99 protein-coding genes and 1 tRNA gene (2 of these 100 only partly in view) are annotated in these 101,270 nt (G+C 58.2%); 34 read left to right on the top strand and 66 right to left on the bottom strand.

Features of this window, described 5'->3' with window-relative positions:
* The 4 genes from I6L40_RS06000 to I6L40_RS05985 all read right to left on the bottom strand — a co-directional run.
* Positions 1-707 carry the 5' portion of a bifunctional diguanylate cyclase/phosphodiesterase gene (locus tag I6L40_RS06000; protein WP_071913661.1) on the bottom strand. 1,225 nt of this gene lie to the left of the window's left edge, so only the first 707 of its 1,932 coding nucleotides appear in the window; the start codon lies at positions 705-707; its stop codon lies beyond the left edge, outside the window.
* A 24-nt stretch (positions 708-731) separates the two neighbouring features.
* Positions 732-1,235 (bottom strand): molybdopterin-binding oxidoreductase, encoded by a 504-nt coding sequence (locus I6L40_RS05995; protein ID WP_041209177.1) that lies wholly within the window; start codon positions 1,233-1,235, stop codon positions 732-734.
* Between the two features lie 104 nt (positions 1,236-1,339).
* Positions 1,340-2,974 (bottom strand): chaperonin GroEL, encoded by a 1,635-nt coding sequence (groL, locus tag I6L40_RS05990; RefSeq protein WP_216995130.1) that lies wholly within the window; start codon positions 2,972-2,974, stop codon positions 1,340-1,342.
* Positions 2,975-3,019: 45 nt separating this feature from the next.
* On the bottom strand, positions 3,020-3,313 hold the full coding sequence (locus tag I6L40_RS05985; protein WP_005309514.1) for a co-chaperone GroES: 294 nt from the start codon (positions 3,311-3,313) through the stop codon (positions 3,020-3,022).
* A 257-nt stretch (positions 3,314-3,570) separates the two neighbouring features.
* Between I6L40_RS05985 and I6L40_RS05980 the strand changes: the two genes are divergently transcribed.
* Entirely contained in the window at positions 3,571-4,905 is a 1,335-nt protein-coding gene (locus I6L40_RS05980) for an MATE family efflux transporter (protein ID WP_254204097.1), read from the top strand.
* Between the two features lie 34 nt (positions 4,906-4,939).
* Here I6L40_RS05980 and I6L40_RS05975 read toward each other — a convergent pair whose 3' ends face one another.
* Positions 4,940-5,404, bottom strand: coding sequence for an FxsA family protein (locus tag I6L40_RS05975; protein ID WP_041209158.1), 465 nt, complete (start codon positions 5,402-5,404; stop codon positions 4,940-4,942).
* 443 nt (positions 5,405-5,847) lie between these two features.
* Here I6L40_RS05975 and aspA point away from each other — a divergent pair, with 443 nt between their 5' ends.
* Together aspA and I6L40_RS05965 are read left to right on the top strand one after the other, a co-directional pair.
* Positions 5,848-7,290 (top strand): aspartate ammonia-lyase, encoded by a 1,443-nt coding sequence (aspA, locus tag I6L40_RS05970; RefSeq protein WP_033113944.1) that lies wholly within the window; start codon positions 5,848-5,850, stop codon positions 7,288-7,290.
* A gap of 129 nt (positions 7,291-7,419) precedes the next feature.
* Entirely contained in the window at positions 7,420-8,739 is a 1,320-nt protein-coding gene (locus I6L40_RS05965; RefSeq protein ID WP_041209157.1) for an anaerobic C4-dicarboxylate transporter, read from the top strand.
* Between the two features lie 545 nt (positions 8,740-9,284).
* On the opposite strand, the gene tsaD is transcribed toward I6L40_RS05965, so the two are convergent.
* Positions 9,285-10,298, bottom strand: a complete 1,014-nt coding sequence (tsaD, locus tag I6L40_RS05960) for a tRNA (adenosine(37)-N6)-threonylcarbamoyltransferase complex transferase subunit TsaD (protein ID WP_033113942.1) — start codon at positions 10,296-10,298, stop codon at positions 9,285-9,287.
* Between the two features lie 180 nt (positions 10,299-10,478).
* Here tsaD and rpsU point away from each other — a divergent pair, with 180 nt between their 5' ends.
* The 5 genes from rpsU (at position 10,479) to I6L40_RS05935 (ending at position 15,358) form a co-directional block, all read left to right on the top strand.
* On the top strand, positions 10,479-10,694 hold the full coding sequence (rpsU, locus tag I6L40_RS05955) for a 30S ribosomal protein S21 (protein ID WP_005309452.1): 216 nt from the start codon (positions 10,479-10,481) through the stop codon (positions 10,692-10,694).
* A 15-nt stretch (positions 10,695-10,709) separates the two neighbouring features.
* Complete coding sequence (locus I6L40_RS05950) at positions 10,710-11,153, top strand: GatB/YqeY domain-containing protein (RefSeq protein WP_005341238.1); 444 nt, start codon at positions 10,710-10,712, stop codon at positions 11,151-11,153.
* A gap of 88 nt (positions 11,154-11,241) precedes the next feature.
* Positions 11,242-13,029 (top strand): DNA primase, encoded by a 1,788-nt coding sequence (gene dnaG, locus I6L40_RS05945; RefSeq protein ID WP_216995128.1) that lies wholly within the window; start codon positions 11,242-11,244, stop codon positions 13,027-13,029.
* Between the two features lie 222 nt (positions 13,030-13,251).
* Complete coding sequence (gene rpoD, locus I6L40_RS05940) at positions 13,252-15,108, top strand: RNA polymerase sigma factor RpoD (protein ID WP_043851640.1); 1,857 nt, start codon at positions 13,252-13,254, stop codon at positions 15,106-15,108.
* Positions 15,109-15,281: 173 nt separating this feature from the next.
* Positions 15,282-15,358, top strand: a tRNA-Ile gene (locus I6L40_RS05935).
* Between the two features lie 165 nt (positions 15,359-15,523).
* Here I6L40_RS05935 and I6L40_RS05930 read toward each other — a convergent pair.
* The 4 genes from I6L40_RS05930 to purH form a co-directional block, all read right to left on the bottom strand.
* Positions 15,524-16,078: a cytochrome b/b6 domain-containing protein gene (locus I6L40_RS05930; protein ID WP_216995127.1), complete on the bottom strand. Its 555-nt coding sequence runs from the start codon at positions 16,076-16,078 to the stop codon at positions 15,524-15,526.
* Positions 16,059-16,433, bottom strand: coding sequence for a cytochrome b562 (locus I6L40_RS05925; RefSeq protein WP_041209147.1), 375 nt, complete (start codon positions 16,431-16,433; stop codon positions 16,059-16,061). The genes I6L40_RS05930 and I6L40_RS05925 overlap by 20 nt, the downstream gene beginning before the upstream one ends.
* A 247-nt stretch (positions 16,434-16,680) precedes the next feature.
* Positions 16,681-17,973 (bottom strand): phosphoribosylamine--glycine ligase, encoded by a 1,293-nt coding sequence (gene purD, locus I6L40_RS05920; RefSeq protein WP_216995126.1) that lies wholly within the window; start codon positions 17,971-17,973, stop codon positions 16,681-16,683.
* Positions 17,974-18,082: 109 nt separating this feature from the next.
* Positions 18,083-19,675 carry a bifunctional phosphoribosylaminoimidazolecarboxamide formyltransferase/IMP cyclohydrolase gene (purH, locus tag I6L40_RS05915; protein WP_216995125.1) on the bottom strand — a complete coding sequence of 531 codons (1,593 nt, stop codon included), beginning with the start codon at positions 19,673-19,675 and terminating at the stop codon, positions 18,083-18,085.
* A gap of 421 nt (positions 19,676-20,096) precedes the next feature.
* Between purH and zntR the strand changes: the two genes are divergently transcribed.
* On the top strand, positions 20,097-20,549 hold the full coding sequence (gene zntR, locus I6L40_RS05910) for a Zn(2+)-responsive transcriptional regulator (RefSeq protein ID WP_041209144.1): 453 nt from the start codon (positions 20,097-20,099) through the stop codon (positions 20,547-20,549).
* Between the two features lie 172 nt (positions 20,550-20,721).
* Positions 20,722-20,961 carry an alternative ribosome-rescue factor A gene (locus tag I6L40_RS05905; protein WP_254204081.1) on the top strand — a complete coding sequence of 80 codons (240 nt, stop codon included), beginning with the start codon at positions 20,722-20,724 and terminating at the stop codon, positions 20,959-20,961.
* A gap of 117 nt (positions 20,962-21,078) precedes the next feature.
* Here the strand turns inward: I6L40_RS05905 and hemW are convergent, their stop codons facing one another.
* Together hemW and rdgB are read right to left on the bottom strand one after the other, a co-directional pair.
* Positions 21,079-22,224, bottom strand: a complete 1,146-nt coding sequence (gene hemW, locus I6L40_RS05900) for a radical SAM family heme chaperone HemW (RefSeq protein WP_216995124.1) — start codon at positions 22,222-22,224, stop codon at positions 21,079-21,081.
* Positions 22,225-22,298: 74 nt separating this feature from the next.
* On the bottom strand, positions 22,299-22,892 hold the full coding sequence (gene rdgB / locus I6L40_RS05895) for an RdgB/HAM1 family non-canonical purine NTP pyrophosphatase (RefSeq protein ID WP_033112987.1): 594 nt from the start codon (positions 22,890-22,892) through the stop codon (positions 22,299-22,301).
* A 235-nt stretch (positions 22,893-23,127) separates the two neighbouring features.
* On the opposite strand from rdgB, the gene I6L40_RS05890 reads away from it, so the two are divergent.
* The 3 genes from I6L40_RS05890 (at position 23,128) to I6L40_RS05880 (ending at position 25,987) form a co-directional block, all read left to right on the top strand.
* Positions 23,128-24,291, top strand: a complete 1,164-nt coding sequence (locus I6L40_RS05890) for a multidrug effflux MFS transporter (protein WP_071913640.1) — start codon at positions 23,128-23,130, stop codon at positions 24,289-24,291.
* 77 nt (positions 24,292-24,368) lie between these two features.
* Complete coding sequence (locus tag I6L40_RS05885; RefSeq protein ID WP_071913638.1) at positions 24,369-25,430, top strand: oxidoreductase; 1,062 nt, start codon at positions 24,369-24,371, stop codon at positions 25,428-25,430.
* Positions 25,431-25,738: 308 nt separating this feature from the next.
* Complete coding sequence (locus tag I6L40_RS05880; RefSeq protein ID WP_042030661.1) at positions 25,739-25,987, top strand: hypothetical protein; 249 nt, start codon at positions 25,739-25,741, stop codon at positions 25,985-25,987.
* A 53-nt stretch (positions 25,988-26,040) separates the two neighbouring features.
* Here I6L40_RS05880 and rimJ read toward each other — a convergent pair whose 3' ends face one another.
* Both rimJ and I6L40_RS05870 read right to left on the bottom strand, forming a co-directional pair.
* Positions 26,041-26,592 (bottom strand): ribosomal protein S5-alanine N-acetyltransferase, encoded by a 552-nt coding sequence (gene rimJ / locus I6L40_RS05875; protein ID WP_216995123.1) that lies wholly within the window; start codon positions 26,590-26,592, stop codon positions 26,041-26,043.
* Positions 26,592-27,146 (bottom strand): GNAT family N-acetyltransferase, encoded by a 555-nt coding sequence (locus tag I6L40_RS05870; RefSeq protein ID WP_033112982.1) that lies wholly within the window; start codon positions 27,144-27,146, stop codon positions 26,592-26,594. Before I6L40_RS05870 ends, rimJ begins: the two co-directional genes overlap by 1 nt.
* Before the next feature lie 351 nt (positions 27,147-27,497).
* On the opposite strand from I6L40_RS05870, the gene I6L40_RS05865 reads away from it, so the two are divergent.
* Positions 27,498-29,270 (top strand): M4 family metallopeptidase, encoded by a 1,773-nt coding sequence (locus I6L40_RS05865; protein WP_071913635.1) that lies wholly within the window; start codon positions 27,498-27,500, stop codon positions 29,268-29,270.
* A gap of 30 nt (positions 29,271-29,300) precedes the next feature.
* On the opposite strand, the gene I6L40_RS05860 is transcribed toward I6L40_RS05865, so the two are convergent.
* On the bottom strand, positions 29,301-30,194 hold the full coding sequence (locus I6L40_RS05860) for a LysR family transcriptional regulator (RefSeq protein WP_033112980.1): 894 nt from the start codon (positions 30,192-30,194) through the stop codon (positions 29,301-29,303).
* 92 nt (positions 30,195-30,286) lie between these two features.
* Between I6L40_RS05860 and mdtH the strand changes: the two genes are divergently transcribed.
* The 3 genes from mdtH (at position 30,287) to I6L40_RS05845 (ending at position 32,996) form a co-directional block, all read left to right on the top strand.
* Complete coding sequence (gene mdtH / locus I6L40_RS05855) at positions 30,287-31,483, top strand: multidrug efflux MFS transporter MdtH (protein ID WP_216995122.1); 1,197 nt, start codon at positions 30,287-30,289, stop codon at positions 31,481-31,483.
* Positions 31,484-31,611: 128 nt separating this feature from the next.
* Positions 31,612-32,538: a helix-turn-helix domain-containing GNAT family N-acetyltransferase gene (locus I6L40_RS05850; RefSeq protein ID WP_071913633.1), complete on the top strand. Its 927-nt coding sequence runs from the start codon at positions 31,612-31,614 to the stop codon at positions 32,536-32,538.
* Entirely contained in the window at positions 32,535-32,996 is a 462-nt protein-coding gene (locus I6L40_RS05845) for an acyltransferase (protein WP_071913631.1), read from the top strand. The genes I6L40_RS05850 and I6L40_RS05845 overlap by 4 nt, the downstream gene beginning before the upstream one ends.
* Before the next feature lie 95 nt (positions 32,997-33,091).
* On the opposite strand, the gene prfC is transcribed toward I6L40_RS05845, so the two are convergent.
* The 4 genes from prfC to I6L40_RS05825 form a co-directional block, all read right to left on the bottom strand.
* Positions 33,092-34,681, bottom strand: a complete 1,590-nt coding sequence (gene prfC / locus I6L40_RS05840; RefSeq protein ID WP_216995409.1) for a peptide chain release factor 3 — start codon at positions 34,679-34,681, stop codon at positions 33,092-33,094.
* 280 nt (positions 34,682-34,961) lie between these two features.
* Positions 34,962-36,836: a diguanylate cyclase gene (locus I6L40_RS05835; RefSeq protein WP_216995121.1), complete on the bottom strand. Its 1,875-nt coding sequence runs from the start codon at positions 36,834-36,836 to the stop codon at positions 34,962-34,964.
* Positions 36,837-36,982: 146 nt separating this feature from the next.
* The gene (gene viaA, locus I6L40_RS05830; protein ID WP_216995120.1) at positions 36,983-38,437 is read right to left on the bottom strand and encodes an ATPase RavA stimulator ViaA; all 1,455 of its coding nucleotides are present in this window, start codon (positions 38,435-38,437) and stop codon (positions 36,983-36,985) included.
* Between the two features lie 10 nt (positions 38,438-38,447).
* The gene (locus I6L40_RS05825) at positions 38,448-40,061 is read right to left on the bottom strand and encodes an ATPase RavA domain-containing protein (RefSeq protein ID WP_216995119.1); all 1,614 of its coding nucleotides are present in this window, start codon (positions 40,059-40,061) and stop codon (positions 38,448-38,450) included.
* Between the two features lie 235 nt (positions 40,062-40,296).
* Here I6L40_RS05825 and I6L40_RS05820 point away from each other — a divergent pair, with 235 nt between their 5' ends.
* The 3 genes from I6L40_RS05820 (at position 40,297) to I6L40_RS05810 (ending at position 43,326) form a co-directional block, all read left to right on the top strand.
* Positions 40,297-40,728 carry a DNA polymerase III subunit psi gene (locus I6L40_RS05820; protein WP_156853877.1) on the top strand — a complete coding sequence of 144 codons (432 nt, stop codon included), beginning with the start codon at positions 40,297-40,299 and terminating at the stop codon, positions 40,726-40,728.
* A gap of 52 nt (positions 40,729-40,780) precedes the next feature.
* Positions 40,781-41,230 (top strand): ribosomal protein S18-alanine N-acetyltransferase, encoded by a 450-nt coding sequence (gene rimI / locus I6L40_RS05815; RefSeq protein ID WP_071913622.1) that lies wholly within the window; start codon positions 40,781-40,783, stop codon positions 41,228-41,230.
* A 305-nt stretch (positions 41,231-41,535) separates the two neighbouring features.
* Positions 41,536-43,326, top strand: coding sequence for a long-chain fatty acid--CoA ligase (locus I6L40_RS05810; protein WP_216995118.1), 1,791 nt, complete (start codon positions 41,536-41,538; stop codon positions 43,324-43,326).
* Between the two features lie 63 nt (positions 43,327-43,389).
* On the opposite strand, the gene gshA is transcribed toward I6L40_RS05810, so the two are convergent.
* From gshA to I6L40_RS05790, 4 genes are all read right to left on the bottom strand, one after another.
* On the bottom strand, positions 43,390-44,988 hold the full coding sequence (gshA, locus tag I6L40_RS05805; protein WP_216995117.1) for a glutamate--cysteine ligase: 1,599 nt from the start codon (positions 44,986-44,988) through the stop codon (positions 43,390-43,392).
* Between the two features lie 61 nt (positions 44,989-45,049).
* Positions 45,050-47,863 carry a pitrilysin family protein gene (locus I6L40_RS05800; RefSeq protein WP_216995116.1) on the bottom strand — a complete coding sequence of 938 codons (2,814 nt, stop codon included), beginning with the start codon at positions 47,861-47,863 and terminating at the stop codon, positions 45,050-45,052.
* A gap of 26 nt (positions 47,864-47,889) precedes the next feature.
* A complete protein-coding gene (locus tag I6L40_RS05795) occupies positions 47,890-48,327 on the bottom strand; it encodes a YqaA family protein (protein WP_156853880.1) in 438 nt (145 codons plus the stop codon).
* A 79-nt stretch (positions 48,328-48,406) separates the two neighbouring features.
* Positions 48,407-49,381, bottom strand: a complete 975-nt coding sequence (locus I6L40_RS05790) for an NADP-dependent oxidoreductase (RefSeq protein ID WP_216995115.1) — start codon at positions 49,379-49,381, stop codon at positions 48,407-48,409.
* Positions 49,382-49,437: 56 nt separating this feature from the next.
* On the opposite strand from I6L40_RS05790, the gene I6L40_RS05785 reads away from it, so the two are divergent.
* Positions 49,438-49,605, top strand: coding sequence for a hypothetical protein (locus I6L40_RS05785; protein WP_162516863.1), 168 nt, complete (start codon positions 49,438-49,440; stop codon positions 49,603-49,605).
* Between the two features lie 49 nt (positions 49,606-49,654).
* Here I6L40_RS05785 and I6L40_RS05780 read toward each other — a convergent pair whose 3' ends face one another.
* Complete coding sequence (locus I6L40_RS05780) at positions 49,655-50,656, bottom strand: Preprotein translocase subunit SecY (protein WP_216995114.1); 1,002 nt, start codon at positions 50,654-50,656, stop codon at positions 49,655-49,657.
* Positions 50,657-50,913: 257 nt separating this feature from the next.
* Between I6L40_RS05780 and I6L40_RS05775 the strand changes: the two genes are divergently transcribed.
* Positions 50,914-51,210, top strand: coding sequence for a hypothetical protein (locus I6L40_RS05775; RefSeq protein ID WP_041209119.1), 297 nt, complete (start codon positions 50,914-50,916; stop codon positions 51,208-51,210).
* A gap of 41 nt (positions 51,211-51,251) precedes the next feature.
* Here the strand turns inward: I6L40_RS05775 and I6L40_RS05770 are convergent, their stop codons facing one another.
* The 4 genes from I6L40_RS05770 to rpsF all read right to left on the bottom strand — a co-directional run bounded on the left by I6L40_RS05770 (position 51,252) and on the right by rpsF (position 53,240).
* Positions 51,252-51,992 (bottom strand): ferredoxin--NADP reductase, encoded by a 741-nt coding sequence (locus I6L40_RS05770; RefSeq protein WP_216995113.1) that lies wholly within the window; start codon positions 51,990-51,992, stop codon positions 51,252-51,254.
* A gap of 101 nt (positions 51,993-52,093) precedes the next feature.
* A complete protein-coding gene (gene rplI, locus I6L40_RS05765; protein WP_005340490.1) occupies positions 52,094-52,540 on the bottom strand; it encodes a 50S ribosomal protein L9 in 447 nt (148 codons plus the stop codon).
* Positions 52,541-52,592: 52 nt separating this feature from the next.
* Positions 52,593-52,823: a 30S ribosomal protein S18 gene (gene rpsR, locus I6L40_RS05760; RefSeq protein WP_005308890.1), complete on the bottom strand. Its 231-nt coding sequence runs from the start codon at positions 52,821-52,823 to the stop codon at positions 52,593-52,595.
* Between the two features lie 30 nt (positions 52,824-52,853).
* Entirely contained in the window at positions 52,854-53,240 is a 387-nt protein-coding gene (rpsF, locus tag I6L40_RS05755; RefSeq protein ID WP_005308887.1) for a 30S ribosomal protein S6, read from the bottom strand.
* Between the two features lie 237 nt (positions 53,241-53,477).
* Here rpsF and I6L40_RS05750 point away from each other — a divergent pair, with 237 nt between their 5' ends.
* From I6L40_RS05750 to I6L40_RS05740, 3 genes are all read left to right on the top strand, one after another.
* Positions 53,478-54,701: an Nramp family divalent metal transporter gene (locus tag I6L40_RS05750; RefSeq protein WP_071913607.1), complete on the top strand. Its 1,224-nt coding sequence runs from the start codon at positions 53,478-53,480 to the stop codon at positions 54,699-54,701.
* 108 nt (positions 54,702-54,809) lie between these two features.
* Positions 54,810-55,667: a hypothetical protein gene (locus I6L40_RS05745; protein ID WP_216995112.1), complete on the top strand. Its 858-nt coding sequence runs from the start codon at positions 54,810-54,812 to the stop codon at positions 55,665-55,667.
* 100 nt (positions 55,668-55,767) lie between these two features.
* Positions 55,768-56,214, top strand: a complete 447-nt coding sequence (locus I6L40_RS05740) for a PACE efflux transporter (RefSeq protein WP_216995111.1) — start codon at positions 55,768-55,770, stop codon at positions 56,212-56,214.
* A gap of 121 nt (positions 56,215-56,335) precedes the next feature.
* On the opposite strand, the gene hupA is transcribed toward I6L40_RS05740, so the two are convergent.
* Complete coding sequence (hupA, locus tag I6L40_RS05735) at positions 56,336-56,608, bottom strand: nucleoid-associated protein HU-alpha (protein WP_005340484.1); 273 nt, start codon at positions 56,606-56,608, stop codon at positions 56,336-56,338.
* Positions 56,609-56,938: 330 nt separating this feature from the next.
* Between hupA and I6L40_RS05730 the strand changes: the two genes are divergently transcribed.
* Complete coding sequence (locus I6L40_RS05730; RefSeq protein ID WP_033112959.1) at positions 56,939-57,421, top strand: Rsd/AlgQ family anti-sigma factor; 483 nt, start codon at positions 56,939-56,941, stop codon at positions 57,419-57,421.
* Between the two features lie 101 nt (positions 57,422-57,522).
* Positions 57,523-57,903: a PilZ domain-containing protein gene (locus tag I6L40_RS05725; RefSeq protein WP_041209115.1), complete on the top strand. Its 381-nt coding sequence runs from the start codon at positions 57,523-57,525 to the stop codon at positions 57,901-57,903.
* Positions 57,904-58,001: 98 nt separating this feature from the next.
* On the opposite strand, the gene radA is transcribed toward I6L40_RS05725, so the two are convergent.
* Positions 58,002-59,369 (bottom strand): DNA repair protein RadA, encoded by a 1,368-nt coding sequence (gene radA / locus I6L40_RS05720; RefSeq protein WP_041209114.1) that lies wholly within the window; start codon positions 59,367-59,369, stop codon positions 58,002-58,004.
* 100 nt (positions 59,370-59,469) lie between these two features.
* Here radA and I6L40_RS05715 point away from each other — a divergent pair, with 100 nt between their 5' ends.
* Positions 59,470-61,851: a PilZ domain-containing protein gene (locus I6L40_RS05715; RefSeq protein ID WP_071913601.1), complete on the top strand. Its 2,382-nt coding sequence runs from the start codon at positions 59,470-59,472 to the stop codon at positions 61,849-61,851.
* A gap of 45 nt (positions 61,852-61,896) precedes the next feature.
* Here the strand turns inward: I6L40_RS05715 and I6L40_RS05710 are convergent, their stop codons facing one another.
* Both I6L40_RS05710 and serB read right to left on the bottom strand, forming a co-directional pair.
* The gene (locus tag I6L40_RS05710) at positions 61,897-62,802 is read right to left on the bottom strand and encodes an alpha/beta fold hydrolase (protein WP_216995110.1); all 906 of its coding nucleotides are present in this window, start codon (positions 62,800-62,802) and stop codon (positions 61,897-61,899) included.
* A 28-nt stretch (positions 62,803-62,830) separates the two neighbouring features.
* Positions 62,831-63,841 (bottom strand): phosphoserine phosphatase SerB, encoded by a 1,011-nt coding sequence (gene serB / locus I6L40_RS05705; RefSeq protein WP_216995109.1) that lies wholly within the window; start codon positions 63,839-63,841, stop codon positions 62,831-62,833.
* Between the two features lie 120 nt (positions 63,842-63,961).
* On the opposite strand from serB, the gene I6L40_RS05700 reads away from it, so the two are divergent.
* The gene (locus I6L40_RS05700; RefSeq protein ID WP_216995108.1) at positions 63,962-64,582 is read left to right on the top strand and encodes an AhpA/YtjB family protein; all 621 of its coding nucleotides are present in this window, start codon (positions 63,962-63,964) and stop codon (positions 64,580-64,582) included.
* 66 nt (positions 64,583-64,648) lie between these two features.
* On the opposite strand, the gene deoD is transcribed toward I6L40_RS05700, so the two are convergent.
* The 7 genes from deoD to I6L40_RS05665 form a co-directional block, all read right to left on the bottom strand.
* Entirely contained in the window at positions 64,649-65,365 is a 717-nt protein-coding gene (deoD, locus tag I6L40_RS05695) for a purine-nucleoside phosphorylase (protein WP_005340471.1), read from the bottom strand.
* A gap of 80 nt (positions 65,366-65,445) precedes the next feature.
* The gene (locus tag I6L40_RS05690) at positions 65,446-66,654 is read right to left on the bottom strand and encodes a phosphopentomutase (protein ID WP_198505389.1); all 1,209 of its coding nucleotides are present in this window, start codon (positions 66,652-66,654) and stop codon (positions 65,446-65,448) included.
* A gap of 14 nt (positions 66,655-66,668) precedes the next feature.
* Positions 66,669-68,000: a thymidine phosphorylase gene (gene deoA / locus I6L40_RS05685; RefSeq protein WP_019445563.1), complete on the bottom strand. Its 1,332-nt coding sequence runs from the start codon at positions 67,998-68,000 to the stop codon at positions 66,669-66,671.
* A gap of 109 nt (positions 68,001-68,109) precedes the next feature.
* On the bottom strand, positions 68,110-68,883 hold the full coding sequence (deoC, locus tag I6L40_RS05680; RefSeq protein WP_033112950.1) for a deoxyribose-phosphate aldolase: 774 nt from the start codon (positions 68,881-68,883) through the stop codon (positions 68,110-68,112).
* 389 nt (positions 68,884-69,272) lie between these two features.
* Positions 69,273-69,443 (bottom strand): XapX domain-containing protein, encoded by a 171-nt coding sequence (locus tag I6L40_RS05675; protein WP_005340467.1) that lies wholly within the window; start codon positions 69,441-69,443, stop codon positions 69,273-69,275.
* A gap of 125 nt (positions 69,444-69,568) precedes the next feature.
* Positions 69,569-70,843 carry a NupC/NupG family nucleoside CNT transporter gene (locus I6L40_RS05670; protein ID WP_033112949.1) on the bottom strand — a complete coding sequence of 425 codons (1,275 nt, stop codon included), beginning with the start codon at positions 70,841-70,843 and terminating at the stop codon, positions 69,569-69,571.
* 216 nt (positions 70,844-71,059) lie between these two features.
* Entirely contained in the window at positions 71,060-71,839 is a 780-nt protein-coding gene (locus tag I6L40_RS05665; protein WP_071913595.1) for a TatD family hydrolase, read from the bottom strand.
* A 41-nt stretch (positions 71,840-71,880) separates the two neighbouring features.
* Here I6L40_RS05665 and I6L40_RS05660 point away from each other — a divergent pair, with 41 nt between their 5' ends.
* Positions 71,881-72,507 carry a type II secretion system protein gene (locus I6L40_RS05660; protein WP_071913593.1) on the top strand — a complete coding sequence of 209 codons (627 nt, stop codon included), beginning with the start codon at positions 71,881-71,883 and terminating at the stop codon, positions 72,505-72,507.
* On the opposite strand, the gene I6L40_RS05655 is transcribed toward I6L40_RS05660, so the two are convergent.
* From I6L40_RS05655 to I6L40_RS05635, 5 genes are all read right to left on the bottom strand, one after another.
* Positions 72,476-72,655 (bottom strand): DUF5363 family protein, encoded by a 180-nt coding sequence (locus I6L40_RS05655; RefSeq protein ID WP_071913591.1) that lies wholly within the window; start codon positions 72,653-72,655, stop codon positions 72,476-72,478. The two genes, I6L40_RS05660 and I6L40_RS05655, sit on opposite strands and share 32 nt — an antisense overlap.
* Before the next feature lie 148 nt (positions 72,656-72,803).
* Positions 72,804-73,313 (bottom strand): S-ribosylhomocysteine lyase, encoded by a 510-nt coding sequence (gene luxS / locus I6L40_RS05650; protein ID WP_033112946.1) that lies wholly within the window; start codon positions 73,311-73,313, stop codon positions 72,804-72,806.
* 18 nt (positions 73,314-73,331) lie between these two features.
* Positions 73,332-73,985 (bottom strand): transglycosylase SLT domain-containing protein, encoded by a 654-nt coding sequence (locus I6L40_RS05645; protein ID WP_050490096.1) that lies wholly within the window; start codon positions 73,983-73,985, stop codon positions 73,332-73,334.
* Positions 73,985-74,323 (bottom strand): nitrogen regulatory protein P-II, encoded by a 339-nt coding sequence (gene glnB, locus I6L40_RS05640; protein ID WP_005308848.1) that lies wholly within the window; start codon positions 74,321-74,323, stop codon positions 73,985-73,987. The genes I6L40_RS05645 and glnB overlap by 1 nt, the downstream gene beginning before the upstream one ends.
* A gap of 9 nt (positions 74,324-74,332) precedes the next feature.
* Positions 74,333-75,955 carry an NAD+ synthase gene (locus I6L40_RS05635; protein ID WP_041209105.1) on the bottom strand — a complete coding sequence of 541 codons (1,623 nt, stop codon included), beginning with the start codon at positions 75,953-75,955 and terminating at the stop codon, positions 74,333-74,335.
* 147 nt (positions 75,956-76,102) lie between these two features.
* On the opposite strand from I6L40_RS05635, the gene I6L40_RS05630 reads away from it, so the two are divergent.
* On the top strand, positions 76,103-76,600 hold the full coding sequence (locus I6L40_RS05630) for a GspH/FimT family pseudopilin (RefSeq protein ID WP_043851171.1): 498 nt from the start codon (positions 76,103-76,105) through the stop codon (positions 76,598-76,600).
* Between the two features lie 21 nt (positions 76,601-76,621).
* Here I6L40_RS05630 and tapY2 read toward each other — a convergent pair whose 3' ends face one another.
* The 12 genes from tapY2 to murJ form a co-directional block, all read right to left on the bottom strand.
* Positions 76,622-76,885, bottom strand: a complete 264-nt coding sequence (gene tapY2, locus I6L40_RS05625) for a type IVa secretion system protein TapY2 (protein WP_302054915.1) — start codon at positions 76,883-76,885, stop codon at positions 76,622-76,624.
* Between the two features lie 8 nt (positions 76,886-76,893).
* Complete coding sequence (locus I6L40_RS05620) at positions 76,894-80,496, bottom strand: pilus assembly protein (protein WP_216995106.1); 3,603 nt, start codon at positions 80,494-80,496, stop codon at positions 76,894-76,896.
* 11 nt (positions 80,497-80,507) lie between these two features.
* Positions 80,508-80,930 (bottom strand): PilX N-terminal domain-containing pilus assembly protein, encoded by a 423-nt coding sequence (locus I6L40_RS05615; RefSeq protein ID WP_041209101.1) that lies wholly within the window; start codon positions 80,928-80,930, stop codon positions 80,508-80,510.
* A complete protein-coding gene (locus tag I6L40_RS05610; RefSeq protein ID WP_216995105.1) occupies positions 80,927-81,925 on the bottom strand; it encodes a PilW family protein in 999 nt (332 codons plus the stop codon). The genes I6L40_RS05615 and I6L40_RS05610 overlap by 4 nt, the downstream gene beginning before the upstream one ends.
* Complete coding sequence (gene pilV / locus I6L40_RS05605; RefSeq protein ID WP_041209100.1) at positions 81,922-82,491, bottom strand: type IV pilus modification protein PilV; 570 nt, start codon at positions 82,489-82,491, stop codon at positions 81,922-81,924. The genes I6L40_RS05610 and pilV overlap by 4 nt, the downstream gene beginning before the upstream one ends.
* Positions 82,492-82,494: 3 nt before the next feature.
* Positions 82,495-82,902 (bottom strand): type IVa pilus pseudopilin TppA, encoded by a 408-nt coding sequence (gene tppA / locus I6L40_RS05600; RefSeq protein ID WP_033114080.1) that lies wholly within the window; start codon positions 82,900-82,902, stop codon positions 82,495-82,497.
* A 110-nt stretch (positions 82,903-83,012) separates the two neighbouring features.
* Positions 83,013-83,948, bottom strand: coding sequence for a 4-hydroxy-3-methylbut-2-enyl diphosphate reductase (gene ispH, locus I6L40_RS05595; RefSeq protein WP_216995104.1), 936 nt, complete (start codon positions 83,946-83,948; stop codon positions 83,013-83,015).
* Positions 83,948-84,400, bottom strand: coding sequence for an FKBP-type peptidyl-prolyl cis-trans isomerase (gene fkpB / locus I6L40_RS05590; protein ID WP_042030732.1), 453 nt, complete (start codon positions 84,398-84,400; stop codon positions 83,948-83,950). Before fkpB ends, ispH begins: the two co-directional genes overlap by 1 nt.
* Positions 84,397-84,894, bottom strand: coding sequence for a signal peptidase II (gene lspA, locus I6L40_RS05585; RefSeq protein WP_156853903.1), 498 nt, complete (start codon positions 84,892-84,894; stop codon positions 84,397-84,399). The genes fkpB and lspA overlap by 4 nt, the downstream gene beginning before the upstream one ends.
* A complete protein-coding gene (ileS, locus tag I6L40_RS05580) occupies positions 84,894-87,755 on the bottom strand; it encodes an isoleucine--tRNA ligase (protein WP_216995103.1) in 2,862 nt (953 codons plus the stop codon). Before ileS ends, lspA begins: the two co-directional genes overlap by 1 nt.
* Positions 87,755-88,729, bottom strand: coding sequence for a bifunctional riboflavin kinase/FAD synthetase (ribF, locus tag I6L40_RS05575; protein ID WP_216995102.1), 975 nt, complete (start codon positions 88,727-88,729; stop codon positions 87,755-87,757). Before ribF ends, ileS begins: the two co-directional genes overlap by 1 nt.
* 141 nt (positions 88,730-88,870) lie before the next feature.
* Positions 88,871-90,436 (bottom strand): murein biosynthesis integral membrane protein MurJ, encoded by a 1,566-nt coding sequence (gene murJ / locus I6L40_RS05570; RefSeq protein WP_104016036.1) that lies wholly within the window; start codon positions 90,434-90,436, stop codon positions 88,871-88,873.
* Positions 90,437-90,627: 191 nt separating this feature from the next.
* On the opposite strand from murJ, the gene rpsT reads away from it, so the two are divergent.
* The gene (gene rpsT, locus I6L40_RS05565) at positions 90,628-90,891 is read left to right on the top strand and encodes a 30S ribosomal protein S20 (protein ID WP_005308808.1); all 264 of its coding nucleotides are present in this window, start codon (positions 90,628-90,630) and stop codon (positions 90,889-90,891) included.
* A gap of 48 nt (positions 90,892-90,939) precedes the next feature.
* Here rpsT and I6L40_RS05560 read toward each other — a convergent pair whose 3' ends face one another.
* The 8 genes from I6L40_RS05560 to rppH form a co-directional block, all read right to left on the bottom strand.
* Entirely contained in the window at positions 90,940-91,242 is a 303-nt protein-coding gene (locus I6L40_RS05560; RefSeq protein ID WP_033114073.1) for a metalloregulator ArsR/SmtB family transcription factor, read from the bottom strand.
* Positions 91,243-91,293: 51 nt separating this feature from the next.
* The gene (gene nhaR, locus I6L40_RS05555) at positions 91,294-92,226 is read right to left on the bottom strand and encodes a transcriptional activator NhaR (protein WP_042030739.1); all 933 of its coding nucleotides are present in this window, start codon (positions 92,224-92,226) and stop codon (positions 91,294-91,296) included.
* Positions 92,213-92,620, bottom strand: coding sequence for a hypothetical protein (locus tag I6L40_RS05550; RefSeq protein WP_216995101.1), 408 nt, complete (start codon positions 92,618-92,620; stop codon positions 92,213-92,215). The genes nhaR and I6L40_RS05550 overlap by 14 nt, the downstream gene beginning before the upstream one ends.
* On the bottom strand, positions 92,617-93,807 hold the full coding sequence (gene nhaA, locus I6L40_RS05545) for a Na+/H+ antiporter NhaA (RefSeq protein ID WP_071913569.1): 1,191 nt from the start codon (positions 93,805-93,807) through the stop codon (positions 92,617-92,619). The genes I6L40_RS05550 and nhaA overlap by 4 nt, the downstream gene beginning before the upstream one ends.
* 225 nt (positions 93,808-94,032) lie before the next feature.
* On the bottom strand, positions 94,033-94,827 hold the full coding sequence (thyA, locus tag I6L40_RS05540; RefSeq protein ID WP_033114069.1) for a thymidylate synthase: 795 nt from the start codon (positions 94,825-94,827) through the stop codon (positions 94,033-94,035).
* Positions 94,824-95,651 carry a prolipoprotein diacylglyceryl transferase gene (lgt, locus tag I6L40_RS05535; RefSeq protein ID WP_033114068.1) on the bottom strand — a complete coding sequence of 276 codons (828 nt, stop codon included), beginning with the start codon at positions 95,649-95,651 and terminating at the stop codon, positions 94,824-94,826. The genes thyA and lgt overlap by 4 nt, the downstream gene beginning before the upstream one ends.
* A 71-nt stretch (positions 95,652-95,722) precedes the next feature.
* Positions 95,723-97,999 carry a phosphoenolpyruvate--protein phosphotransferase gene (gene ptsP / locus I6L40_RS05530; RefSeq protein WP_071913567.1) on the bottom strand — a complete coding sequence of 759 codons (2,277 nt, stop codon included), beginning with the start codon at positions 97,997-97,999 and terminating at the stop codon, positions 95,723-95,725.
* A 14-nt stretch (positions 98,000-98,013) separates the two neighbouring features.
* Positions 98,014-98,544, bottom strand: a complete 531-nt coding sequence (rppH, locus tag I6L40_RS05525; RefSeq protein ID WP_033114066.1) for an RNA pyrophosphohydrolase — start codon at positions 98,542-98,544, stop codon at positions 98,014-98,016.
* Positions 98,545-99,276: 732 nt separating this feature from the next.
* Between rppH and mutH the strand changes: the two genes are divergently transcribed.
* Together mutH and I6L40_RS05515 are read left to right on the top strand one after the other, a co-directional pair.
* Entirely contained in the window at positions 99,277-99,951 is a 675-nt protein-coding gene (gene mutH, locus I6L40_RS05520; protein WP_071913566.1) for a DNA mismatch repair endonuclease MutH, read from the top strand.
* A gap of 80 nt (positions 99,952-100,031) precedes the next feature.
* Positions 100,032-100,355 (top strand): isoamylase early set domain-containing protein, encoded by a 324-nt coding sequence (locus tag I6L40_RS05515; protein WP_042030746.1) that lies wholly within the window; start codon positions 100,032-100,034, stop codon positions 100,353-100,355.
* Between the two features lie 108 nt (positions 100,356-100,463).
* On the opposite strand, the gene rplS is transcribed toward I6L40_RS05515, so the two are convergent.
* Entirely contained in the window at positions 100,464-100,811 is a 348-nt protein-coding gene (gene rplS / locus I6L40_RS05510) for a 50S ribosomal protein L19 (RefSeq protein ID WP_005308701.1), read from the bottom strand.
* A 32-nt stretch (positions 100,812-100,843) separates the two neighbouring features.
* Positions 100,844-101,270, bottom strand: the 3' portion of a protein-coding gene (gene trmD / locus I6L40_RS05505) for a tRNA (guanosine(37)-N1)-methyltransferase TrmD (protein WP_005308699.1). It continues 323 nt past the right edge of the window; the window shows 427 of its 750 coding nt (coding positions 324-750); the start codon falls outside the window, past its right edge; the stop codon is at positions 100,844-100,846.

Raw genomic sequence — 101,270 nt, 5'->3', positions numbered from 1 at the left:
AGACCAAATGGCATCTCTTGTGTCGCATAGGACTCCATCATCTCGAGCAAGGCAACCCGATTTGGCAATCCGGTCAGAGGATCTCGCCGCACAGCTCTGAAATGACGCCGCCCTTCATATATAAGCAGCGCACTGAGCAAGAGTACCGAGATAACCAGACCAGATACCATCATCAGCAGAGCATTACGCAGCTGGGCAAAATGGCGATCGTTCTCTGAATAGATGTTGATGTTTTTCTGCATGACAGATGCAAGAGAATAGGAAAGTGGTTCTTGCAAAGGTGCAAGGCGCATCATGATTTGCTGGTAATCCGGAGATCCCACTTTCAACCTGGTGATATCAGCTTCCATATTGCGGATATTGCTTTCGATCAGCTGCACCAGACGCAGGGTCTTCTGCTTGTCCTCCATGCTCTTGCGCAATTGGCCGCTAAGCAAGATTGGGGTTCGACTCCAGAGAATGTCATAACGCAGCATCAGGGCTTCGTGGTCGATGCCACCGTAGTGGTAAACCTCGACACTATTCAGAAACCGCCCCAACTCTAGCTGCAATTGCATCAATGCCCAGGAGACATCATAGGTGTACTTCTCCATGACTCGGGTCGCATTCTGGATCTGAACCAGAGAATAGAGAGTACTTCCCGTAAACAACAGGATGAAAAAATAAAGAGTGGCGACAAGTGGCCAGGCTTTGGTCTTTTCCTTCACCCCATACTCCTGAGCAATAAACGATTAATGCTGGATATCAACCGAGCTGAGCTGCCAGATCATCATGTCGGTATATTCGGAGCGTTTCAATTCCGGATGTTGATCAAGTGGCAGCATAAACCAGAGCGGCCCCTTGTCGCGCACCTTCATGACTACACCATCGTCCTCCCAGGCAAGGATGGGCTCATAGCGTTTGACCTTGTCCCAGTTGATACGGATCTGGTAGCTATTGAGTGCAGTCAGGGTAATGGAATTGCCATCATCAGCCCCTACAGCCGCCAGTACATCAGCCAGTTTGGGCCCACGATACTTGTGGGGCTTATCGACCCAAGGATTGCCGGTCACGATCTCGTGCTGTGGCAGTGCCTGCAACATGGCAAGGTCAAACTGCGCAACGCCATCAACGGTCTCTGCCGCTTTAACATTGCCTGTCACCTTTAGAATCACGGGCCCTGCAGGCGTCCCCAATGCCAGTACGGAAAAGCTTGCCAAGGAAAAAAGCAAAGAAATCAAACCCAGTTTTTTCATACCCACCTCCAAATAACATCCTTATCAACAACTCTCAGTTTAGCCGGATAAAAAAAAACGGCCCGCCAAAGCGAGCCGTTTCTCAAACAGAGCCGGGATGATGATTACATCATGCCCATGCCGCCCATGCCACCCATATCAGGCATAGCCGGAGCATCTTTCTTCGGCAGCTCGGTGACCATGCACTCGGTGGTGATCATCAGACCGGCGATGGAAGAGGCGAACTGCAGTGCAGAGCGGGTTACCTTGGTCGGATCCAGGATACCCATGGTCAGCATGTTGCCATACTGCTCGGTGTAAGCGTTGTAACCGAAATTGCCTTCGCCGTTCTTCACTGCGTTGGCGATGACGGAAGCTTCTTCACCGGCGTTGATGACGATTTGACGCAGCGGGGCTTCCATGGCGCGCAGGGCAACCTTGATACCGACGTTTTGGTCTTCGTTGTCACCGCGCAGGCCAGCCAGTTTGGCTGCAACGCGAACCAGCGCCACACCACCACCGGCAACCACGCCCTCTTCAACAGCAGCACGGGTAGCATGCAGAGCATCTTCTACGCGAGCTTTCTTCTCTTTCATCTCGACTTCGGTAGCAGCACCGACCTTGATCACGGCAACGCCGCCAGCCAGCTTGGCTACGCGCTCTTGCAGCTTCTCACGGTCGTAGTCGGAGGAAGTCTCTTCGATCTGCTGACGGATCTGGGCAACACGGCCTTCGATCACGCCTGCATCACCCACGCCATCGATGATGGTGGTGTTCTCTTTGGTGATGACGATGCGCTTGGCACGACCCAGATCTTCCAGAGTCGCTTTTTCCAGCTCCATGCCAACTTCTTCGGAGATGACGGTACCGCCAGTCAGTACGGCGATATCCTGCAGCATGGCCTTGCGACGGTCACCGAAGCCCGGCGCCTTGACGGCAGCCACTTTCACGATGCCACGCATGGTGTTGACCACCAGAGTCGCCAGGGCTTCGCCCTCTACGTCTTCGGCAACGATCAGCAGCGGTTTGCCCGCTTTGGCAACACCTTCCAGCACCGGCAGCATTTCGCGGATGTTGGAGACTTTCTTGTCAACCAGCAGGATGAACGGATCGTCCAGCTCGACAGAACCAGTTTCCTGTTTGTTGATGAAGTACGGAGAGAGGTAGCCGCGGTCGAACTGCATACCTTCAACAACAGCCAGCTCATCTTCCAGACCCTGACCATCTTCAACGGTGATGACGCCATCGCGACCCACTTTATCCATGGCTTCGGCAATCAGCTTGCCCACTTTCTCGTCGGAGTTGGCGGAGATGGTGCCCACCTGAGCGATGGCATTGCTGTCGGCACACGGCTGGGATAGTGCCTGCAGCTCGGCAACGGCAGCCACAACTGCCTTGTCGATACCGCGCTTCAGATCCATCGGGTTCATACCGGCGGCAACGGCTTTCAGACCTTCGTTGACGATAGCCTGAGCCAGAACGGTTGCAGTGGTAGTACCGTCACCCGCAGCGTCGTTCGCTTTGGAAGCCACTTCCTTGACCATCTGGGCGCCCATGTTCTGGAACTTGTCTTCCAGCTCGATTTCGCGCGCAACGGAAACACCATCTTTGGTGATGGTCGGGGCACCGAAGGACTTGTCCAGTACCACGTTGCGGCCTTTCGGGCCCAGAGTAACCTTGACGGCATCAGCCAGGATGTTCACACCTTCCAGCATCTTGATGCGGGCTTCGTTACCAAACTTAACGTCTTTAGCAGCCATTTTTGTTCAATCCTTTCAATCAATTCGGAGAAAAGTGGGGATGGATTACTCTTCGACAATCGCCAGAATGTCGGTCTCGGACAGGATCAACACATCCTGACCATCCAGCTTCTCGGTTTTCACGCCGTAGCCTTCGTTGAAGATAACCTTGTCGCCAACCTTGACGGCCAGCGCTTTGACATCGCCATTATCCAGGATTCGACCAGTCCCCACGGCAAGCACTTCACCACGGGTGGACTTTTGAGCCGCAGTACCAGTCAGTACGATACCACCAGCGGATTTGGCTTCAGCTTCGATGCGCTTGATGATGACGCGGTCGTGCAGTGGACGAATTTTCATCGATAACTCTCCCAAAATGAGTCTCATTGTTGCTTTGAGGAATGGCCGTTCCAGGCCAAATCGGATATGTCCCTGATGTGGGGTGAGGTTGCTAACCCTTCAAGGGCAAATACAAAAAAAATTTTTTCACGTACTATAAACGCCTTCGATTGTTCGCCCCTGTTCTCTTCGCGAACCTCGCTGGCAGCGCCAGCCCAGTTATCAGCCCAGCTCTTCGAGCAAGATGTAGAGACGATTCCTTGACCCGCATCAATCCCATGCTGACAGCACCGATCCCTGTCGTACTGCGCCAGATGACGGGCCCCATGATCCTCGGCATCGTCGCCATTCTGGCCTTCAATCTGGTCGATACCTTCTTTATTGGTATGCTGGGCACCGAAGCGCTGGCGGCCATCAGCTTTACCTTTCCGGTCACCTTCGTGGTCACCTCGCTCGCCATGGGGTTGGGAGCCGGCCTCTCGGCGGTGATCGGTCATGCATTGGGACAGGGCAAGCATCAAGAGGCGGCCCACCTCGCCACCGATAGCCTGTTTCTGGCGGTAATTCTGGTGACCCTGCTCTCGGCAGGGGGCGCCCTCACCATCAAACCGCTCTTTACCCTGCTGGGCGCCAGTACCGAACTTATCTCCCTTATCCACGACTACATGCTGATCTGGTATCTCACCGTGCCCATGCTGGTGCTGCCCATGGTGGGCAACTCCGCCATCCGCGCCACCGGCGATACCAAGACGCCCAGCCTCGTCATGACGGTGGCCGGTCTGGTCAACGGCATGCTGGATCCGCTGCTTATCTTCGGAATCGGCCCCTTCCCCGAGTGGGGGATCCGGGGTGCCGCCATCGCTACCTCCATCTCATGGCTGATGGCCATGCTGGTGAGCCTCTACATCCTGCGTCATCGGGAAGGGTTGCTGCTGTGGCGCCTCTCGCCGCGCAGCCGACTGCTCTACCACTGGCGAGCACTGCTCCATGTCGCCATCCCCGCCTCTTTTACCAACATGCTCAACCCGCTGGCCAATGCTGTGTTGATGACGATTTTTGCCGGTCTGGGGACAGAAGTGGTGGCCGCTTACGGCGCCGCATCGCGGGTCGAGGCACTGCTGCTGATCGTGATGATGGCGCTCGCCTCCGTGCTGGCCCCCTTCATCTCGCAAAACTGTGGTGCCGGCAATCCGACCCGGGCCAAGGCCGCGCTTCAGAGCAGCATGCGCTTTGCCCTGCTGTTCCAGCTCGCCATCTATGGCCTCACCTGGCTGCTGGCGCCACTCATCGCCAACCTGTTTAGCGACCATCCACAGGTGATACGCCTTATCATCCTCTATCTGCATCTGGTACCGATCGGATATGGATTTCAGGGGATGGTGATGCTGCTCGCCTCGGCACTCAATGGCGTGCGGGCATCGAGCATCTCGTTCTTGTTCAACGGCTTACGGCTGTTTGGCTTTTTACTGCCGGGAGCCTGGCTCGGCGCCAGATGGGGGGGAGAACAGGGGATATATCTGGGGATACTGCTGGCCAATCTGGCGGCGGGCACCCTCGCATGGTGGTATGCCCGACACCGCTTCGAGGCCTTGTGCCATCAGGGCAAACCCTGATTCAGTCACTCGCCTCGGGTTTTCGTCTCGTCGATTACTCTTTGCGCTCAAACTCGCCTTCGATAGTGGTGCCACCCTGCTTCGGATGATCGTCGAGGGATTGCTCAAACGGCGATTGAGTACGCTGGAAACCACCCATCTGCATTCGGAACTGGTTGCTGCCGATCAGCTTGTCGGCCAGTTTGTTGCGCAGCCAGGGCTGCAGCAGCAGGATCCCGAAGAAGTCGGTGACAAAACCCGGAATGATCAGCAGCAGACCAGCCAGCGCCAGCATCATGCCACCCATCACTTCGCGGCCCGGCATCTCGCCCTGTTGCATCTTCTGCTGGGCACTGAACAGGGTCTTGAGCCCTTCACTGCGCACCAGAGAAGAGCCCAGAATGGCGGTCAGGATAAGCAAGCCGACGGTCGGCAGCGCTCCAATCACAGAACCGACCTCGATCATCACGGTGAGCTCCAGTACCACCAGACCCACCAACAGCAGAAACAGCTTGCCCATATAAGCTCCACAACCAGTCAAATGTGAGAAAAAGTGGTCCCGCGAACCGGGAGCTGCACACGATGTTCAGACGCGCGAGTCACCACTTCTTACCCCCAATAAATGGGGGCCAACCCGCCCATTTCAAGCCACCCAAATGACCCCCTCATCAACCAAGCGCTAAAAAATCAGCAAAAAATTACAAATTTTTATAAAAATCATGGTGATAAATCATGTACAACATATGTGTACATTCATCAAAGGAATTTGAAGATGTCACCAGATTAGTGATCCAGCTCTAATAACCGATACCTCAATTGGAGTAGTATGTTGATTAGTTATTAGGGAGGTCACACTCCCAATCGCCCCACTCGGTGTGTGGTGCTTCAGGATGAGCTGTGCGCAAGGAACTCGCGACCACTCGGTGAGGATTTTTCCATTTATCTGATTTCTGAGGCATTACAATGAGCGACATCAAGAACGTCCGCATTGAAGAAGACTTGCTGGGCACTAAAGAAGTTTCCAATGATCTCTACTACGGTGTGCACACCCTGCGCGCTGTCGAGAACTTCAAGATCAGCTCTCAGAAGATTTCTGACGTTCCGGAATTCGTACGTGGCATGGTGCTGACCAAGAAGGCCGCTGCGCTGGCCAACGGCGAGCTCGGCACCATCCGTCCTGAAATTGCAGACAAGATCGTGGAAGCCTGCGACCTGATGCTGAACACCGGCAAGTGCTTCGACCAGTTCCCGGTCGACGTTTACCAGGGCGGTGCCGGTACCTCCGTCAACATGAACACCAACGAAGTGCTGGCCAACATCGCACTGGAGATCATGGGTCTGGAGAAAGGTCGTTACGACGTCATCAACCCGAACGATCACGTCAACAAGTGCCAGTCCACCAACGATGCCTACCCCACCGGTTTCCGCGTTGCTGTTGTAAACAGCACCGACGTGACCCTGCATGCACTGGAAGCGCTGATCGCCGCTTTCGACGTCAAGGCCAACGAGTTCAAGAAGATCCTGAAGATGGGCCGTACCCAGCTGCAGGACGCCGTGCCGATGACCCTGGGTCAGGAGTTCCACGCATTCGCCGTGACCCTGCGCGAAGAGATCAAATCCATCAAGCGTTGCCAGGAGCTGCTGCTGGAAGTGAACCTGGGCGCTACCGCCATCGGTACCGGTCTGAACACCCCGCCCGAGTACTCTGCACTGGCCATCAAGCGTCTGGCCGAGATCACCGGCCGTGCCTATGTACCGGCTGAAGACCTGATCGAAGCGACCTCCGACTGCGGCGCCTACGTCATGCTGCACGGCGCCATCAAGCGTCTGGCCATGAAGCTCTCCAAGATCTGTAACGACCTGCGTCTGCTCTCCTCCGGCCCGCGCACTGCCCTGAAAGAGATCAACCTGCCGGAAATGCAGGCGGGTTCCTCCATCATGCCGGCCAAGGTCAACCCGGTTATCCCGGAAGTGGTCAACCAGTCCTGCTTCAAGGTATTCGGTAACGACATCACCATCACCTTCGCCGCCGAAGCCGGTCAGCTGCAGCTGAACGTCATGGAGCCGGTGATTGGTCAGGCAATGTTCGAATCCCTGAGCCTGATGGAAAAAGCCTGTATCTCCCTGCGCGAGAAGTGCGTGGAAGGTATCACCGCCAACCCGGAAATCTGCATGAACCACGTGCTGAACTCCATCGGTATCGTGACCTACCTGAACCCCTTCATCGGTCACCACGAAGGGGATATCGTTGGCAAGATCTGCGCCCAGACCGGCAAGAACGTACGCGAAGTCGTACTGGAGCGCGGCCTGCTGAGCGCCGAGCAGCTGGACGAGATCCTCTCCATCGAGAACCTGATGAACCCGCAATACAAGGCCAAGCGTTTCACTCGCGAAACCACTGTATAAGCGACGCATGGGCCGGGATCTTCCCGGCCCATTTAAAGTCAGTTCCCGATTGGTCTTTATCCCCAGCCCGATCGGGAATTGGCTTTTTGCCAAATAAAAACCAAAAAACTAAAAAATGGAGTTATCGCTATGATTGGAATCGAGTTACTTGTCGTGCTCGCCGCTATCTATCTGGGCGCCCGGATAGGCAGCATCGGCATCGGCTTTGCCGGTGGTCTGGGGGTTCTGGTCCTGACCTGGGGCCTCGGGGTGCAGATCCCGAGCGACCAGCTGGTCACCTACATCCCCTGGGATGTGATCATGATCATTGCGTCCGTCATTTGCGCCATCGCCTGTATGCAACTGGCTGGCGGGATGGACTATCTGGTCTCCCTGGCTGAAAAAGCGCTGCGCAAGAACCCCAAATACATCACCTTCGCCGCCCCGGTCGTCACCTATCTGATGACCATGCTGGCCGGTACCGGTCACACCGCCTTCTCCACTCTGCCGGTTATCGCAGAAGTGGCCAAAGAGCAGGGGATCCGCCCATCCCGTCCGCTCTCCATCGCGGTTGTAGCCTCCCAGATCGCCATCACAGCCTCCCCGATCTCTGCCGCTGTGGTTGCCTTCTCCGGCATGCTCGAGCCGTTCGGTGTTGACTACCTGACCCTGCTGGCCATCTGCATCCCCTCCACCTTCCTGGCCTGTATCCTGGGTGCCTTCATCGCCAACATGATGGGCAAGCCGCTGGAGCAGGACGAAGTCTATCTGGAGCGTAAAGCCAAGGGCCAGATCAAGCTGCGCGGCACCAGCCAGCTGGAAATCAAACCCTACGCCAAGCTGTCCGTCTGGATCTTCATCGCTGCCATCGTGGCCGTGATGGCCTATGCCACCGCGATCTCCGGTAAAGTTGGCCTCATCACCAACCCGCCGATCCCCCGCGATGGCGCCATCATGGGCATCATGCTGGCCGCTGCCACCATCATGACTCTGGTGTGCAAACTGGACGCCACTCAAGTGACCAACATGCCGACCTTCAAGTCCGGTATGTCCGCCTGTATCTGCGTACTGGGTGTGGCCTGGCTGGGTAACGTCTTCGTGAAAGGCAACATGGACACCATCCAGCTGATCGCTGGCGACCTGCTGAACCAGTACTCCTGGCTGCTGGCCGTGGTGCTGTTCTTCGCCGCCATGCTGCTCTACTCACAGGGTGCAACCACCAAGGCCCTGATGCCTGCCGCTCTGGCTCTGGGTGTCAGCCCGCTGACCGCCATCGCCTCTTTCGCGGCCGTGAGCGCCCTGTTCGTACTGCCGACCTACCCGACCCTGCTGGCCGCGGTCGAGATGGACGACACCGGCTCAACCCGCATCGGCAAAGCCGTGTTCAACCACCCCTTCTTTATCCCCGGCACCGCCACCATCGCGATTGCCGTGGCGCTGGGCTTCTTCTTCGGCGGCATCATGCTGTAATCGTATCGCCTGTCGATCGCCAATCAAAAATCCCCGCCAGCTGGCGGGGATTTTTTTGTGCCTCTCTCAGACACTTGCTGCTGATAGCGAAACCGTGACGCAGGATTCCGCATCACCCCCTATCAAACGCAGCAGATGGCCATGCATGGCTTAGCCCCGCACCGTCACCTTCCTTTCCTCACCTCTTTATCAGGCGCGTTCTGGCGGCACTCTGTGGGCGCAGGCATCTATCAGGATCGGACGATGGCGAGCTGGCGGTAATAAAGGGCAAAAACAGATCCACAGGCAGGAGCTAGCAAAGGCATAAGGGAAAATGAGGCCAATTTGCCAAAATGCATAAATTTAATTTATAGCGCGACATGGATGCCAACAGTGGGCTTGAGGGGGTGGCCGCAGACGTCACAGAGGGATCTTCCGATCTACAAGGAATAATCAGGCAGGCCGTGGCACAGCAATAAAAATGCCCCGGACAGGCTCCCGTCTTCACAGAGAGCATGCCCGGGGCATGTCACATCACTGGCCCGGCAGGGAGAGGATCCTCAGGATCAGACCGGATCCAGGGTATCCAATGGCCAGCGCGGCACGGCCTTGACCGCCAGCGGCTCGAACACGCCCGCTTTCAGGCGCTGCATGCCGGCATAGGCGATCATGGCGCCGTTATCGGTGCAATATTCGGTGCGCGGATAGAACACCTCGCCCTTGAGGCTCTCCATCAGCTCGGCCAGCTGAGCGCGCAGGTGACGGTTGGCACTGACGCCACCCGCCACCACCAGACGCTTGAGGCCGGTCTCTTTCAAGGCACGACGGCATTTGATGGCCAGGGTATCGACCACCGCATCTTCAAACGCACGGGCGATATCGGCGCGGGTCTGCTCATCATCACCGTTGGCGGCAATGGTGTTGGCGGCAAAGGTTTTGAGGCCGGAGAAGCTCATGTCGAGCCCGGGGCGATCAGTCATGGGACGGGGGAAGTGGAAACGCCCGGTGGTGCCCTTCTCGGCCAGACGGGAGAGCAGCGGGCCACCCGGATAGTCCAGCCCCATCAGCTTGGCGGTCTTGTCGAACGCCTCGCCGGCGGCATCGTCGATGGATTCGCCCAGCAGCTGATAACTGCCGATGCCATCAACCCGTACCAGCATGGAGTGGCCACCGGAGACCAGCAGCGCCACGAAGGGGAACTCGGGGGCCTTCTCTTCCAGCATGGGCGCCAGCAGGTGACCTTCCATATGGTGGACGGCGATAGCCGGCTTGTTCCACGCCATCGCCAGTGAACGGCCGATGGTGGCCCCCACCAGAATGGCGCCAACCAGACCCGGCCCCGCGGTATAGGCGATGCCATCGATGTCATCCTTGCCCAGTCCAGCCTCCCGCAATGCGGCCTGGATCAACGGGATCGTCTTGCGAACGTGATCCCGGCTGGCGAGCTCGGGAACAACGCCACCGTAGTCCGCATGCAGCTTGACCTGGCTATATAACTGGTGGGAAAGGATCCCTTTTTGATCGTCGAAGATCGCGATCCCGGTTTCGTCACAGGATGTCTCTATGCCCAATACACGCATTGCTAAAAATTTTCACTGCTAAAATGAGACGGCTATGGTAACCTTCGCGGGTTTTTTAAACCAGAGCGATCTCTGCGGGTTTACTTTCATTCCCTGTCCAGAGTATAATTTCGCACCATTTTAAGTCATGCTGATCGATTGAAGGTCAGCTAACAATTTTATCACTGAGGTGAAAGGCACATGCCAGTAATCAAAGTCCGTGAAAATGAGCCGTTTGACGTTGCTCTGCGTCGCTTCAAGCGTTCTTGCGAAAAAGCCGGTATCCTGTCCGAAGTTCGTAGCCGTGAGTTCTACGAGAAGCCGACTACCATTCGTAAGCGCGCCAAAGCGTCTGCCGTTAAGCGTCACGCCAAGAAGCTGTCTCGCGAAAACGCACGTCGTATCCGCCTGTACTAATCAAGGGATCATGCCGTGTCTCTGAAGGATCAACTCAAGGATCAGCAAAAGCTCGCCATGCTTGCCAAAGACAAGCCGCGGTTGGGCGCTATCCGGTTGTTGATGGCAGAAATCAAGCAGCGTGAAGTCGATACCCGTGTCGAGCTCAATGATGAGGATATCCTCGCTGTCGTGACCAAGATGGTCAAACAGCGCCGCGATTCCATCAGCCAATTTGAAGCTGCCGGTCGCCAGGATCTCGCCGACAAAGAGTCCGCCGAGATCGTTGTGCTGCAGGAGTTCCTGCCTCAACAACTGACCGCAGACGAAATTGCCGCCCTGATCGAGCAAGCCATCGCCGAGAGCGGTGCTGCCGTCATGGCTGACATGGGCAAAGTCATGGCTGTCTTGAAGCCAAAAATTCAGGGTCGTGCCGATGTCGGCGCCGTCAGTGCTCAGGTGAAAACCCGCTTGGCGTAACAGGCAAACTCTTGTTTGGTCGAAGAAGCCGTGCTTCCTTGTGAATGCGCGGCTTTTTTATTTTCTATCGCAGTGAAACAGGACGGTTATGGCAGGCAGGATCCCCCAATCCTTTATCGACGATCTGCTCGCACGCACAGACATAGTCGAGCTGATCGACTCGCGAGTGCGGCTGAAAAAAGCCGGTAAGAACTACCAGGCTTGCTGCCCTTTTCATAACGAAAAAAGCCCCTCTTTTACCGTCAGCCAGGAGAAGCAGTTCTATCACTGTTTCGGCTGTGGCGCCCACGGCAACGCCATCGGCTTTGTCATGGAGTATGACGGCCTCGAATTCCCCGATGCCATCGAAGAGCTCGCCAGCCAGCAGGGCATGCAGGTGCCCCGCGAGCAGAGCAGCGGTGGATCTGGTCATAGCCAGCCAGCCGTCAGCAAGGATCTGTTCGAGCTGATGAACCAGATCGCCCGCTTCTACGAGAGCAATCTCAAGAGTGCTCCCCATGCGGTGGAGTACCTCAAGGGACGCGGGCTGACCGGTGAAGTGGTCAAACGCTTCAACATCGGTTATGCCCCAAGCGATTGGGATCAGGTGCGTCGCCGCTTTGGTGCCAGCCGGGATCACGAACAGCTGCTTATCTCGGGTGGCATTCTGATCACTCGTGAGAGTGGCGGTGGCAGCTACGATCGTTTCCGCGATCGCATCATGTTCCCGATCCGTGACAAGCGCGGCCGGGTCATCGGCTTCGGTGGCCGGGTGCTGGGTGACGGCACCCCCAAATACCTCAACTCGCCGGAAACCCCGATTTTCCATAAAGGGCGGGAGCTGTTCGGCCTCTATGAGGTCAAGCAGGCACACAAGGATCCACGCCGGATCCTGGTGGTTGAGGGCTACATGGACGTGGTGGCGCTCGGTCAGTACGACATCGACTATGCGGTGGCGGCACTGGGTACCGCGACCACCAGTGATCACATCCATACCCTGTTTCGTACCACCGCTGAGGTGGTCTGCTGCTACGACGGCGACAACGCTGGTCGTGAAGCCGCGTGGCGGGCGCTGGATAACGCCCTCCCCCATCTGCAGGATGGCCGTGAACTCAAATTCGTGTTCCTGCCCGATGGCGAGGATCCCGACTCGCTGGTACGCCAGATCGGCAAGGAAGGCTTTGAAGCCCTGCTCGATGAAGCCCAACCCTTCGCCGACTTCATGTTCGAGCGTCTTGGTCGCGACGCGGCGCTCTCCGGTGAAGCGGGCAAGTTTGAAGTGGCCAACAAGGCCGCAGAACTTATCCGCCGCGTGCCGGAAGGGTTCACCCGCGAGGGGCTGATCACCCGCCTCTCCAGCATGATGCGCTGGGGTGAGAACAAGCAGCGAATTGCCGAACTGTTTGCCCGCAACAGCCAGCCCAAGGCCGAGGTCAACAAGCCCAAGGCTGCCAAGCTGACCCCGCTGCGCCGAGCATTGGCACTGATGGTTCAATACCCGGCCGTGACGGCAGAGCTGCCGGCAATGCCGGAACTGGCGGGTTTGCGCTTGCAGGGGATTACCTTCCTGCTGCAGCTGCATCAGCAGATCCTGACACAGCCCGGTATCACTACCGGCATCCTGCTGGAACACTGGCGCGGCACCAAAGAGGGGGAAATCCTCGCCCAGCTGGCGATGCACGACTTGTTCGAGGAGATCAAACTCGATCAGGAGCCGGATATTCTGGGAGAGTTGCAGGATACCTTCGTCGGTTTCATCAACCTGTTTCTGAAACAACGGATCGAAGAATTGCAGGCCAAAGTGGCTCAGGAAGGACTAAGCTCCGAAGAAACCCAAGAGTTGATGATGCTGATCAGAGAGGTGCAAATTGAGAAAAGAAATGAGAGTGGGGCTTGATATTTGAGTGATTAGTCCCAATATGGATAGCGTTGCCCGAATCGACGGGATGAAAAGCAAAAATTTTATAACCGCCTGGCCCCGACAATACTGCGGGCAGGGGTTTCTCATGACCGACGCCGCAACCAGACATAGCATGTCTGGCGGTTTTCTATTAGAATTGGCTATTTGCGCAGCAGCGCACTGTACGCGCAACCTAGCAGCACCAACCGGATGAGTTCTATGGAGCAAACCCCGCAGTCTCAGCTTAAACTCCTCGTTGCCAAAGGTAAAGAACAGGGCTACCTGACCTATGCCGAGGTGAACGATCACCTCCCGCAAGATATTGTCGATTCAGACCAGATCGAAGACATCATTCAGATGATCAACGATATGGGCATTCAAGTGGTTGAAAACGCTCCGGATGCCGATGACTTGATCATGGCTGAAGGGGGTACCGCCGATGAGGACGCTGCCGAAGCAGCGGCCCAGGCTCTGGCATCTGTTGAATCCGAGATTGGTCGCACGACCGATCCCGTCCGCATGTACATGCGGGAAATGGGTACTGTCGAACTGCTGACCCGCGAAGGCGAAATCGACATCGCCAAGCGTATCGAAGACGGTATCAACCAGGTACAAAGCTCCGTAGCGGAGTACCCGGAAGCCATCACTTACCTGCTCGAACAGTACGACAAGTACGAAGCCGAGCAGCTGCGTCTCTCCGACATCATCTCCGGTTTTATCGATCCGAACGATACCGAAGATATGGCGCCGACCGCCACTCACATCGGTTCCGAACTCAGCGAGGATGACCTGGCTGACGAAGACGAAGATGAAGACGAAGATGAAGACGAAGACGGTGACAACTCTGACGATGACGGTGACGGTGGTCCGGATCCGGAAGTCGCTCGCGAGAAGTTCGCCGAACTGCGCGCCCAGTATGAAGTGACCCGCCTCTCCATTCAGAAGAATGGTCGCGCGCACGATGATACTCAGGCCGCCATCGCCCAGCTGGCCGATGTGTTCCGTCAATTCCGCCTGATGCCCAAGCAGTTCGATCGCCTGGTCAACAACATGCGCGAAATGATGGAGCGGGTTCGGGTGCAGGAACGCATCATCATGAAGCTCTGCGTTGAGCAGGCCAAGATGCCGAAGAAAACCTTCGTCGCGGCCTTCACCAACAACGAGTGCGAAACTGCCTGGTTTGAATACCAGAAGCAGGCTGGCAAAGCCTGGTCTCCCCGTCTGATGGAGATGGATGAAGAGGTGCAGCGCGCCATCGGCAAACTGCAGCAGATCGAAGAAGAGACCGGTCTGTCGATTGCCCAGATCAAGGATATCAACCGTCGCATGAGCATCGGTGAGGCCAAGGCCCGCCGAGCGAAGAAAGAGATGGTTGAGGCCAACTTGCGTCTGGTTATCTCCATCGCCAAGAAGTACACCAACCGCGGTCTGCAGTTCCTCGATCTGATCCAGGAAGGCAACATCGGTCTGATGAAGGCGGTAGACAAGTTTGAATACCGTCGTGGCTACAAGTTCTCGACCTATGCAACCTGGTGGATCCGTCAGGCCATTACCCGCTCCATCGCGGATCAGGCCCGTACCATCCGTATCCCGGTACACATGATCGAGACCATCAACAAGCTCAACCGTATCTCCCGTCAAATGCTGCAGGAGATGGGTCGTGAACCGAACCCGGAAGAGCTGGCCATGCGCATGGGCATGCCGGAAGACAAGATCCGCAAGGTACTGAAAATCGCCAAAGAGCCTATCTCCATGGAGACGCCCATCGGTGATGATGAAGATTCCCACTTGGGCGACTTCATCGAAGATACCACCCTGGCTCTGCCGGCCGATGCAGCAACCAGCGAAAGCCTGCGCAACGCGACCCGCGAAGTGCTGGCCGGTCTGACAGCTCGCGAAGCCAAGGTGCTGCGGATGCGTTTCGGTATCGACATGAACACTGACCACACCCTTGAGGAAGTGGGCAAGCAGTTCGACGTTACCCGTGAGCGTATTCGTCAGATCGAAGCCAAGGCTCTGCGCAAACTGCGCCATCCGAGCCGCTCGGAAGTGCTGCGCAGCTTCCTGGACGAATAATCAGGGTCGTGCCAACCAGCTTGCCAAAGCCCCGCTATGCGGGGCTTTGTTTTATCCATCCTGTTCCGGCATGCCCCCGGATCCAGCTGGACAATTAGTCGCCAAGTGGTTGATATGCCTATAGACTGCCCTTGGCACTTCCCCTATAATCCACGCCGCTAAATGCACAATTTGGCCCCTTAGCTCAGTTGGTCAGAGCAGTCGACTCATAATCGATTGGTCGTGGGTTCAAGTCCCCCAGGGGCCACCAAATTGAAAAAGGCCGCTCATCATGAGCGGCCTTTTTGCATCTGCGGATCGGGCAATGTCCAGTGATGGGATCGATGAGGTCATCAGAAAAGACCCGCCATGGGCGGGTCTGGGCAGGGTCCGGATCAGGCACCTCGAGCGAGGGCAAGGAGCCTAATGCTGAGCCTCAGGTCTGCTCGTCGCGACGCTGGTTCGAGGCGTGACGGGGAAGCGTGGGCAGCATCCGGATCACCAGACTGCTGCGCTGACGCCACGAGGTGAACCCAATGGCCAGCAGATGCAGTGCGATCATGCCCTGCAGTGCCCAGGTGCACCAGACATGCCAGTCATCAGCTCCCAGATCAAACCCCATCTCGGTATTCTGGAACCAGCCGGTACCGGCAGTTGCCAGCACCAGCAACCAGAGCGCCCATACCGCCAACTTGCCGCTGCCATGATGGCCTGGCGCCGGTGGCAACCGTTCACGCATCTCGTGCATCTGCTGGCGAAAATCCTCACCTTTGGGGATGAGGGCGCCCAAGCGGGCGTAGCCACGGGCAAAGGTGAGCCCCCAGAGCAAACGCACGGAGACCAGCGCGATGGCCGTATAACCGAGCCACTCGTGCCAATCCTCTCCCGCCTCATTGAGCCAGAGATTGCCGATACAGATGGCCGCCACACCCCAATGGGTCAGGCGAACCACTGCATCCCAGCGAAAGGGATCACCCTTTTTGCTTGGCATACTTGTGATACTCCTTCTTCAGGTCGTTGACCTTGGCCAGGTGCTCGCGCGCCTTGGCTTCGTCACCGGCCTTGAGTGCAGCCAGGCTGGCATCCAGCTCGGTCTGTACCTCATTCATGCCCTCGAGGAACTTCTCCTTCTTGGCGGCAGGCATGTTCTTCTGCTTGGCGATGTCGAGCTGAGCCTTCATCTCGTTGATGTGCTTCTCCATGGTAGCCGCATCATCAGCCTTGACCGCCTGCTTGTAGTTGAAGCCAATCTTCTTCATCGGCTGTTCCAGATCGCCAGCCATGGCAGGCAATGCGATCAGACCGAACATCAGGGGCAACAGCAGGGGGCGAACAGTTTTCAACATGGGATTTCCTTATATAACAACATGCTCAAATTATTAGGGTCACCTATGAATCCAAACAAGAATTCATCACCAGCATAATGCCATGACTCATGGTGAAGCGTTTGTGAAAAATGATGTTTTTTGTGGCAAATGGTGACAAGAGTGCCTCGCTTGTTAACCACAGCAACATGAATGCATCGGCAATAAGGCACTTTCCGGCATAAAAAACCCCGCCATTGGCGGGGCTTGTCACTGCGGTTACCGTTCATCAACCAGCCTGCTGTTCACGCTCGATGGCGCGCCAGCCGATGTCATTGCGATAGAAGACACCATCCCACTGGATCCGCGCAGCCAGCTGATAGGCACGCTGCTGCGCTTCGGCCACTGTGTGACCCAGCGCGGTGGCGCACAGCACCCGGCCACCGGCGGTTACTACGGTATCCCCCTCAAGGCGGGTACCCGCGTGGAATACCTTCTCGCCGCTCGCCTCTTCCACCGGCAGACCGCTGATGGCCTTGCCCTGCTGGTAGTCGCCGGGATAACCGCCAGCAGCCAGCACAACGCCAATGGCCACGCGGGGGTCATAATTCGCTTCTACCTGATCCAGCTTGCCGGCACAGGCGGCCAGACAGAGTTCCACCAGATCGGAGCGCATCCGCAGCATGATGGGCTGGGTCTCGGGATCGCCGAAACGGCAGTTGAATTCGATCACCTTGGGATTGCCCTGACCGTCGATCATCAGGCCAGCGTAGAGGAAACCGGTGTAGACATTGCCCTCGGCCGCCATGCCGCGCACGGTCGGCATAATCACCTGCTCCATCACCCTGCGGTGCACTTCATCAGTCACCACAGGAGCCGGCGAATAGGCGCCCATACCGCCGGTATTGAGGCCGGTATCACCATCCCCTACCCGCTTGTGATCCTGACTGGTCGCCATCGGCAGCACATGCTCGCCATCGACCATGACGATGAAGCTCGCCTCTTCCCCTTCCAGGAACTCCTCGATCACCACCCGGGCGCCAGCGTCGCCAAAAGCATTGCCTGAGAGCATGTCGCGCACGGCCTCTTCGGCCTCGGTCAGGGTCATCGCCACGATCACCCCCTTGCCTGCGGCCAGACCATCGGCCTTGATGACGATGGGCGCCCCCTTCTCGCGCAGATAGGCCAGCGCTGGCTCAACCTCGGTGAAGTTCTGGTACTCGGCAGTCGGGATGGCGTGACGGGCCAGAAAATCCTTGGCAAAGGCCTTGGAGCCCTCCAGCTGGGCAGAAGCCGCAGTCGGACCGAAGATAGCCAGCCCCTCGGCACGGAAGGCATCGACCACCCCTTTCACCAGCGGCGCTTCCGGGCCGACGATGGTCAGACCGATGCGCTGCTCCTTGGCAAACGCCAGCAGAGCCGGGATATCGGTAGCAGCGATGGCCACGTTCTCGATGCTCCCTTCGTGAGCGGTGCCTGCATTGCCGGGGGCGACGAAGACCCGGGTCACCAGAGGGGATTGCTTGGCTTTCCAGGCCAGGGCGTGTTCGCGGCCACCATTGCCAATGATCAGTACTTTCATCGTATCGCTCGCTTCTATGTGGGTCACAGGCTTCCGCCAGAGGGAAGCCGGTCGCAATAGTCAGTGGAAAAGAGACAACAAAAGGGCCGCCCGTGGCGGCCCTGATCCATCAGTGACGGAAGTGGCGCATGTTGGTAAAGACCATGCACATGCCGTGCTCGTCGGCGGCGTCGATCACCTCCTGATCGCGCATCGAGCCACCCGGCTGGATCACGCAGGAGATACCGGCAGCAGCTGCTGCATCAATGCCGTCGCGGAACGGGAAGAAGGCATCGGAGGCCATGACGGAGCCCGCCACGGTCAGCCCTTCATCTGCCGCCTTGATACCGGCAATCTTGGCCGAATAGACGCGGCTCATCTGGCCGGCGCCAACGCCGATGGTCTGGCCATCTTTGGCGTAGACGATGGCGTTGGATTTGACGAACTTGGCCACTTTCCAGCAGAACAGCAGATCTTGTAGCTCGGCCTCGGTCGGCTGACGCTTGCTGACCACGGTCAGGTCGCCCAGCGTCACCATGCCGAGATCGCGCTCCTGCACCAGCAAGCCGCCATTGACGCGCTTGAGGTCAAACCCTTGCGCCGGAGCAGTCCACTGACCGCATTCAAGCAGACGCACGTTCTGCTTGGCAGCGACCGCTTCGCGGGCCTCCTGGCTGACAGTCGGGGCGATGATCACCTCGACGAACTGACGCTCGACGATGGCCTTGGCAGTGGCGCCATCCAGTTCGCGGTTAAAGGCGATAATACCGCCAAAGGCGGAGGTGGGATCGGTCTGGTAAGCCCGGTCGTAGGCACTCAGCAAGTCGTTACCGACGGCCACGCCACACGGGTTGGCATGTTTGACGATGACGCAGGCCGGCTCGTCGAACTCCTTCACGCACTCCAGCGCCGCATCGGTGTCGGCGATGTTGTTGTAGGAGAGCGCCTTGCCCTGCAGCTGAACCGCGCTGGAGACGGAACCCGGCGCGGCATGCTCCTCGGCGTAGAAGGCGGCAGCCTGATGGCTGTTCTCGCCGTAGCGCATGTCTTGCTTCTTGATGAACTGGCTGTTGAAGGTGCGCGGGAAGCGGGACTCCTCGTCACCCTCCTTGTTGTCACCATAAGAGGGCACCATGGTACCGAAGTAGTTGGCGATCATGCCGTCGTAGGCAGCGGTGTGCTCGAAGGCAGCGATGGCCAGATCGAAACGGGTTGCCAGTTTCAGGCTGTTGCCGTTGGCATCCATCTCACGAATAACCCGATCGTAGTCGGCAGCTTTGACCACGATCGCGACATCTTTGTGATTTTTAGCCGCAGAGCGCACCATGGTCGGGCCGCCGATGTCGATGTTCTCGACCGCATCGGCCAAAGTGCAGCCCGCTTTGGCAACGGTAGCAGCAAAGGGGTAGAGGTTGACGACAACCATGTCGATGGGGGAGATAGCGTGCTGAGCCATGATGGCGTCATCCTGATCCCGACGGCCGAGAATGCCACCATGAACCTTGGGATGCAGGGTCTTGACCCGGCCATCCATCATTTCAGGGAAACCCGTGTAGTCGGAGACCTCGGTCACCGGCAGACCCGCCTCGCCGAGCAACTTGGCAGTACCGCCAGTAGAGAGCAGGGCGACGCCGCGTTCGTTGAGTGCCTTGGCAAATTCCAGAATGCCGGTTTTGTCAGACACACTCAGCAGTGCACGGCGAATGGGTCGAGCTTGTTCCATCACACTATCGTCCTCAACATAACGGGGACCGTTCCATGGGAGGCGAGGCTCAACACAGAGAGTCCCCAAATAAATGGAAGTGGGGGGATTTCGCAAACCACTCTCGCCACAGGCCTGACAACGGCAAAAGTGCTTTAAGAAATGCCCGCTTGGTGCGGCGCTCTCTTATGGGCGCGTATTCTACACAAAAAATGTGACGGGTGGTGGATTTTTTAAATAGCAAAACCCTTGTGTGGCGCGGCGTTAAACGTTTGCCACTTGATTTTTGCCAAACGTTTGCCATTTAAGGGTTTTATGGCAAAAGAGCGGCCAAACCAACTTTTGTCTGCCCCTTTTATGCCCTTGGCTGGCAATCGTCCGGCAAAGGGGTGATAGTGGGTTCCGGTTTTGTTGAGTCGCATATCCAACGGGAGAAAAGGGCATGTACCGGATCGGTGAACTGGCCAAGGCGTGCGGGGTCAAGGCAGATACCCTGCGTTTTTACGAGAAGAACGGGCTCATCTCGCCGGGGATCCGTAACGAATCTGGCTACCGCCTCTACAGCGAACAGGACAAGCGGCGGCTGGAGTTCATCATTCGCGCCAAGTCGGTGGGATTCTCGCTGGCCGATATCGGCGAGCTGCTCGACCTCGATACCAACAAGGCCAAGGTCACCTGTCAGGAGGTAAAAGCGGTAGCCGACACCAAGCTGGCCCAGGTGGAGCAGAAGATCATCGAACTGACCCGCTTTCGCGACAACCTGCGCGAGCTTTCCAACATCTGCTGTGGCGGGCCGCGCTCGGCGGAGCACTGCGCCATTCTGGAAACACTGGAGTCGGGAGCACCCGCTCATCACGAGCATCATAACCACGATGAGCATGACCACGTTGGCTGACGGCACCAGCCCGCTCATTGCTCCAGCGGCGATTTGGTGACAAAATCGCCGTGTTTTTAACCGGTGCCAGTGCATCCGGTTGCCGGGTGCTCACCTGAACAGGCGCCCGTCGCGAAAACCGCCATCCAGACACAGAGCCAACACACCAAGAGAAGAAAGAAGAGGAGCCATCATGGCCAAGATTCGGGTCGACCAACCCGCCCTCCCCCGTGAGGAAGATGCGCAAGGGGGCCACTATGCCCATCAGCGCGGCGAGATAAAGGATAACCATCTGCATGCCCTGCTCTCCGATCCCCTGTTTCGCAGCCGGGTCGAGCGCAACAAGAAGGGCAAGGGGAGTTACCGGCGCAAGGCCAAATTCGGCAAGCGGTGGGAGCCCGGCCAACAGCAGATGATCCGCGTCTGCTGCTGAGCGGGTTTCTATCGACCATAAACAATCAGGGCGCCAATGGCGCCCTGATTGTTTTTACTGAAAAAGCGGTCTAGCAACGCTAACTCACCGCCTCAAAAGCGCGCCTCAACAGGCAGTTTACTCATCCATAAAGAGTTCGAGCAGCACGTTAAGGTAACGATGGCCGAGGGAGGTGAGCTGCCAGCTGTCGCCCAGATCGTCGATCAGCTCCTTGCTCTGGGCAATGGTCAGCACCGTCTCCACCCGCTCCAGCGGCAGGCCGGTATAGGCCTCGAACTCCGCCTTGGGGGCCGGTTCGAACAGGCGAAAGCGGTTCATAAAGTACTCAAGCGGCAGATCGTCTGCCGTCACCTGCCACTGCTCGTCCAGATAGGGGCGACTCTTGTCCAGATACCCTTTCGGATGCTTCACCTTGGCGGTACGCAGGATCTGCAGATCCGCGAGATCGGTCACCTTGCCGTGGGCACCACAGCCGATCCCCAGATAGTCGCCGAAACGCCAGTAGTTGAGGTTGTGACGGCACTGGTAACCCTCTTTGGCGTAAGCCGAGATCTCGTACTGGCGATAACCGCTGGCGGTGAGCATGGCGTGGCCCTGCTCGTAGATATCCCACAGGGTGTCATCTTCCGGCAGTGTGGGCGGCTTGGAGGCAAACGCCGTGTTCGGCTCTATGGTGAGCTGATACCAGGAGAGGTGCGGCGGTGCGCAGTCGATAGCCTGCTGCAGGTCATAAAGAGCATCATCCAGACTCTGATCCGGCAGACCGTGCATCAGGTCCAGATTGAAGGTGGGCAACTTGATGGCATGGGCCAGTGCAGCGGCTTTGCGCGCCTCTTCCGGGCCGTGAATGCGGCCGAGCCGAGTCAGCTTCTCCTGCTGGAAGCTCTGCACGCCGATGGAGATACGGTTGATACCAGCACGCTGGAAACCGGCGAACTTGTCCGCCTCCACCGTGCCCGGATTGGCCTCCATGGTGATCTCGCAATCTGCAGTGAGCGGAATGCGGGCCCGAACCCCGTCCAGCAGGGTTTGCATCGCCTCCACCGTCAGCAGGCTGGGGGTGCCGCCGCCGATAAAGATCGAGGAGAGCGGCCGCCCTTGTGCCCACTTCAGATCCTGATCCAGATCTTCCAGCAGGGCGGCGACATATTCGAGGTGAGGCAACTCCCCTTTCTGGGCATGGGAGTTGAAGTCACAGTAAGGACACTTCTGGACGCACCAGGGCACATGAATATAGAGAGAGAGCGGCGGCAGTTGCAGCATGGACGTTCCAATAAAACGGGGGCTCAAGGCCCCCATTGTAGATGACAATATGTTATGGGCGGTGGGGGCTTAACTCAGTGAGCCGCCAGCGCCGCTTTCAGTTTGGCCAGCGCCTGGGCACGGTGGCTCAACTGGTTTTTCAGCTCGGCCGGCATCTGGGCCGCGGTGCAGTCGTGGTCCGGCACGAAGAAGACGGGGTCATAGCCAAAACCATGCTGACCGCGCTGCTCATCGATGATCATCCCTTCCCAGCTCGCCTGACAGATGATGGGTGTGGGATCGTCGGCGTGGCGCATATAGACCAGCACACACCAGAAGCGGGCGCTCTTGAGGTAATCGGGAGCCCCTTTGAGCTCAGCCAGCAACTTCTCGATATTGGCCTTGTCACCGGCACCCTGACCGGCAAAGCGGGCGGAGTAGACCCCGGGACGACCCTGCAGCAGATCCACTTCCAGACCGGAGTCATCGGCAACGGCGGGCAAGCCGGTAATGCGGGCGGCATGGCGCGCCTTGATGATGGCGTTTTCAACGAAGGTGGTGCCGGTCTCATCGGCATCGGAGACAGCAAACTCGCTCTGCGGGATCACCTGGATCTTCATGTCGGCCAGCATGGCGGCCAACTCCTTCACCTTTTTCTGGTTACCTGTTGCCAGGACAAGCTTGTTCATCGAGCACCTCCGCAAAAATAATCAGCGCATTCTATGCGGCGCAAGCGTTTAGTAAAAGCGCCAATTACAGCTGCTGCCATGGCTTGAGCGGGAGTTATCCCCCTTTCAATAGAGCGCTTTTTGATACATGTTTCCGCAGAGGAATAACCGAAGTGATTAAATACCATTTCTATTCATTACTTTGAGCCAGTAGACTCGCGCACCAATTCAATTCCGGCTGATAGAGAGGTGACAGATGCCATTGATTCTTTTACTCGTACTGCTGGTGCTGTTTAGCCCGTTGGCCATCGACATCTACCTGCCCGCCATTCCGCAGATGGCCGAACAGCTCGGGGCGGAAGTGACCCTGATGCAGGGCACCATCACCTGGTTCCTGTTCAGCATGGGGCTGGGACAACTGCTGGTCGGTCCGCTGGCCGACCGCTATGGCCGCAAACCGGTTGCTCTGGGCGGCGTGCTGCTCTACGGTCTGAGCGCGCTGGGGGCCGGTTTCGCCGCCAGCCTCGGCGAATTGATGCTGGCGCGAGTACTGCAGGGCTTTGGCGCCTGCGCCACCTCGGTCGCCGCCTTCTCGGTGGTGCGTGACAGCTATGGCCCGAAAAAGAGCGGCCAGATGATCTCCTATCTCAATGGCGCCATCTGCTTTATCCCGGCCCTGGCCCCCCTGCTCGGTGGCTGGCTCACAGCCAAGGCGGGCTGGTCGGCCAACTTCTGGTTTATGGCCGGTTATGCGCTCATCGTCGGCAGCTGGCTGCTGTGGCGGATGCCGGAGACCCGCCCTGAGGAGACCCGCAGCGAAGGGGCCCTCATCAGCTGGTCGCGCTACAGCCCGGTACTGCGCACCCCCAGCTTCCTGTTCAACGCGGCGCTGTGCATGCTGGCGATGGCGGTTATCCTCGCCTATGTCACCGCTGCGCCGGTACAACTGATGGTGAAGCTGGGACTGGATATGAGCGGCTTTAGCTACTGGTTTACCGCCAACGCCGCGCTCAACATTCTGGCCTGTTTCATGGCCCCGCGCTTTATCGCCAAGGTGGGGCCAAGACGCACCCTGCGTATCGGCCTGCTGGTACTGATGCTCTCGGCCATCGCCCTGACCCTCGCGATGCACATCGAACATCCGCTGGCGATGATGGGGCCGGTATTCCTCTCCAGCATCGGCTTTGCCATGATCCTGGGTTCGGCCGCCGGGATGGCGCTGGCACCGTTCGGCCACTGCGCCGGTACCGCCGCCGCCCTGCTCGGCCTGTTCCAGATGAGCGGCTCCGGTGCTCTGGTTGGCCTGACCGGCGCCCTGATGCACGACCCGCTCAGCCAGCTGGCACTGCATATGTGGCTGCTGCTACCGCCGCTGGTGATGCTGATGACACGCCGCGGACGCCGCTTGTGTTTGCAATAAATCCTGTGCTCTGATGCACACTCCGGGGGCCGTGGGCCCCCTTCTTGTTTGTCACTCGACGTCAGCGGAGAACCCCGATGAGCCACTCTCTCAACGCCGCCCTGGTGGGCTATGGCTTTGCAGGCAAGACCTTCCACGCCCCCTTCCTCTCCACCACGCCCGGTTTATCTCTGAGCTGGGTGGTGAGCCGCGATGCTGCCAAGGTGCAGGCCGATCTGCCCGGCTGCCGGGTTGGTTCACTGGAAGAAGTGCTGAGCGATGAGACCGTCGATCTGGTGGTGATCGCCACCCCCAACGATACCCATGCCCCCCTCGCCCGCCAGGCGCTGCTGGCAGGCAAGCACGTCGTCATCGACAAGCCGTTTGCGCTGGATCTGGCCGAAGCGGCAGAGCTGGTCGAGTTGGCCGAAAAGCAGCAGCGACTGCTCAGCATCTTCCACAACCGCCGTTGGGACGGGGATTTCCTTACCGTGCGCCGTTTGATTGCCGAGGGGACGCTGGGGCAGATCGCCCAGTTCGAATCCCATTTCGATCGCTATCGCCCCGAGGTGCGTCAACGCTGGCGCGAAGCGGGTGGCCCGGGTTCCGGCCTCTGGTTCGATCTCGGCCCCCATGTGCTGGATCAGGCGCTGCAGCTGTTCGGCCAACCGGACTGGCTGCAGGCAGACCTTGCCGGGCAGCGCCCCGGTGCCCTGGCTGATGACTACTTCCATGTGGTGCTGGGCTATGGTGAACGGTCTGGCGCAATGCGAGTGATCCTGCATGGTAGCTGTCTGGTATCGGCCACCATGCCCCGCTTTATCGTTCACGGCAGTCAGGGCTCGTTTGTCAAATTCGGTATGGATGTGCAGGAAGATCAGCTCAAGCTGGGCAAGCGGCCACCGGCAGCGGATTGGGGGTTGGATAGCGAACCCGGTCAGCTCAGTCGCATCGTGGATGGCCAATTGCAGCAACAGAGCCTGACCGGCGCAGCGGGCGATTACGGCGCCTACTACCGTGGCGTCTGTGCCGCCATCAGAGGTGAGGGAGATAACCCGGTACCCGCCACGGAAGCATTGGCGGTGATGGCACTGCTGGATCTGGCCCGCGAGAGCAACCGCTTGGGGCAACGGCTGAGCTGTCAAAAGCTGTCTGACTAACGCGGTACAGGTTGCCGCTCTGACAGATATGAATACCGTTTAAACTGCCAATCAACATCAATAACTTGGTTGTTTATTGTGCACAAACCGCAAATAAGCGGCATCTTGTATTGATATCAGTCGTTGCAGTGGAGCTTTTTATCCACTGCACGAAAAAATGTCATTGTGATATCCGTTTTCATCGGTAACCAATGGGGCTATATTGCGCCCGCCTGCCTGAGTCCCGGCCTCTTGTTTTATTCCGGGTCACGGTGGGCGCAGTGATGGTTGTTTCGACCATCTCTCCATCTTTTTTTGAGGGAATGCACATGAACAAAGTACTGGTAGCCGGTATCCTGGGTCTGATGTTGACTGCTTGCGGTCAGAAAGAAGAAAAAGCTGCCGCGCCTGCTGCTGCTCCGGCCGCCGAAGTTGCTGCAACTGTAGAAAAAGCCGCTAGCGAAGCCACCTCTACTGTAGAGAAAGCCACCTCCGAAGCGACTGCAACCGTTGAAAAAGCTGCTGACGAAGCTGCTACCAAGGTTGAAGCTGCAGTGAGCGATGCCAAGGCCAACTAAGCCTGCACCTCATTGAAAGACGGGCCCCATGGGCCCGTTTTTTTATCTGCCGCTCAAGGCGCTGGATTAATCAGCGAGGTGAGAATGTGATCCTCCCAGCGGCCATTGATCATCAGATACTCCCGCGCATACCCCTCCCGCTCGAATCCGAGTCGCTCCAGCAAGGCGCCGCTACGCAGGTTAGCGGGCATATAGCAGGCCATGATGCGATGCAGTCCCTGCTCGCGAAACAGATAGTCGATGGCAGCAGTCAGGATCTCCTGCATCAGCCCCTGCCCCTCATGCTGCCGGTCAATGCCATAGCCGAGGTGACACGCCTTGAAGATCCCCATCATGATGTTGCTGAAGTTGCAGGTGGCGATCACCCGCTCACCCGCCGGATCGAGCGCCACCAGATTGACACCGGTGCCTTTGAAAAACTGGCTGTAGCTATCCTGCAGCCGGTTATGCCAGTAAGAAAGGGTGTAGAAATGGTCGTCGCGCAGCGGCTCCCACGGGGTAAGGTGGTCGCGATTGCGCCGGTAAAAGTCGAGGATCATCGGGGCCTGATCGGGGGTCAGCAGCGTCAGGTGGACCCGCTTGGTTTTGATATGGGGTAGCGCCATCAGGAGTCTCTCTGCCCAAGCCATTCGTCGCGCAGCAGGCTGTAGTGAACATGATCCACGACCCGGGAACCCAGTCGCTCCGCACGCCGGGTAATCCCCTCCTGCTGCATCCCGAGCCGCTCGCAGACGGCTCTGCTGGGCTCATTGTCGGTCGCGGCAGTGATCTCCACCTTCTCCATCCCCATCTCCTCAAACGCGTGATGGATCAATGCATGACAGGCCCGGGTAATGATGCCGTTGCCCTGCCAGCGCTCTGCCAGCCAGTAGCCGATGACCACCTTGCCAAGATCGTGATCGATGCTGTTGTAGCCAATGACCCCAACCACCTCTCCCTGATACTCGATGGCGGTGGTCAGCCCCTCGCCACGGGCAAACTTCTCGATGGCATGACGGATAAAAGTTGCGCTGTCGGCTGGACGCAAAATGAAAGGGGGCCAGGGCAGCCATTGGGAGAGGTACTCCCGGTTGTCATTGCAGAGGGCAAACAGCTCGCTCGCCATGTCTGGCTGCAAGAAGAGCAGCGCCAGCTCGTCATCCAACTGCCATGAAAACATGGGATTCTCCTTTTAAATCAGTCGCCAAAACATGGGGCTGCCCCAATGTAGCCAATCGCAACTTGGCACGCCAGCCACTTTTGTCACCCCCTCATTACCTCTCTTGGCAGGAAGAGGCGACAGCCCCGCACTATTTATCTCCCTCCAAAGAGGAGGGTGGCTCTCTGAAACCGGATAACTCTCTTCGAAAGGCTCCTTTTGATGCCCTAAATGGGCCATTCAGCAGATCCTGCTACCCCTCTGTGCTGCGCTGTCACATCTGACAGGAGGCACTTTTTTACCCCCGAACTAGCTTGAAAACGCCCGACCTGGGGTCGGTTCAACAACATCATCGATTTAAGGAAAGAAGAGATGAATAAAGTATTTCTGGCCGTGGCACTGGCCTGTTGGGGAGGTGCCGCCATGGCGGCACAAGAAGTCGAGATCAACGTTAACGCAAGCAGCGCCAGAGCAATGTCTGGCCTTAATGCCGGCTCCGGCACACTGCAGCTGGAAGATGGCGAGTTTCGTCAGGTGCGGGTAGTCAAACTGCCCAACGGACAACAGCGGATCCGCTACGAGCAGACCTGGAACGGCATTCCGGTAATGGGCCAGGTCGTGGTGGCCGACAAGAGCCTGAGCGGCCAGCTACAGCAGGCCAGCGGGCGCATGCTGCGCCAGATTGATCAGGATGTGGCGAGCCCGGTCGCAACCCTCTCGCCACAGGATGCCGCCAGCAAGGCCAAGGCGGGCAGCAAGGGGAGCAACGAGCAGATCAAGCTTTACGTGATGCAGGACGAGAACGGTCTGGCCCGACTGGTCTATCAGGTCTCCTTCGTTGTGGAAGGTGACAAACCGAGCCGCCCCTTTGTCATCCTCGATGCCCAGAGCGGCGAGGAGCTCAAACGCTGGGAGGGGATCAACCACAAGGACGCCACCGGCCCCGGGGGCAACATCAAGACCGGCAAATACTTCTATGGCACCGACTTTGGCCCGCTCATCGTCGATGACAACTGCCGGATGACCAGCCCCAACGTCGATACCATCAACCTCAACCACGCCACCTCTGGCGGCACCATACACCAGTTCACCTGCCCGGAGAACCGGGTCAAGGAGATCAACGGCGCCTACTCGCCGCTCAACGACGCTCACTACTTCGGCAACGTGGTATTCGACATGTACCGCAACTGGTACAACACAGCACCATTGACCTTCAAGCTGAAGATGCGGGTTCACTACAGCAAGAATTACGAGAACGCCTTCTGGGATGGCAGCCAGATGACCTTCGGGGATGGGGCCACCACCTTCTACCCGCTGGTAAGCCTCGACGTGGCAGCCCACGAGGTGAGCCACGGCTTTACCGAACAGAACTCGGGGCTGGTCTACTCGGGGCAATCCGGGGGAATCAACGAGGCCTTCTCCGACATGGCGGGGGAAGCGGCCGAGTTCTACATGAAGGGGAGCAACGACTGGCTGGTCGGGGCGCAGATCTTCAAGGGCAACGGCTCCCTGCGCTACTTCGAGGATCCGACCCGTGATGGCAAATCCATCGGCCATGCCAGCGACTACTACGACGGCATCGACGTGCACCACAGCTCTGGGGTCTATAACCGCGCCTTCTACCTGCTGGCCAACAGCAACGGCTGGAACACCCGCAAAGCGTTCGAGGTGTTCGTGCTGGCCAACCGCCTCTACTGGGGCGCCAACACCGACTACCAGCAAGGGGCTTGCGGCGTCAGCCGGGCCACTGCCGATCTGGGCTACAACCAGGCCGATGTGGCGCGGGCCTTCCAGACCGTCGGGGTCAATGCCAGTTGCGGTACGACGCCACCAAGCGACAACGAGCTGAAAAACGGCGTGCCGCTGAACAATCTCTCCGCCAGCAAGGGGGGCAAGCTCAACTACACCCTGACCGTACCGGCGGGCACCAAGTCACTGCAGATCAACAGCAGCGGCGGCACCGGTGATGCCGACCTCTACGTCCGCTTTGGCTCTGCCCCCACCAGCAGCAGCTACGACTGCCGTCCCTACAAGGGCGGTAACAACGAAAGCTGCTCCTTCACCAATCCCAAGGCAGGTACCTGGTACGTCCAACTCTCCGGCTTTGCTGCATTCAGTGGCGTGACCCTCAAGGCCAGCTACTGATCCTCTGGCGCGGGGGCAACCCCGCGCCCTTTACTCCTTGCGCCACCGTTTGGCCAGTGATCGGGCCATGGCCAGTACCGTCTCTCTGGCGGGATTGGGCCGCTTGCCACCGCGCCAGGCCATCATGACGTCCCAGTGATCCTGCGGCAAATTGACCACATCGAGTCTGATCAGTCGCCCCATCTCCAGATCCCGCGCAATCGCCAGCTCCGGCATCAAAGTGATAAAGCCGTGCTCCAGCGCCAGTTCCCGCGCCGCACTGGCCGGTTGTATGCCGTGAATGGGGCTGGCAACACGGCGGATCCGCCGCAGTTGCTGAATGAAGGCATCACACCCCGGCCCCCACACCTGGGGGGCCAACCGCTGATCGGCGATATCCTCCAGCGTGAGGCCGTGGCAGCCTGCCAGGGGATGGAGCGGTGAGGCGATGGCGATGATGGGAGAGCAGCAGAGCAGCTCCATCTGCAGGCCGGAGACCGGTGGGCGCTTGAGCACAAAGCCGATATCCGCCTCCCCGGTCAGCAGCGCCTGCATGATGTCGCCCGAGTGATCCGTGGTGCAGCGGATCTCGAACGGCTCGTCCACCAGCTCCATCAACAGCGAGCCAAACACCACCGAGGTGAGCGAAGGAAGGCTGGAGAGACGGATACAGGGCAGTGCCGGTGCCCCCTGCAGTGCCAACCGTCCTTCACTCAGGGTGGCCAGCGCAGAGCGGGCGGCAGGGAGAAACTCCTCGCAGGCACGGGTTGGGGTCACACCGCGCCGATGGCGCTGAAACAGCGGGGCACCGAGGCTCACCTCCAGCTGGGCAATCCGCTGACTCACCAGTGGTTGTGACCAGCCGCGGATGGCTGCGGCCTGACTAAAACTGCCCAGCTCGGCCACATCCAGCAGCAGTTGCAGATCGTCCAGATCCATAGACATAAATAATCCTGATATGAAATATAGGTAGTTGTCGTCTACCACTATATCTAAACCCTCTCCAGAATGAAGTTATCTGTGAATGAGAGGGCGTTATGGTCGATAGGGCGAGGTTTTGGGGACGCTGGTTTCTGGCGCTGGATACCACACTGGTGATCCTGGGTTTCTTTGTGGTGATGCCGATGATCAGCCTGCGCTTCGTCGACCAGCTCGGCTGGGCCGCCGGTCTGGTAGGGCTGGCGCTCGGGCTGCGCCAGCTGACCCAGCAGGGGCTGGGAATTTTCGGCGGTTCGCTCGCCGACCGTTTCGGCGCCCGCCCGCTCATCGTCACCGGCATGCTGCTGCGGGCCATCGGCTTCGCTACGCTGGCCTGGGCCAACAGCGGCGCCATGCTGATCTTCTCCTGTTTCCTCTCCGGACTGGGCGGTTGCCTGTTTGACCCGCCCCGGGCCGCGCTGGTAATCAAGTTCACCCGTCCCCATGAACGGGGCCGTTTTATCTCCCTGCTGATGATGCTGGAGAGCGCGGGGGCCGTCACCGGCGCCCTGCTCGGCAGCTGGCTGCTGCGCTTTGACTTCACCTACGTCTGCCTGCTGGGAGCCGGACTCTTCACGCTGGCAGCACTCTGCAACTGGACCCTGCTGCCCGCCTATCGCCTCTCCATCAAGCCGACGCCAATGCGTCAGGGATTGGGCAAGGTGCTGGCGGATCGCGCCTTCTGCCGGCTGGTGCTGATCTTAAGCGGCTACTACATGCTCTGGGTGCAGGTGATGCTGATCTTCCCCATTCTGGTCAAACAGCTATCCGGCAGCACCACCGCCGTGGGCTGGATGTACAGCCTGGAAACGGCGCTGTCACTGGCGCTGCTCTACCCCATCGCCCGTTTCAGCGAACGGCGCTATCGCCTCGAGAATCGCCTGCTGGCAGGCATCCTGATGATGACGGTGGGGATAGGTCTGGTCGCTTTCGTCAGCACCCTCTCCGGCCTCTTCGTGCTGCTGGCCTGCTTCTATCTCGGGATCATTATCTGCGAACCGGCCCGGGAGACCCTGATGACACGGCTGGCCAATCCGGCAGCCCGGGGCAGCTACATGGGTTTTAGCCGGCTCGGCCTCGCCGTCGGCGGCATGACCGGTTACGTGGGGGGCGGCTCGCTCTACGATTACGCCATGCAGCAGGGCCAACCTGCCCTCCCCTGGCTGGTGCTGGGTACGGTGGGCGTGGCCACCATGCTGCTGCTTGCCCACTGCTTCTCCCGCCGTCCGGAACTGGCCGCCAGAGCCGCAGCCTGACAATCGCTACCCTGCGGCAGCCCCGGGGGCTGCGACTATTGCTAGTCCGCCGGGACGATAAAAAAGTTGCGCATTACAACTTTTTGACTATTTTAGTTGTCAGGCACAACTAAACAGGAAATCCCGACATGGATCCCCGTCCCCTGCGCGCCCTGTCGCGCGATCTGGTTCGTGAACTCGGCATGCTCTCCCAGCACTGTGGCCAGCTGGCACTCACTCCCATCGAAGCACACCTGCTGATCGAGCTGGAGAGCGCACCGGCCACCAACCAGCAACTGGCCGAGAAACTGCGCATCGACAAATCCAATGCCAGCCGCCCGCTGGCCCGCCTGGCCGAGCGCGACCTTATCAGCTGGCATCCCCACCCCTCCGATGGCCGCAGCAAGGAGGCCCGCCTCACAGCCGAAGGTCAGGCAATGCTGCTGACGCTGCATCGGGAGATGGATCACGCCATGGAGGAGATGCTGGCGCAGCTGAGCCAATCCGAGCGCGAACAGCTGTGGAGCGGCATGCTGCTCTACCGCAGCGCCCTCTCCCGTGCTCGTCGCCAGCAGGGCTACCATATTCGCCCTATCACAGAAGCAGACAATCCCCACATCGCGACCGTTATCCGCACCGTCTCGGCGGAGTACGGGCTCACCGCCGACAAGGGATATGGCGTCTCGGATCCCAATCTGGACAGGCTCTATCAAACCTATCAGGAAGAGGCGAGCCGCTACTGGGTCATCGAAGGGCCGGACGGTTCCATCCTCGGTGGCGGTGGCATAGCGCCGCTGGCTGGAGAAGAGGGAGTATGCGAATTGCAGAAGATGTACTTCCTGCCCGCCCTGCGTGGTCTGGGTCTGGGCAAGCGGCTGGTGTTGCAGGCGCTGGACGAGGCTGGCGCCCTTGGCTATCGGCGCTGCTATCTGGAGACCACCGAAGTACTGCGCGAGGCCACCAGCCTGTACGAATCCCTCGGGTTTGAGCATCTGCCCGGCCCCCTTGGCTGCACCGGCCACGGGGATTGCGAAATCTGCATGCTGCTCGATCTGGAACAGAGAGCCTCATCATGAATGAGCCGACACGACACACCGTTGGCATTCGCGATGTCTGCTTCGGCGAGCGGGTGAAACTGGTTGAGCCCGTCAATCTCTACGGCTGTACTCTGGCGGACGATGTCTTTATCGGCCCCTTCGTGGAAGTGCAGGCCAACGTCATCATTGGCCGCGCAACCAGAGTCCAGTCGCACACCTTTATCTGCGAGCACGTCACCATAGGTGAAGGGTGCTTTATCGGTCACGGGGTGATGTTTGCCAACGATCTCTTCAAGCAGGGATCTCCCGATCCGTACTCGGCCCACTGGGGCCGAACCGTCATTGAGGATGAAGTCTGCATAGGTTCCAATGCCACCATTTTGCCGGTCCGCATCTGCCGGGGCGCCGTTATCGGTGCCGGAGCCGTGGTCACCCGGGATATAGAGATCCCCGGCACCTATGCCGGCAATCCGGCCCGTTTGCTGCGCACCTTTTGAGAGCCCACGCCAGACGACACCTTGGTACACCAATAAAAAGACCCCGCCGAAGCGGGGTCTTTTTTTATCGTGTCTGCCGGTCGGGCAAGCGCTTATCAGTGCTCGCGAGTCTGACGGAACTCGACGTTCGGGTGGCGCTCCTGGGCCAGGCGCAAGTTGACCATGGTCGGTGCGATGTAGGTGAGGTTGTCACCGCCATCGAGGGCCAGGTTGACCTCGTTCTTGCGCTTGAACTCTTCGAACTTCTTGACGTCAGTCCCTTCCACCCAGCGGGCGGTGGAGACGTTGACCGCCTCGTAGATGGCCTCGACGTTGTACTCGCTTTTCAGACGAGAAACCACCACGTCAAACTGCAGCACACCGACCGCACCGACGATGAGATCGTTGCTGATCAGCGGACGGAACACCTGCACCGCGCCCTCTTCGGAGAGCTGCACCAGCCCCTTGAGCAGCTGCTTCTGCTTGAGCGGGTCGCGCAGGCGGATGCGGCGGAACAGTTCCGGTGCAAAGTTCGGGATACCGGTGAACTTGAGATCTTCACCCTGGGTGAAGGTGTCACCGATCTGGATGGTGCCGTGGTTGTGCAGACCGATGATGTCACCGGCGAAGGCGTCTTCCGCCTGCTCACGGTCACCGGCCATAAAGGTAACGGCGTCGGAGATGTTCACATCCTTGCCGATGCGCACATGGCGCATCTTCATGCCCTTGGAGTAGGTGCCTGACACGATACGCATAAAGGCGATACGGTCACGGTGCTTCGGATCCATGTTTGCCTGGATCTTGAACACGAAGCCGGAGAACTTCTCCTCGGTCGCCACCACCTCGCGGCTCTCGGCCTTGCGCGGCATGGGAGACGGCGCCCAGTCGGTCAGGCCATCCAGCATGTGATCAACACCGAAGTTACCCAGTGCAGTACCGAAGAAGACCGGGGTCATCTCGCCAGCGATAAAGGCGTCATGATCGAACTCGGGGGAGGCACCCTGCACCAGCTCCAGCTCGTCACGCAGCTGCTGGGCCAGATCTTCGCCGACGGCGGCATCCAGATCCGGGTTGTTCAGCCCCTTGACCACCCGCTTCTCCTGGATGGTGTGGCCCTGACCGCTCTGATAGAGATAGGTCTCATCCTTGTAGAGGTGATAGACACCCTTGAAGGATTTGCCGCAACCGATAGGCCAGGTGATGGGGGCGCACATGATCTTCAGCTCGCGCTCCACCTCGTCCATCACTTCCATCGGATCGCGCACTTCACGGTCCAATTTGTTCATGAAGGTGAGGATGGGGGTATCGCGCAGACGGGTCACTTCCATCAGCTTGCGAGTCCGGTCTTCAACACCCTTGGCGGCATCGATGACCATCAGGCAGCAGTCGACCGCCGTCAGGGTACGGTAGGTATCTTCGGAGAAGTCCTCGTGACCCGGGGTGTCGAGCAGGTTGACCAGACAGTCGGCATAGGGGAACTGCATCACCGAGGTGGTGATGGAGATACCACGCTGCTTCTCCATCTCCATCCAGTCGGATTTGGCATGCTGGCCCGAGCCACGGCCCTTGACGGTACCGGCGCGCTGAATGGCCTGTCCGAACAGCAGGACTTTTTCAGTGATGGTGGTTTTACCCGCATCCGGGTGCGAAATGATCGCAAAAGTGCGTCTCTTGGAGACTTCACTCAGAAATTCAGCTGACATAATTCAACGTTCTTCTATTGGGCGGCGGCCTTGGCCACCGTGGGAATAATTCCGGGATGCCGCATTGACTCACGGTCCGGCATGGGTACGCAACGGGCCACTCGGGCAGACATAGGGTCTGTCGGTGGTGAGAGGAAGAGGGTTGCGTTACATGGGTCTTCTCGCCTGAGTCAAAGCAAAATTGCGCGACATTATACCCGCACGGGTGAAAAATACCCAGTCCGGCTTGGGGAATTCAGCAGCCGGATGATCCGCTCAGAGGATGGATGAGAATGCGGGCTAACTACTCTGCCCGCATCACCAGATTGCGTCCTGCCTGCTTGGCCCGATACATGGCGCCATCAGCACGCTTGATCAGGTCGCTCAATGTCTCATCGAGGGAGCTCAACTCGGCACAACCGATACTGACATGGATGGCATACCCTTCCGGTACGCCATCAACCTTCAGCAAAGAGACGTGATAACGGATCCGCTCCGCCACCTCGACAGCCTCATCAAGACCCGTGTCAGGCAGCAGCACCAGAAACTCCTCGCCACCGTTGCGTCCTACCCGATCGAACGAGCGCAGCTGCCCTTCAGCGCTGCTGGCGACCGCCACCAGCACGCTGTCGCCAACATGATGGCCCAGCTGGTCATTGACCTGTTTGAAGTGATCGATATCGAGCAGCAGCACACTAAATGGCTTGCCACTGCTTCGCGACTGCTGAAAGGACTCCTCCCCCAGCTTCTGGATCTGGCGGCGGTTATGGATGCCGGTCAGTTCGTCGGTCATCGCCAGATGGTGCATCTTGCGGGAGCGGCGATACTGATAGAAGACAGCGATCCCCATCAGCACCAGCAGCAGCGAGACCACCAGATACTGCCAGTAGCGACGCTCGCGCAGTTGCTGGAGTTCGGCCTCCTGCAACAGCTGTCTGGTCTTGAGGGTCTGGTGGGCCAGCTCCTTGCGTGCCATGTCGAACTCGAAGCGCATCTGCAGAGTCCGCTGTTCCATCAGCACCTTCTCGACCGCCGTGCGGGTTTTGACATAGAGCTTCAGATTGGCCAGCGCCTCTTTAATCTGCCCCTTCGACTCGAAGATCCGCGAACGCACCTCGTAGAGCCGGGTCAAAAAGCGCTGATTGTTCTCTTTGACGAAGATGGGCTCGGCTCTGGCAAGGCTGGCAAGCGCCTCGGATAGCTTGCCCTGCGTCTCCAGCACCATCCCCATCACCAGTTGCCAGTGCCCCTGGGTGACGCTGTCTATATCGCTACTACTGAGCAGAATCGCCTCGGCCTGCTGCAGCTTGGCCATGGCCCGATCGCCCTTGCCCTGATAGTGGAGGATGGTGGCCAGCTCAATCTGGCTCCAGGCTAGAAAACCATCCTGCTGCTGTTTCCGGTAGAACTGCTCCGCCTGTTCCAGCAGCGGACGCGCCCGCGCATACTCCCCCATCTCGCTGTAGAGCACCCCCTGCTGGGAGATGATACTGATCTGGCGCTCTTCCTCCCCCTCTTTTTCGTACTCCTTCTCCAGCTCCTTGAAGTAGCCCTCGGCCCGCTCATAGAGCCCCATCCTGCGATAGGCATTGGCAATGTGACCCAACGTCTCCCGCGCCTTGCCATCCAGTCCCAGAGCTTCATAACCGCGGTGAGCCTCCATCAGCTCTTGCAGCCCTTCCGCCAGCTTGCCCTGATAGGCATACATGTCGCCGCGCTGGCTGAGAATATCGGCCTCCTGCAGCCTGTCACCCAGATTGCGCGCCAGTTGCAGCGCCTGTTCGTAATCGGCCTTGGCCTGTTTCATGTTGCCCAGCAGCTGCTGATGAAAGCCGCGGCAGGTGAGCAGGCCCGCTTCGGTGAGGCCATCCTTGCGTTCACGGGCCCGCTGCAGTGCCTTGTCGGCAAACTCCACCACCCGGCGATATTCGCCATCCCGCTCGGCTGGCATGGCCCAGCACTGCAGGCGCACGATGCGCCCCTGCACATCCGGTGGATAGGCATCATAGTTTGCTGCAAGCACGGCAACACGCAGCCGAAAAACACGCTCGCTGTGACTCCCCTCCTCCAGCTGTTGCAATTCTTTGGAGAGTTTTGGCTCGGCAAGCGGCTCTCTGGCAGCCCATACAGAGCTACTGCAAAGCGCGGTCAGCAAGAGCAGGGCGAGGAAACGTATCATGCGGGGTCACTTCTCCAGTCAGAGAACACAGCCATTGTGCAGCACATCATAACTGCTCATCCCACAACGTACAGCAACCAAACAACGCGCCATATCAATCAGCTAAAGGCAGCCTCAAGTGGATTATGACTTGGCAAGACGTCGGCTCAGTGCTGTTGCCAACGGCGCAGCAAGCGGCCGCGCAGGCCGCAATCGAGCAACCAGCTGTTATCGAACACCCGCAGCAGCGCCTGCTTGGCGTGACGGGACATGGCCACCGCATGAAAACGGGTCTGGCGCTGACGATAGCGGTTCATCTGATCGAGCAGGGCATGGGGCAGGCTCTGGGCGATAAAATCGGAGATGACCAGCACGTCCGCCATGGCAAAGGCGGGATCATCGAGCTTGGCCAGTGCTTTCTCGAGGCAGGGCACCAGATCGGTACCGCCGTGAAAACTCATGGAGAGGAAGCGCTCCGCCTTCTCCAGTCCGGTATCTGCGGTGATCTCGAGGGTCGCCACCTCGGTGGAGAAGAGCATCAGATAACAGCCGCGCTTCTCGTCCATCGCCACCCGCAGCAGCGCCAGAAACAGTGCCTTGGCGCACTCCTCCGGATATCCGCCCATGGAACCGGAGGTATCTACGCAGACGATAAAGGGGCCGCGATGCTGAAGCTGCTTGCCCCCCTGCTCTGGGGTGCGCAGCATGATACGCTGGCGCGGCAGGGTGCCACGCGACTGGTAGCTGAGCAAACGCCGCTCCAGATAGCGGCGGTAGAACTCCAGTTCCAACTCCGGCAGCCCCAGCATCACTGCCTCGCTTGGCAGCAGCCGCATCAGGTCGCTCGCCTGATGAATGCCCACCAGATCGTCGGGCACATCGTCGCTGGGTGCCGGTTCCAACTCCAGCACCTCGACCGGCGGCACCGGCTGCTCCTGCGCCCGCCGATCCCGCTCGCTGCGCCCGAGCAGACCGGCAATCTCCGCCAGCAGCGGCTCGCGCTGCAACATGCGGGCATACTGCTTGACCAGCACCAGACTGCGCTTGTGCCAGCTCCCCTGCGCCAGATCCCACAGACCACCGGCGGAAATCTTGTTGGGGTCGAGGGCATCGGCCAGGGTACGGCTCGCCAGCAGCTGATCCTCAATCTCCTGACGCTGCTTCTCCCGCTCCGCCTCGGCGATCTGCTGCTGCAACTGCAGCAGGCTACCCACCAGACTGGCGCGCCACTTGTCGATAAAGAGCTGGCACAACCCCTCGGTGGGGTGAGCCATCAGCTGGCGCACCAAGGATCGCGCCTCACCGGCAAAGGGGCTGTACTGCTCCAACGACTCCAGCAAGCTTGGTAAGCGGCCAACCAGCTCGGTCATCGGCAGCTGCCGATGGGCTTGATAGAGCAGGTACTCCTGCTCCAGCGCCACCGGCACCGGTTTGTGGCGGATCTCTTCGCCTAGCTGCTCGCCCCAGCTCTGCAGGCGCTTTTTCAGCAACTTGCCCTGCAGCGGGGAGCGCCTGATGAACTCGGAAATCTTGGGCGAGGCTGCCAGCAGCGCCACCACCTCGCCCGCCAGCTCCCCCTCGCCCATCAGCAGTCCCAGATCCAGCATGCCGATCTCAAGCATGATCTGCCCCTTAGCCGTCCAGTCTCGGCAACCGTTCGCGCCACTGTGCCAATTCGCTGCGCAGCAGCTCGAGATCCCGTCCCAGCACGAAGAAGCTGTCTTCCACCTGCTGCAGCCAGCGCGAGGCGATAAAGAGGTGCTGCTGATGACGCTCGAACAGGCTGCGCTGCTGCTTGAGCTCCTGCTGCACCTTGCCAGTCTGGCTCTGCAACTCGTCGAGCGCCTGCAACCAGGGCTCCAGCACCACCTCGGGGATGGCGCTGCGTTCCACCAGTACCAGCGGGATCTGCTGACGCTGGATATCGAGCACCTGCAGCCGCAGTTCGTCGTCAAGCACCAGTTCGTAGTGCCCCTCTTTCGGGTTGCCGAGCGGATGGCCAACAAGCGCCTCGCCGGTAGGGCGCCAGTGAGAGAGCAGGGTACGATCAAACATCAGGGTATCGGTCAGCCGCTCGGGATCGCTGCCATCCAGCGGGGCCGGCGTGAGCAGATGGAAGTGCACCTGCTTGCCAAAGGGTCTGGCATTGGCGAGCGGGATCTCGATCCCCCGGGCGCGGCGGCCAAACCACTGCTTGCGCTGCCGCGCCTTGCAGCAGAGGCGCTGGGCCACGCTCTGTTTGAGCTGCTTGAACTGATCGCGCAGGGCCAGCAGCTGGCGGGTCATCGCCAGTTGCTGATAGCCATAGAGGCGGGAGAACTCGGTCATCATCTCCAGCAGGGCAGTGCGGGACTCCTCGTCATGCCAGAGGCAATCCTTGAACAGCAGCAAATCGAGCGGGGCCACCTCGTCGCGACCGTTGAAGAAGGCGCTCGCCTTGATGAGCCGTACCGCCTTCTTCCAGCGCCGATCCGACACATAGCAGCGGTGCGCCAGCTGGCTGTCGAGCTGCTGACGCAGTTGATAGATAAGCTCGAAGCAGGCATCCGGCAGCCGCACCTGTTCAATCTCGCCCTGCCACTGCTCGTACTCGTCGCCGCGGATCTGCAACGAAGCTGGCAGGTTGTGGTGCGAGTGACCATCGCTGGCCAGCATCGCCTGAAAGTTGGACTTCTCCTGCACCCGATCCATCCAGATCCGAACCAGCATCCGGTCATAGAGCGCTTCCAGCCCGCTGTCCGGCGCGGGCAGCTCGTTGGAGGCGGTCACCAGCAAGCGCATCGGGATGGGGTGCTGGCTGTCGCCGTTGCGAAACTGCCGCTCGTTGATGGCGGTGAGCAGGGTGTTGAGGATGGCGGGGCCCGCCTTCCAGATCTCGTCGAGGAACACCACCTCGGCCTCGGGCAGGTAGCCGGCGGTGAGGCGCAGATATTTGCCATCCTCCTTCAGCGCCTGAATGGAGAGGGGGCCGAACACCTCCTCCGGCGTACTGAAGCGGGTCATCAGGTATTCGAAGTGGCGCGCCTCAAAGAACGCCAGCTTGAGGCGGCGGGCGATCAGGCTCTTGGCGATGCCGGGGGGGCCCAGCAGAAACACGCTCTCGCCACTGAGCGCAGCCAGCAAACCGAGGCGCAGGGCATCCTGCCGTTCATAGAGCCCCTCCCCCAGAGAGGCCAGCAGGCGAGGCAGGCGCTCCTGAATGGGAATGGCACGCGCAGAGTTCGTAGCTTGAGCTAAAGGCGACATAGAGACAATTCCAGGCTGGGATGATGATAAGCCCAAGGGGTGATGGCCACCTGTTCGTCCTTGGGGTTTCTCTTGTTATGATATTTATCCGGTCTTATTTCGCCAGAATACCCGACTCTGGCAGGAAAAAAACCGGATAACCCCCGCAGAGGGCAGCAAAGGGTGCAGAGCAACCCGTTCGCGTGTACCCTGCCGGCACGATTTTCCCCAATGCAGCCAAGAGAGTGACTCACCCATGATAGACCCCGTACGTCAAAGCATGCTAGCCCGCATGGGCATTCAGAGCTGGCAGCTGCGTCGTCCGGCCATGCTGGGTGTCGCCCCTGCCGAAGAGGCAGAAGTAGCCAGTACGGAATCGCCGCAAGAGGCTATCCCACAGGCTCCTCGCCCTGCCGGCAAGCTCTGGCTGCTGGCTCAGGCACTGCCCGCTGCGACACTGCTGGAGGATATCTGTCAGCTGCTCGCCATCAGAACCGATGAGGTCACGCTGCTGAGCACGCCCCCGGAGGCGCACTGGCTGCAACAGGAGCCGTCACCGCTGCTCTGGCTGACCGAGGCCGATTCCCGCTGGCCCGATGCCCTCGTCTGCCCGCTCGCCCCCGGCAGTGCCGAAAAGCGGGCACTGTGGCAACAGTTGCAGCCACATCTCGCCGCCCGGACAGCCTGACCCAATCCCATGCCCGTCGCTGCGGGCTTTGACGTTATCCCACGGAGCCACCATGCCTGAGTTTCGCCCCCTGCTCGAAGCCGACTTCGACCTCGTCTATCCCATCGAACAGGCCGCCCACAAGGAGCCCTGGAGTCAGGCCAACCTGCTCTCCTGCTTTGGCCCCCGCTACCTCAACACCCTGATGCTGGTCGATGGCAAGCCGGCGGGCTTCTATATCTCGGATCTGGTGGCGGGCGACAGCTCGCTGATGAACATCTGCGTCCATCCCGCGTTTCAGGGCAAGGGGTTGGGCCGGGCGCTGCTGCAACATTATCTCGCGCACAGCAAGCAGAGCGGGGCACAGGCCTGGTTCCTCGAGGTGCGCGCCGGTAACCAGACCGCCATCAATCTCTACGAGAGCGCCGGTTTTGCCGAGTATTGCCGCCGCGCCGACTACTATGGCACCGGCCAGGATCGGGAAGACGCCGTGTTGATGTCGCGCCTGTTCGACTTCGGCTGATCCCGGCAATAACGCCCCACCGACATAGTGACTGAAAGAGGAGGAAACCAAGCCCTCCTCTCACCTCCCCCCATTTCCCGCACCACTGCGCTTGCTCACTCCCCTTGCCTTCCGAGCCTCTGCCTCTAACGCCGGATCCGGTCTCAACCAAGCCGCTCACACTGTGCAGAAGATGGGCTATTTGCCCTCTTTGTGATCCAGAACAAACGGCGAACACTTGTAAGCTGTAATATTGGAGTTTAAACTCTAGCCCGCTTTTTAGTGCCCTCGTGGGCGTACAACTGTAACGAAAGGATGTTTGATTGATGCCGAAGCTTCATCTGGTTCAATTGATGCGCGAGCGTATTGCCCGGCTTGGCAACAAGGCTGCCCTGCGCGTTCAGCAGGATGGTCAATGGCGTGCCATCGGCTGGCGCACTCTGGGTCAGGCCATGGACTACTGTGCCCAGGCCCTGATCCGCGCCGGACACCAGCCCACCGAAATGGTCGGCATCTATTCGCGCAACATGCCGGAATGGACCCAGGCCGATCTCGGCATCCTCGCCGCGCGCGGTGTCAGCGTCCCCATCTACCCCACCAGCACCCTGGATCAGCTGCGCTATATCGTGCGCGATGCCAACATCGGCCTGCTGTTTGTCGGCGAGCAGTCCCAGTTCGATCAGGCACTGCAACTGATTGAAAGCGGCGAGATCCGCCAGATCGTCGCCCTCGACGGCAGCGTCAACCTGCGCGGCTGCGCGCAAGCGAGCCACTTTCAGGAGTTTCTGGTCTCCGGCAACCATCAGCCCAGCGAGCAGGAGCTGCGGGTACGGGAGAGCCAGTACCGGATGGACGATCTGCTGACCCTGATCTACACCTCCGGCACCACCGGCGAGCCCAAAGGGGTGATGCTCGATTTCGCCAACATCGCCGCCTGCTTCGAGATGCACAACAGCCGCCTCGATCTGAACGAGCAGGATGTGTCGCTCTGCATGCTGCCGCTCAGCCATGTGTTCGAGCGCGCCTGGAGCTACTACGTGCTCTATTGCGGCGCCGAGAACGTCTACATCCGCGATCCGCAGAAGGTGATGGATGTGATTGGCGACGTGCAGCCGACCGTGATGTGCGCCGTGCCGCGCCTCTACGAGAAGGCCTACGCCATGATCCAGGCCCGGGTTGCCCAGGCTCCGCGCCTGCGTCAGGCCCTGTTTGGCTGGGCCACCCGCGTTGGCAAGCAGATGGTCGCCACCCGTCAGGCTGGCAAGTCAGCCTCCCCCCTGCTCTACGGCCAGCTCTGGCTTGCCGAGCGGCTGGTGTTTCGCAAACTGCGCGCCCGCTTTGGCGGTCGCACCCGCTTCCTGCCGGTAGCCGGTGCCCGTCTGGCTGACGATGTGAACCTCTTCTTCCAGGCCATGGGGCTCAACCTCAAGTACGGCTACGGCATGACCGAAACCACCGCCACCGTCTGCTGCTACGAAGATCAGCAGTTCAAGCTGGGTTCCATCGGCACTGTGTTGAACGGTATCGAAGTGAAGCTGGGTGAGAACAACGAACTGCTGGTGCGCTCCCCCACCGTGATGCGCGGCTACTACAACAAGCCGGAAGCGACCGCCGAGGTGATGACCGAAGATGGCTTCCTGCGCACCGGTGATGCCGCCGAGCTCGACAGCGAAGGCAACATCTACTTCACCGAGCGTCTCAAAGAGTTGATGAAGACCTCCAACGGCAAGTACGTAGCGCCGCAACTGGTCGAGGGGACCATCGGCAAGGATCGCTTCATCGAGCAGATCGCCATCGTCGCCGATGCTCGCCACTTCGTCTCGGCGCTGATCGTGCCCTGCTTCGAGTCGCTGGAGGAGTACGCCCGCTCCATCAACCTGCAGTATCAGTGCAAGACCGAGCTGCTGCGCCACTCCCGGGTAGTGGAGTTCTTCGAATCACGCATCGCAGATCTGCAAAAAGAGCTGGCCAAGTTCGAGCAGGTGAAGAAGTTCACCCTGCTGCCGAGCGCCTTCTCCATGGAGCTGGGTGAACTCACCCCCACCATGAAGCTGCGCCGCAAAATCATCGAAGCCAAGTACCAGAGCGAAATCGAGGCGATGTATAACCACGTCTGATACCGCTCGGGTCTCCGGAAACAAAAAAGCCGCTCATCGAGCGGCTTTTTTGTTGGTCTGCCGTCAGGCAGTGGTCTTGCTGGTACCGAAGTAGTCGGCCAGGAAGTCATCGAACGACACGCTGTCGCTGCGCTCGCGCTCCCGCTGCTTGGCCAGCGAATCCTTCGCCTCACCGGCAAAGTAGGCCTCATCCCAATATTGCAGCTCGCCTGCCAGCAGCTCCTCGCGATAGCGGGTCGCCAGCTTGTCGCCGTAGCAGCCATTGTCCTTGCCGCTCTCCAGCAGCTCCTTGAGCATGCGGGCGGAGTAGGTGAGTTCGGGGTCGAGCAGTTTCTCGCGATGCATCGCCAGCGTCTCGCGGTAGCGGTTGCGACCGCAGCAGCGATCCAGCAGGTCGGCTACCTGAGCCAGCTCCTCGAACAGCTTGAGGCCGTACTCTTTGAGGCCAATAGCATTGCCCTGCTCATCTTCAAGCTCAAGGCCGGGGCGACGCCCCTCCAGCACCACCTTGCTCTGGTTGCGGCGATTGCGGGCAATCTCCTCCTCGCTCAGCACCGGAGAGGGGCGCAGCAGACACCAGACCAGGAACAGGTCGAAGAAGCGGATTTGATCGGCGTCGATCCCCAGCGGCGTGAAGGGGTTGACGTCAACGGTACGCAGCTCGATGTACTCGATGCCGCGCTGCTCCAGCGCATCCGAGGGCTTCTCGCCGCTGCGCGGGGTGCGCTTGGGCCGGATCGGGGCATACAGCTCGTTCTCCAGCTGCAGCACGTTGTCGTTGAGCTGGCGATACTCCCCATCCACCTTGACCCCGATCTTGGCGAATTCGGGATCATGGGTATTGATGGCGCGGCGCAGACTGCTGACATAGGCTGGCAGATTGTCGTGGCTGATCTTGAGCCCCGCCTGAGAGCTGTTGGTATAGCCCAGATCGGAGAGACGCAACGCGGTGGCGTAAGGCAGATAGAGGGTGCCCTTGCCGGTCTTCTCGAACGGCAGGTTGCTCTTGCGCCCTTTGAGGAAGGACTCGCAGATAGCAGGCGAGGCACCGAACAGGTAGGGCACCAGCCAGCCGAAGCGGTAGACGTTGCGAATAAGCCCCATGTACTTGTCGGAAATAAAACGCTGGCTGCAGCACCCTTCGCACACCAGATCCTGCCACTCGCTCCAGAAGCTGTCGGGCATGGAGAAGTTGAAGTGCACCCCGGCGATCACCTGCATCAGGCTGCCGTAGCGATTCTTCAACCCCTGCCGGTAGAGGGTCTTCATTTTGCCGATGTTGGAGCTGCCGTACTGGGCCAGCCGGATGCTCTCCTCACCGCCAACGAAGCAGGGCATGGAGAGCGGCCAGATCCGCTCGTCACCCAGATGACGCATCACATGGTGATGGATGTCACCCAGTTGCTCCATCAGGCTGTCGAGGGAGTCGGTAGCCGGGGTGATGAACTCCAGCAGGCTCTCCGAGTAGTCGGTGGTGATGTTGGGATGGGTCAGGGCCGAGCCCAGCGACCGGGGATGGTCACTCTGGGCGAGTCGACCATCCGGCGTGATGCGCAGACATTCACGCTCGATCCCGCGCCGGATCCCCTTGAGAGCAGTCAATCGCTCGGGAGATCCCAGCGCAGTCAGCAACTCGGTGAGTGACAAGCTTGTTGTAGTCATATTCACGGCTCATGTGAGGCCGCCCCATCCGGGGCGGCTCTTGATTTTTATAAAGCCTCAGTTACGGCAACTGCAGCGGATAGATGGGAAGATGAAGCTCCTTCAGGGGTTTTTCAAGCTTTTGCTTGTCTCCCACCACCACGATCACCATGTCGGCCGGATTGAGCCAGCGGGCAGCACTCGCCTTGAGCGTCTCGGCCGACACCGTCTTGATCAGGTTGTTCTGAGCCTGCACATAGTCCGGTTTCAGGTCATACATCACCATCTGCAGCAGGAAGCCCGCCTTCTGGCCCAAGGTCTCGTAAGAGAGGGCATCCTGCTGGGAAACCGCGCTGCGCATATAGGCCAGCTCGACCGGGGTCGGGCCGCTCTTGCGGTAGTTGTCCATCTCCTTGAGGAACTGGCGAATGGCATCAACGGTCGCATCGGTACGCACATTGGCACCGGTGGCAAAGGTGCCCACCTCGCGGTTGGCGGAGAAGCCGGAGCTGGCACCGTAGGTGTAGCCCTTGTCTTCGCGCAGGTTGAGGTTGATGCGGCTGTTGAAGTTGCCCCCCAGGTTGAAGTTCATCAGCCCGGCGGTGAAGTAGTCACCCGTGGTATCGAACGGCATGGCGCGGCGGCCGATGCGGATCACCGACTGGGGCGCACCCGGTTTGTCCACCAGATAGATGCCCGGCTTTGCCTGCTTGCCCTTGAGTTTGAGAGCCCCCAGAGCCGGCGTCGCCCCTTTCCAGTCGCTCAGGAAACCGAGCTGCTCTTCGATCAGCTTCTGGCTCACATCGCCCGCCACCACAACCTTGCCGTTGGAGGGGTTGTAGTAGGCCTGATAGTAGTGCTTCACATCCGCCAGGGTCAGCTTGGCCACATCGGCAGGTACCCCGTCAGAGGGTTGGCCGAGGCGGTTGTTCTTGCCATAGACCAGCTCGCGGAATGCCTGTCCCGCCAGCCATTCAGGCTGCTGCTGGGCCTGCTGCATCCCTTGCAGCATTTGCGCCTTGACCCGCTCGAAGTCAGCCTCCCGCATCCCGGGGCGCTCGAACACTTCGCGCACCAGCGCCAGCGTCTGTGGCAACTTGTCGGCCAGCGAGCTGATGGTGATCAGCGTGTTGTACTGGGCACTGGAGACATCGATGCTTGAGCCCAGCTTTTGCAGCTCGTCGCTGAGCTGCCCCTCGGTCAGGCGCACCGACCCCTGCCCCATCATGGCGGCGGTCAGATTGGCCAGCCCCAACTGCCCCTTCTCCTCGGCCCGGATACCACCCGGCAGGGCGATCATGATAGAAACCGCGGGGATTTCGTCACTTCGGGTGCCGATGATCTCGATGTTCTTGTCGAGCTTGCCGTGCCAGATGGCGGGCACCTTGACGCTCACCGCATCGGCCGCTTTGGGCTGTACGCTGCGATCGAAACTGTCTTTTACCGGTCGCTCGGCCAGCGCCTGATCATGCTTGCTGTAGTCCGGCAGCTCGCGTTTGGCCGGAGTGAAATTCGGGGTGGCGACCTGCCACTCGGCCTTGCCTTTGGGCACCACGCTCAGCACCACCGCCGGCTTGTTGGCAATGAACTGGTCGTAGGCGGTTTTGACCTGCTCCGGCGTCACCTTGCCGATGGCGTCGAGGGTCTTGAAGACGTAGTTGGGATCCTGGGCAAACACCTGACCCATGGCGAGCTGGCTCACCTTGCCGGAGACGCTGTCGAGCCCCCAGATAGCCGAGGCGCGATAGCTGTTGATCGCCTTCTCCAGATCCTCCGGCTTGAGGCCGCGCTGGGCGAACTCGCCGATCACCTTGTCCACCTCCGCCTTGAGGGTCTTGAGGCTGCCATCCACCGCCGGGTTGGGGTAGGCGTAGACGGTCAGGGTGCAGGCCAGCTCTTCACAGTAGTGCGAGGCGCCCGCATCGATCGCCTTGCCGGTCTTGACCAGCGACTGGTAGAGCATGGAGCTGGCGCTGCCGCCGAGCACATCGGCAAACATATCGAGTGCCGGCTCCTGCGGGTCACCAAGGGACACGGTCGGATAGCTGATATAGAGCAGCGGCAGGTGCACCTTGTCCTGCAGCGTCACGTAGCGGGTCTCGGGCAGGGTAACCGGTTTTGGCGTCGGCTCGGCCACTTCCGGGCCACGCGGGATGGAGCCAAAGTACTTCTCGATCCAGTCGAGGGCCTGCTTGGTATCAAAATCGCCGCCCAGAGTCAGAGTCGCGTTGTTGGGGCCATACCAGCGCAGGAAGAACTGCTTGAGGTCGTTGACGTCAACACGGTCGAGATCCTCCACATAGCCAATGGGCTGCCAGGAGTAGGGGTGAGTGCGCGGATAGAGCGCCTCACCCACCTTCTCGCTCACCAGACCGTAGGGCTGGTTGTCGATACGCTGGGCCCGCTCGTTCTTGACGGTAGCGCGCTGGATCTCGAACTTCTTCTGGCTCACCGCATCGAGCAGGAAGCCCATCCGGTCGGCCTCCAGCCACAGCACCTTCTCCAGCTGGTTGGCCGGCACGGTTTCGTAGTAGTTGGTGCGGTCCTTGTTGGTGGTGCCATTCATGTCACCACCGGCTTCGTTGATGATCCGCATATGCTCCTGATCACCGACGTGCTTGGAGCCCTGGAACATCATGTGCTCGAAGAAGTGGGCAAAACCGGACTTGCCGACCGTCTCCCGTGACGACCCGACGTGATAGGTCACGTCGAGATGCACCAGCGGATCGGATTTGTCGGGCGCCAGAATGACGGTCAGGCCGTTGTCCAGCTTGTACATCTGATAAGGGATGGCGAGCTTGCCCTCCTCCTTGACCTGCTCGGAGACCAGAGTCGGAGCCGCCAGCACGGGCAGGGTGAAGCCCAGCAGAATGGTTAAAGGTATGACTTTGTTCACGGTAACCTCGTGAGTGACAAAAAGGGCTAGAAGATCTGACTGGCCAGTAGAAATACCAGAGCGTAACGCAACAATTTGCCGAGCCCTATCAGGACAAGAGAGCGCCAGAAGGAGAGGCGCAGCCAGCCGGCCAGCAGACAGAGTCCATCACCGACCACCGGCGTCCAGGCAAGCAGCAGACACCAGTGGCCATGTTGTTTGAGCCAGCCGAGGGCTTTTTGTTCCCCACGGCCTTGAAAATCTTCCGGTTTTTTCTTGAAGGTGGCGAGCCAGCCAAGCCACCAGGTGGTCATGGAGCCAAGGGTGTTACCGAGCGTCGCCCACAGCAGCAGGCTCGCCATGCTCCACTCCCCTTTGGCCGCCATGGCCCCCAGCAGCACTTCCGAGCTGCCGGGCAACAGCGTGGCTGAGGTAAAGGCGCTCAAAAAGAGCCACCCCAGCCCCATCTGCATCAACTCATTCATGATGCGCTCCCCCACCACAGAGGCAAGGACGAGAGGCACTCAGCAACAACCACAACATGCGTCATCGCCATCATCCAGTTCATGCAGGATAACCGTCGGCGGCGGGCATGCGCAGCAGCAGCTTGCCGCGGACATGGCCCCCTTCGATGCGCTGATGGGCCAGCGCCCCTTCGCTCAGGGCAAATTCACCGGCGATGGCAATTTTCACCTCACCCTGGCGCAGCAGCATCAGCATCTGGCTCAGCTGCTTCTGATCGGGGTGCACCAGCATACCGACCACCTCGATACCGGCAGCCGCGCCGGCATCCTTGATAAGCTGGGCAGTGATGGTGGGCACAGTCACCAGCCGGCCACCCGGCTTGACGCACGCCAGCGCCGCCTTGCCGCTCTCGCCACCCACCAGATCCAGCACCAGATCGAACTGGCCATCGGCGATCACCTCGGCGAACCATTCGGCCTGATGGTAATCCACCATCCGGTTCGCCCCGAGACTATGGAGGAAACTGTGGTTGTCGCCGCTCGCCGTGGCTACCACGTGAGCGCCATAAGCAGCGGCAAACTGCACCGCCAGATGACCGACACCACCAGCCCCGGCCAGAACCAGCACTCGCTGCCCCGCCTTAAGGGCACCATGTTCGAACAATCCCTGCCAGGCGGTGAGTCCCGCCAGCGGCAGCGCCGCCCCCTGCTGGAGGCTCACCCCGTCAAGTTTCACCAGCTCATGCTCGCTCGCCACCACGGATTCAGCATAACCACCGGCTGCAAGGGGAAACCCGACCATGCCGCACACCAGATCGCCCTCGGCCAGCGAGGCCACGCCGGGACCCACTCGCTCCACCACGCCAGCCACGTCGTAACCGGGCGTCCAGGGCAGCTTGTCCTTGTTCTGGGCAGCCGCCCAGCCGAGACCGGCCCGGGTCTTGGCATCGATGGGGTTGACCCCCGCAAAGCAGATACGCACCCGCACTTCGCCATCGGCAGGCACCTTGTCGAGAGAGGGATTGAGCTTGAGTACCGAGGGGTCGCCGAATGCGGTAATCTGTAGTTGCGTCATTGCACAAGCCATCCTGTTGATGCATCGAGGGTCAACAGAATAACAGCGAGGAGACCATGGCTCGAATGTTTCTTATTCCTCTGTTGCTGGCGCTGGGGTGGTGGGCATTCCTGCTCTACTTCCGCATCCCGCTCAAACAGGGGGCCAAGGGGTTTTACTGGATCATCGGCATCGGTGGCGGACTGGCCGCCTTCCTCAGCCTGATGATGGTGCTGACCAACTGAATCAGATACGAAAAAGGCCACCCCATCGGTGGCCTTTTTGTCGCTGTCGTTACTGCACCGGCTGCGAGTTGAGGTAGTAGTGGCGATTGCTCCCCTGCCCCAACACCCCTTGCGACAGCAGATGGTGGAACACCCGATCCACCTCCTCCAGCGAAAGTGACAGTGCCTGCGCCACCGAGCGCTTGCTGCACTTGAGCTCACCGCTCTCCAGCGCGCCGCGCACCTGTGCCAGCACCTCGGGTGCAGGCTCCGGCGGCTGCATGGGCTCGGGCTGGGCTGCCTGAGCCAGGGCCTCCTGCTCCTCGGCACGGGCGCGTGCCTGCTGCCAGCGCCACATCCGGCGAAAACGGCTCTCCTCACCGATCAGGCTGACGAAGAAGGCACCGAATACGTCGAGCAGCACCGAGAGGAAACAGACCAGCAGAAACTGCACCTGGCTGATGCTCATCCCGACCCCGTCCGCCAGACTGCTCATCAGCCCCAGCATGGAGGATTGCTCGTTGACCGGCTTCGCATCGCGCTGCTGACGCAGTTCATCCTGCTGCAAGCGCAGCTTGGTGTTGGCGTGCTGCAACGAGGAGACGCCGCTGGAGATGCGCTCCAGCTCGATATATTTGCGGGCCGCCTCTTCGTTTAGCTGGATCTGCCGCTCGATGCTGGCGATCTGTTCGTCAAAACGGGCGATCTCCCGTTCATGGCGCGCCTGCTGGCTCAGCACCGTATTGGTGGCACTGTTGATACCACCGATACTGCCACCGATAGAGATGGCCGCCAGCACGCTGTAGAACAGCAACGACCAGAAGGCACCACTCAGATCCCGGCGCGCCTTGCGCTCGCCGTACTCGTACCAGACGTAGAACTTGCCCAGCTCGAAAATGATCGCCAGACCGCCAAACAGCCACTTCATCAGCGGGTTGTCATCGATGGAGAGAAACAGCAGCAGGGAGAAGATAATAGAGGCCAAAATGGCCAGCCCGGTAAAACTGTATACCGTGGTGAGCGCGAACCATCCCTTGGGATAGCGCAGCGCGGAAGCGTCCTGTGTGGTCATGGTGAAACTGTGGTGCAGTGCAGGAAAAGTTGGCTGCCGATTATAGTCGGCAGAGCCGTTCAGAGAAGGGCAAACACCTGAATTCCTTCATATTGCAAACCAGCTGCCCAGAGTGCGACCAAAACGGACAAATTGGCAGCAGAAAAGCGCTACAATCCCCCTCCTGACTTCATCGTGTGGCGAGATGGGATGCGATTCCGCCCGGGTTCAGCCCGCTGACGTATACTCATCCGCCGTTGCAATTATCCGAGGCCATCATGAACAGAACGACCCCTTTGCTCCTCTCACTCTTGCTGCTCGCCGGCGCAGCCCATGCAGACCAACCATCCCAGGAGAGCAGCGGCTCAACCTTCTCTGTCGATGCGATGACCTTCAATCTGGACTGGGATGACAAGCAGTTTGGCTGGAGCCAGAAAGAGTGCCTCGATCTGGGGGTAAACGACTATATTCCCTCTGACTGCAAGGGGATGAGAGTCAATGTCGAGAGCGAAGAGAATCGCAATCAGCCCCCCAGCACCAACCAGATGCCCGCTCCGCAGGGCAACAACCAGTAATCAAATGAGCAGGGGCCGAGCGGCCCCGCCGTTATGCTGCGTTACCAGTAGTTCTCCGCACTGATATTGCCGGGTGCCCGCCGCAGGTTCTTGGCCAACCCCAGTGCCAGCAAGGTTTGCTGGGTCTCTTTCACCATCTCCGGATTGCCACAGATAAGCACCTGACTCAGCTCGGGTGAGAACCCCAACCCTACCCGCTGCTGCAACTGGCCGCTGGCAATCGCTGCCGGGATCCGTCCCGCCATTGCATCGGGCCACGGCTCGCGGCTGACAAAGGGGACATAGCGAAAGCGCTCGCCATGTTGCTCGGCAAAGCTGGCGATCAAAGCCTGATAGCTCAGCTCTTCGCCTTTGCGCACCCCATGTACCAGCACCAGATTGTCGAAACGGTTGAAGGCCTCGCCCTCGGCCAGCATGGAGAGGAAGGGGCCGATGGCGGTGCCGGTCGAGAGCAGCCAGAGATCGCGTCCGGCCGGTACCTCATCCAGTGTCAGAAAGCCGGTGGCCAGAGACTGCACCAGCAGGGTATCGCCCGCTTGCAGTGAGCCGAGGGAAGGGGTCAGCTCACCGCTCGGGATCTCGACCAGATAGAACTCGTGGTATGGCGCAGAGGGAGGATTAACGAAGGAGTAGGCGCGCTGAATGCGCCGCTCGCCCTGCTCAAGGGCCAGTTTGGTGAATTGACCTGCCTTGTAGGGGGCCAGATCGGCCGCTACCCGCAGGGAGAACAGAGTGGGTGTCCATTCGATGCGTTCGATGACGCGACCTTCGACCCAGGCCATAGAGATCTCCTCCAGAGGAACAGAGCTTCACTCTACCCCCGGGCCTGAAAATAAAAAACCCGCGCAAGTGCGCGGGTTTTTTCTGCAAAAGCGAATCGCTATTACAGGGCAACAACCTGGATCTGTACGGTTGCTTTAACGTCAGCGTGCAGCTGAACAGCAACTTCGTAGTCACCGGTGTTACGCAGAACGTTGCCCATGCGGACTTCGCTCTTGGCAACGGCTACGCCGGCAGCAGTGATGGCTTCAGCCACGTCACGGGTACCGATGGAACCGAACAGCTTGCCTTCGTCGCCAGACTTGGAAGCGATAACCACGGTAGCCAGTTCGGCCAGCTTGGCAGCACGCTCTTCAGCAGCAGCTTTGTTGGCAGCCAGTTTGGCTTCCAGCTCAGCGCGACGAGCACCGAAAGCTTCGATGTTGGCCTTGGTGGCCATAACAGCTTTGCCTTGCGGGATCAGGTAGTTACGGGCATAACCAGATTTCACGGAAACTTGGTCACCCAGACCGCCCAGTTTGGCGATTTTGTCGAGCAGGATAACTTGCATTACCTTTCCTCTATAAATTTCGTTGAGTTAGGCTTAAGTGCCGGGCCGATTCTTACTTGTTGTGCAGATCGGTGTACGGCAGCAGAGCCAGGTAACGAGCACGCTTGATGGCGCGTGCCAGCTGACGCTGATACTTGGCGCGGGTACCGGTGATACGGCTCGGTACGATCTTGCCAGATTCAGTGATGTAGTTTTTCAGAGTAACGATATCTTTGTAGTCGATCTCGGTAACGTTCTCGGCGGTGAAGCGGCAGAACTTACGACGACGGAAATAACGTGCCATGGCCTTTATCCTCTAGTCAGTGATCCAGAATTACTCTTCGGAAGCAGCTTCAGTAGCTTCTTCGCGGCGCTCGTCGTCACGACGGGTGAAGCGCTCTTCTTTGGCCTTGGCCATCGGAGAAACTTCAGTCACGGCGTGCTTGGTGCGCATGATCATGTTGCGGATAACGGCATCGTTGAAGCGGAAGTTGGTTTCCAGCTCATCGATAACGGCTTGCTCTGCTTCTACGTTCATCAGAACGTAGTGGGCTTTGTGCAGTTTGTCGATCGGGTAAGCCAGCTGACGACGGCCCCAATCTTCCAGGCGATGAATGGTACCACCGGAAGTGGTGATGGCGCCGGTGTAACGCTCGATCATGCCGGGAACTTGCTCGCTCTGGTCCGGATGAACCATGAAGACGATTTCGTAATGACGCATTTTAGCTCCTTACGGATTAATTCAGCCTCCGCCCAGGTGCAGCCAGACCTCGGAGGCAAGGAACATAATGGTGTTTAGTCGCTGCTTTTCTAGGGCGGAGTATTGTACGAAATCGCATCCCTCACTGCAACTGACGACCTCAAAAGTTTTTCCCGATGGATATGATACAAAAGACCAATTGATAACAATTATCATTTAGATCTATTCTCTCTCCATATCCTGATGGAGGGTGATGCCATGCAACCCGCACTGACTACAACGATTCCAAGCCGCAAATTCAAACTGACCCTGCTCGGGCCCGCCTTTATCGCTGCCATTGGCTACATAGATCCGGGCAACTTCGCCACCAATATTCAAGCCGGCTCTACTTTCGGCTACCAGCTGCTCTGGGTGGTGGTATGGGCCAACCTGATGGCCATGGTGGTGCAGACCCTCTCGGCCAAGCTCGGCATCGTCACCGGCAAGAATCTGGCTGAGCATATCCGCGACCGACTGCCGAAACCGGCGGTCTGGGCATATTGGGTACAAGCGGAAATTATCGCCATGGCCACCGATCTCGCCGAATTTATCGGCGCCGCCGTCGGCTTCAAGCTGCTGCTTGGCGTGACCCTGCTGGAAGGAGCCTGTATCACTGCCGTGGTCACCTGGGGGATCCTGATGCTGCAATCCCGTGGCCAGAAGCCGCTGGAGTTCGTGGTCGGTGGCCTGTTGCTGTTTGTCGCGGCGGCCTACATCGTCGAGCTGATCTTCTCCCGCCCCCATCTGCCGAGCCTGCTGGAAGGGGCGATCTTCCCCGGTCTGCCCAACAGCGATGCCGTCTATCTGGCCGCCGGTGTGCTCGGTGCCACCGTGATGCCCCACGTCATCTATCTGCACTCGGCGTTGACTCAGCACACGCAGGCTCAGGGCTCGGTCAGCCAGCGGCTACATACCACCCGGGTCGATGTGGCCATCGCCATGACCATCGCCGGCTTCGTCAATCTGGCGATGATGGCAATGGCGGCGGCCGCCTTTCATAGCTCGGGCCACCAGCAGGTAGCGGAGCTGGAGTCAGCCTACCAAACCCTCACCCCGCTGCTGGGTCAGGCGGCGGCCACCCTGTTTGGCCTCTCGCTGGTCGCCTCCGGCATCAGTTCTACCGTGGTGGGGACGCTGGCTGGGCAAGTAGTGATGCAGGGTTTTGTCCGCTTCACCATCCCGCTCTGGCTGCGCCGCGCCATCACCATGACCCCCGCCTTCGTGGTGATCGCCATGGGCTTCAACACGACAGAGATATTGGTGTTGAGTCAGGTAATCCTGAGTTTTGGCATCGCGCTGGCGCTGATCCCGCTGCTGATGCTGACCGGTGATCGGGCGCTGATGGGGCAACATCGCAACCATCCGGTCACCCAGGCCATCGGCCGTCTTATCGTTGCACTGGTGATCGGGCTCAATGCCTACCTGCTGGTTGCCATGATCTAGCAACCAGTCACCAAACAGGAGGCTCATTAACACTGGTTAATGAGCCTCCTCGCACTTTGGCGTATGCTGCCGCTTTCTCTTCTCATCTATCGTTGCGGGAGCCTTGCCATGGAACATACCCGAGTCAGCTTCGTGCTGGGCCATCATCAGGAGCAGGCCAGCGTGGTCTGCTGCCAGCGCGGTGAAACCACGCTGCTGGTCACCGACCTCACCCCCTTTCACCCCCAAAGCCACCTCTGGCCCGATCAGCCGGGGGACGTAGGCCATGCTCGCTGGGAAGGGGGCGAAGCCGCCATTGGCCCTTGCCGTATGGGGGCTATCAGCCCGGATGGCGAGCTGTTCGTCGACGCCGATATTCCGGTAAAACGGGGGGCAGAGGGATGGCGGTTCGTCGTGGTACACCCCTTGGCGGGCGAGCACAACTTGCCTGTCGGCAGTCGGGTCGAGTTGCAGGTCGATAGCGCGGCCCGCTACGCCCTGAGTCTGGGCCATAGCGGCTGCCATCTGGCCGCGATGGCCCTCAACCGGGTACTCATCCCCTACTGGCGCAAGGAGGTAAGCGAGCGCGATGCACTGGGCCAGCCTGACTTCGATCGTCTTGCTATTCAAAGCTCGCGGGTCGAGCCTTGCGGTTCGCGGGAGCAGTACCGAATCGGCAAGAGCCTGCGCAAGAAAGGGGTCAACAGCGAGGCGCTGCTGGCAGATCTGGCGTTGATTGAAGAGAAGGCCAACCAGCAGCTGGCCGACTGGATTACAGCCAGGGGCGAGATCCGCCGTAGCCGCGCAGGCGAGGCGATCATCGATTCGCGCTACTGGCACTGCACGCTGGAAGGCCAGGAGGTGACCATCCCCTGTGGCGGTACCCATGTTACCTCGCTCGCAGAGTTGGGAGAGGTCAGGGTGCAGCTCAATCCTGCTGAGGAGGGATTCACGCTCCATACCCAAGTGACAGCGCCTGCAGCATAAGGGCGGGAAACACACCACACAGCAGCTGGCCAGCGACAAATTGCTTCATTTTTGGCCAACTGCTCATTAGAATGCGCCTCCCACAGGAGGCACATCACCCATGAGTAGTACCCATCTGCGCACCACTTCGGATCGGCTCCGCTATCTGGTTCTCTATGAAGGCATTGGTCTGGCCATGGTTGCCCCGCTTATCAGCCAGCTGTTTGGCCAGGGTGTCGCCGAGGTCGGTTCACTGGCGATCTTATTCTCCATCGTCGCCACTGCATGGACCTATGGCTGGAACCTGCTGTTTGACAAGGCGCTACTGACTCTGTGCGGGCGCACCAACAAGCGCCCTCTTGATCGCTTCCTGCATGCGTTTGGCTACGAAGCGAGCTTTATGATGCTCTCCCTCCCCTGCGTCATGTTCTGGCTCGATCTGGGGTTGTGGGAAGCGCTACTGCTGGATCTCGGCTTCGTTGCCTTCTACCTCGTCTACATCATTCTCTTTACCTGGGCCTATGAGCGGATCTGGCCATTGCCAGCGGCCGCGCAGCAGACGGCCTGACGCGCAGAGTGCTCCTTGCGCAAACCAAGGTAGGTGAGATGGAAGGGTAAAACTGAAAGCCCCAATAAAAACAATGCCAGTCAGCAAGCTGACTGGCATTGGACAAAACAGACTTTAAGACTTACTTGACGGCGTCTTTCAGAGCCTTGCCAGCCACGAATGAAGGCACGTTGGCTGCAGCAATCTGGATCTCTTTACCAGTTTGCGGGTTACGGCCGGTGCGGCCTGCGCGGTGGGTGACCTTGAAGGTGCCAAAACCGACCAGCTGCACAGCATCACCTTCTTTCAAGCTCTGGGTAATACCATTGATGATCTCTTCCAGAGCCACTTTGGCCTGAGCTTTGCTCAGATCTGCTTTGGCGGCAATCGCATCGACAAGTTGAGCTTTGTTCATAACATTTCCTTTATGATCGGGCATTTAGCGCTGGGTCACTCTATGCAAAAAAAAACGCTCAAGCAAAGGCTTTATCGAGCAGGGGGCGTCAAACGCTGGGGTTTTCATCAAGATCTGCGGAAAAAGTCACATTCCAGCCCTGAAAAACCCTGAACCAACCGGCCTCTCGCCCTTCAACAAGCTCAATTTGACACCCACCTCAATACCACTTAACAATATCCCGGCAAGCCTATTGACGCTTGGTCAGATTTTCCCTAGTTATAGGGTGTGTCACTGTTCAAACGGCTAGGAAGCCCCATCAATCGCCCGGCCTTGCCCCATGGAGGGATTATGTTGACGAAACTGGAACAGACCAAACAGGCGCTGGCAGGAAAACACAAGGCTATCGACGACTGGCTGGACGCAAGACAAGCCCTGCTGGTCGAATACATGCGGCTGGCTGGCCTTACTCCGGCCCGAACCAAACAGCGATGCCTGCCCAAACCCGAAGAGCTGCAGCACTTCTGTGACAGACTGGTCGACTACGTCAGCGCAGGCCACTTCGAAATCTACAATCACGTGGTCACCGCCTTCGAGCAGGCCAGCGGCGAAACGCTGGAGCTCGCCAAACGCATCTATCCCCATATCCGTACCAGCACCGAACTGGCTCTCGAGTTCAACGACAAGTACAGCGAGGCCGATGAAGCCCAACTGCTGCTGCTCGATGATGACCTCAATGAATTGGGTCCTGTGCTGGAGGAGCGCTTCAAACAGGAAGATCGTCTGGTCAAAGCACTCCATGTGGTGGAATCCCTTAGTGCACAACAGGCTTGAACGCCATTTTCGGAGCAAGTTCAAGATATGGGCAGTCAAGGTGGATTACACTCAAAGCAATGACCATCGGGTCCACACTGATTGCATACAAGGAGATGAGCATGTCTGAGCGCCGCCGTTTTGCACGGATCCTCTACTTGACCATGGCTGAACTCACGCAGGGGGAACGCAAGTGGCGCACTCAGCTTGTCGATATTTCCCTGCAGGGTGCGCTGCTAATCCGGCCTGACGACTGGGTGAGCAATGAGAACAAAGAGTACCAGCTGAGCTTTGTCCTGAGCGGCAGTGACATCGAGATCAAGATGCAGGTAGAGCTGAACCATGAGGCCAGCAAGAAGCTGGGCTTCTACTGCCATCACATCGACATCGACAGCGCTACCCACCTGAGGCGGATGATCGAACTCAATGTGGGTGATGAGGAGCTGCTGCACCGGGAGCTGGAGCAGCTGCTGAGCGAGCATCTGGAACACAGCCAGCCCTGACGTTCCATATTTCCCCGTAATCCCGTAAATAAGAAGAGCGCCTTGGCGCTCTTCTTATTTACGTTCATCCCAAGACATAGTCTTTTAGCTGCACCGGATTACAGCGCCTCAAGCGCATCAGACAACTTTTTGACCGGCACTACCTCCATCCCTTCGATAGGGTGCTTGGGGGCGTTGGCGTGCGGCACGATGGCGCGGCGGAAACCGTGTTTCGCCGCCTCTTGCAGTCGCTCCTGACCGGACGGCACCGGGCGAATTTCGCCGGAGAGCCCGACCTCGCCAAACACCACCAGATCCTTGGGCAACGACTGGTCGCGGAAACTGGAGACCATGGCCAGCAGCAGGGCCAGGTCAGCACTGGTCTCTTCCACCTTGACGCCGCCAACCACGTTGATGAAGACATCCTGATCCGCCATCTGCAGACCACCGTGGCGGTGCAATACAGCCAGCAGCATAGCGAGCCGGTTGTGATCCATCCCCACCGCCACCCGGCGCGGATTGGAGAGCTGGGAGTAATCCACCAATGCCTGCAGCTCTACCAGCAGCGGTCGGGTGCCCTCCCAAATCACCATCACGATGGAGCCGGGAGCCTGCTCCTCTCCCCTGCTAAGGAAAATGGCAGAGGGATTGCTGACCTCCCGCATTCCCTGCCCAGTCATGGCAAAGACGCCAAGCTCGTTGACCGCTCCGAAACGGTTCTTGTGGGAGCGCAAGGTACGAAAACGGGAGTCATGGCCACCGTCGAGCAGCACGGAGCAGTCGATACAGTGTTCCAGCACCTTGGGGCCGGCCAACGTACCATCCTTGGTCACATGGCCCACCATGAAGATGGCCACGTGGTTCTGCTTGGCGTAGCGAGTGAGCAGCGCTGCCGCCTCCCGCACCTGCGAGACGGAACCGGGCGCCGACTGCACATCCGCCACATGCATCACCTGGATGGAGTCGATCACCATGATCTGCGGCTGCTCCTGCTGGGCAATCAGGCAGATCTGCTCGACGCTGGTCTCCGACAGCATCCGCAACTTGTCGGTAGGCAAGCCGAGGCGATTGGCGCGCATCGCCACCTGCTGGAGGGACTCCTCACCGGTGACATAAAGGGTTTTCATCCGCTCGGCCAGACCACACATGGTCTGCAGCAGCAGGGTCGACTTGCCCGCCCCCGGGTTGCCACCGATAAGAATGGCAGAGCCTGGTACCACGCCGCCGCCAAGAACCCGATCCAGCTCCTTGAAACCGGAGGAGAAACGGGGGATCTCGGTAGTGGCTATCTCTGCCAGTGTCTGCACCTGACTGCCAATTGCACCGGCATAACCGGTATAACGGGCACTCTTGCCGGCAGGAGTCACCGACCCGAGGCGCACCTCGGTAATGGTGTTCCACTCCTTGCACTCACTGCACTGGCCCTGCCAGCGTGTGAAGTCGGCACCACATTCGGAACAAACATAAGCAGTTTTATTTTTGGCCATTGATTACTCGGGGACAGGATGAATTCCTGCTTGATATACTTGTTTGCGACCGACAGATCAAACCCAGAATCGGAAAAGTGACTTTCCGTGGCAGGAACACATGGATTCAGAACACCAACAATATCTGATTGAACAACTTGTCCCCTTGTTGCGGGAGAAAGATTTCGAGGAGATCTTCAACCGCATGACCCAGGAAGAGAACAGCAACAGCCGTTTTCTGCTCAAAATGGAGCTAAAACGCAAATGCTCTCCGTGCCGCAGGGTCATCGACATGCGCGATGAGCTGGCAGATGAGTGTCTGATCCATGAGTTCGACGGCATTACCCACTTCATGCCGGCCGAGGCGATCAACCTGTTCCAGTCCCAGTGCTATCTCTACCGTGACGCCTATACCATAGGGGTCAACGAGGCACTGCAACAGTGGCAAAAACAGCAGCACCACGCTCGCGTCGATGGCCACCTCACCCCGCCGGCCAGTCCGTTCAGGCAATATGATGTCAATACCATCGCCTTCGCCAGCTACTACGGCCGCCGTCAGGAGCGGATGCACTTCAGCTCGCCGGTACTGCTCAAGCTGCCGGATGGTGAAAAGCTGTTTGCCAAGAGTTCCGATCTCTCCCTCGGCGGGATGCGCATCTCGGTGCCCTATCTACCCAGTTACCATACCGGCGCTCAGGTCGAGGTCTTCTTCACCGGGCTGGAACGCGACAACCCCAACCCGGTACTGCACCAACCGGTCAATTACCAGATCCTCGGGGAAGAGAGCAAAGAGGGAAAATTCTGGCTGCGGCTGGTGCGCACTGGCGAGCAACCCGCCTTTGACGCTTTTTTGAAAGAGTTCATCGAAGTCAACAAGGTGCGCTACCGGGTCAGCGTCGACTACCTGCTCTCGGCCGCCATCATCAAGGGGTACGAGCAGTTCTACCTGCCACGCATGACCGGCATGCCGCTCTTCTTCGGGACCGGCGACAGCCCCTGCCTCGAGATTGCCCTGCGCACCGAGAACAACCAGCATCTGCTGGAGTACTGGCGTGACGAGAAGAACCGCGATGCGCTGGCGGGGCTCTTCAATGCCGAGCGGATGAAGCGACTCTGCCCCGCCCCCGGTGCCACCAGCGAAACCCTCATCTACTGCTTCACCCACACGGTGCGCAGCCACATCTACTTCTTCTCGGCAACTGCCGAAGAGCTGCGCCAGAGCGGCCTGACCGCCCTCTTCTTCCAAGTGGGCTCACGCCGCCCCAGCTGGCGCGTCTACAAGTTCACGCTGGAGGCGTGCGAACTGCTCGAAGCGGATGTCGGCCAGCTGCAGGGGCTCGAAAACCCGCAGTTGCAGGACATACTGCTGCTCGAGCGACTCAAGCAGATTGGCTATTGCGGCCTGCTGCAGGAGATCAGTCAGGAGTCCCAGCGCGAAGAGTTCTATCAGGAGGGGGAGGCTGGCAGCAACGCCAACGAGTTGCAGCGTTTTGGCCACGAGCAGGGGGTTGCCCCCTTCGAGATCGAGACCCTGCACTATGTCCAGCTGCGCAAGGAGCTGCGCTACATCCACAAGACGGCAGTCGCCATCCACCACAACGGCAAGTCCTGGCTGGGCTGGACCCGCGACATCTCGGCCCATGGCCTGCAGATCGAGCTGGAAGAGGCGTTTGTCGGCGAGAAAAACGATGTGGTGACCATTGCCCTGCCCCGCCTGCAGGAGCTCTCCAAGAGCATGGACTTGCAGCATCTCTCCTATCGGCTGGTCAGTCTCAACATGACCCGTACCGTGCTGCATCTCTGCATCGAGGGGGATTCCGATCGCCACACAGGTCGCCAGTTCTTCAGCCTGCTGATCGAAAGCAACCAGAACAAGCTCAAGGCAGCGCAGGAGCAGCGTCGCTACCGCGGGCTGGCCCGCGCCCTGCGCAACATCTACACCCACCACCTGTTCAACTCGCCGGTCTACATCAACAAGCTGAAGGGGGCCCCCAAACCCGCCTCCATCGGCAAGTCGCTCAAGCCGCGCAGCCTGCAACGGCTGCTCACCGCCTGCGCCGAGCTGCCGGAGCAGGAGAACCTCTATCCGCTGTTTCAGGGAGAGCTGCTCAAGGAGCTGCTGATGACGCCGCTGCGCAGCATAGAGCGGGAGGACAAGCCGAAGGAGGAGGAGGTCTACATCGCCAGCATCCAGACCAGAGCGGGCCTGCCCATCTTCCGCAGCCGTCTCGCCAGCGAGTTCACTGGCGTGAAGGAGAAGCGCCAGTTTATTGAGCTGGCACTACAGGAAGGGGAGTTCTACTCGGTGCTGGTCGGCGTCTCCCGCACCGGGCGCCCCGACACCAACTTCATTGCCAACGAGCTGGATTACATCGCCAAATTTGCCATTCACAAGGCGAAAAAGCTGGAGGAGGAGCTCTGGAGCGTCGTCGGGGTCGGCGAGCTGACCGACACCACCCAGGCGACCCTGTTCCGCCTCGGCATCACGCCGCCACTCAACTGATCCCGGCCACAAGAAACAGGGCGCATCATGCGCCCTGTTTTTTTATCACGCGGCCTGCGGATCCAGCAGCCAGTCGAGGATCCGGGGGAAGTGATCCTCCTGCGCCTGCGGGGCGGTCAGCATATTGATATGGTCGTAATCAAGCCGGTTGCCGTTGTCCCGGCCAAGCCGGGTATGGCGGGTCCTTGAGCCCATCTCGTCGCTGAAACGGCGCACGTCGGTGGGGTGGCCCAACACCTTGTCCGCCTTGGCCGAGATCATCCAGAGCGGCGGCCAGTTGACCCGGGCAGCCGCCTCGTCATAGGCAAAACCGTCGTGAGGATCCTGCCAGGGACCGCACTTGACCCAGGGGATGGTCTCCTGCAGGTAGCGCAGCGGCTCGTCATCGGCACCAATCTTGAGATCCCGAGCAGCCAGAAAACCGCGGCGACGCGCCAGCCATGGGGCCAGCCGGTTCCAGATCAGATCCACCTTCAACCAGCGCTCGGGATTTTGCACCGACACCCCGCGCTTGGTGCCGAAGAAGAGCAGGCTGGCCACCTGCTCTGCAAGTTCGGGAAAGCGCACCAGCGTGGAGGCCATGATGACGCCGCCCCAGGAGTGAGCCACCCAGTGCACCTTGAAGCCTTGGTGGCGCGCGGCAATCCAGCGGTGCAGGGCGGGCAGATCCTCGGTGATCAGCTCGTGCTGACCGTGCTCCGCCAGCTCGGCGATGGCGGGGGTACTGAGCCCGCGCCCGCGCAGATCGGCGACATAGACCTGAAAGCCGTGGCGAGCCAGAAAGCAGGCCAACCCCTTGCCCGACTCGGTATAGAAGATGCGACCATTCTCGATGGCACCGTGCACCATCAGGATGGGTTCACCATGAACGGCCGCCCCCGGTTTGATATGACGGACGTGCAGTTGATGCTCGCCACAGGGGACAAAGAGTGATTGCTGCAACAATTCCATTTCGATTGGTTTCCTCCATGAAACAATATCAGGGGCGATCCCAGCGCCTTTCGCTACAGGCGCGTGCCGAGAGCAGGCAGAGCACCCCCTCCAGATCATGATGATTTAGGGTCGCAGCCGCTTGAGCCCGCACCAGCGGCTTGGCATGAATGGCAATGCCGAGGCCCGCCACCGCCATCATTTTGAGATCGTTGGCGCCATCGCCGATGGCCACGGTCTGGGCGGGCGCAATGGCATACTCGGCCGCCAGCTGCTGCAGTACTTCGGCTTTGACGCCGGCATCGACGATGCGCCCGCTCACCTTACCGGTCAGCTGGCCCCCCTCCACCGCCAGTTCGTTGGCGAAGATGGCATCCAGCCCCAGCTCCCGCTGCAACTGGCCGGCAAAGCGGGTAAAACCGCCGGAAGCGATAGCCACACGCCACCCCGCCTGTTTGAGGGTATCGACCATCAGCTGCAAGCCCGGCATCCAGGGCATCCATGCCGCCACCTCATCGAGGATGGCGACGGGCGCCCCCTCAAGCAGCGCCACCCGATTACGCAGACTGTCGGCAAACTCCAGCTTGCCCTGCATGGCAGCCGCGGTCACCGCCGCAACCTGATCGCCAACCCCCGCCAGCCGCGCTATCTCGTCGATGCACTCGATGCGGATCGCGGTGGAGTCCATATCCATCACCAGCAGGCCGGGCTCACTCAGGGTCGGCAGCGCGGGCAAATGACAGAGATCGATCTCCCACACCCTCTCCTTGAGCACGGCCACCAGCTCGGGCGAGAAGCGGTCGGTACCGAGCAGCAGCAACGGGCAACCCGCTACCTCGGTCGCCGGATAGAGGGTCGCCGCCACCCCGTGCTCAGCCAACAGGGGGACCAGCTCTTCCAGAGAGGCCGGCCCCAGCGCCTTGCCAAACAGCACCAGCCAGCTAGCCGCAAGGGGCGTCCCGGTCGGTTGCAGGGCATCCGGGGTCAGCTGCCACCAGGGGGAAGATGACAGCTGGGCGGGCCATTCGGATAAGGAGGTGGGGAGCTGGGACAACAACATAAGCGATACGCCTTCCATGGTGATCAAGGGGTTAACAATAGTGGCCCAGAGTAGCGTATTGCTTTTTGCGCAGGCAAGCGCCAAGATCCCGCAACTTCCGGTCAGCATGAGGTCTCGCGCTTGCAGCGTCATCTTCCCATCAAACGTGTGCTCAGTCTGGTAGCCGGCCTGCTGCTCGGCTGCTGGGTACTGGTTGTGCTCCTCCATATGCAGGGAGAGAGTCAGGCCGCCCTGCACAGCGAAGCGCGCAACCGCGCCCAGGCGCTGGTCGCCTATGCCGCCCGCGACATGAAGCGCTGGATCAAGGAGGACAACAGCAGCGAGCTGGAGCGACTGGCACGGGATCTGGCGACCGAGCCGGAGATCCTCGACGTCACCCTCTATGATGGACGCGGCATCCCGCTCGCCCAGTCGGAACAGGCCGTTCCGCTGGAGAGCCTGCTCCCCATCGGCAGCGACAACCAGTCGATGCCGGAGCAGGGCAAGGGGCGCATCCAGTTCGTGCAGGAGATCCAGGACGGAACCCAGACCCTCGGCTATCTGCGCATCACCCTGGAAGAGCAGCAGATGCTGGCGGACAAAGATACCCGGCTCAAGGTGACACAGGAGAAACAGCGGCTGATGCTGCTGGTCGCCCTGCTGGCCGGCGTACTCATCTCCTACGGCATTCGCCGCAACTACATGCGGGTGCGCAAGCACAAGAAAAAGAGTACGCCCCCCTCCCCGCCACCGGAAAACTAATGGCCCGGACAGAGAGCAGATAAAAAACGGCGGCCCGCAGGCCGCCGTTTTTTATTCGCAAGAGGATTACTTGTCGCCCAGCAGGACGGAATCCAGTGCGATTTCGATCATGTCGTTGAAGGTCAGCTGACGCTCTTCAGAGGTGGTCTGCTCACCGGTACGGATATGGTCGGAGACGGTGCAGATGGTCAGTGCCTTGGCACCGTACTCAGCGGCCACGCCGTAGATACCGGCTGCTTCCATCTCGACACCCAGGATGCCGTATTTTTCCATGACGTCGAACATGGAGGGATCCGGGGTATAGAACAGGTCGGCGGAGAAGATGTTGCCCACGCGCACGGCAACGCCCTTGTTCTTGGCGGCCTGAACAGCATTGGCAACCAGATCGAAGTCAGCGATGGCAGCGAAGTCGTGATCCTTGAAACGCAGACGGTTTACTTTGGAGTCGGTGCAGGCACCCATACCGATTACCACGTCACGCAGTTTCACATCTTCACGCACGGCACCGCAGGAGCCGACACGGATCAGGGTCTTCACACCGTAATCGGTGATCAGCTCTTTGGCGTAGATGGAGCAGGAGGGGATACCCATGCCGTGACCCATCACGGAGATACGACGGCCCTTGTAGGTACCGGTAAAGCCGAACATGTTGCGCACGTCGCAGATCTGCTCGACGTTCTCCAGGAAAGTCTCGGCGATGTACTTGGCGCGCAGGGGGTCGCCCGGCATCAGCACGGTATCAGCAAAGGCGCCATCTTTCGCATTGATATGAGGAGTTGCCATTCTCTTGATTCCTTCACACTTGGGTTGAGTTTTATTGTCTTTATTAAAATTGCCCGCCACCGGAGTGGCGGGCGGGTAAATTACAGGAAGCTGGTACCGTATGCCAGTTTGGGCAGACCGTGGTACGCCGCAATGCTCTGGCCGATGTCGGCGAAGGTCTCGCGACGGCCGACGGAACCGGCCTTGATCGGCTTGCCGTAGAACAGTACCGGGATGTACTCGCGGGTATGGTCGGTGCCGCTCCAGGTCGGGTCACAACCGTGGTCTGCGGTCAGCACCACCACGTCGCCATCCTGCAGCAGGTCGAACAATTCCGGCAGGCGGGAGTCGAAATACTCCAGCGCATCGGCGTAGCCCTTCACGTCGCGACGGTGACCGTAGGAGGAGTCGAAGTCGACAAAGTTGGTGAAGACGATGGTATTGTCACCGGCCGCTTTCACCTCTTCCAGGGTTCGATCCCACAGCTCGGTCAGACCGGTCCCCTTCACTTTCTTGGTGATGCCCTGCTCGGCATAGATGTCGGCGATCTTGCCGATGGAAACCACCTGACCACCCGCGTCCTTCATGTAGTCCAGCACGGTCGGTGCCGGCGGCAGCACGGAGTAGTCGTGACGGTTGCCGGTACGCTTGAAGTTGCCTTTGCCACTGCCCACGAACGGACGCGCGATGACGCGGCCGATGTTGTAGGGCTCCAGCAGCTCGCGCACGATGTGGCACAGCTCATAGAGCTTCTCGAGGCCGTAGGTCTCTTCGTGGCAGGCGATCTGGAACACCGAGTCGGCAGAGGTGTAGAGGATCGGCTTGCCGGTCCGCATATGCTCTTCGCCCAGATCGTCCAGCACCTGGGTACCGGAAGCGTGGCAGTTGCCGAGGTAACCCGGCAGACCAGCCTTCTCGACGATGGCGTCCAGCAGCTCCTGCGGGAAGCTGTTGGTGTGATCCTTGAAATAGCCCCACTCGAACAGCACGGGCACACCGGCGATCTCCCAGTGACCGGACGGAGTGTCCTTGCCGGAGGAGAGCTCCTGAGCGTATCCGTAGGCACCGACCACCTCGATATCTTTCTTAAGACCTGCCGGGAAGGTGCCGGAAGCCTGTTCGCAAGCGTGGCCGAGGCCCAGCTTGCTCAGGTTTGGCAGATTGAGGGCACCACGGCCCTGCGCTTCACCAGCCGCACACGCCTTGGCGATATGGCCAAGGGTATTGGCGCCCGTGTCTCCGAACTTGTCAGCGTCGGCGGCAGCGCCGATACCGAAAGAGTCCATCATCAGGATAAAGGTACGTTTCATGGGACTTCCCCTTGTTACAAATCAGCCAGGGTGATACGGCGGTACACTTCAGGCAGTGCCTCGGGCCGCTCGCCACCAATCCGGACAGCCGCCTGCACCATGCTGGCAGCCTGAGCATATTGCTCTTCAGTCTGAGCGTGGATCATGGCGATCGGCTTGTCAGCATCGACGCTCTGACCCAGGCGGATAAAGTCGGTCAGACCAACCGCATAATCAAGTTTGTCACCGGCTGCGCGGCGACCACCGCCCATGGCGACCACGGCCAGACCCAGCTCGCGGGTATCCATGGCGGTTACGAAGCCGCTGTTGGCTGCATAGACCGGACGCACGATGGCCGCTTTGGGCAGGTAAGCGTCATAACGCTCCATGAAATCGGCCGGGCCACCCAGGCCAGTCACCATGCGACCGAATATCTCGGCCGCCTTGCCGTTATCCAGCACCGCCTGCAGCTTGGTGCGGGCATCGCGCTCGTCGCTGGCCAGACCGGCGGAAATCAGCATCTCGGCACACAGCGCCATGGTCACTTCGTGGATGCGCGGGTTGCGATATTCACCGGTCAGGTAGCGCACCGCTTCACGCACTTCCACCGCGTTACCGGCGCTGGAAGCCAGCACCTGGTTCATGTCAGTCAAGAGCGCTGAAGTGCGGCAACCGGCACCGTTGGCCACGGCCACAATACTCTTGGCCAGCTCTTCGGACGCTTCAAAGGTCGGCATAAAGGCGCCGGAGCCCACTTTCACATCCATCACCAGCGCTTCGAGCCCGGAGGCGAGCTTCTTGGAGAGGATGGAGCCGGTGATCATGGCGACAGATTCGACGGTGGCAGTAATGTCACGTACTGCATAGATACGCTTGTCGGCCGGGGCGAGATCGCCAGTCTGGCCGATGATGGCGACACCCGCCTCTTTCACCACTTTCAGGAAACGATCGTTGTCGACCGAGGTCTGGTAGCCGGGAATGGCATCCAGTTTGTCGAGGGTACCACCGGTGTGGCCCAGGCCACGGCCGGAGATCATCGGCACGAAACCGCCGCACGCAGCGACCATCGGGCCAAGCATCAGGGAGACAACGTCACCCACACCGCCGGTGGAGTGCTTGTCGACAATCGGGCCACCCAGATTGAGGTGATCCCAGGTCAATACCATGCCGGAGTCGCGCATGGCGCAGGTCAGGGCAACCCGCTCATCCATGGTCATATCTTTGAAGTAAACCGCCATCGCCAGCGCCGCAATCTGGCCCTCGCCGATGGTGTTATTGGTAATGCCCTGAACGAAGAATTGAATCTCTTGGGTACTGAGCGCTTCACCGTTGCGCTTCTTGCGAATAATTTCTTGAGGCAAAAACATCTTTCATTCCCTCCGCCATTGCTGGCGTTACACAAGCCTGAATCCTTGCCCGCGCACCACAGGTGGGGGCTTAACAGGGCGGACAGCAGTCCGCCCTCTCATCAACCTATTAGTAACCGCTGGTGTTGGCCGGCTTGTCGCCATGCCCCAGAGTGGCCAGCAGACTGGCCAGCAGGCTGGATGCACCAAAGCGGAAGGTACGGGCGGATACCCAGTCCTTGCCGAGGATCTCTTCGGCCATGGCCAGGTACTGACCCGCCACGGCGGCATCTTTCACGCCACCGGCCGGCTTGAAGCCGACTTTCGGATTCTTGGCCTTGATCACTTCCATCATGATGCGCGCCGCTTCCGGGGTCGCATTGACCGGCACCTTGCCGGTGGAGGTCTTGATGAAGTCGGCACCGGCATCGATACAGATTTCGGAAGCGCGACGGATCAACGCCTCTTCTTTCAGTTCGCCGGTTTCGATGATCACTTTCAGCAGCACGTTGGCACCACAGGCCTCTTTACAGGCTTTGACCAGATCAAAACCGATCTGTTCGTTGCCAGCCATGAAAGCGCGGTACGGGAACACCACGTCCACTTCGTCGGCACCGTAGGCGACAGCGGCACGGGTCTCGGCCACGGCGATCTCGATGTCGTCGTTGCCGTGCGGGAAGTTGGTCACGGTCGCAATGCGCACGTCGGCAGCGCCGATCTCACGCAGGGTCTTGCGAGCGATAGGAATGAAACGGGGGTAGATGCAGACGGCGGCGGTCAGACCGGCCGGTGACTTGGCCTTATGGCACAGGTCGATCACCTTCTGATCGGTATCGTCGTCGTTCAGGGTGGTCAGGTCCATCAGGTTCAGGGCGCGCTGGGCGGCCAGTTTCAGATCACTCATTCTGTTCTCCAAAGTCTCGATTTGATCCAGATAACCAGGCACCACCACAAGCTCCGAAAAGGAGATAGCAGTAGCAATTCCCAGCTATACGGGAATGGAATTACAGTGCGAAGGCTGAGGCACAACGACTGTAAATAAGGCAAGAGCCCTGTCACTTTCTTACAAAAGTGCGGACTTGGTTCCATGAAGACTTGAGAAAGGCAGAGCAACTCCGACCCGACTTCCCAATCAATTCCATTTGACCGCCAACACCCGATTTCATCGAGCATTAGTCATTGCCAGCACCCTGCTGGCAACGCCTATTTCAGCCGAGATACCCCCTGTTTGCAAGCCGGATTTGCCAATTTCAGAGGTACCTCACATCTGGCAAATCCGCATTCAAAAATGCCTTACGAAAAGAAGCGCGTCAGGATCCAGGAGTAGGCCAGCCCCCCTAGATAGACCCCGACAATCCCCATCACCCCGGACAAAACGGGAGGAGCAGGGATCGGCAATTTGAGGAAAGAAAACAACAAACCGACTATAAAGCCGGCCACCATCGCCAGTAGCACTTCATTCATATAACCTCCGATTTGACTCATTTTATTATTAGTTTAGATAGGAAAACGGTTGTCACCGCTCCATACGCGAACGCCACGGCAGATGCCGTGGCGTTCGTGTTTATACCCTGTCAGTCAGGCTGATATTACATGCCGGACAGTGCCAGGAAGAAGCCTGCGATGGTCGCAGACATCAGGTTGGACAGAGAGCCAGCCAGTACGGCTTTCAGACCAAATTTCGCAATGGTGCCGCGGCGGTTCGGTGCCATCGACCCCAGACCACCCAGCAGGATGGCAACGGAGGAGAGGTTGGCAAAACCACACAGTGCAAAGGAGATGATCGCCTTGGTGTGATCGGACATGGCCACACCGTTGATCAGCACCTCGTTTTTCAGGTACGGAGCGAAGTTCAGATAAGCCACGAACTCGTTCACTACCAGTTTCTGACCGATGAAGGAACCGGCAACAATCGCTTCACTCCAGGGCACACCGATCAGGAAGGCCAGCGGGGAGAAGATCCAGCCCAGCAGCAGTTCCAGAGAGAGCTGCGGATAACCGAACCAGCCACCCACACCGGAGAAGATACCGTTGATCATGGCGATCAGGCCGATGAAGGCCAGCAGCATGGCGCCGACGTTCAGAGCCAGTTGCATACCGGCAGAAGCGCCAGCGGCAGCGGCGTCAATGACGTTGGCCGGCTTGTCGTCCAGCTCGGCATCAGCGGAGCTTTCGTCATAGTTCGGGGTCTCGGTTTCCGGTACCAGCAGCTTGGCGAACAGCAGACCACCCGGTGCAGCCATGAAGGAGGCAGCGATCAGGTACTCCATCTTGACGCCCATGGAGGCGTAGCCAGCCAGAACGGAACCGGCAACAGATGCCAGACCACCACACATGACCGCGAACAGCTCGGAGTCAGTCATCTTGGAGATGTAGGGACGAACCACCAGCGGGGCTTCAGTCTGACCTACGAAGATGTTGGCAGTCGCAGAGAGGGATTCGGTACGGGAAGTGCCCAGCACTTTCTGCAGACCACCACCCAGCAACTTGATGACCATCTGCATGATGCCCAGGTAGTAGAGCACAGCGATCAGGGAAGAGAAGAAGATGATGACCGGCAGAACACGGAAGGCAAAGATAAAGCCGCCGCCACCGAACACTTCAAACATCTTGTTGCTGACCAGACCACCGAACAGGAATTCGATACCATTCTGGCCATAGCTGATTACGCTGGAGACTGCATCGGATACACCGACCAGAATATCGCGCCCAACCGGTACGTAGAGTACAAATGCACCCAGACCAGCTTGAATTGCAAACGCACCGGCTACGGTACGGACGTTGATTGCCTTGCGGTTGCTGGAGAACAGCACCGCGATAAGGACGAGCGTCGCCATCCCTACCAGACCCATGAACAAATTCATTATTATCTTCCTCTAGTAGCACCTGGCTTGTTAGCGAGTTGTAAATAAACCCAACTAATCAAGGGGAGCGCATTATACTAATTAAAGTCCGATAAAATAGAATGCTGGTCACATTTTATCGGTATCAAATTATTCAAGTGTCACAAAATTAGACAGCAAACGATTTTTACGCTTATTTTTTTCCCTGATAGCTCAACCACTTGTTACACCAATGTTTCATTTCCTTTTGCGATGCCGGAAAAGTCGCTCGGCATTATCAATTAACATAGTTGAAACATGCTCTGCAGATTCTTTTCGTATCCCCATCAATATCGCCGCAATTTCCGGCAGCGCTTCCGGTGTATTTCGCTCTCCTTGCCGCCCCTGTAGCGGCATATCCGGTGCATCGGTTTCCAGCACCAGCGATTCAAGCGGCATGGCCCGAAATACCTCACGGGTTTTGTTGGCCCGCTCATAGCTGATGACCCCGCCGACACCAAGATAAAAACCCAACTGCCAGAACGCCTCTGCTTGTTGCAGCGAACCGCTGAAGGCGTGGATCACGCCACCTCGAACCGGTTTGAAACGACGCAGCAGCTTGGCCACAGTGTCATTGGCCCGTACCGAATGAACTATCAATGGCAGCTCGAAATCCACTGCCAGCTTGATCTGCGCCTCGAACAGTTCGAGCTGCCTAGCCTGAGGTACATGGGAGCGCAGATCCAGTCCGCACTCACCGATGGCTACCAGCCCCTCGGGACGGCTCGATACCAGCTCCCGCAGCCGATCTATTACTCCTTCCTCTTGTTCACCGGCATACCAGGGATGAACACCCAGGCCATAGCACACGCCTGTGTGCTGGTTGGCCAGCGTCATCACACGGTGCCAGTTGGTCTCGGCAATAGCAGGAATGATATACTCCGTCACCCCGGATGCCTGGCAACGAGCCAGCAATGCCTCCCTGTCCTCGTCAAAGTCAGGAAAATCGAGGTGGCAATGGGTATCTGTCAGCTGCATATCACTCACACCTGTTTGTGGGATTTAATGGGTCATTGAAGATGATGAACAACAAACACCGTGGTTTTACCCTGATTGAGCTGGTGCTGGTCATCATCGTACTGGGGATCCTGGCAGTGGTGGCCCTGCCCCGTTTTATCAATATCAAGGATGATGCGCTAAAAAGCATGGTATCGGCGACTGCGGGCAATTTTGCCAGTGCGGCGCGCCTGGCCAATGCCGGCTGGGCGGTGGTGGTGAAGGGGCAATCCGTCGCGCTCTACAACCTGAGCAGTTTTGGCAACAGCACGATAGATATCAACCGCTATGGCTGGCCGGTGGGATCCGAAGAGGATTACAACAAGCCGGTAGACACCCCCTATCAGCCGGGATCGGGCAACCATATCTCGGTCAGCAACCAGTCAGACTGCCGACTGCTTTTTACCGATCTGCTGGATGGCAGTCAGAGCGTTGCGTCAACGGATCAGCCTGACGCAGTGCAGAAGCGGGCTGATTACCTTTCCACCATGATTGGCCCAGGTCATCCGGATGAAGATGAAGGCAACGAGATGCACTATAACTGCCGCTATATTCTGCGCGATTCTGTCGGTCGCTTCCCGGATTACCCGAATGGCCTGGGCTTTGAATACAACAGCGTTACCGGTGCCGTGACCCGCAATTTTCAGTAAGTGAATCATCACTGCCGGGATTGCACTCTTTCGATGGCTCCTCATCATAACGAACCGGCGTACAACAGCGCCGGTTCTCCTGAGTAAGTCCCCACTCTTCACACCACTCGTCGTAACGGGCCAACCAGCGTAGCAACACCCCTTTCATCGGCACTCCCTCCCGCAGTTGAAACACAAGCAGGAGAACATCCTAGCAGAGCGGTGAAAGTGAACAAGTCATCGCGATGCGACATAAACAGCGATAAAAAAACCGGCCAGCATTGCTGACCGGTTTTTCTCATCTTGACTCGATAGCCTTAGAGGCTTTTGAGCTTCTCTTCCGGCAGGGCCAGCTCGTCGTTGTGGTTAACGCCGATGCCGCGCTCCAGCACATGGCGAGCGATGGCATGGGCCTCTTCCAGCGAATGCATGCTGTAGGTGCCGCACTGATACTCGTTCAGCTCGGGGATCTTGCCCTGCTCCTGCACGGTCAGCACATCACTCATGGCTGCTTGCCAGGCAGCACCGACACGGGCCTCGTCCGGCGCACCGATCAGGCTCATGTAGAAGCCGGTACGGCAACCCATGGGGGAGATGTCGATGATCTCCACACCGTTGCCGTTCAGATGATCACGCATGAAACCGGCGAACAGGTGCTCGAGGGTATGGATACCCCGCTCGGAGAGGATCTCCTTGTTCGGTACGCAGAAACGCAGATCGAACACGGTAATGGTATCTTTGTTCGGGGTCTGCATGGTTTTGGCCACACGCACCGCTGGCGCTTCCATACGGGTGTGGTCAACGGTAAAACTGTCCAATAACGGCATTTCTGACTCCTGATTGGGTTACCAGAACCAGCCCCCGCGGGAGAGCTGATCCTTGCATTGTCGATACTGGGCGCCGTAGCGCTGGGCGCGAGCTTCCACCTTGCGCGAGGTTTTCATCAACCACCCCTTGCTGCGATAGCTGCCACGCCGATAGCCACCCCACCCTTCGTGATAATTGAGATACTGGCCATAGGCATCCCACTTGGAGGTGCCATTGAGCCGCTGGGCCTTGTTAGTGTACCAGCCCATAAAATCGATGGCGTCGGCAAAGTCATCGCGATCGCTCCAGCTATTGCCGGTCTCTCGCTGGTAATCAGCCCAGGTCTCGTCTTTCACCTGAGCGTAGCCATAAGCCGAGCTCGCCCGCCCGGTCGGAATAAAGAGGAAATACTCCATCGGCGGCTGGGCGTCGTGTACGAAGGAGGACTCCTGATACATCATGGCCATCACCACATGGATCGGCGTCCCCCACTTCTCGTTCATCTTGAGCGCGGCCTTGTGCCACTCCGGCTTCTCGCGAAAGATCTGGCACAGGTTTTCCGGCTGAGCCGGCGGGCGGGTACTGCACGCAGTGAGTACTACCAGCAAGCCTGCCACCGCCACGATGCGCTTTCGGGACAGCAGAGCAGAACTTGATTTGCTCTCCTGAACATAACGAGGCAAAAACGACATCAGATAGCGTCTTCGTTCTCTTCGCCGGTACGGATACGAATGACGCGCTCCACCTCGCAAACGAAGATCTTGCCGTCACCAATCTTGCCGGTGCGGGCAGTGTTCTGGATCGCTTCCAGACAGGCATCGAGATCCTCGTCCTGCACTACCAGCTCCACCTTCACTTTCGGCAGGAAGTCGACCATGTACTCGGCACCGCGATAGAGCTCGGTGTGCCCCTTCTGGCGGCCGAAGCCTTTGACTTCGGAGACGGTCATGCCGTTGATGCCAATCTCGGCCAGGGCCTCGCGCACATCGTCCAGCTTGAACGGTTTGATGATGGCTTCAATCTTCTTCATGGTGACTCCTTACCAGTTCTGTTTGCCAAACCCGGAAGTAATGGGGTAACGGCGATCCTTACCAAAGTTGCGGGCCGTGATACGGGGCCCAACCGCCGCCTGACGGCGCTTGTATTCGTTGAGATCCACGAGGCGGATCACCTTGCGCACCACCGCCTCCTCGAAGCCCTCTGCCACCATGTCGGCGACCGACGCATCCTCCTCTACGTAGCGCTTGAGGATGGCATCCAGGATGTCGTACGGCGGCAGACTGTCCTGATCCACCTGATCCGGCGCCAATTCTGCTGAAGGCGGACGGTCGATAACCCGCTGCGGGATAACGTAGTCGACCGAGTTGCGATATTCGCACAACTTGAAGACCAGCGTCTTCGGCACATCTTTCAACACGTCAAAACCGCCCGCCATGTCACCGTACAACGTGGCATAACCGACCGCCATCTCGCTCTTGTTGCCGGTAGTCAGCACAATACGACGACGTTTGTTGGAGAGCGCCATCAAGAGCACACCGCGGCAGCGTGCCTGCAGGTTCTCTTCGGTGGTATCGCGAGCGGTACCTTCAAACAGCGGCGCCAGCTGGGTCATAAACCCTTCGAACATCGGCTCGATGGAGATGATGTTGAACTCCACCCCCATCCGCTCGGCCTGCTCCTTGGCATCCTCCACGCTCATCTGGGCGGTGTAGCGGAACGGCATCATCACCGCCTGCACCTTGTCGGCACCGATGGCATCGGCTGCAATGGCCAGCGTCAGCGCCGAGTCGATACCGCCGGAGAGGCCCAGCACAGCACCGTGGAAACCGTTCTTGGTGACATAGTCGCGCACCGCCAGCACCAGCGCCTGATAGGTCTCGGCCAACGGCTCAAGCGGCGCCGCAGGTTCCCGCTCTTTCACCGGTTGACCATCAGCAAAGCGTACCAGCGCCAGCTCTTCGGCAAACGGTGCCAATTTGTGGGTCAACTCGCCCTGGCTGTTGAACACCTTGGAGCAGCCGTCGAAAATCAGCTCGTCCTGACCACATACCTGATTGAGGTAGACCAGCGGCAGACCGGTCTGATCGCAGCGCTCGGCCATCAGTTCGCGGCGGATCCAGGGTTTCTCCTGATCGTATGGCGACGCATTGATGGTGAGCAGCAGATCGGCCCCTGCCGCCTTGGCGGCCAGCGCCGGGCCCGGCTGCCAGAGGTCTTCGCAGATGAGCAGCCCCAGATTGTGACCACGGAAGGGAACCACACAAGTTTCAGTCGCGGCGGTGAAGTAGCGCTTCTCGTCGAATACCCCGTAGTTGGGCAGGTCCTGCTTGAAGTAACGGGCAATCAGCTTGCCGTGCTCATAGAGGGAGGCTGCGTTATAGAGCGCCTCCCCTTCACGCCAGGGATGCCCTACCAAAATGGCGCAGTTCCCCTGCCATTTGGCAATGCGAGCCAGCGCGGCATCGACCCGGATCATCAGGTCGGCGCGCAGCAGCAGATCTTCCGGTGGATAGCCAGTCAGAGCCAGCTCGGAACAAACCAGCAGATCGGCACCTTGCAGCTCGGCCTGAGCCGCCGCAGCGAGCACTTTGTCAGTGTTATCTTCGATGGCGCCTACCGTCAGATTCAACTGGGCAAGCATCAGAGAGAGGGCTTTTGCCATGGCGATGCATCTTGTATTCGAAAATGATGGGGAATGATAAAGAAAAGGGGGGCGATCTGCCAGTTCAAGACTGGTGTAACCATGTGACAGCCATCGGCAGTAAGGATAAGCTGTAGATAGTCACGGAACGACACACCTCAGGCCACCATGAAACAACGCGGATTTACCTTGCTGGAGCTGATGATCGCCATTGCATTGGGGGTCATACTACTTGCCATTGGTATCCCTGCCCTAAGTGACCTGCTCAAAGAGAACACCGCCAACTATGAAAGTGAGCGGTTGATGAAACACCTGCGCTTCGCGCGTAACGAAGCAATCAGTGAACAGCAAACCGTAAGCGCATGTCTAATCAACAACACAAGCCAGTGTGTTTCCAGCAATTCAACACAGTTCTTGGTATTTGCCGATACCAATAACAACTCCCAACTTGATAACGGTGAAACAGAGTTGGCACGTACCCCAACCTTTTCATCCAACGCAGCCATCACTTCCACCAGAACCCGGGTTCTGTTTGCTCCAGACGGTACCAGCCTGGGCACCAATATGACCATTAAAGTCTGTGTGAGCCAAGAACCGGAGATTGACCTGGTTATTGCCGTTTCTGGCCGCAGTAGCAGAACAGACACCACAACAATCTGTCCTTGAGTCAATCATCATGTACTACTGCTATCTTGGCTGCTCTTTCTCTTGTTTTCGGGCGGACTCGAGAGTGAAAGGTCGATCAACAGGCTGACATTCCAGCACTTTCCTCACCATCAACAGCTGCCCGTTTATCTCAAACCCCTTCTCCTGAAAGGCAATCTCAGGCTTTTTGTTATCCGCAATAGCGCCCTGCAATACAACATTCGCCCCATTCTCCAGTTCGACATAGCACTTACGGTCTACCGCTGCATGGGCACAGCTAACGCCCAGCAGAGTCAACAACAGCATACTCACTCTCATTGGGGTTCATCCTCGTAGAGGTATATCTTCTTGGGAGTCATATCCATTTCGGCCTCATCGGCCCCCTCTGAACATTGCCCGGCCCCGGTACAGCGGGTAGGTTGATTATTCCCGTCATCTTTCAGAATAACCTCTTCACCCGGAGCACCACCGATAATACGGATCTTGGCATCATCACCAGCATGTACCACGAGGTCATCAGCCACTTTATTATTGACCTCGATATAGCGTTCCGGAGACTGATTACCAGCCTGATCAACCGTATAGCGGAACGAAGTGCCATAGTGCATATCGACCATGTATTGCCGCATGGCACCTATCGACTGAATGGTACACTCCTCAAAAGATTGGACCTGCGGCAGGAAGGAGGTGAAATAAAGTTTGCCCTGAAGGACAACACCAGCCCCCATCGACTTTTCTCCCGTTTCATCCAGCCAATATTTCCACCCCATCTTGCTGGTCAGGGTTTTCTTGATCGCCAATATCTGCGTATCCGTTTTACCGAGGAAGGGGTCAGTTGTTACATCGTAGAGTTGATCAATAGTGATCGCCGATGGAGGAGTGACGGTGCGGTAGGATTTGGGTACAACCTGATAGTCCCGCAGCATGAAATAGGCATTGCTGACGGTCGATTCTGATGATGGGCGATTACGGTCGCCAGAACCAATCAAGACCGCATCGAAGGGGCGTTCGCTATAAACATACTGGCTATTTTTTACTTCCCACCCCTTATTGATTGTTCTTACCAATACAGGTTGAGTGAAGAAGCGCCGATCTTCACTTTGCTGTGTGTCGGAACCCAGACTGGCAAATTTGAATACACTCCAATCTGTTTTATTGGTTCCTGGCAAATCCATTCGCCAGATATTTCCGCCAGTATCGCTGGCATAAATACGGTCGACTTTGCCATCGCCATCACTATCAAGAGTCGCCACACTACCAGGCATACTGTCCAGCATGGTGCTGACTTGCAGGTTTGTCGTACTGTTGGCAGCTGGCGTTGCACTGTATATCAGCCCACCAGTATTGGCATTCACTATATAAATACCCGCACCACTACTATCAGAACTACCCAGCCCGAGAGTACTTTTATTCAGATCATAACCACCGGCAAAGATTACTACCGGATCGGTAACGCCGGGAACAAATGCCACTTCAGGGACAGACCAGGTCTGCCCCAACTGCGAAAAACCACCCGAGTCGGGTGTAATAGACCACTTCAGTGTTGGTGCATCGGGATTTGTGACATCAAAGGCATAATAGTTTTTACCGCCACTACGCAATCCGACAAACATCCAGACATAATCACCCTCTGATGCTTTTATCACCCCATTTTGGTTAGCATCTTTGATGAGTGCTACGGGAGAGGAGTCGACACCAAATACGTGAGCAGATGATTCACTATTTTGCCGTAATGCTTTTTGAGTGGCTAACAGCGGATAGGGCATCATGGCCCAGGTTTCATCAACAGATGAACCAAGATCCTTGAACATATGCAGAAAACCGGCATTGGTTCCCATGATAATACGCAAGTCCGGGGTACAACTAGTCTGTCCTTGTGCAATAGTACAACCGTAGTTGATGACTAAAGGTCTGGAGTGCAGGGGATCACCCAATATATATTTCCTGATTGTCGTACTGCTGTCGTTATCTTCGTTGTCGACATCACTACCAGTAATCCAGCTGAACATATTATCCAGTTCAGAGACGTCAGATAACTGCATCAGTGAACGTAGCGCCTCAGCACTGCCAGCCATTGTCTGGGCGTTGCTGCGTGTAAAGCTGTCAAGGCGCTTGGGAGATGCCTTGTCATTGATGAGATAAAGATTGCGGTTACTTTTATCGGCAAGCATCTCCTGCACACCACCTTTTGCAACCAGATTACCGTCATCCTCTGATGACCAAAAAGTTCTGGCCCCCTCCAGAATTGTGCCATCACTCTTTATCGCCGGTAATGTAGTGGTATCAACTACATATCCCTTGTCAGACAAGACCAGCTTTTTCAGATTACCTTTCCATCGCGGACCCGTATCAGGTTCAAACATGGCATAGTAAATATTATTAAGACTTCTGGTTCGGTCAAAGTTATTTGTTGCAATAGCCGGAGATACCAGAGAGGTATTGATGCGCAATATGGCAAGTAAAGATGACTTCAGCGCCTGACTGAGTGCTTCAGCACTGGTCGCAGGATAATATAGTCCGCCACCACGACGAGCTGTTTCCGCTAACAGGTTACCCGCACCACTAACAGCATCATCTCCGAACCCGACAGTAAAGGTGGTCACAGTCTGAATACCAGATGAACCAGGATTCACATCCTTGTTCTTCATATACCCAGCAAGAGCAGCCAGATAACTGGTGCTGCCCCTAGTACCATAACCAACGGTTGTACCATACGCAGCCTTTTCAGTCGGATTCAAGGTGCTGATCAACCCCTGAACAAGCGAGTTTGCATTTGTATCTTGTGTCGGCTCACCATCCGTAATGTAAATTACATAACCGTTATTTGAGCATTTATCATAAGGCGCTTTATATGTATCGACAGGATATTCAGCCAATTTATCTCGGGTTGGTGTACGTGCATCATCATCATCTCCAAAATAAACTTCTTGGCCACCAAAAAAACGATATGCCTCATAGAGCGTTTCACATAATGGTGTATTGGTTTCTGCCCCCAAGCTGTCTATGGTCGACAATATATTGTTTTCCGCCGTAACACCATTACCCATATCGGTATCGTTACTCAGAATTCGACGTACGATACGCCCACCACTTTTCGAACCATCACTGTCATTATAGTTATATACCGCCAAGCCAAAGTCTACACCGGGTGTTGAAGATATCAGCCCCTTCACTGCATCTTTTGCCACTTGTAGTCGAGATTTAAGTCTTGGACTAGTCGGCCCATAATACCATCTAATATAGTTAGCACTATACAGAGTCACGGATGTATTACTACCAGAGGCCACGCTATTTATATTTGTTGTATAATACCATAACCCACTACTGTTGGATGATTTATTTACTGGGTAACCACTGGTAATTCCTCCAACTAGCAAACCAGTGCCAGAATATGGATTACTTTGATTTCGGGCAGAAATATCCTGCTTACAATCAATCAGAGTAAAGTCTGATTCTGTTCGACCAGATACGGTTTCCCATGTTCCTTGTCGAGGCAAGCCACCTGAATAACTTGAGTAACGATATCTCCATACCTGTGACTGGAAGAAGCCGACTGTAGATAATGGTATCTTGGATGATGCGCATGCATTTATTTTATCTGAGAATCGCTGGTTACTTGTTATCGAAGGTATCGAGCCATCAGTAGAAAAATAAATATATTTTTTGTCGCCCCCTATATCTGGGTCATCATCAAGAGGCGGATATGTTTTATTTTTGTCATAATCTTCCCCGACATACATGGTCTCGCGCATACTTCCTGAGTTATCAAAGATAACCAGGATTTTGGGTCTGAAGTCACCTGCTTTTGAAAAATCATAAATAAACAGCTCGGTGTCATCAGAATAACTGCTGCTTGCCAAGACCGGCATGGCGGCCATTACGGTGCAAAGCAGCAAGGCTCGTCCATGTTCGCGCATATCCTATGCTCCTATTCCGCCTTTAACAGGGGTTGCTCTACCCCAGCAGTCCAATTCATTGCACGACTGTTCTTGCCATATGTTGCTGCAGCCTGCAGCTCAACATAACGACAAGAAGGGATAACATTCTGGCTACTGGCATCCACTTTCCGCTTGCAGACGCTTTCACCACGCCGTTCCATATTGACCGTATTTCCATTAACCGAGATTGCAGAACTGGCCCCCATAGTCGCAATCTTGCTCGACAGACCAGCTTGCAATAATGCGCTCTCTATCATCCCTTCAATCCGATGCTCGGCCTGCTGCAAACTGGCAGCAGCCCCCGCCATTTTGAGATCCACACCACTGGACTGCATCATCACGACTGCAATCAGGGTCAGTGGTACCAGGATGACCAAAGCCACGATCAACGCAACGCCTCTGGCTCGTCTCATTTGCCACCTCCAGCAATGGCAGCAGGGTTACGCAATGCAATGGATGTCTCCAGAAGCAATCGCCGAAAACCATCACCGCTACCGGCGACCTGAATATTACCAACCTGATATGTGTTGTTATTTACATATTTTGATGAAGCTTGCAGAGAGCGAACAAGAATAAACAGACGTGCTGCAATGACACGTCCTTCATTCCATTCATTACTGGCAACAGAACTGATTGACACATATTTGTCTATTCGCCCATCCTGAACTGGACTGGCATCTACACCGTATAGCAAAGTTATTTTTTCTATACCTTGTGCAAGTGCGCCAGATATATCCCATGATCCATCGTTGGCAGTCAGCATGCGCTTGTGTAATTCAGGGACTCCACTGTTATCCACAATATGGTAGATGTAATGCTGGTACTCCCATAACTGTCTATTTGGCATAGCAGTATTATCAGGAGGGGCTTCATTGCCGCGAAATATAACAGCAGACTGAGGCGTCGTTGCCATATAGAACCTATTTGCAGAGAGTGCACTGTCTGCCAAGGGGAAACCTATCAACCGCTTGATGCTGATGATGTCTGAATTCGCAACCCTGTTGGCCGATGCAATACAGCTGAATGCATTGCCTGTGATCAGCTTGTTGGCATCAATATGTGTCGCCCATACACCACGTACTGGTGCGGATGCTGATGGGAAACTTCCTTCACCACGCTCATCCAAGCAATCTTTGCTAGAAGTAATAACAGCACCAGAAGTTATCGTTACCCCTGAGTTCAGCTGCATCGGCATACCGGTATAATCGCCCCAAAAACCGGCCCACTTGAGATCCTGAGCTATCAGACGCATCGCCAATCGCCCGTTTTCCTGCAACTCGCTCTGGTCAAACGCATCTTCAGAAGTCGTTCTGGAAGCAACGAACACACTCAGCACACCACCTAGCAGAAAAACACCGATCACCATAGCAATCAGCCATTCCACCAAGGTAAAACCACGGCTATTCATAAGGTGGTCGTCAATACGTATTGACGCCTCGTCAAGTCGACCCCGGATATGCCGCAAGCATTGGTTGTGGCTGATGCGATAGCACTTGAACCATCATGGGAGGCCTTGCGACCAGCCCAGAAAATGGCCACGGTCAGCGAGTCACTCGCCCCCTTGATGATGCAACCGACAGGATTGTTGAGCGTGGAGCCAGCACCCGATGCGGCACTACCTATCAGGGACTGACGCCAGTAGTAGAGATCGAGCGCCAGCATATTGGCATCACTGCAGTTGCTCATGGTGCCATCAGCATTGGCACAGGATGGTAGCGATGATGTACTCGAACTGACGATCCAGGTATTACTGGATTGCGCCTCCCAGATAGCCCGATTGACCTTGATCCGCTCCACCATGTCGTTCGCCAACCAGCTGGCTATGGTGCGCTGTCTCGCCTCATATCCTGCGAATTTGGATTGCGCCTGCATGGCGACCAGCCCCAGCAGACCAAAAGAGAGCACAACAGCAGCAATCATCACTTCAAGCAGGCTGAAACCGGAGGGCACACTATCAAAACCTGTGCGTTTCATGACCTAGTTCCAGCAATTATTGTTGGTTGCATTGCTGATATTTTTTGCGCTCTTGGTGCCATTTTGGTCGATAGAGAAAATAATGCAGTCTCGGTCAGAGCCCTGTGCACCTGAGGCTGTCGCAGTCAGGGTATAGGTATTAGCGGCAGCAGAAATAACCAGATGGTAAAAACCGGAATCTGAATTGTCAGAGATATTGAGTGCCGACGCCGAAGAGGCGTACTGATTGAAGTCCATAAAATAGCTCTCTTGCCGGTTGGCGGCATCAAGCAGCATCTTTTTCGCATCGACACGATGACTGGTCAGCAAATATTGCTGATAGGCGGGATAAGCGATGGTGCCAAGGATCGCCACAATGGCGACAACAACCATCAACTCAATAAGAGAAAAGCCACGAAAGTATCCAATCATATCCCATCCTTGGTGACAGACTGCTTCATAAGTTTAACGCCGAGCCTGTCACTAGAACAAACCCGGCGTCAATATCATTGCACTTTATTCTTAAGCCTTGCTGGCGTCACTCAAATGATTCTAAGTTCCGGCGGTACTTCAAACACCACGTTCTCTTCGCGACCGGGATGCTCGGCGACCACCTTGCCGCCCAGCTCGCGCAGGCGAGTAATGACGGATTGCACCAGCACCTCGGGGGCGGAGGCTCCGGCAGTGACGCCAATCGCCTTGACCCCTGCCAGCCAGTCGGCCTCGATCATGGAGGCGTCGTCGATGAGGTAGGCCTTGGCCCCCACCTTCTCGGCCAGCTCCCGCAGACGGTTGGAGTTGGAGGAGTTGCGTGACCCCACCACCAGCATGGCTTCCACTAGCCCCGCCATCTCCCGCACCGCATCCTGACGGTTCTGGGTGGCGTAGCAGATGTCATCCTTGCGCGGCCCCTGAATGTTGGGGAAGTGCTTGCGCAGCGCATCGATCACGTCCGAGGTCTCATCCACACTCAGGGTGGTCTGGGTGACGAAACAGAGGTCATCCGGGTTCTTCACCTTGAGTTTGGCCACATCGTCCGGCGTCTCCACCAGATACATGCCACCCTCACGGTTCTCGTACTGACCCATGGTGCCGATCACCTCGGGGTGGCCGGCATGACCGATAAGCACGGCTTCGGAGCCCTTGCGACTGGCGCGATGGACTTCCATGTGAACCTTGGTCACCAGCGGACAGGTTGCATCGAATACCTTGAGGGCGCGGGACTTGGCCATCTCGCGCACCGCCTTGGAGACGCCGTGGGCGGAGAAGATAACGATGCTGTCGTCCGGTACCTCGTCCAGCTCTTCGACGAAGACGGCGCCCGCATCTTTCAGCTTGTTCACCACGTAGCGGTTGTGCACCACTTCATGACGGACATAGATGGGAGCACCGAACTTCTCCAGCGCACTCTCGACGATGCTGATGGCACGGTCGACACCGGCGCAGAAGCCACGGGGGTTAGCCAGCAGAATATCCATCAGTGAACCTTCTCCTCGTCATCAACCCCCAGGATCTCCACCTCGAAGGTGACGGTGTGACCGGCCAGGGGGTGGTTGAAATCGACCGTGACCGACATCCCTTCCACCGCCCGGATGATCCCCGGCAGCTCGCTGCCGTTGGGCTGGTCGAACAGGATGATGGTGCCGACCTTGGGCTCTACATCGGCGCCAAACTTGGCGCGATCCAGATGGTAGATGTTGTCGGGGTTGGAGAGACCAAAGGCCTCCTCCGGCGCCAGCGTAAAGCTCTTGCTCTCCCCTTCGCGCAGCCCCAGCAGGCACTGCTCGAAGCTTGGCGTCAGACTGCCATCGCCCATCCGCAGACGGGCCGGTTTACCGTGCAGCGCCGTGCTGTCGGCCACCGAGTCATCTTCCAGCTTGATGGTGAAGTGAAACAGCACGCTGCTGTCAGCGGTGATCTGCTGGCTCATGCCTGCTCCTTTTTCTCGCCACGAAAGCCATCCAGCACGATCATGGCAGCCCCGATAAAGATGAAGCTGTCGGCAAGATTGAATGCCGGCCAATGCGCACGCTGCCAGTAAAAGTCGAGGAAATCGACCACATGGCCCAGCACCAGTCGATCAAAGACGTTGCCGAGGGCACCGCCAATGATCAGCGAATAGGCGATGCCGCTCCAGCGCTGAGCAACCGACTGCTTGCGCAACCAGTGGATCAGCAATCCACAGATGGCAAAAGCGAGCAGGGCAAAGAACCAGCGCTGCCAGCCCCCCTGATCAGCCAGGAAGCTGAAAGCAGCGCCCTTGTTGTAGACATGAACCAGGTTGAAGAAGGGGGTGATCTCCACCCCCGGATAACCAAATGGCAGCAACTTGACCACGGCGAGCTTGCTCGCCTGGTCCAGAACAAAGGCCAGCACCGCCAGCCACAGCCAACGCAGGCCGCTTTTATGTTGAGTCATGTTCATCAGGCAAATTGACGCGTTTCGCCGTCACCCTCGACGTTGGTGACGCAGCGGCCACAGATCTCTTCGTGACCCGCAATGGTGCCCACGTCCTCTACGTGGTGCCAGCAGCGGTCGCACTTGGCGGCGACAGACTGGGCAACGCTCAGCCACAGGTCATCGCGCTCGGTCGCCACGGCATCTGCCGGTGCGGCATCGACGCTGACTACCTTGGCCTTGGAGGTGAGCAGCACGAAGCGCAGCTCATCGGCCAGCGCGTTCAGACGCGCAGCCAGCTCCGGCTTGGCGAACAGGGTCAGTTCGGCCTGCAGGGAGCCGCCGATGCGCTTCTCGCCACGAGCCACTTCCAGCGCCTTGTTCACTTCACCGCGTACGGTGAGGATCTCGGCCCAGAACTCGTCGTTCAGCACTTCGCCCGCTTCCAGCCCGAATAGGCCATCGTACCACTCCTCGGTGAAGACGAACTCACCGCGCTCGCCCGGCAGCAGGGCCCAGATCTCATCGGCGGTGAAACTCATGATCGGCGCCATCCAGCGCACCATGGCTTCGGCGATGTGATAGAGGGCAGTCTGGCAGGAGCGACGGGCCAAGCTGTCGGCCTTGGCGGTGTACTGGCGGTCCTTGATGACATCCAGATAGAAGGAGCCCATCTCGATGGAGCAGAACTGCATCAGCTTCTGGGTCACGCCGTGGAAGTTGTACTCGTCGAACGCAGCCACGATCTCGGCCTGTACCGCTTTGGCACGACCGACAGCCCAGCGATCCACCACTACCATGTCGGCAGGCGCCACCATATCGGTCGCCGGATTGAAGCCGTTCAGGTTGGCCAGCAGGAAACGGGCAGTGTTGCGAATACGACGATAAGCATCGGCAGAGCGCTTGAGGATCTCGTCGGAGACGGTCATCTCGCCAGTGTAGTCAGTGCTCGCTACCCAAAGACGCAGGATGTCGGCACCCAGCTTGTTCATTACGTCTTGCGGGCTGACCACGTTGCCGATGGACTTGGACATCTTGCGACCCTGACCATCCACGGTGAAGCCGTGAGTCAGCACCTGGTTGTAGGGAGCCTTGTCTTTCATGGCCACGCCGATCATCAGGGAGGACATGAACCAGCCACGGTGCTGGTCAGAACCTTCCAGATACATGTCGGCCGGCTTGCCGTTGAACTCGGGACGGGCATCGACCACGGAGGCATGGGTAGAACCGGAGTCAAACCAGACATCGAGAGTGTCAGGCACTTTCTCGTAATTGTCGGCATCGGCGCCCAGCAGCTCGGCCTTGTCCAGATCCCACCAGGCCTGGATGCCGGACTGCTCGACCCGCTTGGCCACCTCTTCCATCAGACGGACAGATTCCGGATGCAGTGCCTGCGTCTCCTTGTGAACGAACAGGGAGATGGGTACGCCCCAGGTACGCTGACGGGAGATACACCAGTCCGGACGATTCTCGACCATCGCCTGAATGCGGTTTTTACCCCAGGCCGGCACCCAGCCGCTCTGACCGTGCTGGGCAATGCCCTCTTTCTCGATACGCTCGATCTCTTCAAGAGCACGCTTGCGCAGACCCTTCTGCTCCATGCTGATGAACCACTGCGGGGTGGCACGGAAGATGATCGGGGTCTTGTGACGCCAGCAGTGCGGATAGGAGTGGTTGAACACCTTGTGGTGCAGCAGGGCGCCACGCTCGGTCAATACCTCGACGACCGCTGCGTTGGCCTTGAATACGTGCTGGCCGGCAAACAGTTCGGTATCCGGCAGATAGACGCCGTTGCTGCCAACCGGGTTGGCCACTTCCAGACCGTACTTCTGACCGACTACGAAGTCTTCCTGACCGTGGCCAGGGGCGGTGTGAACGGCACCGGTACCGGCATCCAGAGTGACGTGATCGCCCAGTACCACCGGCACATCAAAGCTGTAGAAGGGGTGGTTGAAGCGCAGCAGCTCCAGAGCCGCACCTTTGGCGTAGCCCAGGTTGTGGTAGTGCTCGATACCGGCGCGATCCATCACATCCTTGACCAGCTCGGCGGCCAGGATCAGACGCTCGGGGTTCTCCCCTTCAACCTGAACCAGTGCGTAGTCCAGATCGGCGTGCATGGCGATGGCGCGGTTGGCCGGCAAGGTCCACGGGGTAGTGGTCCAGATCACGGCAGAGAGGGTGCCTTTGCCGGTGTGGCCTTCGGCGCAGTCAAACTTGGCGGCAACAGCGGCCTCGTCGACGGCCTTGAAGCGCACGTCGATGGAGGGGGAGTTCTTGTCGTAGTACTCAACCTCGGCTTCAGCCAGCGCGGAGCCGCAATCGGTACACCAGTGCACCGGCTTGGAGCCTTTATGCAGGTGGCCGTTTTCAACAATCTTGGCCATGGAGCGGATGATGTTGGCTTCGGTGCCAAAATCCATGGTCAGGTAGGGATGTTCCCAGTCACCCAGCACGCCCAGACGGATGAAGTCGGTCTTCTGCGCTTCGATCTGGGTCTTGGCGTATTTGCGGCACTCGGCGCGGAATTCGGCAGCGGAAACCTTCTCGCCCGGCTTGCCGACCATGCCTTCTACTTTCAGTTCGATAGGCAGACCGTGGCAATCCCAACCCGGCACATAGGGGGAATCGAAGCCAGAGAGGCCCTTGGACTTGATGATGATGTCTTTGAGGATCTTGTTGACCGAGTGACCGATGTGAATGTTGCCGTTCGCATAGGGGGGGCCATCGTGCAGAATGAAAGAAGGCTTGCCCGCTTTGGCGCGGCGAATAGCGCCGTAGAGATCCTGATCGTACCAACGTTTCAGCATGTTGGGTTCGCGCTTGGCCAGATCGCCACGCATCGGAAACTCGGTTTCCGGAAGATTCAGGGTGTGTTTATAGTCGCTCATCAGTCCTGGGTTCCCTTCTTTTCTAAAAGAGTGCTGGGTAAATGAAATTGCGGCAGCCCGAACCAGGCTCGGGCCGCCAGGGCATCTCGTTCGATCTGCTCTTTCAAGGCAGAGAAAGAGTCAAATTTCTGCTCTTCGCGCAGCTTGTGGCGAAGCAGCACCTTGACCTGTTGACCGTAAAGGTCACCAGAAAAATCAAACAGATGTACTTCCAATCTGGCTTGTGTACCGCTCAAGGTCGGCCGTACACCCACATTGGCTACACCGGGGAAGGTCTTGCCGGAACATATCACTTCCACCGCAAACACGCCACCGACCGGGATTACCTGACGCTTGAGGGCCAGATTGGCGGTGGGAAAACCTATGGTGCGCCCCAGCTTGTCGCCGTGGGCCACCCGGCCGCTGATGGCATAAGGACGGCCGAGCATCAGCTCAACCTCCGCCATGCGGCCCGCCTTGAGCGCCTCGCGCACTAGGGTGCTGCTGACCCGCTGACGGGATAGCTGGAAGCTCTGGGTGCTGATCACCTCGAAACCGAAGCGCTGGCCCGCCGTCTCCAGCAGGTGGAAGTCTCCTTCCCGCCCCCTGCCGAAGCGAAAATCGTCGCCGACCACCAGATAGCGCACGCCAAGCTTCTCGACCAGCAGCTGCTCGATGAAGGTGGCAGCCGCCTGACTGGCAAAGCGATGGCTGAAGCGTACGCAGAGCATGCGGTCGATCTGCAGCCCCTTGAGCGCTTCATACTTCTCGCGCAAGCGGCTCAGGCGTGCCGGCGCCTCGCTACCGGCAAACAGCTCCAGCGGCTGCGGCTCGAACAGCATGACGCAGGCGGGCAATCCCAGCTGGGCCGCTTTCTCCCTGAGACGTGCCAGTACCGCATGGTGACCCTGATGAACCCCATCAAAGTTGCCAATGGTCAATACACATCCCCGGTGACGGGGCTTGAGATTGTGAATACCGCGAATAAGCTCCATCGCTGCCTTGTGCGTTGCTGCTGTCGAAATCGCCGGATTATATATCAGGCGGCCATCAGGGTCAGCCCTGTTGCGGCCCCGATTTCAGCTCTCGGGGCCAAAATGCCAACTCACTTGGCGCCTCCAGACCTCGGACGCGGGTCAATCATCACGACCCGCTCTCAGATCTTTTGGCCGGATCCCCAGTGCCAGCAGGACTCCGGCATAGATGGCACCACCCAGCACCAGCAACATGGTCAGCTGCAGGCTCGCCTTGCCCATGCTCCATGCTCCCCATTGGGTCAGATCTGGCGACAGGTAGAGGAGAACTCCCCCCATCAGCAGGCTCGCCGTCAGCAACTTGAGGCAAAAGACCCCGGTGTGGCGGGAAGGCCGGTAGACGCTCTGCTGATGGAGTCCCTTGAACAGCAGGGCTGCGTTCAGCGTGCCCGAACAGGCGGTCGAGAGCGCCAGCCCCACGTAACCGAGCGGATAGATGAAGAGGAGGTTACAGACCATGTTGGCGGCCATAGAGATCATCCCGATCCGTACCGGTGTCCTGGTGTCCTGACGGGCGTAGTAACCCGGCGCCAGCACCTTGATTAACATCAGCGACAGCAAACCGGAGGTGGATGCCAGCAAGCTGGCGCTCGACATGGTCACCTCATGCAAGCCGAACTCGCCGCGCATGAACAGCACCCGCAGGATCGGCTCACGCAGCACGGCGATCCCCACCATGGCGGGCAAACCGAGCAGCATCACCATCCGAACCCCCCAGTCCATGGTGCGGGAGAAGTCGGCCGGATCGGCATCCACGTGCTTCTTGGCCAATGCCGGCAGAATGACGGTACTGATGGCTACGCCGAACATGCCGAGCGGGAATTCCAGCAAGCGATCCGAGTAATAGAGGTAGCTGATGGCACCGGTCGCCAGAAACGAGGCAAGCATGGTGTTGACCAACAGGTTGATCTGGCTGACCGATACCCCGAACAGCGCCGGGATCATCAGGGTGCGGATTTTCACGACCCCCGGATGGTGCCAACCCCACTTGGGCCACACCAGCATGTTGATCTGGCGCAGGAACGGGAACTGGAACAGGAACTGTACCAGACCACCGAGGAAGACACCGATGGCCAGCGCCAGTTCGGGATCGTCCAGCCAGGGCGAGATCCACCAGGCGGCAGCGATCATGGTGATGTTGAGAAAGATCGGCGTAAAGGAGGAGACCCCGAAGCGACCGAAAGTATTGAGAATGGCCCCCGCCATGGCGGTAAAGGTGATGAACCAGAGATAGGGGAAGGTGATTTTGAGCATCAGGCTCGCCATCTCGAACTTCTCGGCAGCCGGCCCGCCATGGAGCCAGTCCCAGAACCAGCCCCAACCAAACAGGGCGGTCAGCACGCCGGAGCCCAGCACCCCGAGCAGGGTCACCACAGTCACTATCCCGCCGAGAGTCCCCGCCACCGCAGCCAGCAGTTCGCGAACTTCACTCTCGTCCCCCTTTTTCCGGTACTCGGTCATCACGGGGACAAAGGCCTGGTTGAAGGCACCTTCTGCGAACAGACGACGCAGGAAGTTGGGAATGCGATTGGCAAAGAAGAAGACGTCTGCGGCAACCCCGGCACCGAGCAGATTGGCGATGACCACATCGCGCACCAAGCCCATCACACGGGATGCCAACGTCATTCCGGACACAATAATTCCGGATTTGATCAATTTCTTACTCAAGACGAGGCCTCTGGAACTGTCAGAATGAAAAGAATGCTGCTAGAATCGGCCGACAGTTTAACCGTCTCCCATCTGACACACCACCGGGGGGCGGTGTTTATTTGCACAAATCATTTGACAATATGTGGTTGGGAAGGCATATTTCCGGGCCTTTTCAATACACTCGCTAAGACAGTTTTAGGAGTTTTACCTTGGCTAACATCAAATCTGCTAAGAAGCGCGCTCTTCAGTCAGAGAAACGCCGTCAGCACAACGCCAGCCGTCGTTCCATGACCCGTACCTACCTGAAGAAAGTCATCGCTGCTATCGCCTCTGGCGACAAAGCTGCCGCGACTGCCGCTTTCGCTGTTGCTCAGCCGATCATGGATCGTATGGCGACCAAAGGCCTGATCCACAAGAACAAAGCTGCTCGTCACAAGAGCCGCCTGTCTGCCCAGATCAAAGCTATGGCTTAATCAGCTTCTGCTGATAAAAGCTGAAAAAACCGGCCTAGTGCCGGTTTTTTATTTATCTGCGCTGCAGTAAAGCCGATGCAGCAAGGTGATCATCTCGCGCACCTCGTGGCTGCGCAGCGAATAGTAGACCGTCTGGGCCTCTTTTCGCGTGTTGACCAGCTCATCGCGCCGCAGCAATGCCAAATGCTGTGATAAGGCCGACTGGCTCAATCCCAACCGCTCGTTGAGCTCCCCCACCGACAGCTCCCGCTCCAGCAGATGGCACAGGATAAAGAGCCGCCGCTCGTTGGCCAGCGCCTTGAGCAGGGCAACCGCCTGACCCGCACTGGCTTCCATCTCTTCAAGTTGCATCACATCTCTCCTCTGCCAATCATCGCCGATGATACGTGGTGACGCGCCGTTTTAAAACGACAGGGACGCAGGCTGGATGGCGGAGAAGTTCTCCTCCCCGGCAAAGAGGAAGGTGAAATCACTCTCGCACACCCGTTTTACCGCCGGATGCTGGATCATCCGCTCGGCGAAGATGACGTAGTACTCCTCCATCAGATCCTGGGTCTCACCCAGCAACATCACCCCCTCTCCCTCGAGGATCTCCTCCCGATAGATGGTGGGAGCCATGAAGATACCCTGATTGAAGAAGCCAAACGCCTTCATCAGAGCCGCATCGTCAAACTCGCCAAGAATGCTGGGGGAGACCCCCTGCTGTTCAAACCACTGGGTAAGCTGGCGCCCCATTGCGGTGCGGCGCCCAGGAATAAGCAGCTTGCGCTCTTCAAGACAGGCCGGAAAAGGGAGCGATGGCAGCGGCGCCTTACAGAAGAAGCTGACACCACAGCCACCAAGTCGCTTGGAGAGCAAGCCCGCATGCTGGCTCGAATCCACCGGACAGTCGGAGAGGATCATGTCTAGCTTGTGCTCGCTCAGCTGCTCCAGCAGCAACTCGTGGGTCGATTCGAAGCAACGCAGGTGGATGGAGCCATCGTTGGGGATGACTGAGAGCAGCACACGGCTGGCAAGACGCTTGGAGAGGGCATCGGCGATGCCGACGTCGAACAGGATCTGGCTCTCCTTGCGGTAGTTGACGATATCGAGCATCTCGTAGGAGAGGCTGAACATCTTGTCGGCGTAGCGAAACACCAGCTGGCCCAGCTCGGTGGCCTCAAGGGTGCGCCCCTTGCGCTTGAGTAGCTTGCCGCCCAAACGCTGCTCCAGCAGCTTGATCTGGCCGGTCACAGTCTGCGGGGTCAAAAAAAGGGCTTCTGCCGCCTGAGTGACAGAGCCCTTCTTCTGCGTCATCCAGAAATAGTAGAGATGGTTGTAGTTAAGGTGTGACATCCGATGGGGTTCCCGCCTGGCGCGGGCTCCGGTAGCAGCTGAGTTCAACCGCCAGAATGTCATACATGTCGCTGACCGAGTCAACCTTGTTCGCGCCGAACTGCGCCATCAGGTCAGCCTTGAGCCGCGCCTTGTCGGGCTGGCGATCACCGCAGTAGCGTTTGTTGGAACGCTTGACCATCTCCCCTGCCCGGCTGCTCAGCGCCCGCTCGGAGAAGGTCTCGCCAAAGCGGGCCTTGGCCTGCTTGTCCCCCAGCAGCACGGCGCTGTCCACCACACCGTTGAGATAGGCAGAGCAGCTTGCCGAGGCGGCATCCTGCCTGCAATCCTCAAATCCGCCCGCCCATGCCAGCGGGCTTAGCAACATTACTGCCAGCCATACCTGTTTTTTCATAGTCCCTCCGCACTCTGATCCCCGTCACACTTGGGAAGAGCCAATCGCAAGGCCAGATAACCAACTACCGCCGCCAGGGTTGAGCCCACCAGAATACCGAGGCGAGAGTAGCTGCCGTAATCCAGCCCACCATGCTCGAATGCCAGCGATGCGATAAACATCGACATGGTGAAACCAATGCCGCAGAGGATGCTGACCGCAAAGATCTGCTTGAAGTTGACTCCCGGTGGCAACTGCGCCACACCCAGCTTGACCGACAACCAGCTGATGGTGAACACCCCGAGCGGCTTGCCGATAAACAGCCCCAGCATGATGCCCATGGGTACCGGGCTCAGCAGGGATGAGAGACCGATCCCCTCCAGCGATACCCCCGCGTTGGCAAAGGCAAACAGCGGCAGGATCAGGTAGGCACTCCAGGGGTGCAGGGCATGCTCCAGATGCTTGAGCGGCGAGGCATAGCGCTTGCCGTTAAGCGGGATCATAAAGCCAACCACCACGCCTGCCAGGGTCGCATGGACACCGGATTTCAGCACAGCCACCCAGAGCACCAGACCAACCAGCATGTAGAGGCTGATCCGATCCTCGCCGCGGCGGTTCATCCAGAAAAGCGTCAGGGTCGCCAGAATACCGACCGTCAATGCTGCCAGCGACAGTTGCTGGGTGTAGAACAGCGCGATGATGATGATGACACCCAGATCATCCATGATGGCCAGCGCCAGCAGGAATACCTTGAGGCTCACCGGCACCCGCTTGCCGAGCAGCGCCATCACCCCGAGGGCAAAGGCAATATCGGTCGCGGCAGGAATCGCCCAGCCAGCGCGCGCCACTTCATCCGAGTAGTTGAAGAAGGCGTAGATCAGGGCCGGAGCCAGCATACCGCCCACCGCAGCGATGGCCGGAAAGGTCGCCTGCACTCGGGATGAGAGCGCTCCTTCCAGCATCTCGCGCTTCACTTCTAGCCCGACCAGCAGGAAGAAGATCGCCATGAAGCCATCGTTGATCCAGAGCAGCAATGGCTTGTTGATGTCCAGTGCCGCAATGCGTACCTGCACCGGCGTATCGAGGAAGGCCTGGTAGCTGCCAGAGAAGCCGGAATTGGCCAATATCATTGCCAGCATGGCCGCCATGATCAGAATAATTCCGGAGGCGGCCTCCAGCTTCAGGAACTTTTTGATTACGTCGCTCATGGTTAAAATATCCACAGAATTACTTTACGTTGAGTCTATAACCGATAACAACTCTTGGAAAATCGTTTCTTACTGCTCAATACAACGAAAAAACCGAAGTAAAACCAAAACAGCTCCGCCAAAGGCATCTTTCATAGCGGTGTGGCCAGTTCTCGATTTTCAATCACAAAAATGAATATCTAACTGTTTTTAAGCATAAAAAAGGCGCCCTGGGGCGCCTTGCAATCAGATGGCGACGGGCGCCTTGATGCCGGGATGGGGGTCGTAACCCTCTATCTCGAAATCCTCGAACTTGTAATCGAAGATGGAGTCCGGCTTGCGCTTGATCACCAGAGTTGGCAGCGGACGCGGCTCACGGGTGAGCTGCAGTGCAGTCTGCTCCATGTGATTGGAGTAGAGGTGCACATCACCGCCGGTCCAGACAAAGTCGCCCACTTCCAGACCACACTGCTGGGCCATCATATGGGTCAGCAAAGCATAGCTGGCAATGTTGAACGGCAGGCCGAGGAACACGTCACAGCTGCGCTGGTAGAGCTGGCAGGAGAGCTTGCCGTCCGCCACATAGAACTGGAAGAAGGCATGGCAGGGCGCCAGCGCCATCTTGTCCAACTCGCCCACGTTCCAGGCGGAGACGATGATGCGGCGCGAATCCGGGTTGTGCTTGATGTCGTCCACCGCTTTCTGGATCTGATCCACCACGCCACCGTCGGCGGTCGGCCAAGAGCGCCACTGGGCGCCATAAACCGGTCCCAGATCGCCGTTCTCGTCGGCCCACTCATCCCAGATGCTGACGCCGTTCTCTTTCAGATAGGCGGTGTTGGTGTCGCCATTGAGGAACCAGAGCAGCTCATGAATGATGGAGCGCAGGTGGCACTTCTTGGTGGTCACCAGCGGAAAACCTTCCGCCAGATTGAAGCGCATCTGATGACCAAACAGAGAGACGGTGCCGGTACCGGTGCGATCGGACTTGACGGTCCCCTCGTCCAGGATCTTCTGCATCAAGTCGAGATAGGCTCTCATTGCTTTGCCTCCTTCACGGCGTTACCGAACAGCTGCGGGCGCTTGTAGGCAACCCAAATCATCAGGGCACCGATGAAGATCATCGGGGTGGAGAGGATCTGACCCATGCTGATCTCGTTGAAATAGAGGCCCAGCTGGCTGTCTGGCTGGCGGACAAACTCCACCAGGAAGCGGAACAGGCCGTAGAACAGCAGGAACATACCGGAGATGGCACCGCGCGGCGGGTTCTTGCGCCAGAACAGGTTGAGGATGATGAACAGCACCACCCCTTCCAGCGCGAACTGGTAGAGCTGGGAGGGATGACGCGGCTCGGGGCCGGCCTCCGGGAAGATGATGGCCCAGGGCACATCGGTGATCCGGCCCCACAACTCACCGTTGAGGAAGTTGCCGATACGGCCGACGCCGAGGCCAAACGGAATAAGCGGTGCCACAAAGTCGGCCACGGTGAAGAAGTGGCGCTTGGTCTTGTGGGCAAACCAGATCATGGCAGTGATCACCCCGATCAGACCGCCGTGGAACGACATGCCGCCGGTCCAGATCTTGAACAGGTAGGTCGGATCCGCTAGGAAGAGATCGAAGTTGTAGAAAAGTACGTAACCGACACGGCCACCGAGGATCACCCCGAGGAAGCCGTAGAAGAGCAGGTCAGAGACCTCGTTGCGTGTCCAGCCGCTGTTCGGCGCATCGGCGCGACGGCCAGCCAGCCACATGGCAAATGCAAAACCGAACAGGTACATGAGACCATACCAGCGTACCGATAGTGGTCCCAAACTGAATGCTACGGGATCAATCTGCGAGAAAACCCAATATCCATCGTGCTGCATAAGCGGCCCCAGTCATAAGAAAAGCCGCATTTTCCGATCATTCGCCAGCAGGGACAAGGCATGTTTATCAATCAACCGATTTTCGGTTTGTGACCCGCGCGCAGCAAGCCCCCCAAACCGTGCTCTTCCAGATAGCGGGCAAACAAGCCGCGCAGCACGTGCGGATTGTCGTGCTTGAGACCATCGGCCAGCAGCTCGGTCAGCTCACTCAGGGTCGATTGGCGCAGCACGTACTTGATCCGGGCGATGTTGTGGGTATTCATACTGAAGCGGCGATAGCCCATGGCCAGCAGCAACAGCACACCGACCGGATCACCAGCCAGCTCGCCGCAGACCGAGACCGGCTTCTGATAGCGGTTGGAGGCATCGACCAGCAGTTGCAACGCGCGGATCACCGCCGGATGGAACGCATCGTAGATGTTGGCGACGCGGGAATTGTTGCGATCCACAGCCAGCAGGTACTGGGTCAGGTCGTTGCTGCCCACCGACCAGAAGTCGATGAGCGGCGCCATCTCCGGCAGGATGTAGAGGGCGGAAGGCACCTCGATCATCACCCCGAGGCTGGGGTAACGGATCTCGGCATTGCGGCTGGCAGCCTCTTCCGATACTTCGCGCCACGCCTGATCCAGCAGACGGCGGGACGCCTTGATTTCACTGACACTGCTGATCATCGGCAGCATGATGGCCAGATTGTCGAGCCCTTCGCTGGCCCGCAACATCGCCTTGAGCTGCACCAGAAACAGTTCGGGGTGATCCAGGGTGAGCCGGATCCCCCGCCAGCCAAGGAAGGGATTTTCCTCGACGATGGGGAAATAGGGCAACTGCTTGTCACCGCCTACATCCAGCGTCCGCATGCAGACCGGCCGGTTGCGATAGGTCTCGAGAATGCCGCGATAGCGGGCAGTCTGCTCCCACTCGGAGGGGAAGCTGTCTTGCAGCATGAAGGGAATTTCGGTGCGATAGAGACCGACCCCGTCCGCCAGATGATTGAGAGAGATCTCGGTATCGGCGCTGAGCCCGGCGTTGAGCAGCAGGGAGACCTTGGTACCGTCCGCCGTCTCCGAAGGCTGGTTGTCGACACTGCGCACCAGACTGTCGAGTGCCCGCTCTTCACTCAGCAGCTGGCGATACTCGGTCAGGATCACCTGATTGGGTTCGATGAAGAGATCGCCGCTATAGCCATCGACAACCAGCATGCGGCCACCGATATCACCGAGCGGCAGATCCACCCCCATGATGGCGGCCACCCCCATGGCGCGGGCCAGAATGGCGGCGTGGGAGTTGGTCCCCCCCTTGAGCGAGACAACCCCGGTCAGGTATTCGCGGGGGACTTCCGCCAGAATGGTGGCAGTCACCTCGTCGGCGACCAGCACCACGGGCTCACCGATGGAAATATGCTCCGGCTCGTTCTGCACCAACCGACTGATGAGGCGTTGGGCGATATCCTTCACATCGGTGGAACGCTCCTGCAGGTAGGGATCCTTCATCCCCTTGAACTGCTCGATGAGGCGATCGCTGACCAGCTTGACGGCGGAGACCGCGGTCCAGTGCTCCTTGCTCACCTTGTTGCGGATCGGCTTGATATAGCCGGGATCGGCTAGCAAATGGAGATAGATGTCGAAGATGGCGACAGAATCCTCGCTGTAACTCTCGCGAAAGCGCAGCGCCAGGCTCTCCAGATCGTGACGGACCTCTTCTACCGCCAACTCCAGCCGTTCCAGCTGGCCGGCATGATCCTCATCCTTGCGCGGAGTGATGGAAGAGAGCGCCTTGCGCGGCCGCCACACCCAAGCCTTGGCCATAGCGATGCCGCTGGCACCGGCAATACCGCGCAGCGGCTTGCTCCAGTCAGTCTTCTGCAGCCACCCCTTGGCTTGCGCCTGAGCGATATGCGCTGCCAGCTGGGCCGCCAGCGTGACCATGAAGGACTCTTCCCCCTCATCGAAACGGCGGCTCTCTTTTTGCTGCACCACCAGAATGCCGACCACCTGACGCTGGTGCATGATGGGGGCGCCCAGAAATGAGCGAAACGCCTCTTCGGCGACATCTGGCAGGAATTTAAAGCTGGGGTGTGCAGGGGCATCGGCCAGGTTGATCAGCTCTTCCCGCTGACCGACCAGACCGACGATACCCTGCTCGAAGGGCAGAGTGACCTTGCCGACCGCCGAAGGGGCAAGACCATCGGTCGCCGCCAGCCGGTAGCGGCGCATCTCGGGTTCCGAAACGTAGACAGAGCAGCAGTCCACCACCATGGCGTGCCGGGTCTGGCTCACCAGTGCCTGCAAGGCCTGTTCCAGGGTGTTGGCCCCGGCCATGCTCTCGACGATACGTCTCAGTTCCGTTAACAACTAATCTGTGCTCCTTAGCGAGCGCGGTTGCGCCGCCCATCCTTCTTGTTGACCTGCTGCACTGCCGGCGCCGGCATCGCCAGCGGAGCAAACTCCTTCATGACCCGGCGGTAAACCTCCCGCTTGAACGAGACGACCTGGCGTACCGGGTACCAGAAGCTGACCCAGCGCCAGTCGTCAAATTCGGGATGACCATGACAACCGAACTGGATCCGCGACTCTCGGCCCGAATTGAGCTGCAACAGGAACCATTTTTGTTTTTGGCCAATACAGACCGGTGAACTGTCCCAGCGGACAAGACGTTTGGGTAAACGGTATTTAAGCCAGTTACGACTGGTGGCCATGATGGTCACATCTTCGGGCTTGAGGCCTATCTCCTCATACAGCTCGCGATACATGGCCTGTTCCGGCGTTTCACCATCATCAACTCCCCCCTGCGGAAACTGCCAGGAGTGCTGCCCATAGCGTTTAGCCCACAACACCTGTCCTTCACGGTTACAGATCACGATACCGACATTGGGACGAAATCCGTCGCCATCAATCACGTGATCACCTTATAAAGGCTGAATCTATAAAGAGATTGTTCCACATTCACTTCGTGGCAGCAAACAAGGAGTGACTCCCGGCGTTCATGAATAACTTTCAATTTCACACATACTTATAAACAAACGGGAAGATCTGCTCTACCAAGTTGCCCACCCAGACTGTGCATAAGCCTGTGAGCAAGCTGGTATATACAGTACTTTTTAACTGTAAGTGAAAAACAGACTATCACCTCGCAGATCAGAGTTAAAACTAATTTTTATTTATTATACATATAGTTAAACACAAACAACTGGATCTGGATCCATGGTTTTGCTCACGCAGGATCCGCGACGACGATTGTGAACAAGTTCTACTGCTCAAAGATCCACCAAGGCCAAATTATCCACAGGAGTGGCACAATATCTACCCTGTTTCCTCGATGAAAATGGGGTCAGATTCACAATTTTTTGTAACATATCAGATACTCCTCCCACTTTATGCCACTTATCCAAGATTTCTGTGGATAACTGTGTGTAACATCATCCTCAAACCCTTGGACAACTATTTCGGACCCGGATCGGGTGAATATCCTTGCTCGATAAAAAAGACAAATTTCTTTAAAATCATAATCATAAGACCTACATAGCCGAATTATCCCCATTTACCCTTATCCACTCAGGATCGGTTATAAAAACAGCGATCCTCCCGGGATCCTGCCCTGTTAGAATAGGTCGAGCAATATGGAGCCAAACATGCCAAACAATCCCCAATCCGAACAGGAGTTGCTGAGCCGTGCCTACGCCATGGCAGGCTTCACGCTGGCGCAGCTGGCCGCCGAAGCTGGTGTGGCGGTACCCAGAGATCTGCGCCGGGACAAGGGGTGGGTGGGCCAGTTGATCGAGCTGCAGCTGGGGGCCAGTGCCGGCAGCAAGCCGGAGCAGGACTTTCCGGATCTCGGGATCGAGCTCAAGACGATCCCGGTCGATCCTCAGGGCCGACCGCTGGAAACCACCTTTGTCTGCGTCGCGCCGCTGATCGGTGTCAGCGGTCAGCGCTGGGAGGAGTCCAACGTGCGCAACAAGCTGTCACGAGTGCTCTGGATCCCGGTGGAAGGCAGCCGCGAGATCCCGGTTGGCGAGCGGCGGGTGGGGATGCCGCTGATGTGGAGCCCCAGCGAGGAGGAAGATCAGCTGCTGCGCCAGGACTGGGAAGAGCTGATGGACATGATAGTGCTGGGTGAGGTGGAGCAGATCAGCGCACGCCACGGCCAGGTGATGCAGCTGCGTCCCAAGGCTGCCAACAACAAGGCGCTGACTCGCGCCATCGGTCGCGATGGTCAACCGATTATGACCCTGCCCCGCGGCTTTTATCTCAAAATCGATTTCACCCACAGCCTGCTGCAACGCTATTTTGCCCTGCCAGTTTGATCTGCTTTATCAACATCTTTGTCATAAGGTGGTATAAAAATAGGCAGGAGCCATTTTTAACTCACAGACAAGGAGGCGTCATGCCACTTACCAAGCAGTTTCTCAAGTCCAAACCAGAGGTGAAGGTGACCTTCGCCGTCGAGAAAGAGGCCGCAGCAGGCGCACAGCAGGTGATGCTGATCGGCGAGTTCACCCAGTGGCAACCGGTCGAATTGAAGCGCATGAAGAGCGGTGAGTTCAAGGCCACCCTCAACCTGCCGACCGACGGGCCGGAAAGTTTCGAGTATTGCTACCAGTTCATCACTTCGGAGGGAGAGACCCTATACGAGAATGACTGGCAAGCCGATGCCTACGTACCCAGCCCCTACGGCCGCGATAACTCGGTGGTGCGAGTGATCCAGTAACAACAACCAGATAGCCAATAGACGGATACAAAAAAGGCTCGCCATTGGCGAGCCTTTTCACTACCTATCGAGCTTTTCGCCGACATATCGACACCAATTCGAATCGAATTAGTTGAGCTTCTCTTTGATACGAGCAGCTTTACCGGACAGGTTGCGCAGGTAGTACAGTTTGGCGCGGCGAACATCACCACGACGCTTCAGTTCTACACTGTGGATCAGCGGAGAGTGAGTCTGGAATACACGCTCAACACCTTCGCCGTTGGAGATCTTGCGAACGGTGAAAGCAGAGTGCAGACCGCGGTTACGCTTGGCAATTACGATGCCTTCGAAAGCCTGCAGACGCTCTTTACCACCTTCTTTAACACGAACTTGAACACGTACGGTGTCGCCCTGGGCAAAAGCCGGGATGTCGGTACGCATTTGCTCTTGTTCAAGCTGCTGAATAATCTTGCTCATTGTCTTTCCTTACCTAGGATAAACTGAAAACTCTACTTAACGCTGTCACGCACTTCGCGGACATACTCGGCAAGAAGTGATTCTTGCTCGTCAGTCAGAGCTAGGTTGTTAATAAGTTCCGGCCTTCTTTGCCAGGTTCGTCCGAGCGATTGCTTGAGACGCCAGCGTCTAATCACTTCGTGATTGCCGCTTGTCAGCGCCTCGGGCACTGCCAGCCCATCCAACACCTCCGGCCGAGTATAGTGGGGATGATCCAGCAAGCCATCCGTAAAGGAGTCCTGCTCAGCACTGGCCTGATCACCCAAGACTCCCGGAACCAGACGCGAAACCGCATCGATCAGGGTCATGGCAGGCAACTCGCCACCACTTAACACGTAATCCCCGATAGACCACTCTTCGTCGACTTCGGTTTGTATCACGCGTTCATCGATACCTTCGTATCGACCGGCTACCAGAATC

The organism is Aeromonas sp. FDAARGOS 1410 (genome assembly GCF_019048745.1).
GTDB lineage: Bacteria > Pseudomonadota > Gammaproteobacteria > Enterobacterales > Aeromonadaceae > Aeromonas > Aeromonas jandaei.
Note: the sequence above shows the minus strand (reverse complement) of the source record. Positions and strands in the feature narration are given on the sequence as shown.

Bases quoted from the DNA above. Each gene is read 5' to 3' on its own strand.
- I6L40_RS05995 (WP_041209177.1), bottom strand. From the start codon at position 1,235: ATGAAAAAACTGGGTTTGATTTCTTTGCTTTTTTCCTTGGCAAGCTTT.
- groL (WP_216995130.1), bottom strand. From the start codon at position 2,974: ATGGCTGCTAAAGACGTTAAGTTTGGTAACGAAGCCCGCATCAAGATG.
- I6L40_RS05985 (WP_005309514.1), bottom strand. From the start codon at position 3,313: ATGAAAATTCGTCCACTGCACGACCGCGTCATCATCAAGCGCATCGAA.
- I6L40_RS05980 (WP_254204097.1), top strand. From the start codon at position 3,571: ATGCTGACAGCACCGATCCCTGTCGTACTGCGCCAGATGACGGGCCCC.
- I6L40_RS05975 (WP_041209158.1), bottom strand. From the start codon at position 5,404: ATGGGCAAGCTGTTTCTGCTGTTGGTGGGTCTGGTGGTACTGGAGCTC.
- aspA (WP_033113944.1), top strand. From the start codon at position 5,848: ATGAGCGACATCAAGAACGTCCGCATTGAAGAAGACTTGCTGGGCACT.
- I6L40_RS05965 (WP_041209157.1), top strand. From the start codon at position 7,420: ATGATTGGAATCGAGTTACTTGTCGTGCTCGCCGCTATCTATCTGGGC.
- tsaD (WP_033113942.1), bottom strand. From the start codon at position 10,298: ATGCGTGTATTGGGCATAGAGACATCCTGTGACGAAACCGGGATCGCG.
- rpsU (WP_005309452.1), top strand. From the start codon at position 10,479: ATGCCAGTAATCAAAGTCCGTGAAAATGAGCCGTTTGACGTTGCTCTG.
- dnaG (WP_216995128.1), top strand. From the start codon at position 11,242: ATGGCAGGCAGGATCCCCCAATCCTTTATCGACGATCTGCTCGCACGC.
- rpoD (WP_043851640.1), top strand. From the start codon at position 13,252: ATGGAGCAAACCCCGCAGTCTCAGCTTAAACTCCTCGTTGCCAAAGGT.
- I6L40_RS05930 (WP_216995127.1), bottom strand. From the start codon at position 16,078: ATGCCAAGCAAAAAGGGTGATCCCTTTCGCTGGGATGCAGTGGTTCGC.
- I6L40_RS05925 (WP_041209147.1), bottom strand. From the start codon at position 16,433: ATGTTGAAAACTGTTCGCCCCCTGCTGTTGCCCCTGATGTTCGGTCTG.
- purD (WP_216995126.1), bottom strand. From the start codon at position 17,973: ATGAAAGTACTGATCATTGGCAATGGTGGCCGCGAACACGCCCTGGCC.
- purH (WP_216995125.1), bottom strand. From the start codon at position 19,675: ATGGAACAAGCTCGACCCATTCGCCGTGCACTGCTGAGTGTGTCTGAC.
- zntR (WP_041209144.1), top strand. From the start codon at position 20,097: ATGTACCGGATCGGTGAACTGGCCAAGGCGTGCGGGGTCAAGGCAGAT.
- I6L40_RS05905 (WP_254204081.1), top strand. From the start codon at position 20,722: ATGGCCAAGATTCGGGTCGACCAACCCGCCCTCCCCCGTGAGGAAGAT.
- hemW (WP_216995124.1), bottom strand. From the start codon at position 22,224: ATGCTGCAACTGCCGCCGCTCTCTCTCTATATTCATGTGCCCTGGTGC.
- rdgB (WP_033112987.1), bottom strand. From the start codon at position 22,892: ATGAACAAGCTTGTCCTGGCAACAGGTAACCAGAAAAAGGTGAAGGAG.
- I6L40_RS05890 (WP_071913640.1), top strand. From the start codon at position 23,128: ATGCCATTGATTCTTTTACTCGTACTGCTGGTGCTGTTTAGCCCGTTG.
- I6L40_RS05885 (WP_071913638.1), top strand. From the start codon at position 24,369: ATGAGCCACTCTCTCAACGCCGCCCTGGTGGGCTATGGCTTTGCAGGC.
- I6L40_RS05880 (WP_042030661.1), top strand. From the start codon at position 25,739: ATGAACAAAGTACTGGTAGCCGGTATCCTGGGTCTGATGTTGACTGCT.
- rimJ (WP_216995123.1), bottom strand. From the start codon at position 26,592: ATGGCGCTACCCCATATCAAAACCAAGCGGGTCCACCTGACGCTGCTG.
- I6L40_RS05870 (WP_033112982.1), bottom strand. From the start codon at position 27,146: ATGTTTTCATGGCAGTTGGATGACGAGCTGGCGCTGCTCTTCTTGCAG.
- I6L40_RS05865 (WP_071913635.1), top strand. From the start codon at position 27,498: ATGAATAAAGTATTTCTGGCCGTGGCACTGGCCTGTTGGGGAGGTGCC.
- I6L40_RS05860 (WP_033112980.1), bottom strand. From the start codon at position 30,194: ATGTCTATGGATCTGGACGATCTGCAACTGCTGCTGGATGTGGCCGAG.
- mdtH (WP_216995122.1), top strand. From the start codon at position 30,287: ATGGTCGATAGGGCGAGGTTTTGGGGACGCTGGTTTCTGGCGCTGGAT.
- I6L40_RS05850 (WP_071913633.1), top strand. From the start codon at position 31,612: ATGGATCCCCGTCCCCTGCGCGCCCTGTCGCGCGATCTGGTTCGTGAA.
- I6L40_RS05845 (WP_071913631.1), top strand. From the start codon at position 32,535: ATGAATGAGCCGACACGACACACCGTTGGCATTCGCGATGTCTGCTTC.
- I6L40_RS05835 (WP_216995121.1), bottom strand. From the start codon at position 36,836: ATGATACGTTTCCTCGCCCTGCTCTTGCTGACCGCGCTTTGCAGTAGC.
- viaA (WP_216995120.1), bottom strand. From the start codon at position 38,437: ATGCTTGAGATCGGCATGCTGGATCTGGGACTGCTGATGGGCGAGGGG.
- I6L40_RS05825 (WP_216995119.1), bottom strand. From the start codon at position 40,061: ATGTCGCCTTTAGCTCAAGCTACGAACTCTGCGCGTGCCATTCCCATT.
- I6L40_RS05820 (WP_156853877.1), top strand. From the start codon at position 40,297: ATGATAGACCCCGTACGTCAAAGCATGCTAGCCCGCATGGGCATTCAG.
- rimI (WP_071913622.1), top strand. From the start codon at position 40,781: ATGCCTGAGTTTCGCCCCCTGCTCGAAGCCGACTTCGACCTCGTCTAT.
- I6L40_RS05810 (WP_216995118.1), top strand. From the start codon at position 41,536: ATGCCGAAGCTTCATCTGGTTCAATTGATGCGCGAGCGTATTGCCCGG.
- gshA (WP_216995117.1), bottom strand. From the start codon at position 44,988: ATGACTACAACAAGCTTGTCACTCACCGAGTTGCTGACTGCGCTGGGA.
- I6L40_RS05795 (WP_156853880.1), bottom strand. From the start codon at position 48,327: ATGAATGAGTTGATGCAGATGGGGCTGGGGTGGCTCTTTTTGAGCGCC.
- I6L40_RS05790 (WP_216995115.1), bottom strand. From the start codon at position 49,381: ATGACGCAACTACAGATTACCGCATTCGGCGACCCCTCGGTACTCAAG.
- I6L40_RS05785 (WP_162516863.1), top strand. From the start codon at position 49,438: ATGGCTCGAATGTTTCTTATTCCTCTGTTGCTGGCGCTGGGGTGGTGG.
- I6L40_RS05780 (WP_216995114.1), bottom strand. From the start codon at position 50,656: ATGACCACACAGGACGCTTCCGCGCTGCGCTATCCCAAGGGATGGTTC.
- I6L40_RS05775 (WP_041209119.1), top strand. From the start codon at position 50,914: ATGAACAGAACGACCCCTTTGCTCCTCTCACTCTTGCTGCTCGCCGGC.
- I6L40_RS05770 (WP_216995113.1), bottom strand. From the start codon at position 51,992: ATGGCCTGGGTCGAAGGTCGCGTCATCGAACGCATCGAATGGACACCC.
- rplI (WP_005340490.1), bottom strand. From the start codon at position 52,540: ATGCAAGTTATCCTGCTCGACAAAATCGCCAAACTGGGCGGTCTGGGT.
- rpsR (WP_005308890.1), bottom strand. From the start codon at position 52,823: ATGGCACGTTATTTCCGTCGTCGTAAGTTCTGCCGCTTCACCGCCGAG.
- rpsF (WP_005308887.1), bottom strand. From the start codon at position 53,240: ATGCGTCATTACGAAATCGTCTTCATGGTTCATCCGGACCAGAGCGAG.
- I6L40_RS05750 (WP_071913607.1), top strand. From the start codon at position 53,478: ATGCAACCCGCACTGACTACAACGATTCCAAGCCGCAAATTCAAACTG.
- I6L40_RS05745 (WP_216995112.1), top strand. From the start codon at position 54,810: ATGGAACATACCCGAGTCAGCTTCGTGCTGGGCCATCATCAGGAGCAG.
- I6L40_RS05740 (WP_216995111.1), top strand. From the start codon at position 55,768: ATGAGTAGTACCCATCTGCGCACCACTTCGGATCGGCTCCGCTATCTG.
- hupA (WP_005340484.1), bottom strand. From the start codon at position 56,608: ATGAACAAAGCTCAACTTGTCGATGCGATTGCCGCCAAAGCAGATCTG.
- I6L40_RS05730 (WP_033112959.1), top strand. From the start codon at position 56,939: ATGTTGACGAAACTGGAACAGACCAAACAGGCGCTGGCAGGAAAACAC.
- I6L40_RS05725 (WP_041209115.1), top strand. From the start codon at position 57,523: ATGTCTGAGCGCCGCCGTTTTGCACGGATCCTCTACTTGACCATGGCT.
- radA (WP_041209114.1), bottom strand. From the start codon at position 59,369: ATGGCCAAAAATAAAACTGCTTATGTTTGTTCCGAATGTGGTGCCGAC.
- I6L40_RS05715 (WP_071913601.1), top strand. From the start codon at position 59,470: ATGGATTCAGAACACCAACAATATCTGATTGAACAACTTGTCCCCTTG.
- I6L40_RS05710 (WP_216995110.1), bottom strand. From the start codon at position 62,802: ATGGAATTGTTGCAGCAATCACTCTTTGTCCCCTGTGGCGAGCATCAA.
- serB (WP_216995109.1), bottom strand. From the start codon at position 63,841: ATGTTGTTGTCCCAGCTCCCCACCTCCTTATCCGAATGGCCCGCCCAG.
- deoD (WP_005340471.1), bottom strand. From the start codon at position 65,365: ATGGCAACTCCTCATATCAATGCGAAAGATGGCGCCTTTGCTGATACC.
- I6L40_RS05690 (WP_198505389.1), bottom strand. From the start codon at position 66,654: ATGAAACGTACCTTTATCCTGATGATGGACTCTTTCGGTATCGGCGCT.
- deoA (WP_019445563.1), bottom strand. From the start codon at position 68,000: ATGTTTTTGCCTCAAGAAATTATTCGCAAGAAGCGCAACGGTGAAGCG.
- deoC (WP_033112950.1), bottom strand. From the start codon at position 68,883: ATGAGTGATCTGAAACTGGCCGCCCAGCGCGCCCTGAACCTGATGGAC.
- I6L40_RS05675 (WP_005340467.1), bottom strand. From the start codon at position 69,443: ATGAATGAAGTGCTACTGGCGATGGTGGCCGGCTTTATAGTCGGTTTG.
- I6L40_RS05670 (WP_033112949.1), bottom strand. From the start codon at position 70,843: ATGAATTTGTTCATGGGTCTGGTAGGGATGGCGACGCTCGTCCTTATC.
- I6L40_RS05665 (WP_071913595.1), bottom strand. From the start codon at position 71,839: ATGCAGCTGACAGATACCCATTGCCACCTCGATTTTCCTGACTTTGAC.
- I6L40_RS05660 (WP_071913593.1), top strand. From the start codon at position 71,881: ATGATGAACAACAAACACCGTGGTTTTACCCTGATTGAGCTGGTGCTG.
- I6L40_RS05655 (WP_071913591.1), bottom strand. From the start codon at position 72,655: ATGAAAGGGGTGTTGCTACGCTGGTTGGCCCGTTACGACGAGTGGTGT.
- luxS (WP_033112946.1), bottom strand. From the start codon at position 73,313: ATGCCGTTATTGGACAGTTTTACCGTTGACCACACCCGTATGGAAGCG.
- I6L40_RS05645 (WP_050490096.1), bottom strand. From the start codon at position 73,985: ATGTCGTTTTTGCCTCGTTATGTTCAGGAGAGCAAATCAAGTTCTGCT.
- glnB (WP_005308848.1), bottom strand. From the start codon at position 74,323: ATGAAGAAGATTGAAGCCATCATCAAACCGTTCAAGCTGGACGATGTG.
- I6L40_RS05635 (WP_041209105.1), bottom strand. From the start codon at position 75,955: ATGGCAAAAGCCCTCTCTCTGATGCTTGCCCAGTTGAATCTGACGGTA.
- I6L40_RS05630 (WP_043851171.1), top strand. From the start codon at position 76,103: ATGAAACAACGCGGATTTACCTTGCTGGAGCTGATGATCGCCATTGCA.
- tapY2 (WP_302054915.1), bottom strand. From the start codon at position 76,885: ATGCTGTTGTTGACTCTGCTGGGCGTTAGCTGTGCCCATGCAGCGGTA.
- I6L40_RS05620 (WP_216995106.1), bottom strand. From the start codon at position 80,496: ATGCGCGAACATGGACGAGCCTTGCTGCTTTGCACCGTAATGGCCGCC.
- I6L40_RS05615 (WP_041209101.1), bottom strand. From the start codon at position 80,930: ATGAGACGAGCCAGAGGCGTTGCGTTGATCGTGGCTTTGGTCATCCTG.
- I6L40_RS05610 (WP_216995105.1), bottom strand. From the start codon at position 81,925: ATGAATAGCCGTGGTTTTACCTTGGTGGAATGGCTGATTGCTATGGTG.
- pilV (WP_041209100.1), bottom strand. From the start codon at position 82,491: ATGAAACGCACAGGTTTTGATAGTGTGCCCTCCGGTTTCAGCCTGCTT.
- tppA (WP_033114080.1), bottom strand. From the start codon at position 82,902: ATGATTGGATACTTTCGTGGCTTTTCTCTTATTGAGTTGATGGTTGTT.
- ispH (WP_216995104.1), bottom strand. From the start codon at position 83,948: ATGGATATTCTGCTGGCTAACCCCCGTGGCTTCTGCGCCGGTGTCGAC.
- fkpB (WP_042030732.1), bottom strand. From the start codon at position 84,400: ATGAGCCAGCAGATCACCGCTGACAGCAGCGTGCTGTTTCACTTCACC.
- lspA (WP_156853903.1), bottom strand. From the start codon at position 84,894: ATGAACATGACTCAACATAAAAGCGGCCTGCGTTGGCTGTGGCTGGCG.
- ileS (WP_216995103.1), bottom strand. From the start codon at position 87,755: ATGAGCGACTATAAACACACCCTGAATCTTCCGGAAACCGAGTTTCCG.
- ribF (WP_216995102.1), bottom strand. From the start codon at position 88,729: ATGGAGCTTATTCGCGGTATTCACAATCTCAAGCCCCGTCACCGGGGA.
- I6L40_RS05560 (WP_033114073.1), bottom strand. From the start codon at position 91,242: ATGCAACTTGAAGAGATGGAAGCCAGTGCGGGTCAGGCGGTTGCCCTG.
- nhaR (WP_042030739.1), bottom strand. From the start codon at position 92,226: ATGTCACACCTTAACTACAACCATCTCTACTATTTCTGGATGACGCAG.
- I6L40_RS05550 (WP_216995101.1), bottom strand. From the start codon at position 92,620: ATGAAAAAACAGGTATGGCTGGCAGTAATGTTGCTAAGCCCGCTGGCA.
- nhaA (WP_071913569.1), bottom strand. From the start codon at position 93,807: ATGAGCGACGTAATCAAAAAGTTCCTGAAGCTGGAGGCCGCCTCCGGA.
- thyA (WP_033114069.1), bottom strand. From the start codon at position 94,827: ATGAGAGCCTATCTCGACTTGATGCAGAAGATCCTGGACGAGGGGACC.
- lgt (WP_033114068.1), bottom strand. From the start codon at position 95,651: ATGCAGCACGATGGATATTGGGTTTTCTCGCAGATTGATCCCGTAGCA.
- mutH (WP_071913566.1), top strand. From the start codon at position 99,277: ATGCCAAACAATCCCCAATCCGAACAGGAGTTGCTGAGCCGTGCCTAC.
- I6L40_RS05515 (WP_042030746.1), top strand. From the start codon at position 100,032: ATGCCACTTACCAAGCAGTTTCTCAAGTCCAAACCAGAGGTGAAGGTG.
- rplS (WP_005308701.1), bottom strand. From the start codon at position 100,811: ATGAGCAAGATTATTCAGCAGCTTGAACAAGAGCAAATGCGTACCGAC.